This is a genomic window from Hymenobacter wooponensis, assembly GCF_004745865.1.
In the GTDB taxonomy this organism is placed as follows: domain Bacteria; phylum Bacteroidota; class Bacteroidia; order Cytophagales; family Hymenobacteraceae; genus Hymenobacter; species Hymenobacter wooponensis.
In genome coordinates, this window is the sequence record NZ_SRKZ01000004.1 from 1 (window position 1) to 115,343 (window position 115,343).

A 115,343-nucleotide genomic window follows, 5' to 3' on the forward strand; every position below is an offset into this window, starting at 1 on the left:
GGCAGGTTGGTTACGCGTTACGCACCCGTGCGCCACTAGTGGTATTGCTACCACCCGTTCGACTTGCATGTATTAGGCCTGCCGCTAGCGTTCATCCTGAGCCAGGATCAAACTCTCCATTGTATAATGTTCTACACTAGCCCGAAGGCTAGCTGATGTCGAGTGCAATCGCCGGCTCGTATTGACGAGCTGTTATGTGTGTTCGTTTTCGTTACGCTTATGAGTCCTTATTGTGATGCTCTCTTGCGAGAGTGTCACACCCATATTGTCTTTCCAATCATTCAAAGAACGTCTGCTTTCTCTCGTTTGAGAAGGCGTCGTGACTACTCATCTAGTAGTCGGCGGCTTTCGTTTGCCGTGCTTCGCTGCGAAGCGGGCGACAAAGGTACTAACTCTTTTTCTTCCGGCCAAATTCCCAAGTGAAAAACTTTTTCACTTTTTCGTCTGTCCTACTCGCTTCCGATTGAAGCGGGCTGCAAAGATACTGCTTGTTTCTTCGCTTTTGCAACTCCGAGAGCAAAAAAACTTCTTCACTTTCTTCGTTTCCCGTGCCCTAGGCCACTTTCTGGCCTCAAGCGGGGTGCAAAGTTACAAAGCTTTTTCGAACTAACAAGCGAAGAGAGAAAAACTTTTTCGTCGACTTGTTTGCGGTAGCGCTTCCGACTGAAGCGGGGTGCAAAGGTACGCAGAGGGTTTCTGCTTTTCCTAGTACTTACTGCAACTTTCTTTTCGCCTCGTTCGTAGCCCGCCTCCGTTCGATTTGGGAGTGCAAAAGTCAGACTTCTCTTTCGCTTTTGCAAGCCCACCGAAGAAAATTTCAGAGGCCGCATAGCAAACTTAGCGCCCTGTTTCATTCCGTAGGCTGTGGCATAACTACTTATGCAGAGCAGTTAGTTCACGAAAGGATGAAAAAAGATTGTTCATGTGTCGAGAGGCCTGAAGCTGGCCCTAAAAGCCATAATGTCCTCCAATAATAGCTACATAAGACCAGCCTACTACTTTGGAAGCATATCGAATTAACTAAGGTCTAGAAGGTGTATGAACTACAGGTATCCGAGGTAAGTAATTAAGCTCCTTATATAATGGGTGTTGAAGCGGACGATAAATGGTGGCATATAAATAGCTGTAGGTACTACAAGCATTGTAGTACCTACAGCTATTTATGTTTCCTTATTTAAAAGAATATCCTGTAGTAGCCGCTAACTCATTCTACACTGTGAAAACCACTAACATTTGAAGTTGAGTTAGTAGAAATTCAACTCTACTGGCTTTGCTGTGTTAACTTTGTAGAGGCAGAGTATAGTAGTTTCTCATTTGGCCTTACTACTCCTTATATATAGGAGTTATGAACCTGAACGAATATCTGTCTCTTACTGGAGAGGCCTAGTATGTTTCGCTAGGCTGTAGTAGAGGAGGCAGTAACATATATGGAAAAGAGGAAAGTTGCCTTTTACACGTTGGGCTGTAAGCTCAACTTCTCTGAGACTTCTGCTATAGGCCGGCAGTTTGAAGAGAGTGGCTTCGAGAAGGCGGCCTTCGAGGATGCCGCGGATATCTACGTTATTAACACGTGCTCAGTAACGGATCATGCCGACCGGAAGTGCCGTAAGGTGGTAAAGGAAGCACTTAAGCACAACCCCGAGGCTTTTGTAGCTATTGTGGGCTGCTACGCTCAACTCAAGCCACGAGAAATTGCTGAAATACCTGGCGTTCATGCTGTGTTGGGGGCTGCTGAGAAATTTCAGTTAGTAGAGACATTAGCAGGGTTCCAGAAACCTGCTGCCGGACAACCAGGCCACGTGTTTGCCTCCCCCATCAGTGAAGCCACAGAATTTCATGCGGCCCACAGCTATGGAGATCGAACTCGCACGTTTCTGAAAGTACAGGATGGATGTGACTACTCCTGTTCTTTCTGCACTATACCGCTAGCTCGTGGTAATAGTCGCTCCGATTCTGTGCAAAGCGTAGTAGAGCGCGTGCAGAAACTAGCTGAAACAAGCGTCAAAGAAGTAGTGCTGACCGGTGTAAACTTGGGTGACTTTGGTTTACAGGGGCCAGAGCGCGAGCGGCGGGAAAACTTTTACGACTTAGTGCAGGCGCTGGATGAAGTAGAAGGCATTGAGCGGTTTCGAATAAGCAGCTGTGAGCCCAACCTATTGTCTGATGAGATAATTAGGTTTGTAGCTCGCTCTAAGCGGTTTATGCCACACTTCCACATTCCGCTACAATCGGGGTCTAACAAGATTCTGGGGTTGATGCGCCGCCGCTACCGCCGGGAGCTGTATGCTGAGCGAGTGAAGCTTATCAAAGAAGTTATGCCCCATGCTTGCATTGGAGTAGACGTTATTGTTGGCTTTCCAGGAGAAACAGAGGAGGAGTTCCTTACTACGTATCAGTTTCTGAATGACCTTGAGGTAAGCTATTTGCATGTTTTCCCTTACTCTGAGCGAGAGAACACACTAGCTCCTACCCTACCTGGACGCGTGCAGGACCGCCACCGGCATGAGCGCACAACGCAATTACGTAGTCTATCAGAAAAAAAGAAGCGACACTTCTACGAGCAGCATGTAGGCCTAGAAACGGCTGTGCTTTTCGAAGACGACGTAACGAATGGACAAATGGAAGGTTTTACCCCCAACTATATTCGTGTAACTGCCAAGTATGATCCGCTATTGGTAGGGGAGCTAAAGCACTTACGTCTGAGCTCTGTGAATTCGCAGTGCTTAATGGAGGCTGAAGAGCTAGGCATTGAGGTGTTTCAACATTAACCCACTATAGCAAATCTCAATACAACATCGCTAAAAGTACTAGGCCTTATTTCCTATAAGTAGGAAATAAGGCCTAGTACTTTTAGCGATGTATATAGGACTACTTTACGTCATTGACGTCTAGCGAGAGAGTTGACGTTGCATCAAGTCCATCATTTGCTGCATCAAACGTTGCTGATCCTGCAAGTGCTGGTTGCGAAGTTCAGCCATGGCCAGCTGGTGAGCCATTTGCTGGGTATAAAGGGCCGTTTGCCAGCTTGTATCAGGTGCTGGTGCTTGGGGAAGTGTGGCCTGTGAAACAAGAGGTGCCTGGGGGGCTAACGGTGCAGTATTAGAATTGGCAGGCGCTGGTTGCTCAGGCGCTGCTTCAGGCGCCGGTAGAGTGGGCATAACAACAGGAGTTAGTTCTACAGGTGGCGCCACAGCTGATACACTAGCCGTAGGCATAGCTGCTACAACTTCTTTGGAGGATGAATGTAAAGTGCTGGTCTTTTCTGAAATATCACCACTGGAAAGCATTGGACCCAGCCCTTGCAGCAACCAATCTTTTGATACATTTGGATATACTTCAAACACCTTACACAAAAGATCAAAACCTGGTTTGTTTCGCTCGTCTACAAGATGTTGAATGACAGTTGCGGTTTTATCAAGAGAGGCAGCAAAAGCGTTTTTGGATATACCCAAATGTGATATAAGCTGTAAGAAGCGCTGCCCTACCGTAGTGTTATTTTCCATAACCAAATGGTTATTCTTTGTTTTGATCGGCAATATACACCATTTGGTAAATACATAGCTTCGTTTTTAATATTCGTTTTTAATATATGTGTCGCAGGAAAATTGTTTGCTCCAAGCTTCAGTTGGAACGCTATTAACACATTAACAGCATTGTGCTGTGGTATTATAATAAGGCCTTATGTATAGCATTAGGAAGAGAACAAGGTTAACATACTTGGTTAAACACGCAGTAGTTAATCAGGCTCCCCGTTTAATCTAGACCAGTAGATAAACCTTCTGGTTGAAAGTGCTGAATGACAGTCTGCTTGATTGGTTATTACCTACAACAGTTAACCTTCGCACTTCCTAGTCTGAATACTTCGTCTTCCAACTCTTCGCACTCCACCCACTCTGCAGAAATAAAGCAGTAGAGTTGCGGCAAGCGTTGTGAATAGCTCATTGTACCCCTGCACCGATGTACGCTCGACTAAAAATGTATATAGGTGAATGAGTACTAACAAGAATACTGCTACAGCCCCGGCCCTTTACTAGATGCTCAACTATCCGACGTATTGGCTCCCATGTACTCCGATGCAATGCTACACCTCTCCTACCCTAACGCTTATTAAAAATCCTTTCTTTCGCTACCTGTTCAGTATTCACATGTGATTCCTACTATAGTAGTAGCATACATAGAATCGGGTGATGCATTGATTGCTTAGGACTAAATACTACCCACTAAAAATCAGCCTACTTAATCAAGCTTCTCGAAAAGGAAGACCAATAACCAGTAATAAGGTAGCATGTGCGGTTGCACATTATGGCACGAGAGAAGTCCAACGCCGCAGAATAATTCAAACTTGCTTTTGCTTCGAAGACAAATTATGCCCTACGTTGTTGGCTGCCGCTCATTGTGCCTAAACCTCGTTGATCATTTTCGGCCATCCGACGAAGCATACAGTATGGCTACAGACCATTATATTATGCAGATAATCCTATAGAGTCACGTTGACTTTAGATTCTTTTTCGCCTCTTCGCCCCATCGGGCCAAGGGTCATGCGACGGCTATTTACTCGTAGCGCAACGACTCAATTGGGTCTAGGCCTGCGGCTTTGCTAGCAGGATAGTAACCTGATATTAGGCCTACGGTTACACAGATTACAAGGCCTACCATCATCCACAGCCACGGAACAATAAAGGCGCCGCTACCTACTAGGGCCGACACACCATTGCCCATGCCTACGCCGAGTACGATTCCCAGGGTGCCACCCATTACGCAAATGACAATGGCCTCTATCAGGAACTGTTGGCGGATTTGGAGGGAGGTAGCCCCCAGCGCCTTGCGGATTCCGATTTCTCGAGTGCGCTCGGTCACGGATACCATCATAATGTTCATGAGGGCGATACTGGCCCCAAGCAGCGTGATGAAACCTACTAAAAAACCACCCATGCGCAAGTTACCCGACAGTGAGTCCAGCTTACCGGCTAAGGAGTCGCTCCGCTCTAGCTCGAAGCTTTCCTCCTGGCCTAGAGCATCGTGACGAACAGAGCGCATAATACCAGTGGCTTCTCCCGTAATGTAATTCAGCATATCGGGGTTAAGCGTGGCCGTCTTAATATCATAAGTAAGGGCCCGTTGGCGCGGAAGCTGATTGCCGGTTTCCAGAGGGATGAGTACGAGGCGGTCGGCTCCGCCTCCTCCCATGGTGCTACCGCTTTTCTCAAGCTGACCAACTACCAGGAAGCGACGCCCCAGCATGTACACATACTTATCAATGGGGCTCTGATTAGGAAAAAGCTTGTCTTTGATTTCTGCTCCGACGATGGCCACGTTAGTACCGTTTTCTAACTCAGAGGAAGAAAAAGAGCGACCGTTGGATAGGTTATAGTTCTGAATCAACAGGTAGTTTTCGTCGCCGGCTACGACCTGCATATTTGGGTTGGTTTTCTCCCCGTTAGCCTTGACCTCAACAGCGCCTGCTATAAAGGTAGATATACCCACTTTCGCATCTTCACCTACCCGTTGCTTATACTGGCGAGCTTGCAGATACGTAAGTGCGGGGTAGGTTTTTTCTTGTACCCCCCCACGGCGCGACCGATTGTTGTAGCCTTTTGCTTTGATCTCGAAAGAGTTAGCTCCCAGACTTGCAAACGTCTGATTCAAGGAAGCTTTGATGGCATCAATGGCGGTGAGAATACCTACCAACGACATAATGCCAATGCTTACAATAAGCGCTGTCAGGATAGTGCGCAGCAGATTACTGTTGATGGAACGAAACGCCTCTTTGATGTTTTCCAGCAGATGCATAACGACGGCAGCGAACGGATAAAACTATGGCGGCTCACCTAATTACATGAGGCAATTTAGCAGCCATAGCACGTCTCGCAAGGTAGGCGGTTTGCGCTAAACTCCCAGCCGCTTTCGTTACCTTTAAATCAGGACGCGACTTTACTAGTAAGGCCGCTGTTCTACGGATGGCGAAGTAGTTGCTAAACGACCGTCATTCTCTCATCATTTACGCCAGAACTTCTATGCTACTCTCGCGTCTGTTTGCTGTGCTACTGCTGCTGGCAGGCTACCTAGGCCTCCCTATGGTGGCTAGCGCCAATCATATTCTTATTCCCATGGATGCTAACCAGAAGGAACACCTCAAAGCATATGGGGTGGCCTACTGGCTGCTAGGCAAGCAAGTAGAAGTTGACTGGCTGCTGAACTACCGGGGCGGTTCGTTTGCGTGTGACGTCGTACAAGGAGCGGAGAATGAGTTGGCCGTGCGGGGCGTAACGTACCAGGTAATCAGCGAAGCCCAATACACCAATATCCTCACCGAAATAGCCGAGCCAAACGCCAACATGGACGTGATGAAGCTAGAGAAGGTGCCTAAGATTGCAGTGTACACTCCTAAGGGCAAACAACCCTGGGACGACGCGGTAACGATGGTACTAACGTATGCTGAGATACCGTACACGCAGATTTATGATGATGAAGTACTCCGGGGCGACCTACCTAAGTATGACTGGCTGCACCTGCACCACGAGGACTTCACGGGTGAATACGGTAAGTTCTACCGCAACTACCGCTACCGGCCCTGGTATCAGCAGCAGCAGCGCGATTCAGAAGCTGCCGCCAAGCGCAATGGCTTTGCTAAAGTGAGCCAGATGAAAGGAGCCGTAACCGTCAAAATGCAGGAATTTATTGCTGGCGGCGGCTTTATGTTTGCCATGTGCTCGGCCACTGACTCCTATGACATTGCCTTGGCTGGCCTAGGCATAGACATGGTGGCAGAAATGTATGATGGCGACCCTGCTGACCCGCAGGCCCAGCAGAAGCTCAATTTTAACCGAACATTGGCATTCCAAAACTTCCAGCTGGAGCGCGACCCACTGGAGTACGAATACTCCAACATAGATATGCAGCCGTCTGAGAGAGGTGTGTACGAAGACAACGACTACTTCCAGCTCTTCTCCTTCTCTGCCAAGTACGACCCCGTACCGACTATGCTCACGCAGAACCATGAGCGTACAATTAAAGGCTTCATGGGTCAGACCACAGCTTTCCGGAAGTCACTCATCAAACCTGATGTAGTTGCTATGGGTGAGAACAAGGCCTCGGGTGAGGTGCGCTATATGCATGGTACCTTAGGCAAGGGTACCTGGACGTTCTATGGCGGCCACGATCCGGAAGATTACCAGCATTTAGTGGAGGAAGAACCTACTGACTTGGCTCTCCACCCTAACTCGCCGGGTTATCGTCTGATCCTGAATAACATTCTCTTCCCAGCTGCCAAAAAGAAGAAGCAAAAAACCTAGGCCACTTCAGCCATCAAGAATTGCATAAGAAAGGCCCCTCTGCTAGCAGAGGGGCCTTTCTTATGCAATTCTACTTTGTGAGCTGTACTATCTGGCGGGCCAACTCTGGTAAGTCAGCAGTTTTCTCCGGGTCTATATCCATAGTCAGTTCCACTAGCACGGGCTGGCCTTTAGCCACTCCGTATGCTATCAGTTCGTAGGCCATACCCCCCTCCGTGGGGTAGCTCAACCGAAAGCCTTTTGCAGCCTGCCCCAGAATTAAGCATTCCAGCGGCTGACGCTCCGTGTGTTTGTGCTTTTTCTCAATTTGACGCACAAACTGCTCCGGGAAATCAGTAAGCATTTTATAGTCCAGGTACATCCATGTCAGCTGGTATCCTTGGCAGCGTACCATGTACTTATTATCTGGCGTACAGCTTGTAGGGGTAGAAATGTCCATCCCACAAAAGTTGATACTGTTAACAGGTGTGTCTACTTGACCAAGAGCTAGCATGGGGGCACTTAGTAAGCAAAGGAGTAACCATTTTTTCATTTAGGGAGAGCATAAGGAATAGGGCTAATATAGGGAGGGTTTGGCAGGCTAGATATAAGTTGTTTTAATAATCCTTTTGTAAAGGTGTGAGGTACATACGAGAGCTGGTTTCGCTCAATTGTTGTGCTGCTTCATTATCCAAGCGTTCCGGAAATACGTTAGTACCTCATACTCGCTAGGATCGGGCTATTTGCTGGGCGCTGTGCCCTGGCCTGCACCGATAATGCTTTTCCGGATTCTGTCACGAACGCCCCTGCATCTGCATGAACGCTGATCATCCTAACTATGGCCTTTCTACCAGCACGACCGAGAATATACAGGCTGCTGAACCCATTACCAATCCCCTGCCGCGCGCTGTACTGCGCATGAACAACTACTTGCTCCTAGACGGCGAATGGCATTTTGCTATCGACAACGAGGACGTTGGTATTGAGCAAAACTGGGCGCTAGGCCACACCTATGAGCAAACTGCCCAGTGGCCTGGCTCAGTAGAAGAGCATATTGCGGAGGCAAAAGGGCTCTGCACACCTTCTAGTTGGCATGATAAAGTAGTAGTGTGGTACGAACGAGAGTTTACATTACCTACTCTTGATAAACAGGAGTTGCGCTCCATGCTGCAGATCACATTTGGAGCATGTGGCTACGAGACTCGTGTGTGGCTTAATGGCACGCTACTCAGCACCATTGAGGGCGAAGATGTGCATTACGGCGAGTACACTTCTTTCTCTTATGAATTGCCTGAGGAGCTTCTGCATCTTTCTAACCGCCTCACTGTGCGCATTGCTGACACAATGGATGCGGAAACACCGCGTGGCAAGCAGGAGTCGCACGTATACAAGCGCGGCGGTATCTGGTACCAAACGTATACTGGTGCGGTACGAAGCGTGTGGCTGGAGATGGTGGAGCGTAACCGCTTACGCTCCCGAGTGGGCGTAGTAAGCATTGTGGAAGACCATTTGGTTCGCTTTAACCTTACGTTGCGCATTCATGACCCTGGCGCTTATACTATTCGGCTACGAGTGTGTGAGCGTGGAGCGCCGGCGTCTGCCGAGCCCATAGCCAGTTCCGACTTCCCCCTGGAACTGCCGGCCGGGCAAATACACCAACGCGTAGTATTGGAAGTACCCAATGCGCAACTCTGGTCACCTGAGGCCCCTAACCTCTACCGACTGGAAGCGCAGCTAGTTGATGCTGAGGGCTATGCTGCCGAGATAGAAGCGCATTTTGGCCTGCGCAAGATTGAAGCCCGGGGCCGGTACATCTACCTCAACAACGAGCCAACGTACCTCGATGGCATTCTTTATCAGCCGGGTACTGCTACCTACGAGGAGACGAAGCGCCACATGTACGCCATGAAGGAACTGGGCTGCAATCTCGTTCGGGTGCACATTGCCGGCGTTGACCCACGAATTTATAATCTGGCTGACGAGCTAGGCCTGTTGCTGTGGGTAGAAGTCCCTAGTCCTCATAGCTCCACCACCCGCAGCCGGGCTAACCACCGGGCTGAGCTGCTGCGCATGGTAGAGCTGATCGAGACTCATCCCTCAGTAGTAATCTGGAGCTTGTACAATGAAGATTGGGGCGCTCAGGACATTGCCACCAACCATGAAACCCGCCAGTACATTGTAGATATGTACCACTACATGCAGATCAAGTATCCGCAGTTTCTGGTGGTCGACAACGATGGCTGGCACCATATTTCCTGGGAAGGGCGCTTAAAGTCAGATCTACTTACGGCTCACCTCTACACACCTGACTTAAACCGCTGGCGCGAATTGCTAGACCGCCTGGTCCACGGCGAGATGGAAGGCACCGCGGCCTTCCCCCTCGTAGTTGGCGACCCGTTTTTCTACCGCCGGCAGGTGCCTTTGCTGGTGAGCGAGTGGGGTGGTTTTGGCTTCCCCGATTACGGTGGCCCACAGGACGCTGAAGCACGTGCCGCCAACATTCGTGCTTTCAAACAGGAGCTTCGGCAGCGCGATATAGCCGGCGACGTGTACACCCAAGCCACCAATATTGAGGACGAGCGAAACGGGCTGCTCGATTTTCAAACGGGCGAGCTGACTGTCCCAGCAGGCTTATTGAACTCCCGCAATCAGCAAGAAGTAACTACAGCCGGCCCCATAGGCCAGTCTGCAACGTAAGCTATACCCAACGCACTCGGCCCGGGTGCTACTTCACTTTAGTTGAGGTAGCACCCGGGCCGAGTGCGTTGGGTAAGTGTTAAAATTAGTGCATTCGGTCGTCGCGGACGGGCAGGTTAGTAACGATTTCGCCTTCAATCTTCAGTAGCTCCTGGAGGCGCGCTTCCACCTCTTTGGGGTTGCAGTATTCCTTGGCAAGATCTACGTAGCTCACGAAGTGGCCTGCTTCTGATACCATCAGCTCATAGTAGAACTTTGAAAGCTCCGGATCTGGAATATGCTTCCACAACAGCTTGAATCGCTCGCAGCTACGGGCTTCTATCAGAGCACTCACCAGCAGCGTATCCATGAGTTGCCGCTCACGGGCGCCACCCTTCCGAATGTGGGTCATGAGCTGCACCACGTACTCATCCCGACGGGGCTTACCTAGCTCATGGCCGCGCTTACGTAGCTCCAGTAGCACCCGCTCAAAATGCGACCACTCTTCGGCCACTAGTAGTGTAAGCTCATCCACGAGGCGGGTTTTCTCGGGGTACTTTACTATTAGGCTGATACCCGTACTGGCGGCCTTCTGCTCACAGTACGCATGGTCAACCAGAATATCTTCGATGTTTTTGCTGGCAATGTCTACCCACCGTGGGTCGGTGTTCAACTTCAGCTTAAGGATGGTTTTCTCTTTTCCTTCGGGTTCCATTGAGGTTACCTGTTAGTGGCTGACTGCTTAAGCTACAACCAACAATTAGCAATCAGCTAGTATCAATTAAAGAACTGCCAACGAATGCCGAACTGAAGACGGCGGGGCAAGCCAGCGTAATACGGCGTGGTAAAATAGCCCGACTGCGGCAGAAACTGGTTCACGTAAGCCATCTTAAAGAACACGTTCACTGTTTTGATATCAGCGCTCAGGAAAACATCCGCAATGGGTGTATTGCGGATTGTGAAGTGGTCTTGAAAGAAAAACTGCTGAGTAGTGGGATTGTAGTCGTAAGGCTTCCAGCGCGACTGGAAATACGTTTGCACCCCGAACTGCCCAAATAAGGCTTTCTTAAACACATAGCCTTGGTAATACACCCGAGACTCCCCTACCAGCCGAGGAAAGCGAAGACCTTCGGTGCCTCCCGTTACTCCCGTGTAAGTGGCTTGATTATCTACAAAGAGGTGGCCTACGTTAAACTTATGCTGTGCAGTAAGACTTAGAACTAGCCGTGCATTATCAAGCTGCTCCGGCACTGCCTGCTCGTTATAGTATACTAGGTTCGTGATGTTAGCGAAGGTGCCCACGAGTTGCAGGTGCTGATTACCCAACTTCTGATTTACCAGGCCTCGTACCTGCTGCACTTGGGTGTTATCGAAGTTATTGTTCCAAGTGTCATGGTTTCCTTCAAAACGTTGCTCCGTGAGGGTAGGCGTGTAACTTGTGATGAGGCCATCCACCCGCACCGGCCCCAAGTCTGTAGCTCCGCGAAGAATGTATTCGGTTCTCTTGATCCGAATTATATCCTTAAACTGTTCAGGGACCTTTACCTCTCCTGAAGTCTCAATAGAGAATTCTTTGTAGCGAAAGCCAGCTGTTCCGCCTAGAAAGAACTGGGTAGCATCTGTTGTATAGTTTAACTCTTCAACCGTAATCGTATTGCTTCCCTTACGGGACCGGGATTCTAAAGAGTAAGTTCGTTGCTTACCATAAAGCCGATAGGCCACGGTGGGCGAGTTACCCATCACCCCTACTGTATTCTCTATCTGGCGAAAATCGGCACGGTCATCGGTGATGGTATTACTAAACCGTCGCACATCGTAGCGGAAGGTGCCCTGCCTACCAGCAATAGCTGATTGAGTAACGATTGGTTGATCGTCAAAATATTTGTTTTGGCGACGGGTCCAATCGGCAATATGATACGCCGTAAGGCCACGGCCTAGTAGCCGGTACGTATGTGCTATATGCACTTGGTCCCGATCATCCCGGTTAACCGCGTTGGTTAGCCGGACCTCCTCTCGCTGATAATCAAACAGCTTTGAAAGATCTATCTTAGTCCCATCAGTACCTTCCAAGGTATCGGTTAGTAACGGAACAATGCCCCCCTGCTCCACGGCCCGATGGCGAGCGGTAGTAAGGTTAGCCATCAGGTGGTAACGGTCGTCGGGAGTTTGGTAGCGCACGAACAGCAAAAAGTTGCTGTGTTCTACCTGACCCGCGCGAGTATTTGTAACGGCTACCGCCTTATTTGAGCCGAATCGCTCGTAGGCAAACCCTACATTCAAATCCTTTTTGAGGCTGCGAGTGTAGCCTAGCTCAAAAATCTGCTCATAGGGGTTACCCTGATGAAAGCGGAAGAACGTGTACGGTGAGCGGGTGTCGTAATACGGGATGGTGGAGGCATCTCGCACGTAGCGGTCAAACACGTTACGGCCTAGGCGGGCACCTATCTGGGTGTTCGGCTGCCAGAGCAGGTGCCGGGAAGCGGTGCCGAAATTTCCTAAGTCCTGGTAAAAAGCTGAATCGTGAACCCAGTAGCGGTTTTGGGGCAGGCGCGTGAGCGTGGTGTCAATCATCCGGCCCACGGTGTCGCCGCGCATCATGTCTGCTTCACGCAGAATGAATGTGGTACGAGCTCCGTACCGGTTCTTGGTAGAGTCGTCTACAATCTGAGCTTGGGCGGCGGGTAATAAGGCTGGCACTCCGCCCAGCAGCACAAGCAGCAGGAGCGAACGAAACCAAGTGTTGGGCACAGCGACCCGAAAGAGCGAAATCAGTGATAAGTCAGACAACAGCGTGGGGCTGAAAGTAGGGCATCAGAAGCTCCAGCAGGCGGGCGTCGCCGTCGGCCAGAAACCGGACATCAATGGGAAGGTAAAATACGGGCACTTGCACTACAACCGCCGCTAAAGCAGGCTCTAGCAAACGGGCAGCATCTTTCTGCGTGGTAAAAACGCTTTGGCCGGGCGCTAATTGCGCAGCTACTGCAGCAATTTCTGCTTCCGTGAATGCGTGATGGTCAGCAAACCGAGCATGATGTACTACTCGGTAGCCCGCTGTTTCCAGGTACTGCCGTAAGGGCTCGGGCTGCGCAATGCCAGTTAAGAGCAACACCTCCGGCCCCGTCGGCTGCGGGCTCGCGCCAATAGCGACAGGAGTTCCGTACACATACGTGGAGAATAGCACGGGCACCGTAGGCTTAGCATAGCTACGGATACGGCGCGTAATATCTTGGCGGCGAGCTTCCGAGAGCAGCGGGTCGCACTTGGTGACTATCACTAGGTCGGCTCGAACGGCCCCGGCTCGGCTTTCGCGCAGCCTACCCGCCGGCAGTACCCAATCCTCGTAGAAAGGCCTCTCCTGCTCCGTCAGCAGAATATTAAAGCTAGGCTGCACCCGCCGATGCTGGTAGGCATCATCCAAGACCACGACCGACGTGGCGGGAGCCTCGGAGAGCAGCTGGCGAATTCCGACCACGCGGTCTTCGCAAACGGCCACGGGCACCGTTCCTTTAAATTGCTGGAATTGCTGCAGCGGCTCGTCGCCGATGGTGGCCGCGGTATCAGTTGCTGTAGCAAAGCGGTAGCCGCGCGTGCGTCGGCCGTAGCCCCGGCTGAGCATGGCCGGCGACTGGCCTAGCTGCTGCAACGCGGTAATAAGATGCGCCACGTGGGGCGTTTTGCCCGTACCACCTACCCGCAGATTGCCCACATTAAGTACTGGAACCTCCGGGAAGCTCACGGAGGGGTTCAGGCCTGAGCGATACAACATATTGCGCACAGCCATGACGCCGGCGTAGAGCCAGCTTAGGGGCAGCAGCAACACAGTCAGTAAAGAGGGCACGGGCGGTGGCGAGGTTGAGGAGGCGCAAAAATAGCGGGTTACACATAGCATCCGGCGGCAAGCCCCTACATATCTTAGGAAACCAGGCCAAGAAGCCTGGGCCACTAAATCAGAAAAAGTAGATCTTTGAATCCCTACGCGGCCCCATTCAGTCCCTGAATTATCCTTGCTACAGCAGTAGCTGGGCCGTTGGAGGAGAGACTAATGAAGATTTATCAACTCCTAAAGAGAGGAGAATACCACACCGATTTTTGTGAAGATTTCAGCGTAGCGCAAGCAGTGAGCAGCAGCGTGGTACTCTGCGCCGTACTAGATGGTTGCACAATGGGCCGGGAAAGCCATTTTGAGGCCACGCTGGGCGCCAAAATACTTCGCAAGGTGATTAAAGAGCGCCAATACCGGGCATTTTACGGCGAGGCTGCTACGGGCCCTGGCCTAGAGCGGGAGCTTCGGGAGATTATGGTTGAGGTTTTTCAGGAGTTCAGACAAATGAGAAACCAGCTTCTGCTTGATACCTCTGAGCTCTTAACCACCTTGGTTATTGCCCTCCTACGCACTGACACGGGAGAGGTCTACGGCATGGCGTTAGGTGACGCCGTTATAGCCCTGAACGGCCAAATCATGCGATTCGAGCAACATAACAAGCCCAATTACCTGGCTTATCACCTAGGCCAGGACGTGGATACTTGGTACGCGCACCAGAAGCAGATTTTTAGGGCCACTAGCTGCTCAGACCTTAGCCTAGCCACCGACGGCATCTACAGCTTTCAGCCGATTAATGATTGCTCTCCCACTGAACCGCTAGATATTGCCCAGTTCCTGCTGGTTGACCCAGAACTGGCTGAGCGCGACGAGATGCTACATATCAAAGTAAAGCGGTTAGAGAACCGGTTCTCGCTGAAGCCAACCGATGACCTTGCCATCGTTCGAGTACGCCTGAGCTGATCGAACTTGTAAGCAGTAGCAACGAGCTTACAAATTGAGCGTTACCCGTGGTTGCTTCGTACAAGCAGTTCGCTATCCTGCTCTTCTATATGTTTGCCGACCGCCTGTTGCGCTTTCTGACAGAGTTTCCGCTTCCGCCGCCTTTGCCCGATGAGGTAGTGGCCTACAGCCCGTACCAAGACGCGACACCGCGGGAGCTGTTCACGCAATTTGCGCAGCGGTATTATACAGGTAATCACCCAAGGGTGGCGCTGCTGGGCATTAACCCAGGGCGCCTGGGTAATGGCCGCACCGGCGTAGCCTTTACTGACCCCACCGCGCTAGCGGCCTGGGGTATTGAAAACGACTTGCCACGTCGCCGTGAGCCATCAAGTGAGTTTGTGCAGGCCGTGGTGCTGGCTATGGGTGGCCCTGGCACCTTCTATGAGCACTTCTTTCTTGGCTCGCTTTACCCACTGGTATTACTACGTAACAACCTGAACTACAACTTCTATGACACCCCGGCCGTGACGGCGGCGCTATGGCCCGATATTCAGCAGTCGGTGCGGCAGATGGTGGAGGAGGTGGGCATGGCGCGGCACGCGGCGGTTTGCCTGGGCCAGCGTAACGGCAAATATTTTCGCAAGCTCAACGACGAACTACAGCTTTTCGACCACATTCATGTGCTCGACCACCCCCGTTACCTAATGCAGTACAAGCGCCGGGCGTTGGTCGATAACGTGGCGCATTACGTGCGGGTGCTGGATGGCCTAGTGAGTTGATACAGCTACTCGCAATTGTTACTATACTGGCCTACAACGATGTGGTGCGAACTTCAGCCTGCCACCTCTGGCTCTCAAAATGTTTGGTTGTAGCAGGCGGCGGACTGAAGGCCGCACCACATCGTTGTAGGCCAGTCGTACTCTTACCTTTGCAGCCCTATGCCCGTAACCGTTCAAGACTTGGCTCGCGTACTCGAACGCGCCGCCCCCCTGGCCTACCAGGAATCCTACGACAATGCCGGCCTGCAGTGCGGCAACCCATACATGGAAGTGCGCGGTGTGCTTATTGCACTAGATTGCACCCCGGCCATAGTGGATGAGGCGCTGCGCCGTGGCTGCAATGTGGTAGTAGCTCATCACCCCGTGGTATTCAAGCCCCTCAAGCGCCTCACGGGTGCTAATGAAGTGGAGCAGACCATTATCAAAGCCATCAAAAACGACGTGGCTATTTATGCGGCGCATACCAACCTCGATAACGTGCTGCAGGGAGTTAACCGCAAGCTGGCCGACAAGCTAGGCCTGCAGAACCTACAGATTCTGGACCCTAAGTCGGGCACTCTGGGTAAGCTTATTACCTATGTACCACCCTCACATACGGAGGCCGTTCTGCAAGCATTGTATCAGGCTGGGGCAGGGCAAGTAGGCGAATACTCGGAGTGCAGTTTCCGCATGGAAGGCAACGGCACTTTCACGCCCGGTGCTGGTACCAACCCGCATACTGGCACGCCATTGCAGCCCGAAACTACCCGCGAGGAGCGCGTGGAGGTTTTGCTTCCTTTGCATTTACAGTCTGCAGCATTGCGGGCATTGCAGCAAGCCCACCCTTACGAGGAAGTGGCCTACGAGCTCATTAAGCTGGAAAACACGCATCAGGATGTAGGCTCTGGTATGGTGGGTGATTTGCCCGCAGAGATGAGCCCCCAGGAGTTTCGGCGGCGCCTGCGCGAGGCGCTGGGCGTGCCGGTAGTAAAGTACACTGGGTTTGAGAAACCCATCCGGCGCGTGGCCCTGTGTGGGGGGGCCGGCAGCTTTCTGATTGGCAAGGCGCGCGCTGCAGGCGCCCAGGCCTATGTCACCGGCGACCTGAAATACCACGAGTATTTTGGCGCCGAAGGCCGCCTGATGCTCTGCGATGTAGGCCACTTCGAGAGCGAGCAATTCACCGGGGAAATCTTTCGGGATTTGCTTACCGATAACTTTGGGAGTACTTTTGCGCTCTTAACTGCTGAGACCCTTACCAACCCCGTCCGTTATGATTTCTAATCCCTCCGCGGAAAATCCCGTTGCCAGCAAGCTGGAAGCTCTTCTGAATCTGCAGCGCATCGACTCGCAGCTCGACGAAATCCGGCGCGTGCGTGGCGACTTGCCAGAAGAGGTTCGTGACCTGGAGGACGAAATTGCCGGCTATGAGGTGCGCGTGAGCAAGTTCGACGAGGAAATCGCCGGGCTCAACGAGCAGATCAAGCAGCGCAAGCAGAATGCCAAGGACGCCGACGGCCTCATCAAGCGCTACGAAGACCAGCAGCAGAACGTCCGCAACAACCGTGAGTACGAGGCTATTGCCAAGGAAATCGAGCTGCAGAAGCTGGAAATCCAGATTTCTGAGAAGAAGATCAAAGAAGCTCAGTACCAGATTGAGCTGAAGAACAATGACATTGCGGGCACCAAGCAGCGCTTGGAAGAGCGCAAGAAGGACCTCACTAACAAGAAAAGTGAGCTCGACGTTATCGTAAGCGAAAGCGAAGCCGATGAGAAAAAGCTCATGGACGAGCGTGATGGTGCCGTGCAGCCCGTTGAAGAGCGCCTGCTGATGGCCTACACCCGTATCCGTGGCAACGTGCGCAACGGTTTAGCTGTGGTAACGGTAAAGCGTGATGCTTGCGGTGGCTGCTTCAACACAGTACCCCCACAGCGTCAGGCCGACATCATTGCTCACAAGAAAATCATCGTGTGCGAGCACTGCGGCCGTGTATTGGCTGATGTGGAAGCCCGCATTTCGTAAGTTCAGTCTTCTGACACATGAAAAAGAACGGCTCTAGGGCCGTTCTTTTTTTGTCCTATGGTGAGTCAAGCGCAGGTACGCAGAGAGTTTCGCAGCAGCCGACAAGGGCTGCTCTGCCTGCTGCTACTTGCCTCCACCCTACTGCGGGAAGCGTATGGTATACCGGCGCGGGTGCTCTACCAGCCAGAGCCAGCTGCCGCGTCGACAGTACTATCGGCCCAGCAGGCCCATGCCTACGCAGAGGTGTTGAAGATGCGGCCCGCCGCGGCGCGTCAGTGGCTGAAGGGCGCGCCATCCAACGCGGGCACTCTGCTTGTAGCCGATTGTCTTGATATAACGGAGTTGCTGGTAAGCCAAGATGCCGCCCGCTACGAGGCTGTGGTAGAAGCCCAGGACCATCGCCTGAGTACCTTGGAAAAATCCTCGGAGCCCGGAGCCCTTCGCGCGTATGCCCGAGCCGAAATCAGGTTGCACCAGGCAGCGGCCCAGGTAGTGTTTGGCCATGAGGTACAAGGGGCCTGGAGCCTGCGCCAGAGCTACCAGCAAATGCAGGCTGTAGTGCAGCGCTACCCGCAGTATTTGCCGGCCCGCAAAACCCTGGGCATGATGCAGTTCTTTATCGGCTCGTTGCCCGAGAGCTACCGCTGGTTTCTGAAGCTGCTAGGCCTGCCCGGCAGCGTAGAAGCAGGCCTGCAGAATATGCGCTTGGCCGCAACCCAGCCCAACGACTTTCAGCTGGAAGCCCGCCTGATTTTGGCCCTGTTGGAAGAGACGTACTATAAGAAGCCTGAGGCCGCGTTGCAGCTCGTGGAAACCCTCCATCGCCAGCAACCCGACAACCTGCTCATTACTTACCTACTTATAAGTCAGCTTAAAAAGCAGCACCGCACCGATGCCGCGCTAGAAGCCTACCGCTCCAGCCCAAGCGGCCCCGACTACCTGCCCTTGCCCTACCTGCACCACATGGCCGCCGACCTGCTGCTTTACCAGGGCCAGTATGCCGCCTCCACGCGGGCCAACCAGCAGTTTCTGCAGCATTACCGTGGCCAGCACTACCGCAAGGATGCGGCCTTCAAGCTCTACTTGGCCGCCTGGCTTTCTGGCGATGCTACCACCGCCGAGAAATACCGGCGCCAGATTGATGCCAGCGGCCGCACCGTGCTAGAAGAAGATAACTATGCCCAACGATTCTTCGAGGACAAGCTCCCACTCAACCGCATCCTGACCCGCGCCCGTCTCCAGATAGATGGCGGGTACTACCGCGCTGCGCTGACAACCCTCAACAGCTTCCAAACGCTCCAACGTACGCCCCTGCGCGACCGGCTGGAAGCACCCTACCGACGGGCCCGGGCCTATCAGCTCCTAGGCCACTCTGATTCGGCCCGCCTGTACTATGCCCGTACAATTGCGCTGGCCGGCAACGCGCCGTACTACTTCGCGCCACAGTCGGCGCTGCAGCTAGGGTATTTGTACCAGTTGGAAGGCCAGAAAAATACTGCCCGCACCTATTTCAAAAAGGCTCTGAGCTATTCCAAGCACGAGTACAAAAACAGTACAGATACTAAGGCAAAGTTGGCCTTGAAGGAATGGGAGTAAGGTAAACTGCCCTACTCCGTCCGTTGCCGATAGTTACCTTTGCAAAGTGTATTCTGTTCACTTAGCTGACCTCCCACCCGACTTTCGTGCCCGTGCTTTGCGGTGGGCTGCGGCTTTTCCGCACTGTGCCTATTACGAGCCGAACGATATCACGTACCCCCAGGGTGCCTTTGAGCGGCGCCTGGCAGTACGCCGCACGCCAACGTATTCCCCTAACAGCCTCACAGAGCTGGAACAATGGCTAAGCCGGCCATGCGAGATGCCACGCTTCGGTATGCTTACCTATGACCTCAAAAATGAGGTAGAAGCGCTGCAAAGTCACAATCCAGATAATCTCACCTGGCCTACGCTGCATTTTTTTGAACCAGAAATCTGGTTGGAATGGCACGAGACGACGCTTACCATTCACACACAGTTGCCTGATGGCCTTACCCCTCCTGAAATACTTGAGCAGATCCTGAGCGCTAGGCCACCCGCTTCAGCACAGGAGACCAAACCTACCTTTCAAGCTCGCCTACCGAAAGCCGACTACCTAGCTGCCATAGAAGCCATTCGGGAAGACATCCTGAATGGAGAAGTGTATGAGCTGAACTTATGCCAGGAGTTCTACGCGGAAAATGTGTCGCTAGAGCCAGTAGAGGTATTTCTGCGGCTCTTGGAAGCTTCTCCGACTCCTTTTGCCGGCTTCTACCGCTGGCACGACCGGTACCTGCTGTGTGCCTCGCCCGAACGGTTTTTACGCCGCCAGGGCACTACCCTCCTTTCCCAACCCATTAAAGGCACTATCCGGCGCGGCACTACGCCGGCCGCCGATGAACAGCAGCGCCAAACCTTGCTGCATGATGAGAAAGAGCGGGCCGAAAATCTGATGATTGTAGACCTAGTTCGCAACGACTTAGCCCGCGTAGCCACAACTGGCACGGTACAAGTACCTGAGTTGTTCGGGCTATATCCTTTCCGGCACGTCTGGCAGATGATTTCCACGGTGCAAGCTACCGTTCAGCCAAGCCTAGGCCTAGTGGATGCTCTGCGGGCAACCTTTCCTATGGGCTCGATGACGGGCGCCCCCAAAATCAGGGCCATGCAACTCATTGAGCATTACGAGCACAGTCGCCGTGGCCTATACAGTGGCAGCATTGGCTACGTGCTGCCCAACGGCGACTTCGACTTCAACGTGGTGATTCGCAGCCTGCAGTACCAGCAAACTACCGGCTACCTCAGCTTTCAGGTAGGCTCCGCTATTACCTACGATTCGGTACCAGAGTATGAGTATCAGGAGTGCTTACTGAAAGCGCAGGGCCTGTTGGATGTATTAGGAGTGAAAAGCCTGTAACAGTCTTTTTCACGCTTGGCTTGGCATGTCTCAGCCTAGTCAACTTCTACTCGAAGCCCTATCGCCACTGCTTTAGACGGCGCTCAAATGCGGCTAAGAACAGGCCTACATGGTAGCCGTCGGCGAGGCCGTGGTGTACGTTGACAGAAACTGGCATCCATATGGCGCCTTTTTCTTCATAGAGCTGGCCGAAAGAAAGCTTAGGGCAGCTGTCGGGGTGCTGGAAGCTGCGAGCGTGGGTAAGACCACTGAAGCGCACCCACGGGAGAGCTGAGCAGTGCAATACGTCGGGGCGGGCGGTAAATTCACTGAGGCGTAGGCCAGTGCTGGTGCGTACGGCTTCTATTTCGGCGTTGGCTGCCGCCACGAAGCCCGCCAGTTCGTCGTGCTGCTCAATAAAGGAAAAGGAAAACGTATGGTCCTCGCGGCCCAGCGTGGCCGACGCGTGCACGCGGTCGTACAAGTACACCTGCCCATCTTCGATGCGAGTACGGAACTCCGGGATTTCGTTGGCGGCCTGCACGGCGTGGTGGAGATAGTACAGGAAAAACGACACACCCAGCCGCTTTGCTTCCGCCTGAGCTCCTGTGCATTCTACTGGCGCTACCAATCCGAAAAAGGGTTCTTCGAACGCGGAGAAGAAAGCAAAATGCTCGCGGCGGTTCCAGTTGGCTAAGTCAATGCGCTGTTTCATGGGCGCTAAGTTCGGTAACTTTGCGGCCCTGCGGGCCTTCTCGCGCAGTTTTCCTTGTTTCGTTGATCATGTTTGTTCCCCATCTCATTGCCTTCGACGCCGACGACACGCTGTGGTCGAACCAGCCCCACTTTGATCAGGTGGAAGCCCGGCTCTTCAACATTATGGCCCATTGCGGCGACCCCGACCGCATTAGCCAGCAGCTTAACGCGGTGCAGCGGGAAAACATGAAGCTCTTCGGCTACGGGGCTAAGTCGTTTATGCTCTCCATGATCGAAACGGCCATTCAGCTGACGGATGGCGCCGTAACCGGCACTTACATTCAGCAGATTCTCGACATGGGCAAGGAGCTGCTGCGCTATCCTATTGAGCCGCTACCTGGCGTGGAGGAAGTGCTAACCGAGTTACGCCAGCGGGGCCACCGCCTGATGGTGCTTACCAAGGGCGACCTGTTTGACCAGGAAAGCAAGATTGCCCGCTCCGGGTTAGGCGACTTTTTCGATCATGTGGAGATTGTCAGCGAAAAAGACGAGGCCACCTACCAACGCCTGCTCACTCGCTATAGCGCCCAGCCGGAAACCTTTTGCATGATTGGCAATTCTCTTAAATCCGATATCATTCCCGTTGCCCGCCTAGGCTTTCGGTCCGTGCACGTCCCCTATCATGCCACTTGGATCTTCGAGCGAGTAGATCCTGAAACGCTTACTGGCCTAGAGTTCCACAAAGTAGATGATCTACGCGAAGTACTAGACTACCTGCCCTAGAGGCGAATGAGTGAGAGAGTGAATGAGTGAAGTAGCCTAATCCAGTTGATACGCCTCGTTCTGATACTAATTAGCTTAAGTTATCTCACTCAATTACTCATTCATTGCTTTCCCTGCCATTCTGTCATTTTCGGCCTAAAACCGTTACCTTTGACGTTCTCTGAACCGTGAAGCTGACGCCTGCGACGCCTTTCTCATGTCCCAACCGCTGATTACCCTCGACTTTCTCGATACTCCCGCTCTGCCCACCCCATCGGTAGAGGCGAACACGCATGCGCATGAGCCTTCGGGCGAGGTGCGCGTGAGCCCGGCCACGCGCACGGGCCGCAAGCGCAAGCTCTACATCGAGAGCTACGGCTGCCAAATGAACTTCTCTGACTCTGAGATTGTGTCGAGCATTTTGTTTGAGCAGGGCTTTGACACTACCGAGCAACTAGAAGGCGCTGACTTAGTGCTGCTTAACACCTGCTCAATTCGCGAAAAGGCGGAGCAGACAGTACGCATGCGCCTCGCCCAGATCAACGGGCACAAAAAGCGCAACCCTGGCCTATTGGTAGGTGTGCTGGGCTGCATGGCGGAGCGCTTGAAAAGCAAGTTTCTGGAAGAGGAAAAGCTAGTAGACCTGGTAGTAGGCCCGGATGCTTACCGCGACTTGCCCCAGCTGATTCAGCAGGTTGATAGCGGCCAGAAGGCCGTAAACGTGCTGCTGAGCCGCGAAGAGACCTATGCCGACATCACACCCGTACGCTTGAACTCGAACGGTATCACGGCTTTTATCAGCATCATGCGGGGCTGCGACAACATGTGCTCCTTCTGCGTGGTGCCTTTCACCCGTGGCCGGGAGCGCAGCCGCGACGCCCACAGCATCGTGCAGGAAGCCCGCGACCTGGTAGCCCAAGGCTACAAAGAGGTAACCTTGCTCGGCCAGAACGTCGATTCTTATAAGTGGACTTCGGAAGATGGCCTAGAGCACGTAAACTTTGCCCAGTTGCTGGAGCAAGTGGCCTTGGTGCACCCAGAGCTGCGCGTACGCTTCTCCACGTCGCACCCCAAAGACATCACCGACGAAGTGCTCCACACTATGGCGCGCTACGACAACATCTGCAAGTACATTCACCTGCCCGCCCAAAGCGGTAACTCACGGGTGCTCAAGCTGATGAACCGCACCTACGACCGTCCCTGGTACGAGGAGCGAGTGCAGGCTATCCGTCGCATTCTCGGCGACGACTGCGGCATCAGCACCGATATGATTGCCGGCTTCTGCTCCGAAACCGAGGAGGAGCACCAAGATACCCTCAGCCTGATGGACTTCGTGCGCTACGATATGGCCTACATGTTCTTCTACTCAGAGCGCCCCGGTACCCTGGCCGCCCGTAAGCTGGAAGACGACATCCCGCTGGAAGTGAAAAAGCGCCGCCTCGCCGAAATCATTGACTTGCAGCGCGAACACAGCCGCGTGCGCAACCAGCGTGCTGTGGGCCGTGTGCACCGCGTACTGGTAGAGAACTTCTCTAAGCGCTCCGACGAGCACCTAAGCGGCCGCAACAGCCAAAACCAAGTGGTTATCTTCCCAAAAAAGCATTACAAAAAGGGCGACTATGTGGACGTGCTCGTGCACGAGGCTACCACGAACACCTTACTTGGCGAGGCTATATAATTTCTTGTCATCCTGACCTTTCGCAGGGCGTTGTTTCGTAAAAGTGGATGCTGTGGTAACGGCTCCTTTACCTCAACAGGCTCCTTCGTTAGCTCAGGATGACGTTTTTATTCTGCGTTCCTCAAAATAAACGCCCGCGCTTTTCGTCTTCCACACGAAAACCCACTTCCGACCTTGACTCCTTCCGAAATACAATCTATTAAGCAGCGCTTCGGCATTATTGGTAATGCTCCTTCGCTGAACTACGCCATTCAGGTAGCGGCCCAGGTAGCTCCTACCGATATGACGGTGCTCATTACCGGTGAAAGTGGTTCTGGTAAAGAATCATTCTCCAAAATCATCCACGCTCTCTCACCACGTAAGCACGGACAGTTTATTGCCATCAACTGCGGCGCTATTCCGGAGGGAACCATTGACTCAGAGCTGTTCGGCCACGAAAAGGGCTCCTTTACTGGTGCCCAGGAAGCCCGTAAGGGCTACTTTGAAGTTACCAATGGTGGCACCATCTTCCTAGATGAGATTGGTGAAATGCCCCTCGGCACCCAGGCGCGCCTGCTGCGCGTGCTGGAAAACGGCGAATTTATTCGGGTGGGTTCGTCGAAAGTTCAGAAGACAGATGTACGCGTGGTAGCCGCCACTAACGTAAACCTGCTGGATGCAGTGCGGGAAGGGCGCTTCCGAGAAGACCTATATTATCGTTTGAATACGGTGCCCATTACGGTTCCACCGTTACGTGAGCGAGACGATGATATCTATCTGCTGTTTAGAAAGTTTGCTACAGATTTTGCCGACCGTTATCGGGTAAAACCCATCACTCTAACTCCTGATGCCGTTCAGGAACTGCAGCGTTTCCGCTTCCCCGGCAACATTCGCCAGCTCAAGAACGTGGCCGAGCAAATGTCGGTGCTGGAGACGGACCGGGAGGTAGACGCCCGCCGGCTCCGGCAGTACCTGCCCGCCGACCAGAGCAGCCGCCTGCCTATGCTAGTGCATGCTGCCGGAAGCGCCACCGATGGCGCCGGCAACGCCTACTCTGAGCGCGATCTGCTCTACAAAGTGCTCTTCGATATGCGCCGCGACATGACGGACTTAAAGAAGCTGGTGCTTGATATGGCGGCCGGACAGCGGCCCCAGGAAACGCAGGAACTGCTACGCCAGAACAGCCACCTGTTCAACAACCTGAGTGTAGCGCCTTATGATAACAACCAGGCTGCTAGGCCACTGCGCCAGCCCACACCCGATGGGCCGCCGAATGAGTACATCCTGAATCCGCGTGACCTGGAGGTGGAAGATGCCGCAGAGTACGAGGACGAGGCTCACCGCGTGGAAGATATTACCCACGAAACAGAAGAAGAAACCTTGTCATTGGAAGCCAAGGAGAAGGAAATGATTATTAAGGCGCTGAAAAAGCACCACAACAAGCGCAAGTACGCCGCCCACGATCTGGGAATTTCGGAGCGCACGCTCTACCGCAAACTAAAGCAATATGACCTTGAACAAGCGTAATGCCAGAGCTCCCTTCTGGCTCTTGAGTTGCTTCCTGCTACTCCTGGCTATGGTCGGTTGTAAGGTGTACTCCTTTAGTGGCACCAACATTCCGCCCGAAGTAAAGACCATTTCTATTTCTACTTTCCAAAACAACGCCAACAATGGTCCTTCCTTTCTGGCGCAGCGCTTCACGGAAGATTTTAAGGACTACTTTCAGCGCAATACTACGCTGAAGCAGCAGGCTCGAGACGGCGACTTACAGTTTGACGGTCAGATCATTGCCTTCGACTTCGCTCCGGCAGCTATTCAACAGCAGAATAACCAGGACGTAGCCGGTGTCAACCGCCTGACCATTCAGGTACGCGTACGGTACACGAACACCAAAGACCCCAAACAGGACTTTGAGCAAACCTTCCAAAGCACCCGCGACTTCCCCGCCACTCGCGATATTTCCAGCATAAACAACGACCCAGCGGCCCTTCGCGAAGTATTCCGCAACATTATCACCGATGCTTTCAATAAATCGGTAGCGAACTGGTAAGTAGCGCTTCTCTGAATAAATTGGTGCACTTTTGCCGCCCCTAGGCCAGTACCCACTGCTTAGCTTACTGCCGTGCTTCTCTTTTTCGGAGCCGCACTGGCCTAGCCGTTTACCTCATCAGCTCATCTATTCCTATGACCCGCGCGTCGCTTCTACACATACTGGACCACGTGAGCGAGATTTCGGACGCCGAAATCCGGGAGCTGGAACAGTTGGCGGCCGCCTTCCCGTACTGCCAGACGGCGCACATCCTACTGGCTAAGGCCGCCCACGACCGAGGCAGCATGCTGGCTAGCCAGCGGCTACGCCGGGCCGCCACCTACGCTACCAACCGCGAATTGCTGCGCCACCTCTTGGAACAGCCCGCGCCATCTCCAGCAGCATATACCCTTCCCACGGCTCAGCCGGAGGCCTTTGCCCCTGCTACCACACCAGCCGTTGATACTACAGAAGTAGCCGCTCATGAGCCGGCCACGACTAGCAGTGATGAATCTGTAGCAGAAACAGCCGACGTTTTAGAGCCGCAGGACGCACTTCTGCCTGACGCAGAAGTTACCCCAGAGCTTACCGAAGAGGTAGAGCCCCAAGCCACAGGTCAAGAAAGTTATGCCGCACAGCAAGAAAGCGCTGAAGCTCCTATAACTGAGCCGTCCGCTTCATTTGAAACAGTATCTGCTGATGTTGTAGCAGAGGCTCCTGCTTCAGCGTATAGCGTAAGCGAAGAATTCTTACACTCATCGGAGACTGAGCAAGCCCTGGTTTTGCCTGATGCAACTGCTACTACTGTAGCGCCTGAGGAAGTTGAGGCGCCGCAAGAAGATGCTAATAATGCTACCGAGGAGCAACACCAACCACAGGCAGAGCCAGCTATAGAAGTTCCTGCCGCTGATCAGAGCTTTGTTGCAGATCTTACGCAGCCTGCGCCCTCCTCTGATACACCTTTGGAGAAACTCGAAGATGAGCAGGAGGCTCCCGCCGTTGGGATAGTTGCACTTTCTGCTACAGAGGTGGAAACCGATGCGCCTACTGGCCTAGCAGACTCGGAAGCTTCGGAAGTCGAAACAACTATAGAAGCACTGGTTGAGGACTTACTCCCGCCTACGGCTCCTCCTATTCGGCCACCGGCTAATGCGGGTATCTCCCGATTTGAGTTTGACCTAGTAGAGCCAGCGCTGCCCGCTCCTTCAGCCTATCGGTTACCTGGCCTAGAGGATGAAAGCGAAGAGGAAGAAGACTTTCCTTTACCCACCGTCTCCAAAACTGGAACGCCAGTCTTCCACGCCGATGCAGATCTGGGATACGCGTTAGGAGGTGGCAGCCGGCTGGGGTATGATCTGCAGCCCCGCGATGGCTATACACTGGATCTGCCACTCGACTCTTTCTTTGAGCCCGATGCTCTGCTGCTGGCTCACATTGCTGCCAACCGGCCTAAGCCTACCAAGTCTTCTATTGATCTGATCAACCGCTTCCTGAAAGCGCAACCCCGGATCAAGTCGCCTGCCAACGATAGCAAACCAGCAGACGAACAAGCCGACCTATCAGTGCGCAGCACGCAGGTAGCCCCCGCAATAGCCTCCGAGAGTTTAGCTAAAATCATGGTTAAGCAGGGCAAAATCGACAAAGCCATTGAAATATATGAACGGTTGATGCAGCGCCAGCCAGAAAAAAAGGCGTACTTTGCCGATCAAATTCAACAACTGAAATAACCTTCAGCTTAGATGTACATCACCCTCGTTGTTCTGATTCTTTTTGTTTGCCTGTTGCTAGGCCTAGTCGTTCTGGCTCAGAACCCCAAAGGCGGCGGAATTTCCAGCCAATTTGGCGCGGGTGGTGCTGCTCAGCTCATGGGCGTAAAACGTACTGGTGACCTGCTGGAGCGCCTTACCTGGGGTTTAGCTATTGCTCTGATTGTGCTTAGCCTGGGCACCCATGTAATTGGTGGTGCTGGCGCTGGCCCCGTACGGAGCGTAAACCAGCAGAAAGCACTGGAAACTCGCATTCCAACAGCTCCTGCTCCCGTTGGCCCTGGTGCTCCCGGTACTACGGTTCCTGGGGCAGCTGCTCCCGGTACAGCTCCATCTGCTGCTCCCACGGCCCCCGCTCAGCAGCCTGCCCCTACGCCGGCTCAATAGACTTTCGCAAGCTGCTTGCTTGGCTTATATAGTGGCTCCCAAACAGGAGCCACTATTTTTTTGTCTTCTTCCAACCCTTAAGCGCAACCGGCGTAAAGCGAGCCGACGCCCGAGTACCAGCTTCCAAGCGGCATTTTGTCGGCGAATTGTGCAGTATGACACGTCTGACAGCCTCAGGGAGGAAATCCTGACGGAAAAGTTCCCACTTAGCATCCATTATGTCAGGTTTTGCAGGGCTGGCACAGGAAGTGTAGCACGGACGTCACCCTCTTACTACAAGTAAACCTTTCAACCAAAACGTACAATATGTCGCTTAGCATCAAACCGCTGGCTGACCGCGTAATCATCGCGCCGGCCGCCGCCGAGGAAAAAACCAAATCGGGCATTATCATCCCCGACACGGCTAAGGAAAAACCCCAGCGTGGCGAAGTAGTAGCCGTAGGTGAAGGCAAAGTGGCCGACAACGGTACCACCATCAAGCCGCAGGTGAAAGCCGGCGACCAAGTGCTGTATGGTAAGTATGCTGGTACCGAGATTACCGTAGATGGTCAGGACTACCTCATCATGAAGGAGTCGGACATCTTCGCCGTTCTGTAAGCTACTTCCACCCCCTCTCTGATCAAATTCACCCGAAATTAAGATGGCTAAAAACATCCAATTCGATACCGACGGCCGCGACAAACTGAAGCGCGGTGTAGATAAGTTAGCTAACGCTGTGAAGGTAACCCTGGGCCCCAAAGGCCGGAACGTGGTTATCGATAAGAAATTTGGCGCTCCTTCTATCACCAAAGACGGTGTGACGGTAGCTAAAGAAATTGAACTGAGCGACCCAATTGAGAACATGGGTGCTCAGCTTGTGAAGGAAGTTGCTTCTAAGACTGCTGACCAAGCTGGTGACGGTACTACTACCGCAACTGTTCTGGCCCAAGCCATTTACACGGCTGGCTCGAAGAACGTAGCTGCTGGTGCTAACCCCATGGACCTGAAGCGCGGCATCGATAAGGCAGTACAAGCCGTTGTTGCCAACCTGAAGGCTCAGTCGAAGAAGATCGAAAACTCTTCGGAAATTGCTCAGGTAGGTGCTATTTCGGCTAACAACGACATGGAAATCGGCAAAATGATTGCTGACGCCATGGACAAAGTAGGCAAAGAAGGCGTTATCACGGTAGAAGAAGCTCGCGGTACTGAAACCGAAGTTAAGACGGTAGAAGGCATGCAGTTCGACCGTGGCTACCTCTCTCCCTACTTCGTAACGAATCCGGAGAAAATGGAGGCTGAGTTCGACAACCCCTTCATCCTGATCTACGACAAGAAAGTAAGCACCATGAAAGAGCTGCTGCCCGTACTGGAGCAAGTAGTTCAGACTGGTAAGCCCCTAGTTATCATCTCGGAAGATGTAGACGGCGAAGCTCTTGCTACCCTGGTAGTAAACAAGCTGCGTGGTTCGCTGAAGATTGCCGCTGTAAAAGCTCCTGGCTTCGGCGACCGTCGTAAGGCTATGCTGGAGGACATTGCTTCGCTCACCGGCGGCACTGTTATTTCGGAAGAGCGCGGCTACAAACTTGACAGCGCTACTCTTGAATACCTCGGTCAGGCTGAGAAAGTTATCATTGACAAGGACAACACGACCATCGTTAATGGAAAAGGTGACAAGGACGGTATCACTGCCCGCGTTAACCAGATCAAAGCTCAGATCGAAACTACTACCTCTGACTACGACAAAGAGAAGCTGCAAGAGCGTCTCGCCAAGCTGTCGGGTGGTGTTGCTATCCTCTACATCGGTGCTTCTACCGAAGTAGAAATGAAAGAGAAGAAAGACCGTGTTGATGATGCCCTGCACGCTACCCGCGCCGCCGTTGAGGAAGGTGTGGTACCCGGCGGCGGTGTAGCTCTGGTGCGCGCCCTCGACGCTCTGGAAGCTGTAGACACACTGAACGGCGACGAGCGCACGGGTGTCAACATCATCCGTACGGCTATCGAAGCTCCCCTGCGTACCATCGTGGCTAACGCTGGTGGCGAAGGCTCGGTAGTAGTGCAGAAGGTTCGCGAAGGCAAAGGCGACTACGGCTACAACGCCCGCGAAGACCGCTACGAAAACCTGATGGCTGCTGGTATCCTCGACCCGACGAAAGTAACGCGTCTGGCTCTGGAGAATGCTGCTTCGATTGCTGGCCTGCTCCTGACCACTGAGTGCGTGATTTCGGATGAGCCGGAAGACGACAAAGGTGGCGCTGGTGCCGGTGCTGGCATGGGCGGCATGGGCGGTGGCATGGGCGGCATGATGTAATATCAGCTGTCTGGCGCCTCACAGGCCTAGAACTAAAAAGCCCCGCTGGATTCCTCCGGCGGGGCTTTTTAGTTCTAGGCCTTTCTATTGTTCGTCGAAGGTAGATGATAGTGGCCAGCGCCTTGGCCTTACTACAATTGCCTCCATCTGTTTTAGCTGCCGCCTATCTAGTAAACTGAGGGCAATTCTAAGCAGGCCCCCTACTTCGTGGCTAGATGGTAGCTAAGCCAATGCGCTATACTTCAAACTCTATACTGTGGTGTAGAAGAGAAAGGCTGGAATTAATTGCGTAGTGCTCTCTTTTGCTCAACTGTCACGAAAAAGCCCCTGGCTGCAATTGCAGCCAGGGGCTTTTTCATGACAGAACAAATGCAAGTTATGCCGTTACAGGCTCCTCCATCATGGTGAAAAGACGCTTGTAGATCAGGAACAAAATTAGGGAGGCCACAGCCGACAGGCCTACGAAAATCATGAAGAAGTCGTAAAGGCTAGTGATTTGGAAACCTAGGAACGTAGGCCAGTGCGCAGTCAACTCTAGGCTGCTAAGTTTGGCGGTAACCTCGGCGGTAGCCTGAGTGGTGCCGTTCAGAATGCCAGGAAGATTGATACCTTCTTTAGCTGCCTTAGAGAATTCACCGGGGCCGGGAGGATACAGGCCCGATAGTACACCTGCCAGTTTGTTGCCTGCTGCCGTAGCTAAGAACCATACTGCCATCAGCAAGGAAGCAAAGCGAGCGGGTGCCAACTTGTTTACGAGTGCCAAACCGATAGGCGACAAGCACAACTCCGCAAAGGTGTGCACCATGTACATGGTGATCAGCCAGAACATGCTCACTTTGGTGCTAGCATCTACACCTTTCACCCCAAAGGCAATGATGAGGTAGCCAACCGCCATCAGCATGAGGCTGATAGCCATTTTCAAAGGGGATGAAGGCTCGGCACCTCGCTTGCCGAGGAACGTCCAGAGTACCGCAAAAATTGGAGCGAATACAATGATGAACAGGGCATTTGCCGATTGGAAATACGAAGCAGGCACTACATATGAGCCAAGCGTACGGTCGGTTTGTTCATCGGCGAAGAAGGTCAGTGAGGCACCAGCCTGCTCAAACGTACCCCAGAAGAAGATTACGAAGAAGCTAAGGATAAAAATCACGTAGATTTTCTGCTTCTCGCGGGCAGTTAGCGTGGGGTCCGTTAGGATCGTGATTGGAGCCACAATCATGGCAGAAAATACCAGGGCACCAATCCAGTCACGATCCATTAGCCAGGCTATAGCGGCATATACCACGGCAAATAGACCGATAAGCATAGGGAGCTTGCTTGCAAAGCTCTTAGCAGGCTGCGCAATGGTTTCAGAGCGAACGGGGCTATCCGTTTGCACGGGCACCACGGGCGAATGTTCTACGGTGCGCTCAGGCTTAGCCCCCAGCGGGGCCCCTTCGGCCGTTACAACGTATTTATTCTTCAGCAGTTCAAAGGTGAGGCTACCTACCAGCATACCAATACCAGCGGCTAGGAATCCCCATTTAAAGTCGGCAGGGTTACCGGTATCACCGAGTGTGCCGCACACTAGAGGCGAGAAAAAGGCCCCCAGGTTGATGCCCATGTAGAAAATGGTGTAGGCCGCATCAATGCGAGAGTCGCCTTTAGGATAGAGCGAGCCTACCATAGAGGAGATATTGGGCTTGAAGAAACCATTGCCGAAAATCAAACAGCCCAGGCCTAAGAAGAACAGCAATAGCTGCGCCGAGGGCACCGAAGTTTGGTTGGCGGTGTACATTGAAGCTGAGAAGAACAAGCTGAACTGGCCTAGAGCCATCAGCAGGCCGCCTACCAAGATAGATCGGCGGTTACCCCAGTACCGGTCAGCCATATACCCACCCAGCAAGGGAGTTAGATACACAAGCGAAGTATAGTTGCCGTAGATGAGCGATGACATCTCCTTGTTCATCAGGAGAGCCTTCAGCATGTACAACGACAACAAGGCCCGCATGCCATAGTAGCTGAACCGCTCCCACATTTCGGTGGCGAAGAGCACGTACAGGCCCTTCGGATGGCTGGTCTGAGCGGCCAGAGCCGGCTGCTCCTGCACAGCAGAGGTGGTTTGCATGAAAGGTAAATAAGAGTGATGAGGAATGAGAAAACCAGCGGCTGCAACCACTTGGTGGGTTGGTAAAGCTACAAAAGTTTCGTTAGCCAGTTGTACTGGCCCTTTAGGGGTTTAATCGAAGTCAGGTAATGGAAAATTCTTGCCAATAAATGGGCTAGCCCTCTTCATCAGCCCATATCCATGTGTCTTTGCTCTCTTACAGGCAGCAACCTATGTAGTGAAAGCAAAACCTCTCAGGCGGCAGAAGCAACTTTCAGAACCGTTTAGCCTCTTTGCCTGGTTGCTAGCCAGCGGCTGGTTTGCACCAGTCGTCCGGAGTGCATCATGTGGTTGCATAGGCTGACTTAGCTCGGATCTACTAATAGGTCTAGACGCTCTAAAATTGGAGCAGTGGCAACTTCTCTGTTTCTGAATCTTTTTAACCCACTACTTTTGCGGCCTTCACCCCTTTTTTTCCTTTTATGCGCAAGCGTCTTCTTCCGCTGTTCCTATTGCTTATTTCGCCGCTAACCCTATGGGCCTGGGGCGTCGATGGTCATCGGGCCGTGGGTAAAATTGCCGAACAGCACCTTTCCCGCCATGCTCGCCAGGAAGTGCAGCGTCTTTTGGGCACTGAAACGCTCACTATGGTGAGCACTTGGCCCGACGAAATCCGTTTCTACCCCGAGTTCAAAGAAACCGGCCCCTGGCACTACGTGAACACGCCCTCTGGCCTTACCCACGATCAGTATGTGCAGCAGCTTACTGCCCAAACGTCGCCAAACGCGTACAACGTTTTGGAAGCCAAATTAAAAGAGCTAAAAGATCCTAGTAAGTCGCAGGCGGAAAAGGTGGCAGCGCTCAAGTTTGTAGTGCACATTGTAGGAGACGTACACCAGCCCCTACACGCTGGACATGCCGAGGACAAAGGCGGCAACGATATTAAAGTGCAGTACCGCGGCAAGGAAACTAACCTGCACAGCCTCTGGGACAGCGGCCTGATTGACTATCAGGGCCTGACCTACACCGAAATGGCAACCCAATACGATCAGCGCCTGCACAAGAAGGACGTCAAAGCCCTGCAAAAGGCAGCCCCGGAGCAGTGGCTGTGGGAATCTTACCAGGCCTGCGAGCGCCTGTACAAAGAAACTCCTACGGGCTCCGACCTCAATTACACGTACTACCCCCAGCATGCCGAGCTCATGCAGCAGCGCATTGTGGAGGCCGGTGTGCGGCTGGCCGGTGTGCTGAACGAGACGTTTAAATAGCCTTTATACTTGCTAAAGCAGCTTTACTAAGCTCCGCTTTCTGCAAGAGCAGCTATTGCTAATACGCCTAAAGAAAAAGCTCCGGTCAGTTGGCCGGAGCTTTTTCTTTAGGCGTATACTGCTGTTATCCATGTAGTCTAAACGCTCATAACTAAGCATTAGGCAGGTTGGCCTACTGTCCATCCTGCCCGTGGTGTTGTAGGGCGATAAGGGCCCTGCACTAGTCGGTCGGCTACAATTCCAGCCACAAAGGCATAAATCCCTTTGTGCACCAAGTCAATTACCTGCTCATCTCGGGGCCACGTCCAAGGCAGTGCTCCTACACCAGTGGCATTTTCCAGGGTTTGGTCATTGAGCAACCGAAAATTCAGAAATAAAAAGGAGCCTACTGGCCCTCGCACGCCCCGGGCTGCCATTACTCCGCGTACTGCGCCAAGTATAATACCCTGCCCCCAATGCATGGCCCAGTTCATTCCCAGCCGCTCCTCATCGGGCCGGTGAGGCAACCGCAGCAGGCGTTCCAGGGTGTGGGCCGGCACATAGGAGTTGGGACGATGGGTAAAGCGTTGCTCTACTTTTTCAGCTAGGGTCATGGCGGCTACGCCAGCAGTACCCGCAACAATGCCCCACAGGGCGGCCTCGCTTAGTTTCATAGCATCAGGTAAGGGAAGAAATACCCTGTGCGGCATTTCAGGTCAGATCAGTAGAACGTACGCGGTGGTCGTAGCTCTGTTATACCCGAGCTTATCGGCGTACTGGTTTAGCTGACTTGTCACCCTCTCCTCAATCGACTTAATACCCGGCTGCTATAGCGTAGCGGGCACTCTGCATCCTACTCGCCAACACACTATACACTACGTATAAGTACGCACTGCAGGTCCTAAATTCCTCTCTTGATTAGCCACAGATATTTATAATAGAATATTACTTTGATCTTTTTGCAAATCAACCTGTTAAGCTTGTATCCTATATTTGATCCTCCGAAATTTGGATTATGAAACTCTTACTTCTCATGTGGATGAGCCAGCATCCCTACCTGATAAATACGGAGCAGGGAGACCAACAGGTAGCAACAGCGGCCCTGCAATTCACGCAAGACATTAATCGTATGCTAGTGCCATATGAGCGTAGCTTGCTGGAAAGAGTAGCTCGCCGCGAGATAACTCTAGGCCATTTGCTGGCTTATTTGCGAGAGTACGAAGAGGCGTAAGACACTCTCAACTACATACAAAAAGCTCCGGCCTATTTGATAGGCCGGAGCTTTTTGTGTGAAAACAGAGCTGAAGGAAACCGCTCCTAGTAAGACATCATGCTTACTTAAATCCAAGATCTGATACCGTTAGTCTTGCTTCGCATGACCATTGCTAGATTTTGTGTTCTTGTTGGTAAACCAAGCGGCCAGTGCAACTCCGGCGCCAGCCAATAAAGCTGTGCGCAGGGCGGGACTACCCGTAGTAACGGCTTGAGTGTAAAAGCTGGTTTCGCGGGTGTGCCCGGGGTAATTGCCGCGCTCCTCCAGGTTACCAATGGGTCGGTCGAGACCATTATCACTTAGTGGGCCGGGGGCATAATCGGCCTTCTCCTGTTTAGAGAAGGATTTCTCCATAAACTTATCAAGCAGGGCTGGCGTCCAGTTCTCCATACCAATAAAGGCACGGCCACCGCCACCAATTACCACGGAGCGCTCAGGAGTCTCGCAGCAGTGCAGAATGCCACGAGCTACTGTTTCGGGAGCGTAAGCTGGTGGTGCATGTTTCGCCTCTCGCTCCATATAGTTCTTAGCGTGCAACGGATAGGGAGTATCAATAGCCGCGGGCTGGATGAGCGTAACGGATATTGGGGCGCCATCCATCTCTAATTCCATTCGTAGGCCATCGGTAAAGCCTTTTACAGCGTGCTTGCTGGCCGAGTAGATGGTTTGCAGGATAGCGGTTATGTCTGACAGGATGCTGCCTAGGTTAATGATGGCTCCGCCCTTCGATTTTAAATGCTTTGCGGCTTCCAGCGAACCGTAAATCAAGCCCCACAGGTTTGTGTCGAAGAGCTTGCGCATGTCTTCGATAGGAATGTCCTCGATTTTGCCATAGATAGATACTCCAGCATTATTAATCCAGGTATCGAAACCGCCAAACTGCTGCTGAGCTTTACGGGCAATTGCCTGCACATCCTCCTGCCGGCTTACATCGGCCACTACGTATACCGCTTGACCACCACTTTGCGTAATTTCCTCAGTTAGTTGCCGCAGGGCATCCTCGCTACGCGAGGCCAACACGAGCTTCGCACCTTTTTTAGCGGCCATTCGAGCCGTTACTAGGCCTATACCGGATGAAGCACCAGTGATGACAATGGTTTGGTTCTTTAGTTTTTTGAGTTTGACTTTCATAGTCTTTACGTCGGGTAGTAAACAGGATAGAAACGATGCAGTTGTAGCTAGGCCACTAGCTGCTCAACGTTCTACGGCATACCACTGCAACAGACTGCTAAAACACAATATTTTATATCTATTAGACTATCACAAGAGAGTTAACTCGTCTACCTGCCACTAACCTTAAGTGGCCTAGGACAATGTAATTCTCATGTACCTCCTGCCCTTATTCGCTGTAGATTTGCCTTATGCCCCATACTTTCTACGCCCCCGACCTGACTACTCCTCTCTACACGCTACCAGAAGACGAAAGCAAGCACGCCGTACGGGTGCTGCGCCTAACAGCCGGTGATGCTGTGGAGCTCGTAAACGGCCGCGGTGGCGTGTACCAGGCCGAAGTAGAAACGGCAGATGCTAAGCGCTGCCGCCTGCGCGTGGTGCAAGAACAGCAGGTGCCGCGTCGCGCTTATGAGGTACACGTAGCCGTAGCACCTACCAAAAACCTTGACCGCATGGAATGGCTAGTGGAAAAAGCCACGGAAATGGGCATTGACCGACTCTCTTTTTTGCGCTGTGCCCGTTCAGAGCGGCGGGAACTGAAGCTGGAGCGCCTCCACAAGATTGCCGTGAGTGCCCTGAAGCAGTCGGGCCAGGCTTGGCTGCCAGCACTAAGCGAGCTAACTGATTTCACTTCGTTTCTGCCCACCGTGGCCAGTGAAACAGCTTTTATTGCGCACCTGGAGGAAGGCGAGCGGACGCCCCTCTCTCACGTAGCCGCCAGTGGCAACACCTGCTGCATTCTTATTGGACCTGAGGGCGACTTTACTCCTCAGGAGATAGAGGCCGCCTTTGCCCAAGGTATCCGCCCAGTAACGCTAGGGGCCTCCCGCCTGCGCACCGAAACGGCAGCTCTAGCGGCCGTTCATACGGTGCATATAGCGCGCGAGCTACAAGCGCAGTGAAGCAGTTGCGCATTGAACAACTTCTGCATATCTCTGCGTTATCTGTGCATCCTTGGCTGAAAATGCCATTCAAACTCTTCTATGCTCAAGAATCTGCTGTTTCTGTTGCTCCCCCTGTTGCTTACCGCAGCTACTCCGGCAGCCCCAAGCTTTCATATTGCTAAGCTACATTATGGCGGGGGGGGCGACTGGTACGCCAACAAAACCTCCTTGCCGAACCTAATCAAGTTCTGCAATCAGGCGTTGAAAACGAACATTGCTCCGGATGAAGCCACAGTAGAGCTAGACTCGCCGGAACTGCTGACTTACCCCTTTGTGCACATGACTGGCCACGGCAACGTGCTGTTCACTGAGGCAGAGGCCCGCAACCTACGGCGTTACCTGATTGGCGGCGGTTTCCTCCACATCGATGACAACTATGGCCTGGATAAGTTTATCCGCCCCGAGATGAAGAAGGTATTTCCGGAGCTAGAGTTTGTAGAGCTTCCCTTCACGCATCCGGTTTACCACCAAAAATTCGCCTTCCCAAGGGGCTTACCTAAAGTGCATGAGCATGATGGCAAGCGCCCTCAGGGCTTTGGTTTACTTTATAAGGGCCGCTTAGTCTGCTTTTACACTTATGAGTGCGACTTAGGCAACGGCTGGGAAGACCTAGGCACCTACCCCGAAGACACACCCGCTACTCACGAAGCAGCCCTAAAAATGGGAGCCAACCTAGTGGCCTACGCTCTCACACAAGACTAAACTTTTATGGCTATTACTTATAGTATCAGCAGAACCATTATTCATCAAAAAGGCCCGACTACCAGTAGTCGAGCCTTTTTTATTTCATCTCAGTGCGGAAAGCATGCCTTGCCTAATAGCCTTAACCACTACTTAAAATTTAGGCTTTAGAATCTCACTTAGAATGAAGGCGTTGCGCAGGTCAGTTGGGTTACGAAGGAGTTCATTTAGGCTTCGGCCCTGCTCGGGGCGAGGCACTTCAGGGCGGCGTGCGGCCTGACGCTGCCAATAATCCGTAGGGTCAGCTGGCCGGGCAGCAGCGCGAGGCAAGGTAGAGGCACGACGCGCTTCATGTGCGGGAGTTTCCAGCGTCCGGTGTATAACCGGCCGCTCCAAGCTCCGGGCCGGGATGTCGGTTCTCTCCTGACTCTGGGGCGTAGGCAGCACTTCGCGTGGTAGTGGCCTTCCGGCTGGCGTAGTTTGCTCTGTCTCCCGCGGTGCGGCCGACGTTTCCGCTTGGTTTTGTGCCTGCATCTGCTTCAACAGTTCCTCAAAAGAGGTAGCAGGCAACGGCAAAACTGGACGGGGCTTGCCGGTGCTATCAGGCTTAGAGAAACGTCTTTCCTGCTTCTCCCGCTGTGTTGTAGCGCTGGCCTTCTGCACCAATCGCCACACAAATATGGCTAGGCCTATTAGAATCCAAGCGAGGCTCTGCAGCTTTTCCATGAGCGAGGGTGAAGTTTTGAGCGGTAACCTTATAAAACGAGTGGCTCGTGAAAGACCTGTGATTACAGCACTTTCACAACTTAACCGCTCACAAGTTCACCTCTGCCTAACGTACGCCTTTTTCGGGGAAGCGGCCTTGTTTGGTGCGGTAAAAGGCTTTGATTTCCTCCAGATCCTTCTCGTAGTCGCCCGTAGGCCAGAAGGCTGGGCCTACGCCGGCTTCTTTGTTTTTATAGTCGAGGTAGCCCAACAGAATTGGTACGCCCGCTCCTACAGCCGCGTGGTAGAAGCCTTTCCGCCATTTGGGCTGGTAATCGCGGGTACCTTCGGGGGTAATGAGAATAACAAGCTCGTCCCGCTCATTAAAGAGCTGAATCATGCCGTCTACCAAGCTGTTGTTCTTGCTTCGGTCAACGGAAAGGCCGCCCAACGACCGCACCAACGCCCCTAACACCGGAATAGAGGTCCATTCCTTCTTGATGGTGAGCTTTACATCAACATCCATGAGGAAGAAGGCAGCCCGAGCAAACATGAAGTCCCAGTTGCTGGTGTGAGGGGCCGCAATCATCATGCTTTTCTTGATGTTTGGGGGCACTTGCGAGCCGAGATGCCAGCCTGTAATCCAGAACCAGAATTTGGAGAAAAGATACCAGAAGGTAGAGGTTTTGCGTGCAGCCATGAAGAAGTAATGTGGTAGCCAGATTAGCTAGGCCTACCAAATGTCAAAGCTAGAGAAATGTGTGGTAAGGCCTGCTATAACGGCCGTTTAAGCGTTTCGCAAGAGCGCCTCCAGGTCGGTGGCGCGGCCCAGAGTGTAGTGGTAGCCGATTTCAAACAGCTCTGAGGCCCGGCGGTAGCTCATGGTCCGGAAACGGCGCAGTTCTGGCGGCTCCAGCAGTAGGTCGCAGTGCTGCTTGCTCAACACGGTATTGCTCCCAATGGCTAGATTCAGCGTCCGCTCTATCACCCCGCGTAAGTTGTTGAACTGCGCTTCGGGGTTGGGCGGGTTGCAGTGCACCCCTACAATGCGTAGGCCAGGGTGCTCGTGTTCCAGCAGTGCCTCCACGGGCAGGTTATTCAGCAAGCCCCCATCAACAAGTTGCCGCCCTTCAAACTCCACCGGCTTGTAGAGGATAGGTACGGCCGAAGAAGCCAACAGCGGTGGAACCAGCAGCCCACTCGAAAACCGTACGGACACTCCTTCCACCAAATCAGTAGATACCAGCGTAAGCGGCAGGCGCAGCTGCTCAAAAGTGCAGCCCACGCCTAAGTGCTCCTCAAACAGCGTCCCGACGGCGTCAATTTTAAACAGGCCGTACCGGCTCAGAGCAATGCGCGTGAGGCGAGTGATATTCACAGCCTGGAACATGCGCAAAATCTCCCGCGGCGGCACTCCCGCGGCGTAGAAGGTGGCAGCAATGGCCCCCGAAGACACTCCGGCAAGACGCCCCACCGGCAAGCCCAACTCGTCGATGGCCGCGAGAATACCCAGATGCGCAATGCCCCGGGCACCGCCACCGGAAAGCGCCAGGCCTAGCATGACGTGAATTTGAGAAGTGGTAAGTTTCTGAACTGCTGTGCTATCATATGCTTGCTGCCAGACTCAGACGGCCACCATAGGGCAAACGCTTGGGCAACCCTCGTACGGCTATAGGTCTATGCAGTTGATATTTCTTGTAGAGCCTTCCTTATCTGCCAAACACCTGACTGGCCTAGGGTTCTATAAATCGGCCAGACGGAAAGACTCGGCTACCCGCACGCCTTTTTCCGTGTGCTGAACCGTTATACACTCCGTGGCAGGGTCATGCTCCAGCACCAGCACCCAGTTTTCGTCGGCCGCGCGGCGTAGCACCCGCTCTTTTTCGTCCATGGTCACCAGGGGGCGCATATCGTAGCTCATCACGTAGGGCAGCGGCACGTGGCCCGCGCTGGGCAACAAATCAGCCATGAAGGCCACGGTACGGCCCTTGTACTCCATTACCGGCACCATCATTTTTTCCGTGTGCCCATCAGCGAAAATAATTTCTCGGAATACAGGCAAAGCTTCAGGCACACCTGCCTCAACAAAGCGCAAGTGGCCACTTTCCTGAATAGGCAAGATGTTTTCTTTAAGAAAGCTGGCTTTTTCACGAGGGTTGGGCGTTACAGCCCAGTCCCAATGATTCTGGTTGCTCCAATAGGTAGCGTTCTGAAAGGCAAGCTGAAGCTTATCTTCAGCAGTACGCACTACTGAGCCGCCGCAATGATCGAAGTGCAAGTGAGTCAGGAACACATCGGTAATATCAGCTGAGGTGAACCCCAGCTTCCGCAGCGACTTCTCCAGCGTATCGTCGCCGTGCAAGTAGAAATGCCCCCGAAACTTCTGATCCTGCTTGTCGCCAATGCCATTGTCCACCAGCACCAGCCGGCCGCCGTCCTCAATGAGCAGGCAGCGCATAGCCCAAGTGCACATGTTGTTTTCATCGGCGGGGTTGAGCTTCTGCCACATGCTTTTGGGAACTACGCCGAACATAGCGCCGCCGTCAAGCTTGAATAAACCGGTGTCGAGGGTGTGAATGGTCATTGGGGGTGGGTTGAGAGATAGTAAGGAGGGCGTAAAGGAATAAAAAAAGCACGTCATGCTCCATGGCTTGAAGCATGACGTGCTTTTAAACGTCGGTAGCGGGTGCTGGTAGTAAGAGCCTACTCCAGCACTACTCCCATATTCGAGAACTTCTCGATGCGCTGGCTGATGCGCTCCTCGTGAGACAGCACCTCCAGTTCGTCGAGGGTTTTGATAATGGTCTTCTTCAGTGCTTTCAGCATGGCTTCCGGATCGGTATGGGCACCACCGAGAGGCTCTTTCACGATGCCATCCACAAGGCCAGCTTTCAGCATATCGGTAGCGGTTGGCTTCATAGCCTCAGCAGCCTGCTCTTTATAGTCCCAGGAGCGCCACAGGATAGTAGAGCAGTTTTCCGGCGAAATAACCGAGTACCAGGTGTTTTCTAACATCAGCACCCGGTCACCGATACCGATACCTAAGGCACCGCCAGAAGCCCCTTCCCCAATAATGATGCAGATTACGGGCACCTTCAGCAGGAACATTTCCTTCAGATTGCGCGCAATAGCTTCACCCTGCCCCCGCTCCTCAGCCTCTAGGCCAGGAAATGCACCGGGTGTATCAATCAGCGTTACAATGGGCTTGCCAAATTTTTCGGCTAGCTTCATCAGACGGAGCGCTTTGCGGTAGCCTTCGGGGTTGGGCATCCCGAAGTTGCGGAACTGCCGTTGCTTGGTATTGCGGCCCTTCTGCTGGCCAATGAACATCACCGAACGGCCATCCAGCTCGGCAAAGCCGCCCACCATAGCCTTATCATCGGCCACGGTACGGTCGCCATGGAGCTCAATGAACTTCTCCGTCATGCCCTCAATATAATCAAGGGTGTACGGGCGGTCGGGGTGGCGCGACAGCTGCACGCGCTGCCAGCGGGTAAGGTTGGCGTAGGTTTCCTTTTTGAGGGTTTTGATTTTGTTCTCGAGAGCTACTACGGCTTCCGATACATCTACTTGGCTATCGAGGGCCAGTTGCTGCATTTCACGGAGCTTGCCTTCGAGAGCGGCAATAGGTTGTTCAAAATCGAGGAGCATTGCCACGGCAGAGTGCGTATTGGTTGCGGGGTGAGAGAAGAGAGCAAAGGTAAGCGAAGCCATGCACACCGCACACGCCCTGCTCCTACCGAATTTTTCAAAAAATTTTCTCCCTGATAAACAGGCCAGAACAATTTCATACCCTTCTTTTTTATATGTTTTTTGGGCCGACTGTTGCACAGGTGAAAGCAGCCCTCTACTTTTGCATCACAATAACGGAAAGCACACGGCTTTCGAGTTAGCGTTAACCGGTTCGGTAGTTCAGTTGGTTAGAATGCCGCCCTGTCACGGCGGAGGTCGCGGGTTCGAGTCCCGTCCGGACCGCAAAGGCCCTTCAGATTCTTCTGAAGGGCCTTTTGCTTTTCTACCCTCTTTCCTCCGGCTCGCCTGGCCTACGGCGTTACAGGTACTTTGCAGGAGGTGGCTTCTTATTTTGTTATGACTTGCTGCCCTCCTTATTGGGAACAGCCAGCACATGGTACCCATTCTTTACTCTTTCGCACCAGCGCATTTGCCTTGAATAGACTGAAGACGAAAAATATTTTCAGAATCTATTCTCTTTAGTAACAGATCAGTAGGCGCAAAAAAGCGCCTTTAAAGCCCACCAACGCAGATTTTTGTTTGCACAGGTAAAATCGACCTTCTATATTTGCATCACAATAACGGAAAGCACACGGCTTTCGAGTTAGCGTTAACCGGTTCGGTAGTTCAGTTGGTTAGAATGCCGCCCTGTCACGGCGGAGGTCGCGGGTTCGAGTCCCGTCCGGACCGCAAAGGCCCTTCAGATTCTTCTGAAGGGCCTTTTGCTTTTCTACCCTCTTCCTCCGGCTGCCCTAGGCCTATAAAAGCAGCCTTGACAATCAGCGACTTGCTGACCTTTTTTATAGCATTAAGGCCTCCTGTTTCCTGTCATGCTCACATCATGTTGAAGATGTAGGTTTGATAACACTTCACTGTTACCAAACTCCCCTCCCATGAAAAAGGCATCTTTGTTCGCCGCCTCTCTTCTCTTTGCCTTGAGCAGCATGGCTCAAGGTCCTAGTGCTCCTACTGCAAAACACACTAGCAAGGAGAACACCAAAGAGCACAAGCACGAGGCCAAAAACCAAGACGAGAAAGTAAATCCTGATAACCACGGACAAGAGGTGCAGGCTTTTGCCCACGCTACTCCCCTTACCGGAGCCGACAAAGGAGCCGCTATTAGTGCATTGGCAAGCAACGGCCGATCTTCTGCTCGGGGCCAGCGCATGGTAGGTAGCGCACGCGGCGACCGAGGCCACAGTGGCACTCGCGCTGCTGACTGTGGGCACCAGGGCGGTGGGCATCAAGGTGCCGTAGGCCACCACACCGGACGATAACATTTACCATTCTGCCAAAATCGGCCGCGTTTTTGAAGAAATTCAGAGGCGCGGCCGACTTTATATACTAATAGTCACGATTTTTGCACATTGAACTATTATTGGGCCGACAGGCTTCCTGCATTCTCGTCCCTCTCTCGATGAAACACACACTGTATTGCCTGTACTTACTCCTGCTAGCGCTTTTTGCTAGCACAGCCAGCGCTAAGCCTACGGGCCTTTCAGCAGTTGACAGTAAGGGCATGCTGGTAGTAGAGGGAGCTGTGCAGAATGACCAGGGAGACAAGACACCTGCCACTGCCCGGCCTTCAGAGCAGTCCTCGCCCGAACCACCCGTAAAAGCCGTACCCATGACGGAGCGCAAAAGCAAACCTCAACGCGTAGATGCAAGAGGCACTGAAAGTGCACGTGGCCCACGTGAGGTTAGGAGTGCGCGGGGAGGCCGGGGCTCAGAAGCAGGCCGCGGCGCGCAGGGCGGTGGTGGCCGGGGCGTAGGACGCGGCATAGGCAGAGGCCACGGAAACTAAATATTCCGACAAGCACGCTATGCTAGTACCGCGGAGTATTTGCCCTTTGCTGGGGGTTATGCTGCTGATATTTCTCTTCAGCTTTCAGCAGGCTATGGGCCAAGACGTAGGTAGTGGGGAGCCCACCGGCACTCCTGCCGATAGTACTACACGCCGTGGCGCCTTCACGGCGGCACTCAGCTACGGCAGCAACTCCTCTTTCTTTGGTCGCACCCAAACTACCCGTTTCCCTTATTTAGCAGCTGACGTCAGCTACAAAACAACGGTGGGCATCTGGGGCTCCGTCACGAGCTACAACTTATTCAACACTACTACCTTAATTGACGAGACTGATATATCAGCTGGCTGGGATGGTGATTTATCCAAGTCAGTAGATGCTTCAGTGAGCTATTCGCGCTTTTTGTTCGCGCCCAATAGTCCGTTGGTTAAATCTAGTGTCAATAACTCCATCGATGGCTACATAGGCCTAGACTGGCGCTACATCTATACTCGCCTGAATGCCGCTTACTTATTTGGTGACAGCCATGACTTATTCCTGATTCTGGATAACTCACGTTACTTCGGGTTTGACAATGTGCTCACCTCAAAAGGGTACCTAGCCATTGAGCCCCGCGTGAGCGTTACAGCGGGAACCCAACGCTTTGTTATAACAAGCCAGGAGCAACAGCTGAAGCGCAATGGCAATAACAACGGCAATGGCAACGGGAACAGTGGTGGAAATGGGAATGGCAACGGCAATGGGAACGGAAACGGCAATGGAAATAGCGGTGGCAATGGAAATTCAGGGACTGTTACAGTTACCACTTCTACTACCAGTACCCGTTTTAAGCTATTGAACTACGAATTACGTGTACCGGTCACGTACTCATTAGGAGCCGTATCGTGGCAGGTAGCGTGGCGCTATGCTATTCCCGTGAACTTGCTGCCCGACGACGTATCTGGAGCCCGTTCTTATTTCACTACCACCCTGTCGCTGAACTTGTAGCCCCTAGCTGCTCTCCCCATGACTGTTTTAATTGTTGAAGACGAGCGCACCCTAGCCCGAGAGCTAGGTATCTTCCTGCACCAGCAAAACTTCACCTGCACCGTAGCGCGCACCGCCCGCGAAGCCCGTGAACAGCTCGCCGACACGCCCTTCGACTTTGTGCTGCTCGATCTAGGCCTGCCCGATGGCGATGGACTGCAACTACTGGCTGAGGCGAAGCAGAACGAGATAACCGCAGCCTTCATCGTTCTCACGGCTCGGGGGGCAGTAGAAGACCGTATCAGTGGCCTAGAGTTAGGTGCCGACGACTACTTAGCTAAGCCTTTCTCCTTGCCGGAGTTGCTGGCGCGCATGCACGCCATTACGCGCCGCCGTTTTGGCCTACACAAGCCCCTAGTGAACTGCGGGGCATTCCACCTAGACCTGCAAAGTCGGCGGGTGTTATTTGAGGATGAAGAAGTAGGCCTCTCAGTAAAGGAGTTTGACGTGCTGAGCTACCTAGTGCTACACAAAAACCGAGTGCTGACGCGCCTACAGCTAACCGAACACATTTGGGGCAATCTGCCCGCATCCGGCTTCGATTCCAATTATATCGATGCGCACATAAAAAATTTGCGCAAAAAGCTGAGCCAGTATAGCGAGGTAGAGTGGCTAGAAACGGTGCGAGGCGTAGGCTATCGGGTGAAGCAATAAAGAGGTAGGCTAATGATAGCCTACCCATACTTCCTTGCCTTATGTGCTTGTGCTACGCGGGCAGTAAGTTATCTTGCTAGTTCCATTACCATTCTGGTAACAGTTTGGTAGGGTAAACTATTGGCCGCCGGGAGGTAGTTAGTTCGGCGTTCCTTTCCCTGATTATTTGCGCTCTTGAAGCTTACCACTAAATTTTCTCTCTTCAATGCCCTCTCCCGTGGGGCCATTCTGCTGCTGCTGGTGGGCGTACTTCCGCTAGCCATGAGCCGACTGGCCTTGCTTACTACGGATCAGCGGCTGGCCCAAAAGAAGGAGAAAGTACTGCACCTAATCCGCCGCAACGGTATTTCGGCCTTTATTGAGGGCGGGCAGTCCTCCTATGGTAGTTACAACCTGCTAAAAGAGGAGTTTATATCCTTGGAAACCATACCACCCGGCCCGAAGATTGACGTTATCGAGGACTCGAAACGGGCGGTTGAGGATGAGATTGTGGAGTACCGAGTGCTCAGCTATTCTTTTGACCAAGGTGGTAAATATTACCTGCTAGAAATTGGGCGCAGCACCGGCAGCATTGGAGAAACTGAGCGCAATTTCCGCAATTACGCCTTCTATATTCTCCTGATTGCTATTGCCTTAACCACTCTGGCCGACTTGGCTTTCTTCCGCTACTTGCTGGAGCCGTTCTACACCATTATCAGGCAGCGACTAAAGAATGCGCATCACCCGGCCGCGTTCAATTTTGCTCCCATTCCCACGAATACCGACGATTTCCGCTACCTCGACGAGAGCCTGCGCGAAATGATGACTACTATTCAGGCCTCTTTTACTAAAGAGCGCAAGTTTATTGCTGACGCTTCGCACGAGCTACTCACGCCCCTAGCGGCTTTGCAGTATCGTTTCGACAACATGCTCACTGACGAGAGCCTTTCCAATGAAAATCTGCTGCGCGTGGTGGAGTCGCAGCGCACCGTGCACCGGCTGCGCACCATCATCAAGTCGCTGCTGATGATTTCCAAGATTGAAAACGACCAGTTTGCCCGCACGGAAACTGTTTCGTTGAGTCAGTTGGTGGCCGAGGTGAGCGAAGAGGTACAGGACCGCCTCACGGTATTGGATCTAACTCTAACGCACGAGATTAAACCTGATTTTGAGGTAGTACACTGCAACCGTGGGCTGCTCTTTACCCTGCTGTTCAACTTGGTAAACAATGCCATCAAGTACAACCGTGAGGGTGGGCTGATTTATGTGCTGGGCCGTCCTGCTCTTACCACCGGTTACGAGCTGGAAATCAGGGATACTGGCCTAGGCATCAGCAAAGAACAGTTGCCACGCCTGTTTCAGCGCTTCGACAAAGGTACCACCGCCGATTCCGACAGCTACGGCCTAGGCCTGTCCATCGTCCGGACCATTGCCGACCTGCATGGTATTAAGATTGAAGTAAACTCTATTGAAGGGCTAGGCACCTCCTTTCTGCTGAATTTTCCGACGCCGGAAGCCACTTCACAGCACGCCGGGGCCCAGCGCCATTCGTTGGGCTAGGTCTTCAATATCAGTGCGCCGGGCCAGAACCGTGAGCCACTCTGCGGGTATAGCAGCTTCGCCGTAATGGAGGGCGGCTAGGCCCCCCGTTACAGCACCTGTAGTGTCGGTATCATCGCCGAGGTTTACGGCCGCTAACACGGTTTCAGGGTAGGTATCGTAGCGCAGTAGGCACCATAAGGCCGCTTCCAGCGTGTGCATCACATAGCCGCCGCTGTTGATGGCGGTGACGGGCAGGTCGGGGAGACGGCCGCTGAGAATACGCTCAAAGTGGTCGGCTTCGCGAGCAGAGATAGTGAGCTTGTACAGTTGGGCCGGTGCTTCAGCGCATAGCGTGGTATAGGCCTACATCGGGGTAAGTCCGGCGCGCAGGTATCGGGCCATTTCGAGATAGAAAAAGCAGGCCACTGCTGACCGAATGTGGCCGTGCGTTACGGCCGATACCTCGCAGATTCGTTGAAAAAGGCTCTCCAACGTGGCATCTGGGTGATAAAACGCCAAAGGCAAAATTCGCATCAGGGAGCCATTGCCGTTGCTGTATTCATCAGTGCCGCCGGCTCGTACCAAATCCGGCTTCGACTCTAACCGCTGGATAGCCTCTCGCGTTGTGATGCCAACATCGAATACGGAACCATGAGGCGTCCAGAAGTTATCGAAGTACCAGCGGCAGCAGTTACGGTCCACTTTTTTGAGGCTAAAGCCATCAGCAATGGCCTCCGCCAAACAAAATGTGAGCGAGGCATCATCGGACCAGGTACCCGCGGGTTGGTTATGCGTCCCGTAGGCCTGCATGTGCACAACGGGCTGCTGCCGGCGGGCGGCGCGGCTTTGAAACTCGACGGGTACACCTAGCGCGTCACCCACTGCCAGGCCTAGCAGCGCCACTCTGATCTGTTGCTCCAGCAGCTTGTTACTAGAAGTTGCGATTGACTCCACGCTATCACGAATAAGTTACGGACGGTTCTCTGCCAGTATAGGTAGTACTTCCCGCAGGCCTTGAATAATATAAGTGGGGTTCTGGGCCAGGCAATCGGCTTCCTGCCCAAAGCCATAGCTGGCCCAGCACGAAGCTATACCGCAATTGCGGGCAAACTTCAGGTCGGTAGCCGTATCACCAATCATGAGCGTGCTGGTCAAGCTGTGCTCAGGAAAACGCGGTTGAATCAGTTCCGTGAACAGATCGGGAGCCGGTTTGAGAGCTACCCGCTCGCCCGTGGCTGTGGTGCTGCCATCACCGAGCACGAGCAACGCATACTGGCGCAGGCCTAGGCGGGACAGGGAATCAACTAAAATGGGTAAACCCTTGTTACTGAGCACTACAATATGCGCACCCTGGGCCGTGGCAGCCGCCAATACTTCCAACGCCCCCGGAAATGGCTGCACTAAGGGCTCAGCTTCGGTGGCATAGAGTTGACGATAAACCGGCAGCCAGTTATCGGGCAGGGCCGTGGGGCCGTCGGGGTAAAACAGCCCTAGAGTTTGCGCCAGCGGGAGCCCTTGGTGCACTACGCCTTCCAGTACCTCGTTTAGGGGTTCAGCGAGGCCTAGCTCCTGAAATGTGCGGCGCAGGGCGTGCCCAATGGCTTGCCGAGTATCACAAAGGGTTCCGTCGTAGTCAAAGAGCAATAAAGAATAAGGCATACAAGCAAGGCACAATGAGGCCCGAAAGTACGGGAGGATACCGGAAACCCTCCTATTAGCTCGGCCGTCATCGAGAAGAATCCCAGCGCACCAGCAGGTGGCCTAGTAGCCTTTGACGCTAGCATGGGGGGCTTCTTGCCGGCGGCTTCACCCACTACATGGGCAGATTAGCCCGCTTAGCCCACTTTACTACAATCTGCTGGCTGGCAGAACGACCAATACGGATGGGAAAACACATGTGCTCAGCTTTGCCGGGGTTACTGTATACCGGCCCCGGTAGCGCAGCTACAGGGCAATACGAAAGATATGGCGGCCAATTGGTAGCATGTCGATGAAGATGCCCGTTTGGTGGCGCAGATACTCGCGGCGCACCTTGGAGGAGTTGCCGGCTGGCTTATTCTCATAGGAGCAGCCGGCGGAAGTAGGCACTCCTAGTGGCTGAATTCATCAGAAGGAAAGAAATCGACGGGCTGGGTGAAGAAGTATAGCTGAGCGTGGCAGATGCCTTTTTCATAGAGATGGCGGGATTGCGCGTCCGTCAGACGAAAATATTGGTGAGATGACTACTCCGACGAGCTTTAGCCAGCAGCTGTTGCGCAAAAGCTACCTGAGGCAAGCAGCCGAGCATAAATAGAAGAAAACTAAGGTGTAAGAATCTAGCCATAACCTGTAGGGAATAAAATTTCTTTCCTGCAGGATGCGGTTGCGGAACTTTTTCCACGCCAAGGGCTAAGTTTTTTTCAATTGTCTCAGAATATGGCCAGACATTTGCCAAGCCTTCAACATCACTCGCACCTCCTCGCGCATTTCACTATTCATTTATGGCAAGAATCTTTCTTCTCCTCTGGCTCTTTCTAATGGCGCTCGTTGACGCCAGCCCGGCACTAGCCGACCAAGGTGGCCCCGCTGCCCGCGCAAAAATGCGTGGCAAAGTGTACGTGCACCGTCCTAACTATAAATATTACTCACGCAGCAAGCGCACCAAAAAATCACGGCGCTGGTACCAGTTCTGGAAGCGTCGCAAAGCCAAGAAGGCTACTCCTGCTCCCGCTCGTCCTTCGCGTAACCAGACGCTCGGCGGTAGCTAACAGTTAGTCTACTTATCTACCTACATACTAAACGGCGGCTCTTTCCTGGTGGGAAGGGGCCGCCGTTTAGTATGTAGGTAAATAGGGCCGGCCTAACGGCAAAACTTATTACAGGGTTGCGCAATTTTTGCGTGAGCTCCAGAGTTATTTAAACAACACTAATTCTGGTTTGCCTTATGTACAGAATCCTCCTTCTATTTTTCGCGCTGTTGCTGGCCAGCAACGTCGAATCGGTAGCAGCTCGTCCTACGGCATATGCTCGGGCCAAAATGAAGGGCCGTAGTTACACACACCGTCCATTTTACAAAAAGTACAAAGGCCGTAAATCCAGCAAAAAACGCGGTTTTTTCAGTCGGAAAGGCGCTTCCAGCAAATCAACCTACCGCGTAGGCCACTCCACTCGGTAAGTATTCCGGCACCACACTGTAAAAGTGGGTCAGAGAGCTTCTATGCTTTCTGACCCACTTTTTTAGTGGGCAGCTTGTGCGTACCAAGCTCTGCGCACTTGAACCAACAAATGATCAGCCGCCAATTGATTGGGGGCAGCGGGTAAGTGAGAGGTAGCAAAGGCCGCCTCTACCTGCTCCAGCAGTGTCTCGGCCATTTGCAGCAGCTCCTCATACTGAAACTCACCTCGCCGAATCTGCAACAGAAACTCCCGATCGGGGCGGCGCACCTGCAGCTGACGCGTGAGGGCGATTTCCTGGGCCATGCGCAGCAGCCGAAACACGTGCAGCATGTTCTTGGCGTCGTAGTTTTTGCCGTGCTGCACCGTGTTCTGGTAGCGCTCGGCATTACGCTTCTGCACCCACTCATGGTACTCCCGGTACACCCGGCAGTAGCTGCTGTAGCCGTTGCGGTTGAAGCTGAGGTAGGCCACCGGCTCCTCCCCCTTGGGTACGGAGGTAAGCTGCACGTCCTGTGAGGTTTCGGCGTCGCGCACTAGGCCTCGGTACCCTAACGTGGCAGTCGGGGAAGCATCCACAAACAGAGCGTACAGATCTGACAGGTGCGGCACATTAGCTAGGCCACACTGCTCGGCCGCCAGGTGTTGCTCAGCTAGCCACTGGCCTACGGGCTGAGCCCCGGCACCTACTGTCACGTAGCAAAAATCCAGCACCGACTTACGACCGGGTGGCTCCGGGTGGTTGATCTTCTTATTAAGCCCTCGAGCTTTCCGAATCTGAGCCGCAGCGTACTCCGCAAAGCTTTGGCGGCAAAGCTTCGACAGAAAGTCCTCGGCTCGGAAGCTCTCAAATAACGGATGCCGGAACACCACGCAATCAGCAGGCGTACCTAACAGCTCCAACACCGTGGGGTTGTTTTTGAGCAGTAGCTCCACGAAGCGACGCAGTTCATAAAAAACTTCGTCGTTGGTTTCATTCGCCACTTGCGGCACGTACTCCAGGCCGTAAAACTCAGCTTCGGGCAAAATAAATACCCCTTTCAGATCCGTATCGGAATGGGGCAGGTTGGTGCCGTAGGCGCGGCTGCCGCTGATGGCTTCAAAGAGAAGTAGCCCGCGCTGGCGCAGGTCAGAAATAGTGAGCATATTTCTACGTGAGAGCAAGAATGATAGCAAGATGCACAGCCAAGTACACCTAAGGCAGACCCAACAAGCCGACTTAGAGCATTTATTTCACTTTCAGCTTGATGAAGAGGCTGCTTACCTGGCAGCTTTTATGCCGGCAGACCATACCAACAAAGAAGCGTACTGCGAAAAATACACCCGGTTTCTGCGCGACCCGACTATCAACATGCAGACCATTATTGTTGGAGACACCATCGCGGGCAGCATCGCTAAGTTTATACTGGAGGGCGACGCCGAAATTACGTGCTGGCTAGACCGGCGCTTTTGGGGTAAAGGAATTGCCACCACCGCAGTGAAGAATTTTCTAGCTACCGAAGGTACTAGGCCTCTTCTTGGGCGAGTTGCCTTTGACAACGTGGGCTCGCAGAGGGTCCTAGAAAACTGCGGGTTTGTAAAAATCGGCACTGATAAAGGATTCGCGAATGCGCGCCAGACAGAAATAGAAGAATTCATTTATCAGCTGAACTAGGGTGTGCGAGTAGCAGCAGGAACGACCCTTTTACCGCCTCTCAGGCCGTCTACTTGCCCTAGTGAAGATGGTTTCCATGGATGTACGCAGAACGTTCAGGAGGGAATGGGAAGCCACTTCTGGAATACCTCGTTGAGCAGCGTTGTAGGATCAGTAGATGGAGGAACAGGTAAGGTATTGCGTTCGGCTAGGCCAGTGTCATAGGCATTTCGCAGGAAGTCCAGCATAGCGTTGGAGCAGGGAATGGTGGTTTTCTCGTTAGCGGTGGCTTTACGCGCCAAGAGCTCCTCCACCTCCTCGTGAAGCTCGAGGGGCAGCAATTCCCGCAGCTGCCGAAACTCCATAGGCGGCACCTCAGCGGGGCGCTGCTGAATCCAGCGGGCCGCAAGCGTAGAGCGCAAAGCATAAAATAGTCGTTTGAGGCGCACCTCCTCTCCTACTAGGTCCTGCTCTACTCCACGCCGCAAGAGGCCCAGGTAGTGATGTAGCCCAGCCCGCGCGTTCCAGCAATTAACTAGATGCACGGCTAGGGAATCCCGAAAGCCCGGCACCTCAGCATATACCACCGGCGACTGTAGCCACTCAAACAGGGCAGCGTTGGAGCTGCGCAGCAGCTTCAGGGCCTTACGCAGTTCCCAACCGGCCAGGTCTAGCTCATCGTCAACGGGAAAATTGAGCGTGTCAGGGCCTTCATCCAGCGTTAGGTACCACTCGGCAGAGTGAACGTAAATAAAGCGCACGTCGTAGTCGGAATCCGGCGACGGGAAGCCCCAGGCCCGGCTCCCCGACTCGCAGGCGTAGAGAATGCGGATGTTATACTGGGTTTCGAGCTGGGTAAGGGCCGTTTGAATACGGGTGTGCATATGGGGAGGCAGGGAGATAAGACGTTCCGCGTCCTGTGAAGCAGAGGCCAAAACTACATTGATCCGCAGAACTAGGTAATTTCCACGCTCCCTAACAGCTGGAAATTACTTTGCGCCTCTACCTGCCCCACCAAGTGAGTATAGGGGCATATTATTTCTGCGGCCGAAGCAGGAGCAGATTATCCGTCGCAAACACCTATTGCGGCTTACTGATCCCGATCTTACCCAGGCAGATCGTTTCCGCGGGAAGAAGGTGGCACTTAATCCTTTTCTAGTATGCTGCCTGACTCATTAATCTGCCGTGGTTGCTCTGCCTACTCTCTAAATCATATTTTATGGCTCTACTCTCGTTTGAACGTTCTTTACTTCTACTAATAATCAACGCTATACTACTTACCAGTACTACTCAATGCAGCCGCACTCGCCGGGTAGAGGACGTACAGGTGGTCACTGCAGATATTGACAACTTCTGGGCAGCCTATCCGGCGGCCATGCGCGACACCGCCCTGGCCTATCATGTGTTTGAGCAGCAGTATTTCGCTAAAGGCTCTCCTGGCCTACTCGACTATTACCAGCGCCGATATCAGAGTAACCCCGTGTTATTTGCCCGTCGCATTACCAAGCGTCCCCAGTATTACGCCTCCGCTCGCCACAACCAGAAGACTGTTGGAGAGCAAAAGCCCCAGATTCTGGCGGCCTTACGGCGTCTGCAGGCTCTTTACCCGCCCATTCGATTTAACCACATCTACTTCCTGATAGGTGGCTTTTCTGGTAGTACAGCTCAGCCGCCGGGCCTGTTGATTGGTACAGAGCACGTGGCAAACGGGCCAGATATTGACTTTTCTGAGCTGACGCTGGTAGAGCGTAACCGAAGTGGCCTAGCGGCCGACATGCCGTACATTGTTACGCATGAGATGATTCATAATGTGCAGCAGCGGGCGCAGACTAACCTCTTGTGCTATGCTACCCGAGAAGGCATGGCTGATTTTATTGCAGAGCTTTTAACCGGCTCTCTAGGTACCAATGCCCGTCTGCATATCTATGGCAATGCGCACGAGCAGGAGCTTTGGCTGGCATTCAAGCAAGATATGCTAGGAAGCAATACGAAGAACTGGCTGGCCAACTCCGCCCAGGAAACGCCCGAAAAGCCCTGCGACCTAGGCTACTACGTGGGCTACAAAATCTGCCAGGCCTACTACAGCAAAGCCACTAACAAGCAGCAAGCCGTGAGGGATATGCTTACCACCAAAGACTTTATTGAGTTCCTTCAAAAGAGCGGCTACGAGGAAAAAATGAGTCAGTTCTGACGCAGCAGGGGTTGGTTTGCCTTACCTTGAAGCTGCACACTCCCGTACGTCATCTAGTCGCAGGCAGGGTCTTACCACACTAGCAGGCTAACCCCAAACGGTTAATACACTGATTGTAAATATCCTGCCCTGCACTCAGGATGACGTGCATCAGACCTACTACCTTATTTGGTTTCAGAAATCTTTACCTGATGCTTTCTTATTCATCCTTTTTGGCCCGCCCGGTTGCCGCTTCTTTTTTATTAGGCCTGGCCCTGGTTGGCTGCCAAAGTCAGTCGGCTCAAACTACTACCTCTGCTCCGGCCACCACAACCGCCGCCGCGCCCTCTGCAAATGCGCCGACCATTACGGCAAGTAATATCAGCAAGTATCTGCGAGCGGTTTCTTCGGATGACATGTTGGGCCGTAAACCCTTTACTATAGGGGAAGAGCGCAGCACGACGTATTTAGCCGATGAGTTTAAGCGCCTAGGCCTGCAGCCAGGCCCCAATGGCACCTACTTTCAGCCGGTGCCGTTGGTAGAAATTACCGGCACACCTTCACCTACCCTGCAAATCAAGGGCAAAGGCCAAAATCTGAGTTTTCAATACAAGACCGATTTTGTGGCCTTTACTCAGCGCGAGCAGGCGCAGGTAAACGTCACCAACTCTGCGCTGGTGTTTGCCGGCTATGGCGTGGTAGCACCCGAGTATGGCTAGGACGACTACGCGGGCCTCGACGTGAAAGGTAAAACCGTGGTGGTGCTGGTAAATGACCCTGGTAACGCGGGCAACGATACTACCCTATTCAATGGCAAGGCGATGACCTACTATGGCCGCTGGACCTATAAATATGAAGAGGCTGCCCGGCACGGCGCGGCAGGCTTGCTCATCGTGCACGACACCAAGCCCGCCGCTTACCCATGGAGTGTAGTGCTGAGTGGGGCTACCAGCCCTAAGTTGCGGGCTCAAACCGCCAACAAAGGCGCCGATAAGTGCGCCATTGAAGGCTGGCTAACCTTGGATGCAGCCAAAAAACTGTTCCAGGCTGCCGGCCAGAACTACGATCAGCTGTACACCGCCGCTAACACCAAGGGCTTCCGGGCTAGGCCACTCGGTGGCCTCACGCTCACAGGCAGTATTCTAAATACGATGCGCAGCCAGACCTCGCGCAATGTGCTGGCCGTGCTGCCCGGCACCACTCGCCCCGAGGAATACATTATCTACTCGGCCCATTGGGACCATTTTGGCGTCGGCAAAGCCATTGCCGGCGACTCTATTTACAATGGCGCCGTAGACGATGGCACTGGCCTAGCCGCCTTGCTCAGCATTGCCGAAGCCTTCCAGCAAGCCAAGGCGAAGCCACAGCGCAGCATTGTGTTCCTGGCCGTGACGGGCGAAGAGCAGGGCCTACTGGGTTCAGCTTACTATGCCCAGCACCCACCCTTCCCGCTCAACAAAACCGTGGCCGACCTGAACATGGATATGCTCTGGCCCTACGGTGAGATGAAAGACCTAACCGTTATCGGCTATGGGCAGTCGGAGCTGGAGGACTACGCCCGCGCCGCTGCGAAAGAGCAGGACCGCTACGTGCTACCCGACCAAACACCCGAAACCGGCATGTTCTACCGCTCCGACCACTTCAGCTTCGCTCACGTGGGCGTGCCCTCGCTCTACGCCAGCGGTGGCTTTGAAAGCCGCTCCGGCGGCAAGGAGGCCATTGCCCGGCAGCGCCAGAACTACACCACCAACATGTACCACAAGCCCGCCGACCAGTTTGACCCTAGCTGGAACCTAAGCGGCATCGCCCAAGACGCTCAGCTCTATTTCCGTGTAGGCCAGCGCCTGGCCAGTGAAAACACCTTCCCGCAATGGCGCGCCGGCTCGGAGTTCAAAGGAGCCCGGGACAAGGGTATGAGCGGGCAATAACCTAGCTACATTGCCTTGACCAGCAAAAACTGGACGTAAACAGTAAGCCGAAGCAACATGATGCTTCGGCTTCGTTTTTTGCGCGACTTCCGCTTACGCCTGTTCACTTCCCTAACGTGAGACAATGTGTACCCAACGTTTACTTGTGACAACGTTCCCGGCAACGTTTGCATTGATTTATATAGGGTTTCAAAGATTTGGTGTGCAAGCAATGATGTACGTTGATGAAATATTTCACAGGTAGTTGGATTTGAGGCGGATACTACTGCTCTGCTTACCGGCCGGACAGATCAGGATGCCACGCCGCAACAACACCTGTGTACTCCCTATTGCGCCGCTCTGCTTACCTGCCTCAATGGGCAGCCTTTCCTACCACTTCCAAAACCCATCCACATGAAAACTAATGCTTTCCTGGTATCTACACTATTATCCTTATCGGGCCTATTAGCGGGCTGCGAAAAGGGCACCCCAACGCCCGTTACTCCTGGGGCGGCAAACTCATCAACCACTGATGTAGAAGCCTCGTGCGCTGCGCAGGGCTGGGCTTCGCAGGGCGGAGTAACCAACGGCGGGGGCACGGCTACGCCCACCGTAGTCAGCACGTACGACCAACTTAAGGCCGCCATTACTAACTCGGCCGTGAAGGTGGTGCAGGTGAATGGCACAATTACTATTCCATCTGGCGGGCGCGTTTCTTTCCAGGACCAGAGCAACAAAACCCTCTTTGGTTCGGCCGGGGCCAAGCTGGTTTCCGCCGATCAAACCCAAGCGGGTTCGGGTATTATCTACGTGAAGCGGTGCTCCAACATTGTTATTCGCAACCTAGTTTTTGAAGGCCCTGGTGCCTACGACGTAGATGGCTGGGACAACGCTACTATTGATGCCTGCACCCGCGTCTGGATTGACCACTGCGAGTTCCGGGATGGGGTCGATGGCAACCTTGACTTCAAGAACACCGCCGACTTTATCACCGTTTCCTGGACCAAATTCGCCTACCTGAAAGCCCCGCGCGCTGGTGGGCCCGGCGGCTCTAACGACCACCGCTTCTCTAATCTCATCGGCTCTTCCGATGATGCCACCGCCGACCGGGGCAAGCTCAGTATTACGTTTGCCCGCTGCTGGTGGTCTCAGGGCTGCGTGGCCCGTATGCCGCGCGTGCGCTTTGGCAAAGTACACGTCGTGAACAACGTGTTCAGCAGCTCTGTGAGCACCTCGGGGGTAATGGCTGGGTTCGAGGCCAACCTACTGATTCAGAACAACGTGTTTGAGAACATGAACCGCCCCATCGACCTGATGGCCAACAACTCTACGGCTGTGCAGGCTACGGGCAATATCTTCACCAGCACCACCGGCAATACTGCCGGCAACGGCAAAACGGCTTTCACGCCGCCCTATACCCTGTCGGTGCTAAGCGCCTCAAGCGTAAAAGCCGCCGTGACAGCATCTACCGGTGCCGGCGCTACCATAGCGGGTAATACATGCGCCAGCAGCGGCATCTAGGCCACTGCTCAGAAGTTACTTAGTAGCATCTTCCTTTTTTAGTCTTTTAACACTCGGGCCACCCGCGAATTTCTTCGCAAGTGGCCCGAGTGCTTTTGCAGCATGTTGCAATAACCACTTCCCTTTCCGCAACTAAGCCCTATGGATGTATTGGCGTAAAAGCACTTCCTGAGGCGGCTTTACTCCTGATGTTTATGCGCCGGATTAGGGTCCAGGATGTTGTTATCAGCCAGCCAGTCGGCCATGCGTTGAGGCCATGACTGCAGAGATGCCAGCTTAGAACGCTGGCCCATGTTGAAGCCGTGACTCCCCTGCGCATACAAGTGCACTTCTAAGGGCACATGTGCCTGGCGGTAGCCACGCAGCAGCTTCACAATGGGCTCCGAGCAACATACATCGTTGTTGGCAGCCAGCATAAAAGCCGGCGGTGCCGTAGTCGTAATTGAGTCTGGTATCCCTAGCGGACCGGGATAGATGAGCATTTGGAAGTTGGGCTTGCCGTTCAGTCGATCTACGGGGTCAGGCGCCTTTGGGTCACCTTGGCCGTCGGCGTAGGCCACCGTCGCCACAACTTCACCGCCGGCCGAAAAGCCCAACATACCGAGGCGGTTGGGGTCGATGCCCCACTCTTTGGCACGGCTCCTGACCAGGCGCATGGCACGGTAGGCATCCTGCTGGGGCTGCTTGTCGAGCGAATACGGTGAACCCTCCTCCCGACTCAGCCGATATTTCAGTACAATGGCCGTCACACCGATGCTGTTTAGGTATTGTGCCGGCATAACCCCTTCCGAATTGTACACAAGTAGCCGATGTCCACCCCCCGGGCAGATGATAACAGCCGCGCCAGTTGCCTTTTCCTTAGGGGGTAGGTACACAGCAATAGATGGGTTGTGAATATTCTTCACCCAATAGTCCTGGGCTTGCTCGGGCTCGTTGCGCCGATTTTCAAACCCAGGCGCACCCTTAGGCCACAACGGCACTACCAGCGGCTTAGTTTGCGCATAGCCAGTGGAAAACCCAAACAACGCTAACAGGAGTAATAAGTAATTCTTGAGCACGCGCGTAAGTGGTAAAGGTTGGGAGGTAATTATTGCGATACTACATATTTCTGAGGCACTTATCTTATTCGATTCGTCACCTTTTCGAGTAGGGCCTATGTTCTCCGAGTGCTTTCCTAATCGCCTAGCTTTTCACCCTCGTGCTCTACCCCAACATAGCCTTTAAAACCGGCAACGTTACGTTTATCAAATATCTTCAGGTAGGCCAACTCGACGCCGTGTTGAGCTGCGTCAACCTTGAGCAGCCATTCCGGCAGCAAGGTTGGTTCAGCTACTTCTAAGCACGTTGAGCACTCGGGCCTCCCGCGAATTTCATCGCAGGCGGCCCGCGCTGCTTTTGGCCATTGAAATACAAGTTTTCCTTTCCGCAACTAAGGCAACACTAACCGGCCATACAAAACTGACCTCACAACCAACCCTTGCTCTGCAATCCGCATCTTCGCAGTATGAAGAAATTAGGATTGCTCGTGTTATGTATAGCAGCTACCCAGGTGGCCCAGTGTCAGACTACTGCTACCCCACTCCCCGATTCCGTTAAAACCTTTCTTGATAAGAGTCTGACACTGCTGGAGACTTACTCGCTGGAGCGGGGCGCCGTGAACTGGGCGGAGCTGCGCCAGACGGTGTACCAGAAAACCCAAGGGGCGCAGTCGGTGCGGGAGTTGCTCCCGGTTTATCCGTATGTGTTTGAGCAATTGAAGGACGACCACGGGTGGCTGACCTACAAGGGCAAAACCTATAAATGGCGCAACACCGCCCGCCCCACCTACGCCAACACAGCCGTGAAGGAAGCTCTGGCTAAGAAGCCCGGTGTGCTGGTGAAGATGCTGCCCGGCAACGTGGGCTACATTCAGCTGCCGGGCATCAATGCCGGAGGTAGCCTGCAGCAGATGCGCGATGCGGCCAAAGTAGTCCAAGACTCCCTCTGCCGCCTTAACCCCGACCAAGCCAAGTCCTGGATCATTGACCTGCGCCTGAACGACGGTGGCGCTATGGCTCCCATGCTGGCCGGCATTGCCCCCCTCATTGGTGACGGTTACCTGGGCGGCTTCGTGGATAAAGATGGCAAGCCCGATCAGCAATGGTACCTCAAGCAGGGCAACTTCTATATGGATACCATGCGCGTGACTACCCTGCAAAACCGCTGCCCTATTAAGCGCACCGATAAACCCGTGGCCGTGCTACTCAGCGGCCGCACCGCCAGCTCCGGCGAGATTGTAGCCATCAGCCTTAAGGGCCGCCCCGCCACCCGCTTTTTCGGTGAGCCTACGTACGGTGCCACCACCGCCAACGAAAGCTACAAGATCAGCGGCTCCTCCTACCTCACCATTGCCGGCATGCAGGAAACCGACCGTAATAAGGTAGTGTACCGGCCCAACGTAGCGCCCGATGTACTCATCACGGGCGGCGATAACTTCACAGACCTCAGCAAAGATGCCAAGGTAACGGCAGCGCTTAAGTGGCTGAAAACGGCAAAACCAGGGAAGACTAAGTAAGCACTTGAGTGAATACTTGGCGGTTAAGCACTTACAACAGCGCCGCAGTATCCCGTGCCAGTAGATATCAAACGGCCGTAAGGGCTACATGCTCTAGCTACGGGATAATTTTTTCGGCTTTAAGGTGCTCAAACTGGTTGCGGAAAGAAATGAAGCTGTCGAGGTGCATGTTGTGAAAGCCGGCGCGGCGCAGCTTGTTGACATCGAAGAAGGCATCGGCTTCCACGTTGAAGATGAAGTCGCCGAAGGGCCACTGCACCAACTCATCGAGCGTATGCTCCTTCAGGCCGTGCTTCTGCACCATTTGCTGCCACAGCTCCGCTTTGTCTTGCATATACTCGTGCAGCGGAAACGTAATAGGCTCGGCGTATTCCACCCCGAAATACTCGGCGAACTTAGGCCACAGTTGGCTCCAGCGGAAGATGTCGCCATTGGTGACGTTGTAGATTTGCTCCCGGCATTCGTCGTGAGTAGCTACCCATTCCATCCCTTCGGCAAGCAGGGTAGCATCCGTCACGTTCACCAGCACGTGATAGGCCTGTAAGCTGCCCGGGAAGCGGAACGGTACGTGCAGCTCCTTGCACAGGCTGGCGTACACGGCAATCAGGTTAGCCAGGTTCATGGGGTTGCCCACAGCAAATCCCACCACAATATCGGGCCGTACAGCCGTCCAGCTCCAGGCTTTGCCACTGGATTGCTCTCGCAAAAAGTCTTCCTGACTGTAGTAGAAGTTGGGCGGAAAGTGCCGCGGGTCGGTTTCCAGAGCGGGCGTTTTATAGCGGCCCAGGTGGGCGCCGTAAGCCTTACCCCCTTGAATAAAGGTGATATGCTGAAAGTTGGGAGCTAGTTGCTCTAGGCCTAGTACTAGGTTGCGTAGAAGCGCCAGGTTTACTTCAGTTTGAGCCGCCAGAGTTTTGCCTTCGATGTAGGCGGCGTATATCACGTGAGTTACCTCCCGCAGCTGCTCGGCTTGGTCGGCTACGGCCTGGGGATTCAACAAATCCAGCTGCACGTAGCGAGCCGGCGTTTCATAATCCAGCGCCGAGGCGGAGGTAACGATGACATTCCACTGGCCCGTGGAGTGCAGGTAGCTAACCGCGTTGCGGCCAATGATGCCGTTGCCGCCAACTACCAGAATCGTGTTTGTAGACATATCGTAACCGGAGTAGAAGTAAAAGTCAGAGATGTGTGACTTAGTACGGCATTTACATGGCTACGTATACTATAAGATAAAAATGACTGGAGGCATGGGCCCACACGTAAACTTTCATTCCAGTGCAAGTGAAGCGACAGGCCTAGTAGATTATTAGAGAGGATTCCCCTACTCGCCTAATGAAGTCGGCTATAGAAGATAGCATGTAGGGCACTGTTTATTTAAAGCCCTGAGTACTCAGTTGGCCGCAGGAAAACGATGTCGATGTGCGACACGTTGTTTTGATATTCGGGCAGGCTGGATAGCTTCTTCCACTCAGGGTCGCTGCCGAAGGCTTTCCAATGCGCTTCGCGGGACTGCATGTTGGGGAAAGAGGTCATGTACATCAGATTCGGCATTTTAGAGCCGAAGACCACTTCCCCGTAGAAAAGGGCATTAAAACCTAGGCGGGAGAACAGCTTAATTTCCCCGCCTGCGTTAAACATTTGCACTTTATTCCGGAATATCTTCTCGCTGGCGCCCTCATAGCTCCGCAGTTCATACACCCGCTCATTTTTGGGAGAATTGAATTGCGGGGTTGCTAGGCCAGTCATATCCTCGAAAGGCTTAATGAAGACTGTTTCCAAGCGACTATAGGCTGGGTTATTGTGAGCGGCATTTACGTAGGCGCCCCCGGCGGCCAGCAACTTAGCGCTGGTTTCCCTGGTCACTTTCTCCCACTGATTAAGTGAACTGTAAGGAGTCAACACATAAACCCGTCGGTCAGCGGCCGTATCATTACCGATGGGCTTAAACACGCCAATGGTAGCAATACCGGCGGCGCGCAATACAGGTATGTATTGGCGCTGTAGGAAGCTATCAATCAGTGCTTCCTGACGCGTGGTTTTAAGGTGATAGACCTTTAGCTCCATGTAGGCAGGCCGCGCCGCCAGCTTAGTTGCCTCAGCATGCCCACTACCTATTGCAAAGGCTAGAAGAAGGGTAATAATTACAAAATGAAGCTGTTTCATGTAAGAGGGGAATTACAGAATGACGGCAATGGATACTCTGATTTCTTTAACTCGGTTTGATTAACGCAGATTTACGTTTTACAGCCGCGGATCTATGGCCTCACTTTCTAGCGCCAGCACCCCAAACACGCACTGATGCACCTCCCGCAACGGGGTGCCAGCCACGAAGCGCTCCACGCCTTCAACACCAAGGGCAAATTCGCGCAGCGCAAGGTTACGCTTGGACTTTACGTTTCGCTCCCGTAGGCGCTCCAGGTTACCGGGCAGCAGGTAGTCGGGGCCGTAGATAATGCGTAGGTACTCGCGGCCCCGGCACTTGAGGGCGGGTTGCACTAAGTTTTGTCGGCCGCCGGGGATGAAGTCATACGGCTTTACTACCATGCCTTCGCCACCGGCGGCGGTGAGGTCGGTCCACCATTGGGTGGCAGCTTCTACATCCGCAACATCTTGCAGGTGCACCACACGGTAGGGCGTAGCCCGGAGCAGGCTCTCATCGGCCAGACAAATGGCGCGCAAGGTTTCCATGTGCCAGGCGTGGTCTTTATCGAAGTAAGTACGGCCCTCGGTAGCAAGCAGGTGGAAGGGCGCCAAGCGCAAGTCGGCCAGGCTTTCCACGGGCCAGCAGTAGCGACGGTAGGCCTCGGCGTAGTGCTGAGCAGCAGTTTGGCGAGCCGTGGTGCGGGCTAGCAGTGCCTCTATGCCGTCTAGGCCACGTGTTGCCGCCTGGGTAAGTACCGCGGCTGCTTCGGGTAGAGCGGCCGTGGCGGCGGCCGCTACGGCGGCATACTGGTTTTTGATCAGCTCCTGCGCCTTAGCCGACCATGGCAATAGCTCGGCATCGAGGCAAAGCCAGTCGGTCTGGAATTTCTCCCAGAAGCCAGCCGTGGTCAGGGCATCCTGCAGGCGAGCCAGAAAAGCGGCTTCTAGGCCAGTATCGGTGAAGAAGTTACGGCCCGTGCGGGTATAGCACTTACCGGGCCCCTCACCTACCACTCCAAAGCGGCGGCGGGCGGCATCCTCATCTTTAGCCAGCACCACTACCACCCGGCTGCCCATGTGCTTTTCCTCGCATACCACCCGCTCCTGGCCTTGCCGCCGGAAATAGTCGAAGGCTTCGGCGGGGTGCTCCAACAGGTCGGGCAGGGCGCTGGTTTCTGAGGGGCTCATGGTGGGCGGCAGGTAGAGCAGCCACTTCGGGTTCAGGGCAAACCGACTCATCACCTCCAGCGCGGCCGTGGCATTTTCCTCTCGGATAGTAACCGAAGGCAATAAACGCGTTTTGATGATTTGCTTGCCGGTTACATCCCGAATGTCAAGCAGGTCGTCGTGCTGCTGCTGGGCGGAGAGTTGGGTAGCTTCTGCCTGTTGGCTATTGACCTCGCTTGCTCGCCGCAGGTAATCCAGCGGGCGCACTGGCTCGCAGTACACCTGAGCGGCAGGAACCGCTACCAACTCCCGCTCGGGGTAGCGCAGGGCCGTAAGCTGGCCGCCGAATACACAGCCGGTATCGATGTCGATGGTGTTGTTAAGCCACTCGGCATTGGGTACGGGCGTGTGGCCGTACACCACCATGGCCCGGCCCCGATATTCCGAGGCCCAATTGTAGCGCACCGGCAAACCAAACTCGTCAATTTCCCCGGTGGTTTCGCCAAACAGCGCAAAGGCCCGCACGGCACCGGAGCCCCGGCCCTGCATTTCCTCGCGCATACCGGCGTGGGCCACCACCAGCTTGCCCCCATCCAGCACATAGTGGCTCACAAGCCCATCCAGGAACTGGCGCACTTGGCTCTTGAAGGTGTCTGATTCCGTAGCTAGCTGCGCTACTGTTTCGGCGAAGCCATGCTGCTCATTCACGTTTTTACCGTTGAGGTAGCGCAGCAGCTTGATGTCGTGGTTGCCGGGCACACAGAGTGCTAGGCCACTCTGCACCATGTGCATCACCAACCGCAGCACCTGCGGCGATGCCGGCCCGCGGTCTACTAGGTCGCCGAGGAACAGGGCCCGGCGGCCCGCAGGGGCCGTCACGCGCACGCCCAGGTCGCGGGCGTCCTGCAAGGGCATTTCCTCAATGCCGTAGCCTAGGCCAGTAAGTAGCTGCACCAACTCGTGGTAGCAGCCGTGTACGTCGCCGATGATGTCGAAGGGGCCAGTATCCTGCTTACGGTTGCTGTAAAGCGGGTCGCGCACGATGGCTTGCACGGCATCAATTTCCTCAGGACCGTGCAAGTGATAGATGTGGCGGAACCCCTCCTGCTTGAGTGTTTTGAGGCTACGCCGAAGCTGCTGGCGCTGCTGGGGCACCACGTGACGGCCCATGTGTTGGCGCTCCGCGCGGGCCCGATTTCGGTCCTCGGCAATGCGGTCGGGCACGTCGAGGATGATGGCAGTGGGCAACACGTGGTAGTCGCGGGCCAGTTGCACGAGGGTTTTGCGCGCCTCGGCCTGCACATTGGTGGCATCTACTACCGTCAGCAAGCCACGCTTCAGGCGTAGGCCTATCAGGTAATGTAGTAGCGCAAAAGCCTCGGGTGTGGCCGACTGGTCGTTCTCATCATCAGCCACCAGCGCCCGGCACTGGTCCGACGACACAATTTCGGTAGCCTTAAATAAGCGGCGGGCAAACGTACTTTTCCCGGCCCCCGAGGTACCAATGAGCAGGACCAGGGAGAGTTCAGGGAGTTTAAGAGCGGTCAGGGGCATAATCAGACACAGGGTATCTATAGTTGGCCGTAATATTACCTAATGAACTTCGTGAACTCGTTACCCACTCCCTGGGTGCTCGTTCTTACTGGGTTATTGTTCCCAATAGGTTGTCAGTCTCGGTCACCACAAAAAGCCCCTCCTAAGGCTCGGTTGATAGCTAAATACAAGGTATTAGATGAAGTGCTAAGCCCCAACCTCACCAGAGCCAATCCATGAGGTCTATCCCTCTTGTTACTACCTCCCCGTTACCCGAAACTCTACGCGGCGGTTGAGCTGGCGGGTGGCTTCCCGGTCGTTGCTGGCGCGCGGCTCGGTGCCCCCCAGGCCTAGGCCAGTAATGCGCGCTGCGGCAATACCGTGACGTACCAGATAGTTTTTCACGGTAGCCACGCGCTGTTCGCTAAGCTGCACGTTCTTCTCCGCTGACCCTACATTATCGGTGTGGCCGCGCAGCTCAATGGTGAGGCTGGGCGTGTCGGTGAGCAGCTTCAGCAGGTTGCGCAGGGCCGGGTACGATGAGGTGAGCAGGCGGGCACTCCCCTGCTCAAACCGGACGCGCTCTAGCTGCAAGGTGGTGCCTACATGGAGTGGCTTAAGCAGCACATCCTGCACGTAGGGGCCGCGCAGTGCGGTGTAAGTGCTGTCGAGTGGCAGGTATCCAGCCAGTTGCACATGCGCAACCGTGGTCTTGCCCGGCTCTACTAAAAACGAAAACCCACCATCTGCTTTGAGCGGCACGGTAGTTTCTGCCCCGGCTAGGCCTAGGCGCAGAGTAGCCTGTGGTAAGGGCTGCAGCGTAGCGGCATCCAGCAGCCGCCCCCGCCACGTGCCAGTAGCCGGCACCACCGGGGGCACCGCGCGAGCTACGGGTGGTTTGACTGGCTCCGAACGGAAAGTGTTGCAGCCGGCCAGATCAGTGTAAATGCCCCGACGAACTACCTCTGCCTTGCCAGTAGGCAACTCGACCCGGTACAACGATTTGGGGCCAGCGAGATAGAGCCTCTCCCGGCCATCCTCATCTGCGTGAAACAGCAGGTCGCTGTAGCCGCCGCGCTCGGGCAGGCCGGTCAGGGTGGTTAGCGTCGGGGAGGGTTGGCGAGTATCGAGGTTGATGCTCATCAGGGAGCCATCGGTGCTGTACACTTGGTACAACGTTCGGGCATCACCCAGGCAAAAGTTGCCGTGTGAGCCAGCCCCTTTAAAGCTGATAGTGGTGTAATAAGGCGCCTTCCGCAGCGGATCGGTAGTCCAGAGTACAGTCACGGTTCCATCAGCGGGGTCAACTTTCACTAGCTGGGCAGCATCTGACGTCATGAAGTAGAGCTGGCCACGCTCATCCGTGGCCGCCGAAATCCAGGCGTTTTCGGGCCCTTGAGCGGGTAGCCGCCAAGTGGTATACTCGCCCCGCCGCGTGCTCGGATTGTAGCGGTACACCAGCTCCGGCGTGTTGGTAGGTGCTTTAGTTACCGAATACAGGCAGTTATCGAAGCCCTTGGCCAAGGCGTAGGATTGAAATGGAAGCACCTGCCGATGCACCTTCGGGCGGCCCGACAAATCGGAGCCGGTGAACTCGTGAATGGTCCGGCAATCGTCTTCCCAGAGGTCGTCGTGTACGCGCAAGGCCGCAATGCCGTAGATCTTGTCGTCGCACTGCGGAGCTGTTGGAGCACTGATCGGAGTAACCTTAGCGGGAGGCTTGAAGCTAAAGGACTCTATAAGCTGCTCCCCTTCGGCCAGAAAACGGGCATCTTGGGCAGTAGCGGCTTTATATTCCAGCTGCCATTCACTATTCCCGAGCCACAGACGCCGACCCAGGACCCGCATGCGCGACGCCGACTCCCCAGCGTACGTGTACTGGTAGCGCATTTCCTCATAGCTCCCAGCGTAGTGCTGCTTCATATACAGCACTCGTGCCTGAGGTAGCTGCAGGATATCCTGCCGAACCACATCCTGCTGGCTTTGTGCAAACAGGGTGCTTTGCCCCTGTGGCCTAGCTGGCAGGGGGTGTTGCCGCAGCGTTACGAGGGCTTGCTCTGGCGCCTTCCCAACGGTGAAAATCATTTCCCCATCTGGCCGAGATTGGCGCTGCCAAGTACCCGGATAAATCAACTGGTACTGCCCTGCTGAATCAGCATAGACTCGCCCCGGCACTAGCTCCTGCGCGTGGAGCTGCAGCCAGCAAAGCAGGAGGGCCAGCGTTAGCAACACCTTCATAGGTCAACTATTAAGCAACTTCACTGCCTAAAGGTAAACAACCTACTGCTCCTACCTGACTCGCTACGCTTTATCTGTCACACAAATTCTATATGCCGGCGGCCGTCTACCGCTCAAACACTGCCAGCTGAGAGGGGGCGCCTACTTCCGCTGCTTCTGGCCCCAGGGGCTCCACGCGCACGGCGTAGTCGTGGCGCGCGGCCACGCTTGCGGCCCACGCCGTGAATTGGTCCCGCGTCCATTCAAAGCGGTGGTCAGAGTGGCGAAACTCGCCGGCGGAGAGGGTTTCGTAGCGTTGGTTGTAGTCGGCGTTGGGCGTAGTGACGAGCACGGCGCCGGGGCGGGCCCGGGCAAATACTACCTGCTCGAAGGCTGCCAGCCGGCTTTCGTCAAGATGCTCAATGACTTCTACCACGGCCGCCGCATCGTAGTCGGCCAAGCGCGGGTCGTGGTACAGCAAAGAACCTTGGGTAAGCGTAAGCCGCTCGCGCTGGCGCGGGGGCATCTCGGCCACGTGCAGGCGCTGCTGGGCCCGCTCCAGTTCCCGCCACGACACATCCAGCGCCAAGATGTGCTCCACGTGCGGAATGTTAAGCAGGCGCCGAACCAGCTTGCCTTCGCCGCAGCCTAGGTCCAGCACACGCTTGGCCCCACGCCGGCGTATTTCCTCGGCCACGCGGTCTAGGCGCAAGTCGTGGAGGCTTTGCTTCTCGCCTACTGCCCCAGCCTGGCCTAGGAGCTCTGTCGCCGTCCCTGCTTCGGCGGCCGCTGCTTCTGGGTAGGCCTCCTTCCCAAACCCATCGTCTGTGGCATTCTCATCTACCTCCAGTAGCCACTCCAGGGTGGGGTTCACAAATTCCGCAAACCGCAGGTAACGGCGCGTGATAAACTCCCGCTCGGGGTGCTGAGGCAGCCAGTCCATTCCGCGGCGCAACAGCTTTTCAGCTTCCTCCTGGTTAATCCAATAATGCTTATCTCCCCGGTCAAGCACGGGAATGAGCACGTAGAGGTGGCTTAGCAGGTCGCGCAGGCGGATGGCCGGATGGCGCAGTTGCAACGTGTAGTATCGGCTGTCGCCCCACTCTGGCCTGGTGGGGTCTAGGAGGTGTGCTTCCGTGCTGACTTCATAGCCTAGCGGCAAAAACAGCCGTTGCAGCTGCTCAACGCCAGCGGCAGGCATCACGGCCACCGTGGCCTCAAGCGGCAGCAGCGTATCTGGCAGCTCTGGCCGGTCTTTGCAGGTCCCATTCATGGCCGTGTTAAAGGCCTTAGATAAGGCTGAGCTCAGGAAGGAAGAGGCCACGTAGGGCCGGTCGTTGACGTACTGTTCTAGCGCGAAGCCTTCGCCAGCGGGGCCACGGTGGCTGCGCACCAGCGCCACCGGGTCTATATCGAGCAGGAGGGCCGCGGTGCAGCGCTCTGGAGTAGCTTCGGGGTAGAATATGTGGGCCTGACCAGCAGTTATTTCCAGCGTTTGGAGGCGAGCAGGGTTCTTGTGCAGCAGATAGCCCAAATCGGTGGCGGGCTGATGGGTAGTGGTAATGGTAAGCAGCATCGGCAGGATAGCAACGCGAATAAATTACAGCCCGCTAAAAGGCACTGGGCTGGGGCAAGATACGGGAATGTGCCCTGTTCCTGCCTCATAAGAATAGCGGACTCAGCACCCGCCTACCAGCTAACATTCGCGTAATTCTCGCATCATCTGGGCTTAATCATTTGGACATCTCTTCATAATCAGCAGTCAATCATGCGGTAATACGGTCGAAATACTTTTGGGCATCCTTCCAAGTGCTCTTTTCATCCATCATTTCTACCTGTGTTTATGCACACTTCTACCCTTCCCGTGCGCTTGCTGCTCGGTCTGGCTTTCACCACTGGCCTAGCGGCCTGCTCCGACAACGACAACGATACGGATAGCCCCACGGAAACTCCCAGCACGGTAAAGCTCGACAACTACTCTACTACGCCGGTGCTGGCAAAAATGCAGTCGGGTTTTGAGGGCGTGAAGATGTACTCGCTCATCAGCTCTGACGATAAGCTGGCGGCTTCGCCCGACTTTATGTTTGGGGGCTCCGCCGACGGCGCCGGCCTGCTGCGCGACCCCGACGGCAAGGGTTTCACCATGCTCGTGAACAACGAAGACAACATGGCCATCTCCCGGGTGCACTTTGATGAAACGCTACGCCCCGTGCGCGGCGAGTACGTACTGAACTCCGATGGGGGCCGCTGGCGCCTGTGCTCGGCTACGCTGGTAACGCCGGAAGAGCACGGCTTCGGCCCCTACTTCCTGAGCGCCGGCGAAAGCGCCGTAGATGCCCAAACGCACCTCATTCAGCCCTTCGCCGACAATAACACCCAGAGCACTCCTAAAGGCATTAAGGGCCTGGGCTACTGGAGCGCCGAAAACGCCGTGCCCTTGCCCAAAACGGCCTACACTGGCAAAACGGTTATTCTGACTGGGGAGGATGCCTCGGACGCTACGGGCGGCCAGGTGGCTCTCTACATGAGCAATGCCGTGGGCGACCTCGACGGTGGTCAGCAGTACATGCTTCGTCGCAAAGACCTCAACCAAAAGGAAAAGGAAATGGTGGTGGGCCAGAAGTATGAGGTAGAGTTTGTGTCTATTCCGGACTACAAAAACCTCACTGGCACCCAAATGCAAGCTCAAGTAGATCCGCTGAAAGCCATTAAGTTTGGGCGGGTAGAAGACCTTGACTACCGCAAGGGTGGCGGGGCCAATGGCCGCGAAGTGTACTTTAATGTAACTGGCCAGGACTTCACCGGCGTCAATGCCGACCAGAGCCGCACCAAATGGGGACGCACGTACCGTTTGCTGCTAAATGAGCAAAACCCGCTGCAAGGCACGCTGGAAGTAATTCTGGATGGCGACGACCGCAATGGCAAGGCCAAAGACTTCCAGAACCCCGACAACATTTGCGTAACCCAGAACTACGTCTACATTCAGGAAGACTCCAACGGCTACGGCTCCGAAACCCATGATGCCTATATCTACCAGTACAACATTGCGACGGGTGAGCTGAAGAAGGTACTTGAACTGGACCACCACCGCTCGGAAACCGACAAGGACAAATACAACGTGACTGGCAGCGCTTACGCTCCGGCCACTTCCACGAAGGGTAGCTGGGAGTACGGCGCCCTGGTTGATGTGTCGGATGTAGTAGGCCAGCCCAATACGTTTACGCTCTGCATTCAGCCCCACACCTGGCGTGCCCAGAAGTATAAGGATGGTGGTGCTAAGCCCAACAATGGCAACGACCAGGCCAGCCAAGTAGTGATACTGAGCGGCCTGCCCCGCTAGTTTACTAGCTCGATTTTTAGGCCCACTATTCTTAGCTGTTATTACAATCAGCGTGAATTAGCCAGCCCTGCTTCTGCCCCCAGAAGCAGGGCTTTGCGCAAGTGCCTATTTCTTCTTTGTACTACCATTTTCCATTGCCCAACCCAATTACCCAAATAGTAAACATGACCTTTTACCATTTGGTATTTAATTGATTTTCAATGAGCAAATCGAAAATACATTCTCTAGCTCTGTTAGGCTTGGCACTTAGCTGGATGGGCTGTCAACGCTCCTCTTCTCCAACTAACTCTAGCCCTGCTACGCCAGGTGGTAGCCCGGCGGAGCAGGTTCTGCAGCAGTACCAGCAGGACCTCACGCGGCTGGATTCGGCGGTGGCCTTGCTGCAGCGGACTGTTGCGCAACGGCAGCCGGTAGCGCGGCAGCGGCAAGCATTCCTGGCTGCCCGGCGCGCCTGGAAGCGCACGGAGCTATTGGCTGAATATTACAGCCCCTCCACGGCAAAACTCCTGAACGGACCAGCTCTGGGCGAAGTAGAGGAGTTTGATCAGCAACAGCGCATCCATGAGCCCGAGGGCTTACAGGTGCTGGAAACCTACTTTTACCCCGAGCCTTACTCTCCAGCGCAGCAAGAGAAAGTGCTAGAGCAGCTGGCGTTTGTGCGCAGCAGCCTACTGAGCCTGCACCACGCCGCCGAAACGCTTTCTCCCACTGACAGTCACCTCTTTGATGCGGCCCGCCTGGAAGTATTTCGGGTGATGACGCTGGGTGTATCGGGGTTTGATACGCCGGCCTCGCCGGGAGCCGCACCCGAAGCCGCCGAAGCCCTGGCATCGGTGCAGGCCACTCTGGCCCCGTACCGGCCGCAGCTACTGGTGCGGCAGCCCGGCCTCGCCGCCCGCCTTGATAGCACCTTCCGCGCCGCACGGAGCTTTCTAGGCCACCAACGTGATGCCGCTCGCTTTGATCGGTTGCGCTTTCTGGTGGCCTACGCCAACCCACTAAGTCAGCAGCTTTGGGCGGCGCAGCAGGCCCTCGGGATTCCGGCGTTTAAGGAGGTGCGGGCCCTGCGGCCCGATGCGGCCACCTTGTTTCGGGCAGACGCATTCGATGCCACCGCCTTCGCCGCCAACACCTCCGTGCGCTCCACCCCGCAGCAGGTACTGCTAGGCCAGCAGCTCTTCTTTGACCCGGTGCTTTCCGGCAACGGCAGCCGCAGCTGTGCCAGCTGTCACCAGCCCACGCGGGCCTTCACCGATAATCAGGTAAAAAGTGTGGCTTTCGAGGGACGGGGTGTGGTGGCCCGCAATGCCCCCACTCTACTAAATGCAGCTCTACAACGCACCCAGTTTCACGACGGACGGGTAAGCTTCCTGGAAGACCAAGCCGCCGCCGTAGTAGCCAACCCCACGGAAATGCACGGCTCCCTGGCCGCCGCCGCCCGCCTGCTAACCCGCAGCCTGGCCTACCGCACAGCCTTTGCGGAGGCTTTTGCCACCAAGCCTAGCTCGGCGGTGCAGGAGGAACAGGTAAAAACCGCACTGGCCGCCTACCTTCGGTCCCTCATCAGCCTTAATGCCCCGTTCGATAAGTATATACGCGGCGAGCCAGAAGCCCTGGGGGCCTCCGCCCGGCGCGGGGCCAACGTGTTTCTGGGTAAAGCCAAGTGCGCCACCTGCCACTTCCTGCCCCTGTTCAACGGCACCGTGCCACCCAGTTTTGAGCGTACCGAGGCCGAAGTACTGGGCACCCCAGCCCAAGCCAGCCTCCATCCGCGCACGCTCGACGAAGACCTGGGCCGGGGCGGCGCCACCGGCATCCGGTGGCAAGAGCACGCCTTCAAGACCCCAACGCTGCGCAACGTGGCCCTCACGGCTCCCTACATGCACAACGGCGCCTACCGCACCCTCGAAGAGGTCATTGACTTCTATGACCAGGGCGGGGGCGCTGGCCTAGGCCTGGCCGTGCCTAACCAAACGCTGCCCGCCGATAAGCTCCACCTCACCGCCCAGGAAAAGCACGACCTAGTGGCCTTCCTCCGGGCCCTCACCGATACGACTGGCCTAGGCCACTCCGCCCCCCGCACGCTGCCGCAGTTCCCTTCTGAGTTAGCCCGTCTTAACCGCCGAAAGGTTGGCGGCCAGTATTAACCAAGTCTCTAACATCAACAGAACGGGCATACTGAGTTTACCAAAGCATCTCTCCCGCTGACCATTCAACTGCCCGAGGTTAGCAACGAAGCGCACTAGATGCATCGGCTCCGCTCAGCAACACCGTTCTGATACTTTACTAGCAGCTTCACTACAATAGAAAAGCCCCGACCGATAACCGGCCGGGGCTTTTCTATTGGATGCATGACTACTGCTACTTCACAACCAGTTTTGTGCTAGTGCCCTCATCAGTACGCAGCACGTACACGCCCGCCTGTAGGCCAGTTGTTTCTACTGTTTCCGACTTGCGGAGCTGGCGCACTGGCCGCCCCAGCGCATCGTGCAGCGTGCCCGAAATAACCCGGTTCAGGTGCACCCGGCCGGGTTGGGCGGGATTAGGGTACACTTGTAAGGGTTCCGTGGCGCGGCCTTTGGTGGTGGCCGTTACAGTACCGGCCTGCACGCCATATACGGCTACCGTGCTGCTCACTTCATTGGCCAGCAGTAGCAGAGGCTGCCCCGTGGGGCTGTTGGCCGCCGAGATGAACACGAGGCCCTCGGGGCCCTGGTCGCCGGTACCGCTGGTGAGGCTACGATTGTTCACGTAGGTTTCCAGCACTGGGCTCGCTGGGTTATTCACGTTGAAGGCCATTACGCCACCTACGCGTTCCATTGACACAAAAACGTAGGTATCAGCCCCAATAACGGCAGTAGTCACGCCTTCGGGCTCGGGCCCTTTGTCGTCGGAGCGGTTTTTCCGGACGGGGTTGCCGGTGGAGTTGCTGGCGTTGAAGATTGCGCCGTACGTGGCATCGGTGCTCGTCACGCGCTCCAGCAAGTCACCACTATCGTGAACCAAGGCGCCGGTGCTGGCATTGAAGATGCTGAACGAGCGGCCCCCAAAGGCGTAAATTTCGTCGAAGTCCCCGTCCCCATCCGTGTCGCCGAGTTGGTTCGTGACGTTGAGGCGGCCTAGCACTTGAGTATTTTTTAGCAGGGCGGCATTAGGGAAAGCCGTGGCATCGAGCCGGTAGCTGGCATCGCCCAGGCGCACAGCCTCCGTTAGGGCCGTGTACTCGCGGGCATCCCCCTCATTGGCCGTAACCAGGTAGCGCTGCCCCGCCCCCTCAAAGGTGGCAATGGCGTCGGGCTGGCGCATGCCTTTGATAGGCCAGTTGGCGAGCAGCACGTCCGAGGTCTGGTCGGAGGCGTCCAGGGAGAAGCCGGGTTGGCTGTGGTCTTGGTAGCCCACCGGGCGCAGGTTGGTAAACTGCTTGGTGGTTAAATCCAGGGTAGCAATGGCGTTGTTCTCCTGAAGCGTAATGTAGGCCACCTTAGAATCAGCGGAAACCGCCACGTACTCGGGCTCTAAATCCTGCGCTACGGTGCTGGGCGCCGCGGCCGTGCCGCCATAAATCCGGATTCCTTGCTGGCGCAGGGCGGCGGCCTGACCATTGAAGCCAGTGAATCCGACGGTTGTTACGCTGGCCTGCGTTAAGCCAGCCACGCCCCCGCTGAAGTCGATTATAGAAACAGAGCCCTCGGGGTCGAGGCTGTAGTCTGACTTAGGCTCTCCCTCGTTAGCAGTGATGAGCAGCTGCCCATCAGGCGAGAAGGTAATCATATCGGGCAGGGCTCCTACCGATACCCGTTTCAGAAACACTCCGTTCTGATCCAAGAATACTACGGAGCCATTTTGCTGCGGGTCGCTGTCTTCCATAGCACAGGCCACTACTCCGTTGCGCACCGTCACTGAGTTGATGCCGCCGTAAGGTTTCACGTCGATGGAGGCTACGGCTGTTAGCGTACCCATAGCGCTCAAGCTCAGGATATCGAGCTTGCTCCCGACGGAATTGGCCACATACAGGCGCTGCGTAGTTGGGTCATGCGCCACTATTTCCGCTGAATTGGTGCCGCTAGCCCCGTTTTGATAGCTACCCAAATGGGCAAGCTTTAGTTTTTTGTTTTGCAGCGGTGCTTCACCATCATTATCCTTGATGTAAACCAGCACCTCCGTTTTGCCGGTTTCAAGCGTGGCATTCGTGGGGTTCTGCAGGCGCAAGCTAAAATACTCCGCTCCTTCCGCCAGCTGATCATCGGTGAGTGGAATGGTCAGGGTTTGGTCGGCGGTAGCACCGGCCGGGAAGGTCAGCGTCTGCGGAGCCGGTAAGGTAAAGTCGGTGCCAGCAGTGGCCGTGCCGGGCACCAGCGCCACTTCCACCGTGCTGGGGGCCATTCCCGGATTGGTGATGCTTACCGGAATGCTCACCGTACCCGCCGTTTCGTTGACGATGGCCGTGGCCGCGTTCAGGCGCAACGACGGCACCACCGGGGTGCTCGACTGGCCTAGCACCACTTCGTCCCAGGCGGCCCAGTCGTCGTTGCCATTCTGACGGGCTGCCAGGCGCAGGCGCACGGCCGTAGCCGTGGCCGGAATAGGCACCGTTACCGTCTGATAGGCTTTGGTGTCCTTGTTAAGTTGGGTGTACGTTTTGGTGGCGGGCCATGTGGTGCCGTTATCAAATACCACTACATAGGCCAGGGAATCGGAAGGGTCAAACGCGTTACTGAAAAATTGAAACGACACCTGGTTGGCGGCCCCAGCACCCGGCTGAATGGCCACCGGGGCAAAGTCCAGGAAGTGCCACATAGAGGCACTGCCGGTAGAAGGCCCCTCTAGGTCGCGCATTCCCCAAAGTTGAGCACCCGCAGCGGGCAGAGCGGCCGTACCCGCGGTGCCGGTGGTGCCCACCGTCGGCAGGGCCGCCCACTGGTCATTTTCAGCGGGCACATTATAAGTCGCTGGCGTAGTTGTGAAGGTCCAGGTATCGGCCGCAGTGCCTTCAAAGCCCTGGCGCACACTTTGCCCTAGGGCCGGCCCCACACTCAGAGCTAGCAACAGCACCCCGCCGCCTCGTTTGAGGAGTAATGATTGACGCATCCTAGAAATTGTTGGTGAATGGATGCGTCAAAGCTACCGGCGGCCGGTTACGGCAAGGTTACGAGTCAGTTACCTAATCATGAAGGGTAGTAGTGCGCTAACCGGTAGGCATTAATTATAGAAACCCGAACCGGAGGTCAGCGGAGCCACGTGCCGCGACTATATCATTCAGCGGCACAGCAAACGGCTGTAGCTGCTCACCAGTTGAAGAACCTAGCGTAAGTTTTGCCATTTGCTAGGCCACTTCTCCGCGTAAAAATTGGCTGTACCAATGCCCGGAATTCTTCACGGTGCGGCGCTGAGTTTCGTAGTCGATGTGCACCAGGCCGAAGCGTGGGCCGTAGCCCTCAGCCCACTCGAAGTTATCCGTAAACGACCATGCAAAGTAGCCTTCCACGGGTATGCCCTCCTGGCGGGCCCGCAGCACCTGGCCTATGCTGGCTCGCAGGAAAGCTTGGCGCTCAACATCGGGTACCTGACCCATAAGGTTGATTTGATCAGGGAAAGCCGACCCATTTTCCGTTACAACCAATCGTTTAACATTTGGGTAAGCAGCAAATTGCTTCAGCGCGTGATATAGGCTTTCGGGGTATACCTCCCACCCCATGTCAGTAAAGGGTACACCGCGGCGGGGAGCACTCACCAAGCTGGCCCAGAGCAGCGGAACCCAGGGAGCGTGACGCACTACCTCGCGAGTATAGTTTTGCACCCCTAGGAAGTCAAAGTCAAATGGTAGGCGCTCCAGGTCACCGGGCCGGATATAGCGCTCTATCCAGCCCAGCAGGGGCACGTCTTGTACGGGGTACCCTAGGCCTAGAGAAGGCTCCACAAAGAGGCGGTTCAGCAAGGCATCGGCGCGGCGGGCGGCCCGTAAGTCGCGGGGGTGGCCTAGGCGCCAGGGCATGATATGCGAGCAGGAAAAGGTGGTCCCAATATGTGCATCGGCGGGCAAAATAGCTCGCAGAACTCGGCCCCCCTCCGCCTGGGCCAGGGCGGCGTGGTGGGTAGCCGCGAGGAAGGCACCCAGACTCCTTCGGCCCGGCGCGTGAATGCCCAAAAGGTGCCCGGCACCTGTGAAAGCCATCGGCTCATTTAGTACCAACCAGTGCTTCACCCGATCGCCGAGGTGGGCAGCCATTAGTTGAGCGTAGTCAGTGAACCAGCCCACCACATCGGGGTTGGTCCAGCCGCCGCGCTGCTGCAGTGCCGATGGTAAATCCCAGTGGTAAAGGGTAAGCCAAGGCGTGATACCACGGGCCAAACAACCATCTACCAAACGGTCATAAAAACCTATACCATTTGAGCTAATACCGTTTGTTCCATTTGGTAAAACACGGCTCCAGGCCACAGAAAAGCGAAAATTGCTAATACCCATTTGTTGCATTAACATCAAATCGTTTGCCCACCGGAGGTAGAAGTCAGCGGCAACCTCTGCTGTTTCTGCGCGCTTTATTTTTCCTTTCCGCCGCACAAAATCGTCCCATATACTAGGCCCTTTTCCGTCCAGGTTCCAGGCTCCCTCCGTCTGGTAGGCCGCCGCTGATACTCCCCAGTGGAAGTCACTGCCAAAGTCAGCACGCGTAAAAAGATCTGGGGAGGTTGGGGGAAAGAACGCAGCAGGCAGCACGAGTCAGGGTAACGTGATAGGGCAAAAGAAAAAGTATCCCTACTGTCGTCGTAGGTGGTGAGGCTTGGGCGTTGGGGCGGGTTCTGCTGCACTACGCCGAGTAGATTTGGCGGAGTCGTTGGTTAGTTCAGAACGGGTCGTTGGAAAGTTGGTTTTCGCTTCTTGAAGCAAAAGCTTTACCACCTCCCTAGCAGCTAAAGCCCTCTACTCCTTATAGGACCTTCTCCCCTACTTCGAATAACAGCTTATCCAATACGGCAGCGGTTTCATCGGGATAATCGACGGCAACTGGACGGCCATACTGCAGCCAGTTGTCGATTAAGGCGAGGGAATTATCTTTCAGGTTCTTCGCCACGGGCACCCCCAGTTGCGCCAAGGCGGCGGCGTTGCAGGCCTGCTCGTACTGCTGCTTCATCGGGATTACCAGTAGCTTTTTGCCTAGGTACAGGGCCTCAGCGGGCGTTTCAAATCCTGCTCCGCACAGCACCCCGGCGCTGCGGGCCATGCTGTCGGTGAAGGCGGCTCCACTTACGGGCCGCACCCACACGTTGCCGTGCTCCGACTCCTGCCGGCTGTGTTTGCTGAACACCTCCCAGCGCACCGTCCGGCTAAGATAGCGTAGGCGGCTTACCAGCGTGGCCTCATCAAAAGCGGGCAGATATACGGTGTAGTGCCCTTCATTGCGCGGCGTCAGGGCCCGCACCTGCTGCCGAATTACGGGCGTGTAAATGTGGGGCTCGTACCGCTGGAAGTGGAAGCCGTAGTGCTGCGTAGTGGGTGCATAATGGCGCAACACGGCCCGCCCCACGGGGTCTAGCTTGGTGGGCTGGGGCGCAGCGGCACTCAGCACCGCCGCCTGGTGGCTCAGGGCCACGCAGGGCACGCCCCGGTTCCAGCAAGCCCACGCCGATACCGGCTCAAAGTCACTTATCACCACGTCGTAGTCCTCCACGGGTAGTTGGCGCAACTCCCGCAGAAATGCCGCCGAATTAAGCTGCCAGAACGTTTTAATAAAGTTGATGCCCCCCTTCTTCCCGAAAATGAACCCCAGACCGTGGCACTGATGCTGCACCTCAAATGGCAGCCGGATATCGGCGGGCGGGCCGCTCACGAGCACATCAACCCGCTCGGCGCGCTGTTGCAGCAAGGGCACTATATCAAGGGCCCGGCTTAGGTGCCCATTGCCAGTGCCCTGAATGGCATAAAGAATCTTCAAGGGGTGCGTGTAGGTGGTGTGGTGGTGCAGGCCGCAGTAGGGCCATTTATTTCATACTGATTTCTCGGAGCAGATCAGCCAGCAGTTCCGCCGCGGGAGCATCAGCGGCGGCATCGGTTTCGTCGGGCTCGGGAGTTTCAGCGGGTTCGGGCTGGTGCTGAGCTTCGTCGTCCTGGTAGCGGTAGAGCTGCCAGCCGGCCGCCGAGGTATACTCCAGGGCCGTGAGGTTCTCCACCCAATCACCGGAATTGAGATAGGTTACCTGGCCCGCGCTGGTGGCCAGAGTCTTGATTTCGGGGCAATGAATGTGCCCACAGGCCACGTAGCGGTAGCCACGGTCGGCGGCAATGGTGGCAGCCGTCTGCTCAAAGTCGCTCACCAGACTCACGGCACTTTTCACGCGGTCCTTTACTGCCTTCGACAACGCCACGCGGGGCCGCCCCAGCCGGTGCAGGCCCCAGTTCACGAGGCGGTTCAGCAAAATCAGCAGGTCATAGCCGTGACTGCCGAGGCGGGCCAGCCAGCGCGAATGACGCATGGTCACGTCAAACACATCGCCATGAAACAGCCAGGTTTGGCCATGGGGCAGGTCTAGCAGGAGCTTGTTCTCGATGCTTAGCGCGCCCAGGCGGGTGCCCGCAAACTTGCGTAGCAGCTCGTCGTGGTTGCCGGTGAGGTAGTGAATTCGGGTGCCTTTGGCCGCCATACCAGCCAGGTGGCGTACCACCCGCATGTGGGCCGCGGGCCAGTAGCTTTTGCTGAACTGCCAAATATCTACGATGTCGCCGTTGAGCACTAGCGTACGGGGCCGGATGCTCTTGAGGTAGCGTAACAGCTCGGGGGCGTGGCAGCCGTAAGTTCCCAGGTGTACATCAGAAATCACGCACACCTCTAGGCGGCGTTTGGCGGGCCTTTTCATCATGGCCTAGAGTGCCGGCCGGGTGGTGAAAGAGCTGCGAGGCCGGATGCGACGGCCAGGCTTAGCGGGCCCGCCTTCTTCTGAGGCGTGGCTAAAGTGGAAAGGCAGGCGCAACGCCCCAACGGAGCGCAGCACGTAGCAACTGATCAGTGCCAGTTGAAACAACAGGTAGGCACCCCTTCGTAGGAGGCGGCGCAACAGCGGAACAGTGGTTGGAGCGTGCATAGAACCAGACAGTTGATGCTACTTCAAAGGTCGGTTTGCACTGTGATGCTCGGGTTATGGCACCATTATGCTTTCATCACGTTCCGTTAGCCTGTGTAAGGCTTAGCTTCGTGAGGCCCCAAGTGACCCCAATCGAAAAAGTACAATATTGCCTCATTCCATTGCCTATCTTTGTCCCGTCAAAATCCCGCCTAGACCAGCATTTGCATTCAATAGATTTTTTATGAAGAATTTTTTTTTCGTTTCTGTCCTACTCTTGGGCACTTTAGCGGCTTCGGCTCAGTATATGCCCGGCAAGCCTCGCAAGAAATATACTTTCCCTAAGAAGGATGAGGAAAGCCCCTACGTGCTCAACGTCACCAAAAACACCGACGAGGATGCCGAGGTGGAAGCCTGCGTTACGCGGGTGGCCTACCGCCCCTATTCGGAGCTGCTCACGGAAATTAACGAGCTCAAGCGCATGAACAACTGGGCCGACACTACCTACCAGCGTCGTTTCCAGCAGCTACCCGCCGGCGGGCAGCTCACTGTGACCATGTACCGCCGTGGTGCTCAGAACGCAGATCCTGCTTACCTCAGCTTGGTAGCCAAAACCAAAGAAGGCAAGGAAGTGCTGAACCTGCAGGAGTTGCCCGGCGGCCAGGGCCGCTTCTGGAACCGCGACCTGTACATGAGCAAGCGCGCCATTCCGTTTACCAAAACTGATACCCCTCAGGATGTTTTCCTGACCATCAACGACGCTAAAACGAAGCAAAACTTCGAATACATCATCAAGGCTGAATAGCTTGCTGCGTGGTTACCCAAATACAAAGAGCCGGCTGCTTAGCGCAGCCGGCTCTTTTTTTATAGCACTACTGGCCTAAAGCCACCAAAAAGCAAGACAGACGTTTGGCTACTTTTTCCGCAGCTGGGCCCATTGCGCAGCTATCAGCGTTTTGCCATCTTCAAAAGAGGCATTCCATAGCTCCTCCGGACGATAATAAACAGCCTCGATCTTTTCGTTTTCTTCGGCTAGGCCACCTCCTTCGCCGCTTTGGTGGCTGACTTCGGCATAAAACAAGGTGATTACCTCGGCGCTGGTGCCGGGCGAGGGCAGCATGGGAACAATTTTTTCCAGGTAGTCGACGTCGTAGCCTAGCTCCTCCTGAATTTCACGCCGCACGGCTTCTTCCGGTTCTTCACCGTCATCAATCATGCCGGCGGCTATCTCCACTAGTTCCTTTTCGGGGCCAACGCGGTACTGGCGCGTCAAAATGTACTGCTGAGTTTGCGTGTTGTACACCAGGGCAGCCACGGCAGTACCAGGCTCAAATCGCTCCCGCTTAAGCACAGTGTCTTCATCCTGCACTTGCAATTGGCTGAGTTTATAGTGGCCATCGTAGGCCAGTTTTCGGTCGATGATGCGCATAGCAAGCGTTGAGATTAAAGTTATTCGGAAAGAAAGTAAACGGATTTTACTGGCCTAGGTGTTCTGATGATTATTAGAACTGCGAGGTTAGCCAGTAATTTATTCTCCCCCACTGTTCGCTTTTATTGAACAAACACCTCATTACCAATAAACTACCCTCTAACAATAGCTTTACTATTACACCCTCCTATTGAGGCAGCAGCTTCTCTTTAGCGGGTTTTCCGACAGTCGACGCAAAAAAGTCGACCTTTGCCGGCGCAATTCTTGTTTTGCCATATCTACTGCCCGTTTGGCAGCTGCTTTTCTTCTCTTTGATGTCGTTCGACGAACTAAACCTTATTGATCCTATCCTGCGCGCCTTGCACGAGGAAGGATACACCAACCCCACACCTATTCAGGAGCAAGCTATTCCGCACGTGCTAGACGGCCGCGACCTGCTTGGGGTGGCCCAGACTGGCACCGGCAAAACCGCTGCTTTCACTGTTCCAATTCTCCAGATTCTGCATCAAACGGCTCAGGTAGAGCGCCACGCTCCTGGCCGTACCCGCTGCCTTATCCTTACTCCTACCCGTGAGCTGGCCATCCAGATCGGGGAAAGCTTTGCCTCGTACGGCCGGCACCTGAAGCTACGCCACACGGTTATTTTCGGCGGCGTAGGCCAGGCACCCCAGGTAAATGCGCTTAAGCGCGGCGTAGAAATTATCATTGCCACGCCTGGTCGCCTGCTCGACCTCATGAATCAGGGCTTCATCGATCTGCGCCACCTCGAAGTGTTTGTGCTCGACGAAGCCGACCGAATGCTCGACATGGGCTTCATTCATGATATCAAGCGCCTGCTACCTAAGCTGCCGGCCTCGCGTCAAACTCTGTTTTTCTCGGCTACCATGCCGGGCCAGATTCAGGACCTGGCCGACACCATCCTGAAGCCCAACCCGGTGAAGGTGGCCGTTACGCCCGTGTCTAGCACCGCCGAGAAAGTGACGCAGGCCGTGTACATGGTGGAAAAGGAAAACAAGCCTGCGCTGCTGGAGCACGTCTTATCGGATAAAAACATTCGCCGCGTACTCGTATTCACCCGCACCAAGCACGGCGCCGATAAAGTGGTGAAGACGCTGGCAAAGGCTAACATTCCTTCCGAAGCCATCCACGGCAACAAGTCGCAGAACCACCGCCAGCGGGCCCTGCACAACTTTAAGGCAGGCGACACGCGCGTGCTAGTAGCCACCGACATTGCCGCCCGGGGTATTGATGTGGAGGAACTGACGCACGTCATCAACTACGAAATTCCAAATGAGCCCGAAACCTACGTGCACCGCATCGGCCGTACGGGTCGCGCCGGCGCCGATGGTATTGCTCTCTCCTTCTGCGAAGACGACGAGCGCGCCTACCTACAAGATATTCAGAAGCTGATCCGCCGGCAGATTCCGGTGGTAAACCAGCACCCCTTCGTATCTGATGCAGTTGCACCTGTGCCGCTTTCTGGGGGGCCGGTTATCAAGCGGCCGAAGGGCCCAGCTGGCCGGCCACCCCGCCCAGGCCGGGAGGGTCGCCCACAAGGGCAGCAGCAAGGCCGTAGCGGCGAGCGGCCCGCGGGCCACGGGCAGCGCTCTGGTGGAGGCTCTTCCCGCCCGGCGGGTGCCAGTGGTGGCGGCCGCCCCGCTACGGCTAGTAGTGGTCAGGGCGGGGGCCAGCGTCGCCGGTCGCGTGGCGGCAATGGCGGCGGTAACCGCTAGACCCCACTGAGGAGCTGTTAGGCCACCTATTACTATACTCTTATCGCCCCATCTGCCAGGCTTAGCCACGGCGGGTGGGGCGAGTTGTTTTGGGACAGTTCCGGCGGTTGCGCAGCTCTTAGTTGGGAAACTTGAAACAAAAGCCCCAGCATTTTCCTTATCAACGGGTAGCGCTCTGCTTCACCTTATTTACCTCTGCTTCAACAACGTTCTGATATGGCTCAAAGCACCCTTTCCGTCATTCAGGCGCTGCGCGATACTGCTCAGCGCTTAGTTGCGCAGGCTCCATACCAGTGGGGCCACATGGGCAGCTGCAACTGTGGCCACTTGGCCCAAACTATTACCAAGCTCACTAAAGGCGAGATTCACGCCCGCGCCATGCAGCGCTACGGCGATTGGGAGCGTCAGATAAACGACTATTGCCCTACTAGTGGCCTACCCATTGATGACACCATTGATGAGATGCTGGCCCTGGGGTTTACCCGCCAAGACTTGGCTCATCTGGAACGCCTCGCCGACCCAACTATTCTGGCGGCCATCCCCTTCGAGCGGCGTAACGCCATGCGCCACAACCAGCGCGACGATGTGGTGCTGTATCTGCGCACCTGGGCCGACCTACTGGAAAGTCAGTTGCTGGCTACTATTCAACTCTCTGACCTAACCACTGCTACTACCCCGCTCTTACCAGCGGCAGTTCACTAGCACCAGCGGTTTCCTTATTCCTCACCCGGAGCCAAAAAGCCCCGCTACTCTTGCAGTAGCGGGGCTTTTTGTTGTTCTATCCAGTTGCCCTACAGCCTAAGTGGCTAACGGAGCAGCTGCCGGTGGCCTGGGCCACTAATACTTAGTAGTTGACGTCGCTACGCTGAGCCTGACGGTATCCTTCGGGGCGGTGGCTACGCTTGTAGGCGGCATCGGCGTTAGGATCTTTCTCCGCGTCGGGAGCTTGCGAGCAGGACGACAGGAACAACGAGGCGCCAGCGGCGAACAGGACAAAGAGACGGAAATTTTTCATGGCCCAAAGGTAAGCACCGTCCCTAAAACGGCCAAGTCCTCTGTACGCAACTATTCGTGCCAGCGTAAGTCACTCCCATTAATATATCGTTTACACATGTAACACGTATCAAATATAGAGCTCGTCCTGTTACTCGGACTTGAACTAAGCACGACCAATTTTAGCACAACAAACAATTCTGCATAAGTAAATCAGGCTTGGAACACCGCTATCTCTGCCACTGTGCTTCCTCAGCTTCCAGACAGATGCTAACCTAAGCGCATCGTGCCGTTGCTTTCTCGTTTGCCGGCATTATCGGCATAGATTATTCGGAATGGCACTAATATATCAAAACACTAATATGCTTTTTCCAACATTACCACCAAGTCAAAATAATTAGCATAACCATAGGTGATTTAGCTCGAAATATCTTCCGTTTACAAATTGCATATAACGCTGTACAAGCTTAGACCTTATAACTATTTTTTAGTTAAAACCTTTGCTTAAATACAAGCACAATACTTTCTGAAATACAACAACTTATAAGAATGAAAAACTATGTCACCCTCAAAGGATTAGCAGTTCAGCTTGTTGACTTTAGCTAATAACTAGCCGTGTGATTTTTAGGACATTTCTATCGTTAATTAGGACGTAGTAAACGCCTGTTACAGATGCATTATCAACATACTGACAAATTGAACAAAGCCGAAATGATGGTTCTTCGCGCCTGTACAAGCATCTCTCATTAGCAGCATTTACGCAGCTAGTTGTGCCTGATAACTGGCTAGGATACAGTACACCAGATGCATTTGAAATGCGCTGGACTAAGCGGTCGGAGCCTCAGGCTGATAATCCGTGAATGTGCCGTCGCTGTAGAAGATAACAATGCGGCGTATTGCTTTCCCTGGCTCGGCAAAAGCTTGGAAAGCTGAGGGTACTGAGGTCTGAGGCGAAGCTGCTCCTAGAGCCTTAGGTGGCTCGGCAACGGGCGCTGGCGTTGGATTAGGCGCTACTGTTGGTTTATTGTTGTTTGTCGGCGGTAGCGTTGCCTCCTCCGCTGCCAGTTCATTACTAATAAGCGTAGGCTGATCATCTGTAATGGTCGCTACCACTTGCACAGGCCTAGAAGCGGCTATAGGAGCCGGCGTAGACTGAGAGGTAGCAGAAGGCGGTTTGCTAGTAACACGCTCTGCAGCGGGCTTCTCAGTGGCCTTGTTAGGCCGTGAGCTAGTTACCTCAGCCGTAGACTGCGATGAAACGGCTGTCGCTTCCATTGGGCCGGTCCCGAACATCAACCAAGGCAAGGATATATCCGGATAGGCCGCACTAATCTTCTGGACTACTTCTAGGCTGGGCTTATTACGCCCACTCAGGATATGGCTAACAATAGGCCGCGCCGTCCCAATTGCATCTGCAAATTGGGTAGGAGTTAACTGATACCGACTCAGTATTTCTCGAATGCGCTCGACCATGAAGGGTTAATGTTACCTGGTTACAAATCTAGCAATATATAGTTCGGATTCCCAGACCGCTTTGATCGATATACATATGTAACTAACGGCTAGAAACTGCTATCCGCGCGATACATAGTTAAACACCTCTCCTGCTTGTTTACAATTGTATTACATATGTAAACTACAGTGGCCTCAAACAGCTCCCTCTTTAGCTAAGCAAATTCTCCTTGCAAAATCAGAGCAATTGCCAGGTTTGGTACTTACTCCATGAAGGTATTCAGTCGCAACTTTGAAAAGTTGCCATTACCTATCTCAACAGATACTTCACTTACATTCGAAAGGCATTCTCTTAGCTACTTAGGTCATGGCTAGAAGCTCAAAGCATAAGCCCCAGCCTACTGCCATGAGGCAGTAGGCTGGGGCTCGAATTTAGTTGCTCTAAAGAGGCCTAGTTGAAGTACTCCTTGGCCAGAGCCTTATCGTGGCCGTAGATGTCGTCACGGAAGTTAACCTTACCATTCTCGTCCACCCAGGCGGTGAAGTACACTAGGTATACTGGCAGCTTCTCAGGGAGCGTAATGTACTTCTCCCGGCGGCCAGCAATGGTATCGAGGATAGCCGTACGGTCCCATCCTGGCTTATCGCGCAGCAGGTATTCAGCCAGCTTAATGGGCTCTGCTACCCGCACGCAACCATGGCTGAACCCACGCTTGTTTTGGCTGAACAGTTCATCGTGCGGAGTGTCGTGGAGGTAGATATCGTTTGAGTTTGGGAAAATGAACTTCACGTCACCGAGGTCGTTCTTAGGACCCGGCCGACGACGCAAGGTGTACTTCCAGGTCTTGTCCGTCACGTTCGCCCAGTCTACGCTATTGGGGTCAATTGGGGTAGCTTTAGCACCCCACCCTTTCACTACTTCCATGTCGAGTCGGTCGAGGGTACCTTGAGCATCCGCTACCAGTTTCGGGCGCAGTTCTTTGTCAATAATGCTGAAGGGAACGTTCCAGTAAGGAGCCAGTACCACGAACTCCATCTTGTCGCTAAAGACGGGAGTTGCGTTCAAGGTCTTGCCTACAATCACGCGCATGTTGAAGGCTTCCTTCCCATCCTCTATTACGTGCAGGGTGTAATCAGGAATGTTTACAAGCAGGTAGCTTGGCTCAAACTTCTTCGGAATCCAGCGCCACCGTTCCATGTTTAGCACAATCTGATCGATGCGCTGGGAGATAGGAATGTTTAATAAACGCAGCGTTTCGCCGCTCACAATGCCGTCCGGCTTCAGCCCGTTTTGCTGCTGAAATTCTTTTACAGCCGCGACCAGTTCAGCATCATATTGCTGCGAAGCAGTGGGGGCAGCTGCTGGTTGAGAAGCATCACCAGTCTTATTAGACACGTTTTGCACAGGGGTTGCAGCTGGCTGCGGCGCGGCTGCATCTGCGCCCAACAAGCGTGTGCGCAAAGCTGCAACGGCCGGTGAGGTAGCTCCTGGCTTGAGTTTCGTACTCGCCGGAATGGTAGGCCACCCCCCGTTACGCTGGATGTTCCGGAAGTCAGCCAAGGCCTTTTTCAGGCGGTCATACTCGGGGTGCAGAGGCTCAAACTCATAATAAGGATACGTGCTTTCCCGCTCCTTCAAAATGGTCATAAGGGCCTTGTGCAGCTTGATCTTATTGCGCTTGACTTGCCAATCAATGCTCTTGACCTGACGCGGATCCACAGTACCCCGATAAAAGTCGGAAGCCCAGTTGAAATAGGTACCTGATAGGGCCACATCAATCTCCTTCTCTAGAGCATTTCGCTTAGTAGAGTCGGTTTGCGCTTCCTTTAGCGCTGCAAAAAGCTTCGGAAAGTCCTTGGTTTGGTACTCTTTAGGGTCTAACCCTTCATCGGCAGCCTTATTAATGACGCCGAGCATGGTCTGAGCCTGGGGCACGATTTCATGGTTGCGAAACCAGCCTAATCGGAAGCCTCGCTCCTTATAAAATTTCTTTGCCCAGTCAATTTGGTCCTTAAACTTGGGCTCAGCACTCATGTACTTTACAATGTACACGCTATCGAGCTTGGGCTGAGCACCACCCGCCTTTGTAAGGCCAGTAGGTAGGGCGTCCTTTATCTGCTCCTTCTGCTCTTGGCTGCACGACGCCGTAGACGTGAGCAGCAACAGGCCGAGCAGCCAGCAGCAAAGGCTATTGAAAAAAGAAAACTTATGTGTGTCGTTCATGCGGGGGGAGAGAAGAAAATAAAACATCGACGAGGATAGGTAAGTGCAGTCATGCAAAAAGCTGACCACCTTGTTATCCGCATCTGTGGCGTTTTACTGGTTTCCGTGGCGTTGAGTTGTCACGTAACCGGTTCTTCTCTACTGCTGCAAGTTACTATATTTCGGCTTACGCTCTCTTCTCTAAACCTACTTAGAGGCTCAATCCTAGGCCACTCCTGCTAAGCTAGGTATAATACTAATTGCCGACCTTCCTACCTGAGGTCCGTATAGCGAGTGCACGTCCGGCCCACTGTAGTCAGCGCTAGGCCGGAGCCCCACCTTTACCCCACTTTCACTTTCCCCTTTTAACTAGGTTACTAGTTTTACGGCTCTGTTTATGCCCGATACCACTGCTCCTGCCATGCCGCACACTCCTACCGATCCGCACAGCTTCGCCCGCCCCACGGAAGTAAGCGTCCATCACCTTGACCTGAACCTTACCGTCGACTTTGCCGCTCAGACGCTAGCGGGCCACGCCACCTGGCAGCTCGCTAACTCAACGGGTGTCACCGAGCTTTTCCTCGATGCTCGCTCCTTGGAAATTGAGGAGGTTCTGCTGGGCGGCCCACAAGGCCCACCAACTACCTTCACGCTGGGGGAGGAAGACGCCGTGCTAGGCCAGTCGCTGTGCATTGTGATTGAGCCCACCACGGAGGCTGTCACTATCCGATACCGCACTACGCCTGGGGCCGCCGCCCTGCAGTGGCTAGCGCCGGAACAAACGGCAGGCCGGGTGCATCCCTTCCTGTTCACGCAGTCGCAGGCCATCCTGGCGCGCACCTGGATTCCCTGCCAGGACTCACCGGGTGTGCGCTTCACCTATGAGGCCCAAGTACACGTACCCGCGGAGCTTCTAGCATTAATGAGCGCCGAGAACCCACAACAACGTTCTACCACTGGTGCCTACCGGTTCCGCATGGACCAGCCCATTCCCGCCTACCTCATGGCCCTGGCCGTAGGCAACCTCGAGTTCGAGGCGCTGAGTCCGCGCACCGGAGTATACGCCGAGCCGGAGACGCTGCCCATTGCTACCAGCGAGTTTGCCGATCTGGAGAATATGGTAGTGGCCGCCGAGGACTTGTATGGCCCCTATCGCTGGGAACGGTACGATTTGCTAGTGCTGCCGCCCTCGTTTCCATTTGGCGGTATGGAAAATCCACGTTTAACATTTGTAACACCTACTATTCTCGCCGGCGACCGAAGCCTGACCAGTTTAGTAGCTCACGAACTAGCCCATTCCTGGTCGGGCAACCTGGTTACCAACGCCACTTGGAATGACTTCTGGCTGAATGAGGGCTTCACGGTATACTTTGAGCGGCGCATTATGGAAAAGCTCTACGGTCGCCCCTACTCCGATATGCTGCAGGTGCTAGGCCACACGGGCCTGCTCCACACCATAGAAGAGCTGGGTCCCGAAAGCCCCGACACCCACCTGCACCTGGCTCTGGCCGGCCGCGACCCCGATGAGGGACTGAACGAAATTGCCTACGAAAAAGGCGACTATCTGCTGCTCACGCTGGAACACTTGGTGGGCCGCGAAGCATTAGACACCTTTATAAAGGAGTACTTTGCTCGTCACAGTTTCCAGAGTATGGACACAGATTCGTTTGTGGCCTACCTGCGTCGCGAGTTGCTCGACCAGCATCCGGGCCTCGAAGATCAGGTGCAGCTCGATGCCTGGATAAATGGCCCCGGTATTCCGGCAGTGGCCCCACCGGTTTCGTCGGCGCGGTTTGCGGCAGTGGAGGAAGCCCTAGGCCAGTGGCAGGCCGGAGCGTCAGTGGTTAGCTTAGCCACTGCGGAGTGGAGCAGCCATGAGTGGGTGCATTTTCTCCATGGCCTGCCTCCTGCCCTGCCTGCTGAAAAGCTCGCGGAGCTAGACGACGCTTATGGCTTTACCCAGTCCGGCAACTCGGAGATACTGGCAGCTTGGTTTCCGCATACCATCGCGGCTGGTTACTCACCCGCTGATGAGGCTCTGCACAACTTCCTCACGCACGTGGGCCGTCGCAAATTTTTGGTCCCGCTGTACAGAGCACTGCTGGCTACTCCCGGCGGCGCGGCGCGGGCTCAACAGATTTACGCGGAAGCTCGCCCGAACTACCACGCCGTAGCCAGTGTCACCTTCGACGCACTCCTGGGCAAGCCGGCCGAGTGAATTCTGCTGTACATCGAGCAGTAGCAGTATTGCCGCAGCAAACATTGTTCATTTAAGAACTTAGTCAGCCGGAGAACCAGAGGAGCTATCTGCTGGTTTAATTCTCTTACTGGCTTGGCGCTGGCTCGAAGCTTGCTTGCTTCCGGCGGGCCTTTTCCTATTTTGTTTGTTAAGCTACCTTTCGAATTGAAAAAAATAAAACCGCTCGGTAAGCTGATTGCCATTGGAGGCAATGAAGACAAGGGTACCTACCCTAACCCGCGCACCAAAAAGAAATACTACCTCAATTTTTTTGAGCTGGGCATACTCAAGCGTGTCATCCTCGAATCGGGTAAAGCCGATCCGCGGATTGAAGTAATTACTACGGCTTCCATGATTCCGGAAGAAGTCGCACGCATTTACGTTTCGTCGTTTGCCATGCTGAATTGCCATAACGTGGGCATCATGGACATTCGCGTACCAGAGGATGCACTGCAGCCGGAATATGTGGAGCGCCTGAAGGTAGCCGACGTAGTTATGTTCTCGGGCGGCAATCAGTCGCGGCTCACGGAAATGTTCGGTGGCACAGAATTTCTGCGTACCCTCAAGGAGCGCTACCAGAAGCAACCCAACTTTGTGATTGCCGGAACCAGCGCCGGCGCCATGGCCATGTCGCACACCATGATCAAAGGTGGCAGCGTGCCGGACGCCTTGATGAAGGGCGCCGTGAAAATGGGCACTGGCCTAGGCCTCATCGACAGCGTGGTAATTGACTCTCACTTTGTGAAGCGCGGACGCTTCGGCCGTTTGATTGAAGCCGTGGCCCTGCACCCCAAGCTGATTGGGATCGGGCTGGGCGAGGACACCGGTGTGCTCATCACGGAAGGCAATCTGATGGAAACCATTGGCTCCAACCTCGTCATCATTATGGATGGCCACAAGCTGGAGCACAACAATGCGGCCGCTGCGCCGAAGGGTACCGCCATCTCCATCGAGAACATGCTGCTACATGCGCTGGTGAAAGGCAACGTATACGATGTGACCGAGCGGGAATTTTACCCGAACATCAATTTGCGCTTGCAAGCCGCCGAGTCTGTAGCCCTGACGGCCGGCCAGGATGCTAACGCCCCGGCCCCAGCTAATTAAGCTCACTATATTTTCCTGCAAAAAGAGCCGCCTCTCCTACTTGGAAAGGCGGCTCTTTTTCTTGCTACGCTTAGCAGAAGAAAGTCTCGAAAACGAATTATCGTCAGGAAACAGCAAAAGCAGCCATAGCCAGCTGTGAATCACAATGTTATGACCAACTCAGCTAATTGCAGCTACTCCTTATATATATAGGCGCAAAAATGAGACTCCGATTTAGTCTCTATAGATGCCGATATAAGGCACTCCATCGGCGGAGCTGAGGCTGGCCCGGTACATGCCCTCCGAGTTGAAAGGCAGGGCAATGTTACCCGCCGCGTCAACCGCCACTAGGCCACCTTCGCCACCCATTGGCGCGAGCTTGTCGTGCACCACAATGCGGCAAGCTTCTGCCAGACTCAGGCCCCGGTACTCCATGAGGCAGCTAATGTCGTGAGCTACTACCGCGCGGAGGAAAAACTCGCCGTGGCCGGTGCAGCTAATGGCGCAGGTACGGTTGTCAGCGAAAGTACCGGCTCCAATGATGGGCGAGTCGCCGATGCGGGAGTAACGTTTGTTGGTCATGCCGCCGGTGCTGGTAGCCGCGGCTAGGTTGCCGTGCTGGTCAAGAGCTACAGCCCCAACAGTTCCCATTTTCTTTTTAGGATCTTCTTCGAACGCAATGGGCTCTTCCAACGGAGCAGCAGGAGTTGGCTCCGGCAGGGGCTCACTATGGTCAAGGCGCATCCGGCCTTCGAGCAGGGCTTCCTGCAATTGGTCGTAGCGGTGCTGGGTGAAAAAATATTCAACCGGCTGCGTAGGCAGGCCGTGCTGACGGGCCAGCTCATCGGCGCCGGGATGTGCCAGCAGCACGTGGTCGGTTTGCTCCATTACTAACCGCGCGGCCCTAATTGGGTTTTGCACGGTCCGCACTCCGGTTACGGCGCCGGCATCGCGGTTGCGGCCATCCATAATGGCAGCATCCATCTCATGATGTCCCTCGTGGGTGAACACGGCCCCTTTCCCCGCATTAAACAATGGGCAGTCTTCGAGGCTGCGTACCGTTAGCTCCACGGCATCAAGGGCTGAGCCACCTCGCCGCAGCACAGCATAGCCAATTTCTAGGGCCTCGCGGAGCGCCAACAGATACTGCTGCTCTTGCCCAGCAGTCATCAACTGCCGAGTAATAGTGCCGGCGCCACCGTGCAGAGCTAGCGAAAAGGGTATATTCATGAGCAAAAAACTTTTTCGAAAAAAGCCAAAATACAAGGCAAAGGTACGCAGGCAAATGGCCCCGAAAGGGCCTGGCCAACCTGGCCTAACCGCGTTTTTTTTCGTACGTTTGGTTTACTGTTTCAACTTCCCCAAACATATTCTTTCCTATGGCTTACGAAGCTACCGGCCGCCTGCACGAGATATTCGACGAACAGCAGGTGAGCGAAAAATTCCGCAAGCGCGAATTCGTGCTGGAAGTCGTAGACGGCCAGTATCCTGAGCATATCAAGTTCCAATTGGTGCAGGACAAAACCGCCCTCATCGACCCATACAAAGTAGGCGACGAGGTTAAAATCTCTTTCAACCTGCGTGGTCGTGGTTTTAATAAGAACGGCCAGATGCTGTACTTCACCAACCTCGAGGCTTGGCGCATTGAGGCTGGCACCGGTGGTGGCGCTGCTCCCCAAGGTGGTGGCAACTTCCAGCAGTCGGCTCCTCGTGCTGCGGCTCCCGCTGCCAACTCAAACCCAAACCTGCGCGCTTCGGCCGCTCCCATCGCCTCCGACGACGACAACGACCTGCCTTTCTAAGTCATGTTGCCGTTCTAGGCCAGTCTTCAAAAGCCGCTTCTATCAGGAGCGGCTTTTTTAGTGACCCATCTCATCAACGAGTGCTCCCTTATCCTTACCTATACACTACCTCGCATCTACATTATGAGGAATTTAATTTCTATAGTAACCCGTCTGTTACTAGGACTGTTGAGTTTTGCCTTGATGCACTGTCAGGGCTCCGCACCCGCACAAGCCAAGAAAACGCTTTTTTCAAATCATAGGCAGTTTATCTACACGGTCACTTATCTTGCCCCAGACTCTTCCCTAACCAAACAGGATACCGTGAGCTTTAACTGCTATGATAAGGACGAGCCACATAGAGGTATTGATTTCTCGCAGACGCTTACGGCTTGGCACTACGCAGGCAACACAGGTTACACAGGGTTTTCTGGCGTTCTGGATAATGACACTGCCATCTGGATTCACCCACCCCGGGGTGGCGAGTACGGAATCCTAGAAATAAACCCTTACCCCTACGTGCAGCTCCCACTACGCCCAAGAGCCGAGTGGGACTGGAATTTGGAAGTTGGAGACTGGTGGAGTAATAAGGCTTGGGCTACCTGGAGAGGAAGTGTGCTCATCAAAAGCCATTACCAAGCTTTAGGACCTAGCACCATGAATACTCCACTTGGTCGGCTCACCTGCGAGCGGGTGCTAGCAAAAGCTACTAGCCGCCTGGGCTCATCTATCCTCACAATCTACTATCATCCACAGTATGGGTTCGTGCAACTCAATTACCAGAACATCAATGGTAGTTTTACTGAATTGAAACTGCTATCTGCCGGTAGTACGAACGAATTACCGCAGGCGGCTTTGCTCCCCCACACTTTCTAAGAGCCCTAGTGTTTAGGCCAATAGATTATTGGCCAAGATGGACGTATGAGAACACAACCTAAATATCTTCGTGTCTCCGCCTTTTTAATCCTATTTCTCGTAAAGCGAGGCCAGCTTCCGCTGATTTTAGATTCCGTAGGCCAGTACATGCCTTCGACTTAGCCTTTACCTTTGCCACCTATGGCTTCATCTTCTTCTCTTGCTGGTAAGACTGCACTAATTACGGGTGGTACTAGTGGCATTGGGCTCATCACGGCTAGAGAATTAGCACGCCAAGGAGCCAGCGTAGTACTCGTAGGCCGTGATACCGAGAAAGCGGCGCGGGCGCGGGCTGACATACAGGCGGCAGTTGGTATAGAATCTTCAGTACAGGTAAAGTGCTATGACTTGTCGTTGATTCGGAATGTGCAGGCACTGGCTGAAGAGATGCAGCAGGAACACAGCAAGCTGGATATTCTTGTGAACAATGCGGGTATTATGCCCGGCGTGCTTCATATCACGGAAGAAGGCCATGAGCTGAGTTGGGCCACCAACCATTTAGCTCCCTATGCCTTAACTAACTTACTATTGCCACTGCTGGATGCCGCCGGCAAAGCCCGCGTAGTTACTGTATCATCCATTGCGCATTGGGTAGGAGAAATAGAGCCAGACCGTGAAACACGAAACTCCCCCGATAAGTACAGTTGGCTCACGGCCTACGCCGATTCTAAGCTAGCAAATATCCTATTTACCAGAGAACTGGCGTATCGGCTGGATCTTACCGGCATTACTGCCAACTGTCTGCACCCTGGCATGGTAGACACCGGCCTTATCCGCACCGATACTTCGTCGGTGATGAAAGCACTGTGGTGGGCCGCCCGTCCCCTCATGATTTCGCCGGAGCAAGGAGCCCAAACTACTCTGTATCTGGCTACTTCACCGGACGTAGCCAGCGTTAGCGGCCGATACTTTTCTAACCGCCGGCCGGCCCGGTGCTCTGGCCGCGCCGAGAGCAGGACTGAAGCTAGCCGCCTATGGAATATTTCCGCAGAAGAAACCGGTATTGAGTAAAGAAAATTTGCTGCTCTACCGACTCTAGGCCACCCGAAGGCACCCAAGCAAATGGGTGCCCGCAATTGATTTCCGGTGACTTTTTGTGGCGTCTAGCGTTTAGGTAGTTGAGACTGGCCTAGGCTACTTTTCAGGGCTGGCGCTATACTTCTATGACTGACTTACAGGAACTGATTCGGCAAGGCGAAGGGGAACGGCTAGAATTTAAGAAGCGCACTACCCATCCGCACCGTATCTCGCGCACCCTCTCCTCGCTAGCCAATACCCACGGTGGCCGGGTGCTAGTAGGCGTCGATGATGATGGCCGGATTGTGGGCGTGCGCGACGCGGAAGAAGAAATTTATCAGCTTCGTGAAGCGGCCGTGCATTATATCGACCCACCCCTAACAACGTTGCGTTTCCGGGAAGTAGAGGAAGATGGCCGAGTAGTAGTAGTGGTAACCGTGCCCGAAAGCCCTGAAAAACCTCACCGCGCCCAAGTGGCCCCCGACGACTGGCGCTCTTATGTACGCGTGCGCGATGAAAGCGTGCAAACCAGCCAGCTGACGGAGAAGGTGTTAGAGCGCTATGACACCGCACCCATGTTTGAGCGCATTCCGCTGAACAAGGAAGAATTGGCCGTGCTGGAGTACTTGCGCAAGAACCCGCGCATCACGCTAGGCCAGTACATGAAGCTGCTCAATATTGGGCAGCGCCGGGCTTACCGCACCCTCATTAAGCTCACGCTGCACGGCTACATCAAACACCACGACAAGGAAAAAGAAGTGTATTACACCCTCTGAGCCGGCTCTAGTAAGTCCCACAGGTTACCGTATAAGTCGGCAAACACGAGCACTTTACCATACGCTTCTATTATTTGGGGTCGCACTATAGTTACACCGTTCGCAACCAGCTGCTCATAGTCGCGAGCCAAGTTATCGGTGTAGAGAAACAAGGCTACGCGGCCACCCGTTTGGGACCCGATGCGCTGCTCCTGCTCCGCAGTGGCGGCACGGGCCAAGAGCAACTCTGCTCCTGCTTCTAGGCCAGGGGGCGTAATGCGCACCCAGCGCTTCTCCGGGCTGAGCTGGGTATCTTCTACCAGCCGGAAGCCTAGCTTCTGGGTATAGAAATCAATGGCCGCATCATAATCAGCCACCACTAACGTAATTAAGGCAATGCGCTGATTCATAACTAAATCACTTTTGTCTCAAACACAAAACGACCGACACCACCTTGCGTGAGTCGGTCGTTTTTGTTTGGCCTGCCGAAAGCTACTCTTGCTTGCGGGCGCGGGCTTGTTTCTTTTCGTCCTTAGCCGCCTTTTTCTCCTTAGTGGTCTTGGTCGGCTCTTTCTTCTTTTCTTTCCGAGCGTCTTGTGCTTTAGCCATGATGAGTAGTAGTTGGAGGGAATGGATGAAATCCTAACGCAACGCCCCGGTGGGGTGTTGCCTGCAAGTACGTTATTTGACTAGCAGCGACAAGTACCGATCCTGCAAAATATGTAGGTGGTGCGCCTCGTGGCCGGGCAGTATGTAGGCCAGGGCCCGCACACTGGTGGGGCTATTGCTAGCGGTACCCTTGCGCTCATAAGCCTCCGGCCCAAACGACTCAAACAAGCTAAGCGTGGCGGCTCGCACCGTATCATACTCGTGCAGAATACTTGCCATGGGTCGCGCATCAGCCCCCGAGGCAGGCACGTAGTCATCCTGCTCAAAGCCAGGCAGCGGCTGTTGGTCGCCGCGCGCAATGCGCAGGGCACGGTACGCAAAAATGCGCTCCGTGTCTATCATGTGCACCAGCATTTCCTTGATACTCCATTTACCGGGAGCATACCGCAGTAGGCCCTGCTCCTCAGTAAAGTCAGCGAGTAGCTCTTTTAGCAACAGGGGCTGCTCGTGCAGTTGCTGGAGCGGGTCGTGGCCAGCGGGAATGTTCTTGATATACAGGTCGTAGTACGGGGCGTACTCGCCGGCAGCGGGACGGACGGTCAGGTGGCTCATAGGGCGAAGCTACAAGAAAGCCGTAATTTATACGGGTCCCGGCGTAGTAAGCACTCTATAGACTTAACTACCGATGACAGGGTTGCCAACCACTCGCCTTTAGCTACCGAGTGCGTCTTTACGGGCTCTGACTTATCCTAAGAGTCCTTACCTGACAACACCCTTCCCCTGGTAAGCGTACATGGGGCATATTTCAACTCACTCTTCCTATGGCTAATCTCGTCGAAAAAGGACTTTCGATTTCTAAAAATGCGCTGTTTAGCGTTTTCCTGAACCGTGCCGGTAAACTGCTGGGCCGCCCGTTTAAGGTTATTATGGTGCTGAATGAAGTCGCCAATAAGCTGGCCAGCAAAGAAAGCGGCGACAACAAGTTCAAGCAACTCTTCAGTGTGGCCTTCACCGTGGTACGGCTAGTGCGCAACTACATCAGCGGCAGCTACCGCCAAGTAGAAACCAGCACCATTGTTTCGGCACTGGGCGTGTTGCTTTACACCCTCTCTCCGGTTGATTTAGTGCCCGATTTCATCCCGGTGGTTGGCTTCTTAGATGATCTAGCCCTGTTAAGCTGGTTCGTAGAGAAGTTCCAAGGCGAAATCGTACGCTTCCGGGAGTGGGAAGAGACGCACGCAGGAGAGGAAACCGATGATATTGTGGCTGCTTCCTCGGCCCCGGCTGCCTCTAAGAGCAACGCGCAAAATGCCGCTGCAGTAGCCGAGCTAGGCCACTCTTAAGCTGGGGTTCCTAAGTAACCTTAAGAAGTAAGCTTACCCGAGAATCAGATTTTAATCAATGCCCATCCGGCTTCGGGTGGGCATTGTTGTGTCAGCGCTACTTCGCTCTTACTGAGGTGTGCTGGTAGGTTACCGGGCTTACAAGCAGCTAGTTTGTTATTTTTACGTCTTCCTTACTAAGCTAGGCCACCCAACTAGCCACCCTTTACCTTCTTTTTCTATGACCCGAGTTCCCCGGCTGGTATTGCTGGCTCTTACCCTATTTACCCTCCTGCCGCAGGCCCGTGCCGACGAAGGCATGTGGCTGCCGCTGCTGCTAAAGCAGCTCAACGAGGCCGATATGCAGAAGAAAGGTCTCAAGCTCACCGCCGAACAGATCTATAGCATCAACCAAGGCAGCCTGAAAGATGCCGTGGTGCAGTTCGGCGGGGGCTGCACCGGCGAAATTATCTCCGACCAGGGCCTGCTACTCACCAACCACCATTGCGGCTATAGCCAGATTCAGAGTCACTCCTCGGTGGAGAACGACTACCTCACGAAGGGCTACTGGGCCATGACGCGTGAGCAGGAACTGCCCAACCCCGGTCTCACGGCTACCTTCATTGTGCGCATGGAGGACGTAACCCAGCAGGTACTCACGGGCGTGCCCACCACCAACATTCTAGAAGCGGAGCGCGAGAACCTAGTACAGGTCAACAGCCAGCGGGTAGCTCAGGCGGCGGTGCAAGGCACGAACTACCAAGCGTTTGTGCGGCCTATGTTCAGCGGCAATGAGTACTACCTGTTCGTGACGGAAGTGTTCCAGGATATCCGTTTGGTAGGTGCACCGCCGAGCAGCATAGGCAAATTTGGTGGCGACACTGATAACTGGGCCTGGCCCCGCCACACCGGCGACTTCAGCATGTTCCGCATCTATGCCGGGCCTGATAACAAGCCCGCTCCTTACTCGCCGGAGAACAAGCCATTCAAGCCCCGCCACCACTTGCCCATTTCCCTGAGCGGTGTGCAGCCCGGCGACTTTACCCTGGTCTTCGGTTTTCCCGGCCGCACCAATGAGTACCTCACCTCTTGGGGTGTTGATGAAGTGTATTCCTTGTCCAACCCGGCCAAGATTAAGGTGCGCGACGCCAAGCTGCGCATTCTGGATGCCGACATGAAGGCCTCCGACAAGGTGCGCATTCAATACGCCGCCAAATACGCCAGCATTGCCAACTACTGGAAGAAGTGGATTGGCGAAACCCGTGGCCTGAAAAAGCTCGACGCCGTAACGCGCAAACAGGAACAGGAAGCGCAGTTTCAGAAGTGGGCCGAAAGTGGCGACGAGGCCCGCAAAGCGGCCTACGCCTCGCTGCTGCCCCAGTTCCAGAAGAACTACGCCACCGTGCGCGACTATACTCTAGCCCGTGACTACGTGACGGAAGCTGCCCTGGGCGTAGAGTTAATGCTTTACGCCAACAGCCTGCTGCCCGCTCTGGACCTAATTGATAAAAAAGCCTCAGCCGAAGAAATGGCCGCAGCCATTGAGAAGCTGAAAAAAGGCGCTCCTGGCTTCTTCCGCAATTACAACGAGGCCACCGACCAGAAAGTAGCTGCGGCGTTGCTGCCCCTCTACGCCAACGGTACGCCCGCTGCCCTGCTGCCCGCCTACGTAAAAAGTCTGCAGAAGCAGTACGCCGCCACCGGCGGATGGAACGCCTATGCCGAGCAACTCTATAGCAAGTCGCGCCTAACCTCGCTGGAAAGTGCGTTGAAGGTGCTGGATGAAGTGGCGAAAGGCAATGCTCAAGGCCTGCGTCAGGATCCGGCCATTCAGTTGGCCCAGGCCATCGTGAATACCTACCGCCAGCAGGTGCTGCCTACCTATAACGCCGCCACCGACAACATTGCCCTACTCCAGCGCACCTATGTGGCCGGCCTACGTCAGCAGCAAACCGACCGCAAGTTCTACCCCGATGCCAACTCTACCCTACGAGTGGCCTACGGGCAAGTAGCCGGCTATGAGCCCGCCGACGGCACGAAGTACGACTTCTACACCACCCTCGACGGTATCATGGAAAAGGCTGACCCCACCAACCCCGAGTTTGAAGTACCCGCCCGCCTCGCGGAACTATATAAAAACAAGGATTACGGTCCCTACGCTTACAAAGGGTCGGTGCCAGTAGCCTTTATTGCCACCAACCACACCACGGGCGGCAACTCCGGCTCCCCCGTCATCAACGGCCGTGGTGAGCTTATCGGCACCAACTTCGACCGCAACTGGGAAGGCACCATGTCGGATATCATGTTCGACCCCGACCGTGTGCGCAACATCACCCTCGATGTGCGCTACATGCTGTTCGTGGTAGATAAATACGCCGGCGCCGGCCACCTCGTCAAGGAAATGACGCTGGTTGGCGGACCGAACGACACTACTCCGTCCGGCAAAAGACTGGAAAAGATCAAAGTGAAGCGCAAGGCCGCTAAAGAGAAAGCTTAGTAGTCTACCTTATATCAGCAATGCCCGCCGGAAAGTCTATCTTCCGGCGGGCATTCCTATTTTATATGGCTTCATGAGCCTTCTTTCAGTATATCCACATTTAAAGCAAATCAGTCGAAACCTCGCTGAGTCAGCTAGTTCTATAACCTGTCAGCATTTTCGGACGGAAATACGTTTTCGTTGGCACCCTACCACATCAAAGCAAAAAAGAGCTGGCTATCTATATTTTGGAGCATTTGCCAGTATCTGGACATTTATAAGCTTCAAACAGGAAGCCTATTCTATGCTTATTTGGCTGGCCATTTTTGGGCTACTAATATGGGGCGAAAAGCGGTGGAGATCTGTTAATCTCAATGCATTAAGCTTACACAACGACGTACGAATTGATACTGGAGCTCGACAAGTTTTAGTTGTACACCTCAGTGATTTATATCGTCGGGAGGTTGAACGAGATAGATTACTATCCTTTGACGAAGTGCGAGCCGTAGGCGTAGAGCCTTCAGGATATGCTGGTATCCTGTACCTGGAGTTGGCAGATGCCAGTCAGTTGTTTCTTTTGGAAGTTGAAGCTGAGAATATTGCTCAGCAGATTGCCTATGTTTTGCGCCGGGTAATTGGTCTGCCAGAACCTGCGCTCCGGGCATGGTGGAAATTCTGAGAAATGCATTTTCTAGGCCTCTTCCACTACTCTTCTCTACTCAATTTCACTTCCATTATTGGCAACAGTAGCCTTATAGCTTACCATGAAGTATTCTTGTTTAATCGCAGTGTTATGTAGCCTTGGCGGTTGGCAGCAAGCCACGGCCCAAACTACAAAAACGCAACTCCTAGCGCAGGAAATACTTCGCGAAGGCCTAGCACTTTATGAATCGGAGCGAGCCTCCTGGATTGCAACGGACCTGCTAATGGCTCGTCAGCCGGACATGACCGGCGTGGTGGGCTACCTGACTTATGCACACCAAGATTCCATAAGCACCATCTTTCTTCACCAGGCCCCTGACAAACAGGCCATTGCTGTAAAGTACGGTTTTACGTTTGCTCGCACCTCTATTCTCCCTGCTACCGGCCGGAACATTAGTGCTAGGCCTGTTTCGGCCCGGGAAGAGCGCCTTTTTGCGCTGCGCCTGCTGGTGATGGATGAGCTACAGTCGCATAAGCTCTTGAAATCTGCTTATGGCTTCCCGGAAAACACCCGCCCCAATGTGGTAATCCTTGATGACAATCAAGCAGCTCGGGCTTACGTCCTGACGGGCCCTCAGGAAGGAGGGGTATTACCCATCGGCAACGACTTCTTGATGAGCTTTACTTCTGCCGGCAAGCTTAGCAAAATAGAGCGCCTGCATAATAGCTACATCCCCATGCGAGTACCAGAGGGAGGTCAGACGATAGAAGCCGGCATGCACAGCCACTTACCAGCTCATCCGTACATCACCCCCACGGATATCTGCTCCTTGCTGCTGTACCAAGATGCCCTCCCGGCCAAGCAGCATTTAGTTATGAGCAATGAGTATGTTTCGATCTTCGATTTGCCGAAGCGACAACTGACCTTTCTCACCAGAAAAGCCTTCGACAAAATCACCAAGGATCAGCAGAAAAGCCACTCCCCAGGTGAGTAACCCTTGAGGCTGTGGCTACAGTAGTAACCTTCTCAACCCGCTCTTTTCCTCATTCTGTGCGCCTTCCCCTCCTGACTACCCTACTCTTCTCCGGCTTGACTGGCCTAGCCCAAACAGTTGCGCCTCCGTCAACTCCCATTCTCCTCCGTCCTGCCGCCGTTTTCGACGGCGAGACTATGCACGCTGGTTGGTCTGTGCTGGTAGAAAACGACAAGATCAAAGCCGTAGGCCCCTCGGCCCAGCTCACCGCACCTACTGGTACACGCACCCTAGAGTTGCCGGGCCTTACAGTGCTGCCAGGGCTCATTGAGGGCCACAGCCACATGCTGCTCCACCCCTACAATGAAACCCCCTGGAACGACCAAGTACTACAAGAGTCGCAGGCGTTGCGGGTGGCTCGGGCCACGGCTCATGCCCGCCGCACCCTAGAGGCTGGCTTCACTACGGCGCGTGACCTGGGCAGCGAAGGCGCCGGTTACGCCGACGTAGGCCTCAAGCAAGCCATCAACCAGAACCTGATTCCGGGCCCGCGCCTGCTGGTAGCCACGCGAGCTTTGGTAGCCACGGGCAGCTACGGCCCCAAGCTTTCCGCTGATGTAGATGTGCCCCAGGGCGCCCAGGAGGCCGATGGCGTGGACGGTATCATCCGGGCGGTGCGGGAGCAGATTGGCAAGGGCGCCGATATTATTAAGGTGTACGCCGACTACCGCTGGGGGGCCAATGAGCCCAGCCGGGCCACGTTTTCGCAGGATGAGCTCAATCTGATTGTGCAAACCGCCCGCAGTGCCGGTAGGCCAGTGGTGGCCCACGCCAGCACGCCCGAAGGTATGCGCCGCGCTGCACTGGCGGGCGTGCAAACCATTGAGCACGGCGACGCGGGTACGCCGGAAGTGTTTAAGCTGATGAAGCAGCGTGGCGTAGCCCTCTGCCCCACCGTGGCCGCTGGCGACGCCATTTCACAGTACCGCGGTTGGCGCAAAGGCCAGGACCCCGAGCCAGAACGCCTGCAGCAGAAGCGTCAGAGCATGAAAGCGGCCAAGCAAAGCGGTGTCGAAATAGCCATTGGTGGCGACGTAGGCGTTTTTTCTCACGGCGACAATCTACGCGAAGCAGAGCAGTTGGTGCAGGACTTCGACCTACCGACACTACAAGTACTGCGCGGCCTCACCAGCACCAATGCCCGCCTATTCCAACTCCCCGACCGCGGGCGTATCCAGCCCGGCCTCCTCGCCGACCTGATTGCTGTGCCCGGCGACCCTACACAGGACATTAAAGTCCTGCGCCAAGTTCGCTTGGTAATGAAGGGAGGAGTGGTTGTTAAGCAGTAAAAAAGATATTCTGAGCAATAGGAGTTCAAGAAGTGGCTGGGCCACCGCTTGGAATGCTCCTGTTGCTCAGAACACCTTTTTTAGTGGCCTAGGCCACTACTTGCCTGGGCGCTCAACGCCAAGTGCTTGCAGCTGTTGGGCGTACTTATCGTAAATCACTCGCAGGTCGGCGCCGTGTTTGTCGGCATCTACCCCAATGCTCACGTTGTTGGTATGGAAACGGTGCAAATGGCTTACATGAGGGCAAATAACAGGCAGGTGCCCGGCCAGCAGGAAGCGCACGTACAGGTCTAGGTCTTCGGCCATTTCAATTTCCTCGTCGTAGCCGCCTACCTCGTCAAATAAGGCGCGGCTATAGCACACGTTGCCCTGAATAAAGTGCTCAGCTTTGAAGATAGCCCGGAGCATTTCCGCGGGCGTATCAAACTTCCAGGCATAGTAGTCTTCGCTGGGCAGGTAGCGGCGCTCCTCATCAACGCGCAGAAAGTCAGCCACAAACCACGGTTGTGCGGTGTGCTGCTGAATTTGAGCGGCATAATGGTAAAGGGCGCGTTGCAGCAGTACGTCGTCGTCATCGAGCGGCACCAGCCACCCGTCGGCGGGCGCATCCTGGCGGATTATTAGGTTGCGGGCAGGACCGGGTAGCAGTTTGGTAGCCTGGGTGCGCACCCGTAACGGCACGCCTTCTTTCGAAGTCTCGGAGTGCAGCCACTGTGCGGTGTCGTCAGTGCTGGCGTTTTCGCAGATTAGGTGTTCGAAGCTAAAGTCAAGCGGAGCCGATACGCTGGCTCGCACGCTGGCTACCGTCTCGGGCAGAAACTGCAGCCGGTTGTAGGTTGGGGTAATAACGGAGAAGTGCATGGCCTGTATTCTCCCCAAGCCTCGAAAAAGTTACACTCTCCTGTTTCACTCAACTTTCCTGCTCGTTGGGCGTTAAGGCAGTAGAGTGATATTATGGCCAAATTCGTCGTTTCATTTCGTCTGCCCGATGCCTTTGAGGAGGAATTCATTGCCCTCATCCCGCGCCACCGTGCCTTTATCAACCAACTCCTGGAAGATAACATCATTGAAGCCTACGCCATTAGCGCTGACCGCAGCCGAGGGTGGGTTACGATGAATGGGCAACACGGTGCGGCTATCAAGTCGATTGTGGAACAGTTCCCGCTTTATCGTTATTTACGAGAGGTAGAGATTGATGAATTATTCATCTTCGACAGTGCTGCCAGCCGCTTTCCTCGTATCAGCCTGAATTAGGCCAGCGTACTAGCCTTATTCAGGCTACCCGGCTGCAGCACAGTCAGTTCACTGCCACCCTATCACACCGTCCACTCTCCTTGCTTCCGGCCCGGTTTGTGCACACTGCTAGGCCACTTCCCACACCTACCTTATCCATTACGCTCTCCTATGAATTCTCTTTTTCGGCTCTCAGCCGCGGCAGCAACCCTGGTATCTGTATCAGCCGCCGCACCGGCTCCCAGCGAAAAGCTTACCACCGATCAGTTGATTACCAACTTAAGCTCGGCTATCAACAACCTCAAAACCCTGCGGTGCACGGTGCGGGCAAAAGAACGCATAGGCAGCTCTTACCAACAGGCGCACACCGTCATGAAAATGGCGTTTAACCCTTATAAAGTCTATCTGCGCAATCAGAAAGGAGTTGAAGTACTCTGGGTGACCGGCCAGAACAACGGCGACGCCATGGTCTATCCTAATAGCTTTCCGTACGTCACACTCAACCTCGATCCGCTGGGTTCCCTTATGCGCAAGAACCAGCACCATAGCGCTTTAGATGCTGGCTATGGCACCATTGCCGAGATGCTCCACGGCTCCAAACAGCGCCTCGACCATTCCTTCGAGAAGACGTTCCGCTACGACGGCGACACCACCATTGCCGGCCGACAGGCCTACATCCTGCGTGCGTCCTACCCTCAGTTCCGCTACGTGGCCTACAAAACTACCAAACCCGAAACAGTTACCTCCATCTCAGACAAGTTTGGGTGCGGCGAATATCGCATTCTGGAGCGCAACGACTTAAGTGCTGGTGCCACGGTACCTGCTGGCCGGACCTTACAGGTGCCGAACGCCTACGGCCGCCGCGTAGTCTTGTGCATTGACCAGAAAATGATGCTCCCGTTAGTGGTGCAAGTACACGACGACAAAGGCCTGTATGAAAAATTTGAATTCTCTGACGTAATTCCCAACCAGCCCATTCCGGCAGCAGAGTTTACCAAAAACTTTAAAGGGTACAAATTCTAAACACCTTACTTTGTTAGAAAGCAACAGGCCGCCGGATATGATCCGGCGGCCTGTTGCTTTCTATTGGTTCGGCTAACTCCGTGATTTAGCGACGCATAGTTCTTTCGATTTCATCCCACATGGGGGCCGGAATGGCTTCGAGCTTGTTAAACTCGCCGGCTCCATTGAGCCACTCACCACCGTCGAGGGTGACTACCTCGCCGTTCATATAAGCAGCGAAATCTGAAACCATATACGCCGCTAGGTTGGCAAGCTCCTGATGGTCGCCGACGCGCTTGAGTGGCACGCTGGCGGCCGGGTCGAGCTTGGAGGCCAACGCCTCGGGGAATAAACGGCTCCAGGCGCCTTCCGTGGGGAATGGGCCAGGAGCAATGGCGTTGGAGCGGATGCCGTACTTGGCCCACTCAACGGCCAAAGAACGAGTCAGGGCCAACACGCCGGCTTTAGCCGCCGCCGAAGGCACCACGTACGCCGAGCCAACTGAGGCATAGGTGGTTACTATGTTGAGAATGGTACCAGGCTTTTTGTCGGCAATCCAGCGCTTGCCGAAAGCCAGGGTGCAGTTGTAAGAGCCCTTCAGCACGATATCCACAATCACATCAAACGCTTTGTGGCTGAGGCGCTCCGTGGGACTGATGAAGTTACCGGCCGCGTTATTGAGCAGCACGTCTACGCCGCCAAAGGTGTCAATGGTTTTTTGCAGCAGCTTTTCTACCTCATCGTATTTGCGCACGTCGCACTGCACGGCCAGCACCTGCCCGCCGGTTTGCTGGCGCAATTCTTCAGCCGTAGCTTCCAGTACCTCCAGCTTGCGTGAGCTGATTACAACGTTGGCGCCGAGTTGCAGGAAATAGGTGGTCATGGCGCGGCCTAGGCCAGTGCCGCCGCCCGTTACAACGATGGTTTTGCCCTGCAGGGCATTATCGCGGAGCATAGGCTGTGCGTAAGGATGGCTAGAAGACATAGAGGACTTGGTGGGAAGTGGGAAATGAGGAAATGAGGAAATTAGCAATGGCTACTACCGCTCCTCAAATAAACCAGTTATTCGGGTAACTGTACCTTCAGCTACAATGTGGTTGCCCTCTACACAGTGAAACGAGGTACCAGGGCGCACCAGCTTCTGATGCACCTTCAGGCGGAATTCGGGGAAGATGCAGTACATACGAGCAAACAACCACTTATCTATTGCCATGGGCAGTTCATGCCAAGTATTTCTGGTTTCTGGGTAGAAGAAGTCGGGGTAAATCGCAAAGCATCCCCTAGAATATTCGCCTACCGGGTACTGAAAATCCCAGCGGATACCATTTTAAGGCGGCAGATTATGGCTTCCTTCCTCCTTGGTTTGAATTCGAATACGAGCTTCAAAGTCATCCCGAAGGTCCTCGTACAAACGATACGAATTGGTCATGTTACTACAGCTAACTTTTCAAGCAACCGCAAAATAGAGCATCCGGCTTTCCAGGGGGCGCTTCTTGTGTAAGAAAGATTTTTTGCCACCTTTACCCTCACATGACCAACGCCGCTGCTTCCTTCCACTCTTCGTCGCTGCCAACTGTTGCCGTACTGGGCTGCGGCTGGCTAGGCCTGCCTTTGGCCCAAGCCCTGGTAAAGGAAGGCTACCGGGTGCATGGCTCCACTACCACTCCCCTCCAGTTACTCACATTGCGGGATGCTGGTATCCGGCCTTTCTTACTACGCCTCAGCGCCAAGCTCTCTCCTATTGATGCCGATACGCTGAGCGCGATGCTGCAGGAGGTGGATGTGCTAGTGCTCAACATTCCGCCTTCGCGGGCGGCCGGTTCAGCCGAGGCCTACCCTGAGCTTCTTCAGCCCGTAGTGGAGGCCGCTGACCATGCTGGGGTGCAGCACATTCTATACGTGAGTACCACAGGTGTGTACCCCGATGAGCCCCGCGCCATGCGCGAAACCGATGCTCAAGCCGCTATTGATGCCGCCGCGCCACTGCTGCGAGCCGAGGCCCTTTTCCCCGCTCCTCACCACACGGTGGTTCGGTTGGGTGGCCTACTGGGGCCCGGCCGGGCAGCGGGCCGCTTCTTAGCGGGCCGCCAAGATTTACCGCAGGGAGATGCTCCCGTCAACCTTATTCATCTGGATGATTGCGTAGGCCTGCTCTGCCACATTATTGAGCTGGAAATTTGGGGGCACACGTTCAACGCCTGCGCGGCCAATCACCCAACGCGCCGCGAGTTTTACCCCCAAGCGGCCGCCCGTCTAGGCCTGCAGCCACCTACGTTTCTGCCAGAGTCGGCCGGTGGCAAGCTCATCGACAGCACCTTGGTCCGGAAACTAACGGGCTATACTTTTCAGCACGATGATGTGCTGGCAACACTCGGGTAGGCCACTCCTGTCTGGTTAATCCTAATTAGCGAGTAGGGTCAGCAACGGTTATTTTCCACTCTTTCAGCCTAGTAAAACGTTTGGTTAGATGGTACTCGCGCAGGGGAGTCGTACCTTTGCAGCGTGAAAGCCGAGAAGAAAACAGTAGCTATTATCGGGGGTGGAGCAGCGGGCTTTTTTGGGGCCATTACCTGCGCCGAAACCAATCCCCATCTGCGCGTTCTCCTCATTGAGAAGACGGGTAAGCTGCTGAGCAAAGTGCGTATTTCGGGCGGAGGCCGCTGCAACGTAACGCACGCAGCAGATACGCCCGCTCAGCTCGTGCAGCACTATCCGCGGGGTCAGAAGCAGCTTAAAGAACCCTTTAAGCAATTTGGAGCAACTGATACGGTGCGCTGGTTTGAGCGCCGCGGCGTACGGCTCAAAACTGAGCCCGATGGTCGTATGTTTCCCACTACTGACTCCTCCGAAACCATTGCCCAGTGTCTTTTGGATGCCGCTCACCGTGCTGGCGTCCAGATCCTGCTGCATACTCAGGCCGAGCATATTGAGCCCCTACCTGAAGGTGGATTTCGCCTTACGCTTACCGGTCCGCATGCCCAAACCCTGGAAGTAGCGCGTCTGCTTATTGCAACCGGTGGGGCACCTAAAGCCGACCAATATGCGTGGCTGCGGCAGCTAGGCCACTCTATTCAGGAGCCCGTCCCCAGCCTGTTCACCTTCAACGTGCCCGACTCGCCCCTACGCGAATTGCCGGGCGTGAGTGTGCCGCAGGCACGGGTGCGCGTAGCCGGTGAGAAGCTGGAGTACGAAGGCCCGGTGCTAGTCACGCACTGGGGGCTCAGCGGTCCGGCCGTACTGAAGCTTTCCGCCTGGGGCGCCCGCCGCCTCCATGATTTGCAGTACCAAAGCACTGCCTTGGTCAACTGGATACCGCAACACACCGAAGAGACCTTGCGGCAGTGGCTGCTGGAGTTTCGGGAGCAAAACGGCAAAAAGGGCGTAGTCAACAACCCCCTTTTTGGTTTGCCCCAGCGCCTGTGGCGTACCCTAGCTGAGCAGGCGGGCATTGGGCCAGAAACACGCTGGAGTGAGCTGCCCGCTAAACTTCAGAACCGTTTAATAGAAGGACTGCTCCGCACGGCCCTGCCAGTTCGGGGCAAAACCACATACAAGGATGAGTTTGTTACCTGCGGCGGCATCGTGCTTAGCGAGGTGAACATGCAAACTATGGAAAGCCGCCGCGTACCTGGCCTACACTTCGCCGGAGAGGTGCTGGACATCGACGGCATCACTGGCGGCTTTAACTTTCAGGCCGCCTGGACTACCGGATTCCTCGCCGGCCGGGCCATGGGATCAATGCATGAGAGCTTGAGTGAAGTGGCCTAGCATACTGGTTCAGCCCAGGTAGTAGGCCTGTCGACAACAGATAGGCTATAGAAAAAGCCCAACGGGGCGACACTGCTTGTGCATCGATAGGTGTCGCCCCGTTGGGGGTTTTATTTAATACATAATTGAATTACCCTCTCACTATGCTGCTTCGGGGCTATGCTGCTAGGCCACTTCGCTCATTCCCTTCCCTCACTCGTGCACTGTATCAGCGCCTCGCAACCCTACTTGCTGTTTGGGAGTAAAGGAAACCACAATTATTCCTTTCCTAAACACCAAAACTGCTCTCCACATGGACTCTAAAGCACTCCAAGCCGGTCTGAACGAACTTCTCGAAACTCTGAAAGACGGCCAGCGTGGTTACACTGAAGCATTAACTGATGTAGAAGATCCTGATCTGAAGCAAGTATTCAAAAAATATGCTGCTCAACGCTCTGAGTATATCACGGAGCTGGAAGATCAGATGCACAAGCTGAATCTGCATCCACAAGAAGAGTCATCTATCACCGGTACGGTGCACCGTGCTTTCATTAACCTGAAAGGCTTGGTAACGGGTAAAGACCGCCATAGCATTCTGGCTGAGTGCGAGCGGGGCGAAGACTACGCTAAAAAAGCTTACGAAACAGCTCAGCAGCTGCAGGACGTTCCGAGCGAGCTGAAGTCGCTGATTGAAAAGCAAGCTGCTGGCATTAAGCAAGGCCACGACGAAATCCGCAACCTGCGCGACGCTGCCAAATAGCCCTACAGTATCCCGTTGAGTGGATAGCCTACTCATAATGGTTGCTCTTAAGCTCAACAGGAATACTTCATTGCTTCACCAGCAAACAAAAAGGCCACTCTATAGAGTGGCCTTTTTGTTTGCTGGTGCTCCGCTACGTAGCGGAGAACATTGCATTAGAATATACTATTCGTCACCACCGTCGCGACGGCCTTTGTAGCCACCACCATAGGAGCCACCGCGGTTACCGCCATAGCTACCACCACCGCGGTTGCCGCCAAAGCCACCTTCCCGGCGCTCACCGCCACCGTAGGAGCCACCGCCGCGGTTACCGCCGTAGCTGCCGCCTTCCCGACGGTCGCCGTAGGAGCCACCACGGTTGCCCCCGTAGGAACCGCCACCACGGTTGCCGCCGAAACCACCTTCGCGACGCTCGCCGCCACCGAACCCACCTGGGCCCCGACGTGGACGGTCGCCACCGAAGCCACCACGGTTACCACCTTCTTGCTGCGCATCACCTTCTTGGCGAGGAGTAGCAATATTGAAGGCTACCGGACGGCCCTGAATGGTGCTGCGGCCCAGCTGGCTGATAACTTCCTCCACAAACTCGTTCGGGATTTCCACGAAGCTGAACTTGTCGTAGAGGGCGATGTCGCCTACTTTACCAGCGGAGAGGCTAGTATTCTCAGCAATCAGGTCAACGATGTCGCGGGGGTGCAGACGGTCCTTCTTGCCCATGGTAACGAAGAGGCGCGTGAAGCCGGGGCGCGCAGCACCTTGGGTGCGGCTAGCGTCGAGGCTTTCCTGAGCGCGCTTATCTTCCTTCATGGTCATCTTGAGCAGGGCCGCGGCTACATCCAAGGATGTTACACCGTCTTCTTGGTCCTGATCGATGAGGCGCTGTACGCGAGCGATGTACTTATCAAGGTTACCTTTCTCGATTACCTCTTTAATAGAGCCCAGCATCAGCGTGGTTTTCACCTCCGACACATCTTCGAAGGACGGCACGCGCTCCTGCTTGATGGTGGCTTTGGTGAAGCGCATGATGTCGCGCAGCTTATAGATGTCGCGGCCGCTCACGAAAGTGAAGGCTTTGCCCTGCTTGCCAGCGCGGCCAGTACGGCCAATGCGGTGCACGTAGTATTCTTCGTCGGCGGGCAGGTCGTAGTTTACTACTACTTCCACATTGTCCACGTCAATACCGCGGGCGGCTACGTCGGTAGCCACCAGGATTTCCAGCGTGCCTTTGCGGAATTTATCGAGCGTGTTCTGGCGCTGCTGCTGGCCCATGTCGCCGTGCAGACCTTCGGCGAAGTAGCCTTTGGCTTGCAAATCACCTACAATCTCGTCAACCATGCGCTTCGTGTTAGCGAAGACGATGCCCGACTTGATGTTGTACATGTCGATAAGGCGCGTCAGAACGTCTTTCTTCTGCGGGCCACGCACTTCAAAGTAGCTCTGCTCGATGTTGGTAACCGTCATTTCCTGATGGTTTACCTTCACGATCTGGGGCTCCTTCTGGTAGCGCTTCGTCAGGTCCATGATCGGCTTGCTCATGGTAGCGGAGAAGAACACCGTCTGGCGCTCCTCGGGCATCTTCTTCAACACCGTCTCGATGTCGTCGCGGAAGCCCATGTCCAGCATTTCATCAGCCTCATCGAGGATGATCATTTTGCAATTGTCCAGCTTCAGGGTACCACGCTCAATGTGGTCCATCACGCGGCCAGGAGTACCAATTACAATCTGCACACCGCGCTCAAGAGCCCGGAACTGACGATCATAAGAAGAGCCACCGTAAATTGGCACTACCGACAGACCGCGCTTATACTTGCCAAGCTTCTGGATTTCGCCAGAAACCTGCACGGCCAGCTCGCGGGTGGGGCATAGCACCAGGGCCTGCACCTCACGCGAGTCGGTGTTGATGAGTTCAATTGCGGGGATAGAGAAGGCGGCGGTTTTGCCGGTGCCTGTCTGGGCTTGGCCGATTACATCGCGGCCCGAGAGTAGTACTGGAATGGCGCCAGCCTGGATAGGGGAGGCTTCCTCGTACCCTACCTCGCTAATGGCGCGCTGCATTTCTTCAGAGAGGGTCAGCTCACTGAACTTCATTTTTTCCGTTTCGTTTTCCATTTCTAGGTTGATGGAGTGGAGTCAATAGCTCTGAAAACAGCGGATTCAGCGACGCTCTTCTCCCACTCAACAACAACGACAAGTGACGGAAGCAACGGACGGAAGACAAAGCCGGCCCAACAAGTTTCTTAGAGGCAGCTCAGTAGCTGCGCGGAACGTGGCCGTTCTCAAATGCGGCTGCAAAGGTAAGAAGAAATATTGATAATCCTATTACCCGCTGTAATCATACGCTTTGAACCAAAGTCTGATCTGGTCCAATTTTACGTACTACGCTTGCCCTGGTTTCGCTATAGAGCTTCTAAACTACCGATACCCTGGCCTAGGCCAGTGCTAGGGCAAACACAAAAAAAGCAGGCCCTTTAGAGGACCTGCTTTTTAAAATCTATCCGTTGAAGGATGAAACTAAGCCAGCTTCACTTTCACGGCGTTCAAGCCTTTGCGGCCTTGAGCAATTTCGAACTCAACTTTGTCTTTGTCGCGGATTTCGTCGATCAGCTCGCTTACGTGTACGAAGATGTCCTCGCCGGTCTCGTCCACTTTGATGAAACCAAAGCCTTTGGTTTCGTTGAAGAATTTTACAGTTCCTGTCTGCATGGTACTTTTGTGATAGATGATTTTTTAAGATAAGCAGTTCTCAACTCTGCTTACCCTCCTTGGGGGAGTGCTCAACAGGACTTTGTTCACTACATTTTCTTAAACCTGCTTCAAAGATAGTACTATCTTTTAGATTAACCATATACAGTACTATCATGCCCTGATTTTATACCAAAAACTGGGCTTTGTGCCGTGTTTTAGCGCTTTATTTGTGGCTTCAAGCTCCTCAAAACAAGTGCTTTGGTGGGCTTGTGGAGTGCTTGAACAGTAATTTTCGCTGGGTTTAGGTCATCTCCTGGCTCTCCCCTCCTACCTTATCATTCATGCAAACTCCTGCTTTCCGATTCTCACGCCTCCTTACGGTGCAGCCCCAGGATATTGATGAGCTAGATCACGTCAACAACGTGCAGTACGTGCGGTGGGTGCAGGATACAGCCGGAGAGCACTGGCTAACGGCCTACCCGCCCGGCGAGCGGGAACAGTACATTTGGGTAGTACGAGAACACCGAGTGCAGTATCGCCACCCGGCATTGCTGGGGGAAGAGCTACGCTGCACCACTTGGATTGGTGAGGTGCGCGGTGCCCAGTGTCAGCGCTTCGTGCGCATTGAGCGGGCCGCCGATAACAAGCTGCTCTGCGAGGCGGAAACCCAGTGGGTACTGCTAGACCCGCACACGAAACGGCCAGTGCGGATAGAGCAGGATGTGGTGGAAAGGCTGTGGGGGCCGGTTGGGTGAGGCTACATCAAGCTATTAACTTGCCTGTTGACCATAAATACAACGTTTCTTCACCTCCTTATGCGCACCTATTTACTCCTAGTAGTAGCGGCTGTCCTAGCTGGTTGCAATTATGCCAAGTCTAATCAACAGGTATTAGTCTCAAGTGATTGTGGCATGAACTGGAGCAAGATAGCAGCAGGCGATGCTGTGCCGAAGGGCACTATGAACCCCTGCTATATGAAAGTGGTTATTCCGAATTTTCCTATGCAGGGAGATAGTCGATTTATCACCAATCTGAAAGATCGGGTACGCGCTTCTATTCACATTGACTACGATTATTCTATTACTGATCCTCTAGCCTTTATCAGGCAAGCAAAGTACCTGGGCAAGGCGAATGCCCACGCTGATAGTGATGAAGCACTTAGCCCTACTGCGTTTGAGGGAGCTGAAAATATGGTCATTGATAAGCGCATTCGCGATGTGAGTAAGGCGTTGTTTCTGAATGAAGACATTGTAGAGCTCGACCAAGCTGAAATTGAGAATAACCTACTGGCAAAGTCAAATGAGGTTCTTGAGCCACTGGGCGTGCATCTGAACTTCATCACGCTTACCTTCGATCTGGACGAGCAAACCCGGCAGGCTATCGACATTTCCACGGCTATGAAGATTTACGAGAGCCGCAATTTGACGGAAGTGGGTAAGCAAGTGATGATTGAGCGCGCCGGCGCGACCAAAATCGTAGTTGAAAACCAAACGGAAGCTCCATCCCCAAAGGCCAAGGAGGAAGAATAACTACGCTTCCTCTGTTGCACCAAGCAGTTCACTTTCACATTTCAACTGCTCAATTACCCGTTGTTCCCCACCCCAATGCCTGCCACTTTCCGCATTTATTCCTCTTCTGCCGGTTCCGGCAAAACGTATCAGCTTACCAAGGAATACCTGAAGCTTGCGCTAGGCACCGATGATGCGGCGTACTTCAAGCGGATTCTGGCCATTACGTTTACCAACGATGCGGCGGGCGAGATGAAGGAGCGCATTATTGGAGCACTGCGGCGTTTCGCGTACCCACCGGAAGGTGAAACTGATCAGCTGCTGGCCGATATTGCCGAGGAACTGGCCTACGAGGGCAAGCTGGAATACCTCCCGACTCCGGAAGAGCGACAGCAGGAACTACGCCAACGAGCCAGTAAAACCTTCCGGCTGGTGATGTACCACTACGCCGATTTTGGCGTGAGCACCATCGACTCCTTCGTGCAGCGCATTGTAACGGCTTTCACGCGGGAGCTAGGCCTGCCTGCTACGTTTGAGGTGGAGCTGGACAGCGCTACAGTACTGCAAAGTGCTGTGGCCCTCCTCCTGGACCGCGTGAATCGTGACCCAAACGCGGCGCTACTTTCACGCACCATTTCTGATTTTGCCCTGATGAAGGCCGATGAGGGCCGTAGTTGGAATAACCTGCCCGCCGAGCTAGTGGACTTCGGACAATTCTTGCTCAGCGAGCCGGTGCACGAGGCCGTGGAGCAACTACAGAAGCTCTCGATGCAGGATTACCGCCGCCTGCACGAGGGCCTGCGCCAGCGCCGCGACGAAATTGAAACCGCCTTCCGAACCGTAGCCGAAGTGGCTCAGGAAGCTATTGAGACGGCCGGCATCTCTGAATCAGACTTGTACCAGGGCCGTAGTGGCCTACTGGGCTACGTGACCAAATGGGAGGAGCGCCTGCAGCCCGACAAGGAGGCTAATAGCTACGTGCGCGCCACCGTGGAGCAGGACAAGTGGTACAGCAGCAAAGTAAAAACCGCGGCCGACAAGGCCCGCGTGGATGCTGCTAAGCCGGTGCTGCTCCAGGCCTACGAGCAGATGGAACAGCTCCGGGCCCACCTGCTGCCTGACTACCTGCTGGTGACCGGTATGCTGCCTTACCTCTTTCAAGTGTCGCTGCTGAGTGAGCTGAGCAAGGCCGTGGACCAGCTTAGCCGCGACCGAGGCGTGGTGCTAATAGCAGAGTTTAACCGCCGTATTGCCCAGATTGTGCTGCGCGAGCCGGTGCCATTCCTGTATGAGCGCCTCGGCGACCGGTACCAGCATCTGCTCATTGATGAATTTCAGGACACCTCGGTGCTGCAGTGGAACAACCTACTTCCGCTGGTGGAAAACGCCGTTTCTACGGGTAGTTTGAGCCTGGCCGTGGGCGATGCCAAGCAGGCTATCTACCGGTGGCGCGGAGGCGAGATGGAGCAGATCCTGCGCCTCTACCAGAACCAGACGGAGCACCTCTACGGCCGCATTGCCGACGAGGAGCTGCGGGGCCTGCTGGCTGACCGTTACTTCACGCTGGACCAGGCCCTGGAGCCCGCTAACCTGAACAAGAATTACCGCTCCGCCAGCGAAATCATTCAGTTCAACAATGCTCTGTTTGCGCACATCAGCCAGTCGCACGCCATGCTGCCGCTGGTGCAAGGCATTTATGATGAGGGCTTTCAGCAAATAGCCCCCCCACCTAAAGCCGGCGCAGTTTCCGGTCACGTAGAGCTGTTGTTTACGGAAGACAGCGCGCCTGCTTGTCGCTATGATGCGGCCATTGGCACGTATACGCCGGCCTTGTTGCCAGGCTACACCGTCGGCCAAACGCTGGATTACGAGGAAAGTACCCTCTACCTCACTCTGCAACTAGTAGAGCAAGCGCTGGCAGATGGGTTTCGGCTGCAGGATGTAGCGGTACTTTGCCGCCGCCGCGACCATAGTCGGCGGGTAGCCAAGTTCCTGAAAGAGCGCGGCTATGACATTATCTCCGCCGACTCGCTGTCGTTGGAGTTTGCGGAGGTGGTTAACCTGCTGGTGGCCCTGTTTCGGGTGCTCAACCAGCCCGCCGACACTCTGGCTAGGGCCGAAGCCCTGCTGCTCACGGAGCGCGTAGTGCGCGGCCTCGACCCCACCCCAGAACGGGCCCGCCATTGGGCAGAGCTAGCCAACGCCGACTCGGC

100 protein-coding genes, 2 tRNA genes, 1 rRNA gene and 2 pseudogenes (1 of these 105 running past the window's edge) are annotated in these 115,343 nt (G+C 54.7%); 61 read left to right on the plus strand and 44 right to left on the minus strand.

The genetic code is table 11. From position 1 onward, the window contains the following. Window positions 1–123 (minus strand): 16S ribosomal RNA (locus tag EU557_RS13745); the annotation flags it as partial. A gap of 1,304 nt (window positions 124–1,427) precedes the next feature. Here EU557_RS13745 and mtaB point away from each other — a divergent pair. Beyond that, the gene (gene mtaB / locus EU557_RS13750) at window positions 1,428–2,768 is read left to right on the plus strand and encodes a tRNA (N(6)-L-threonylcarbamoyladenosine(37)-C(2))-methylthiotransferase MtaB (RefSeq protein WP_135531051.1); all 1,341 of its coding nucleotides are present in this window, start codon (window positions 1,428–1,430) and stop codon (window positions 2,766–2,768) included. Between the two features lie 120 nt (window positions 2,769–2,888). Here mtaB and EU557_RS13755 read toward each other — a convergent pair whose 3' ends face one another. Further along, the gene (locus tag EU557_RS13755) at window positions 2,889–3,503 is read right to left on the minus strand and encodes a hypothetical protein (RefSeq protein ID WP_135531052.1); all 615 of its coding nucleotides are present in this window, start codon (window positions 3,501–3,503) and stop codon (window positions 2,889–2,891) included. 1,048 nt (window positions 3,504–4,551) lie between these two features. Next, on the minus strand, window positions 4,552–5,790 hold the full coding sequence (locus EU557_RS13760) for an ABC transporter permease (RefSeq protein ID WP_135531053.1): 1,239 nt from the start codon (window positions 5,788–5,790) through the stop codon (window positions 4,552–4,554). Between the two features lie 224 nt (window positions 5,791–6,014). Between EU557_RS13760 and EU557_RS13765 the strand changes: the two genes are divergently transcribed. Continuing rightward, a complete protein-coding gene (locus EU557_RS13765) occupies window positions 6,015–7,292 on the plus strand; it encodes an asparagine synthetase B (RefSeq protein ID WP_135531054.1) in 1,278 nt (425 codons plus the stop codon). Between the two features lie 70 nt (window positions 7,293–7,362). On the opposite strand, the gene EU557_RS13770 is transcribed toward EU557_RS13765, so the two are convergent. Beyond that, entirely contained in the window at window positions 7,363–7,635 is a 273-nt protein-coding gene (locus EU557_RS13770) for a hypothetical protein (protein WP_135531055.1), read from the minus strand. A gap of 452 nt (window positions 7,636–8,087) precedes the next feature. Here EU557_RS13770 and EU557_RS13775 point away from each other — a divergent pair, with 452 nt between their 5' ends. After that, a complete protein-coding gene (locus EU557_RS13775; RefSeq protein ID WP_135531056.1) occupies window positions 8,088–9,968 on the plus strand; it encodes a glycoside hydrolase family 2 protein in 1,881 nt (626 codons plus the stop codon). A gap of 85 nt (window positions 9,969–10,053) precedes the next feature. Here the strand turns inward: EU557_RS13775 and EU557_RS13780 are convergent, their stop codons facing one another. The 3 genes from EU557_RS13780 to lpxK all read right to left on the minus strand — a co-directional run bounded on the left by EU557_RS13780 (window position 10,054) and on the right by lpxK (window position 13,785). Beyond that, a complete protein-coding gene (locus EU557_RS13780; protein ID WP_135531057.1) occupies window positions 10,054–10,662 on the minus strand; it encodes a MiaE family protein in 609 nt (202 codons plus the stop codon). 62 nt (window positions 10,663–10,724) lie between these two features. Continuing rightward, window positions 10,725–12,734: a putative porin gene (locus EU557_RS13785; protein ID WP_135531058.1), complete on the minus strand. Its 2,010-nt coding sequence runs from the start codon at window positions 12,732–12,734 to the stop codon at window positions 10,725–10,727. Continuing rightward, window positions 12,727–13,785: a tetraacyldisaccharide 4'-kinase gene (gene lpxK / locus EU557_RS13790; RefSeq protein WP_245326273.1), complete on the minus strand. Its 1,059-nt coding sequence runs from the start codon at window positions 13,783–13,785 to the stop codon at window positions 12,727–12,729. The genes EU557_RS13785 and lpxK overlap by 8 nt, the downstream gene beginning before the upstream one ends. A 204-nt stretch (window positions 13,786–13,989) precedes the next feature. Here lpxK and EU557_RS13795 point away from each other — a divergent pair, with 204 nt between their 5' ends. The 6 genes from EU557_RS13795 (at window position 13,990) to EU557_RS13820 (ending at window position 20,422) form a co-directional block, all read left to right on the plus strand. Then, window positions 13,990–14,730 carry a protein phosphatase 2C domain-containing protein gene (locus EU557_RS13795; protein WP_135531060.1) on the plus strand — a complete coding sequence of 247 codons (741 nt, stop codon included), beginning with the start codon at window positions 13,990–13,992 and terminating at the stop codon, window positions 14,728–14,730. An 89-nt stretch (window positions 14,731–14,819) separates the two neighbouring features. Continuing rightward, window positions 14,820–15,491, plus strand: coding sequence for a uracil-DNA glycosylase family protein (locus tag EU557_RS13800; RefSeq protein ID WP_135531061.1), 672 nt, complete (start codon window positions 14,820–14,822; stop codon window positions 15,489–15,491). A 159-nt stretch (window positions 15,492–15,650) separates the two neighbouring features. After that, window positions 15,651–16,754 carry a Nif3-like dinuclear metal center hexameric protein gene (locus tag EU557_RS13805; RefSeq protein WP_135531062.1) on the plus strand — a complete coding sequence of 368 codons (1,104 nt, stop codon included), beginning with the start codon at window positions 15,651–15,653 and terminating at the stop codon, window positions 16,752–16,754. Then, the gene (locus EU557_RS13810; RefSeq protein WP_135531063.1) at window positions 16,744–17,493 is read left to right on the plus strand and encodes a zinc ribbon domain-containing protein; all 750 of its coding nucleotides are present in this window, start codon (window positions 16,744–16,746) and stop codon (window positions 17,491–17,493) included. The genes EU557_RS13805 and EU557_RS13810 overlap by 11 nt, the downstream gene beginning before the upstream one ends. 57 nt (window positions 17,494–17,550) lie before the next feature. Continuing rightward, window positions 17,551–19,089, plus strand: a complete 1,539-nt coding sequence (locus EU557_RS13815; protein ID WP_135531064.1) for a tetratricopeptide repeat protein — start codon at window positions 17,551–17,553, stop codon at window positions 19,087–19,089. A 46-nt stretch (window positions 19,090–19,135) separates the two neighbouring features. Next, window positions 19,136–20,422 carry an anthranilate synthase component I family protein gene (locus EU557_RS13820; protein WP_135531065.1) on the plus strand — a complete coding sequence of 429 codons (1,287 nt, stop codon included), beginning with the start codon at window positions 19,136–19,138 and terminating at the stop codon, window positions 20,420–20,422. A 58-nt stretch (window positions 20,423–20,480) separates the two neighbouring features. Here the strand turns inward: EU557_RS13820 and EU557_RS13825 are convergent, their stop codons facing one another. Beyond that, window positions 20,481–21,116, minus strand: a complete 636-nt coding sequence (locus tag EU557_RS13825; RefSeq protein ID WP_135531066.1) for a chloramphenicol acetyltransferase — start codon at window positions 21,114–21,116, stop codon at window positions 20,481–20,483. A gap of 68 nt (window positions 21,117–21,184) precedes the next feature. On the opposite strand from EU557_RS13825, the gene EU557_RS13830 reads away from it, so the two are divergent. The 8 genes from EU557_RS13830 (at window position 21,185) to groL (ending at window position 29,985) form a co-directional block, all read left to right on the plus strand. Then, window positions 21,185–21,880, plus strand: coding sequence for an HAD family hydrolase (locus tag EU557_RS13830; protein ID WP_135531067.1), 696 nt, complete (start codon window positions 21,185–21,187; stop codon window positions 21,878–21,880). A gap of 196 nt (window positions 21,881–22,076) precedes the next feature. Next, window positions 22,077–23,537: a tRNA (N6-isopentenyl adenosine(37)-C2)-methylthiotransferase MiaB gene (miaB, locus tag EU557_RS13835; protein WP_135531068.1), complete on the plus strand. Its 1,461-nt coding sequence runs from the start codon at window positions 22,077–22,079 to the stop codon at window positions 23,535–23,537. Window positions 23,538–23,711: 174 nt separating this feature from the next. After that, entirely contained in the window at window positions 23,712–25,043 is a 1,332-nt protein-coding gene (locus tag EU557_RS13840; RefSeq protein WP_135531069.1) for a sigma-54 interaction domain-containing protein, read from the plus strand. Window positions 25,044–25,092: 49 nt separating this feature from the next. After that, complete coding sequence (locus tag EU557_RS13845; protein ID WP_245326274.1) at window positions 25,093–25,566, plus strand: LptE family protein; 474 nt, start codon at window positions 25,093–25,095, stop codon at window positions 25,564–25,566. Between the two features lie 134 nt (window positions 25,567–25,700). After that, the gene (locus EU557_RS13850) at window positions 25,701–27,272 is read left to right on the plus strand and encodes a hypothetical protein (RefSeq protein ID WP_135531071.1); all 1,572 of its coding nucleotides are present in this window, start codon (window positions 25,701–25,703) and stop codon (window positions 27,270–27,272) included. 12 nt (window positions 27,273–27,284) lie between these two features. Then, window positions 27,285–27,698, plus strand: coding sequence for a preprotein translocase subunit SecG (gene secG, locus EU557_RS13855; RefSeq protein ID WP_135531072.1), 414 nt, complete (start codon window positions 27,285–27,287; stop codon window positions 27,696–27,698). A gap of 306 nt (window positions 27,699–28,004) precedes the next feature. Further along, entirely contained in the window at window positions 28,005–28,295 is a 291-nt protein-coding gene (gene groES / locus EU557_RS13860; protein ID WP_045687497.1) for a co-chaperone GroES, read from the plus strand. Window positions 28,296–28,338: 43 nt separating this feature from the next. Beyond that, window positions 28,339–29,985: a chaperonin GroEL gene (groL, locus tag EU557_RS13865; protein ID WP_135531073.1), complete on the plus strand. Its 1,647-nt coding sequence runs from the start codon at window positions 28,339–28,341 to the stop codon at window positions 29,983–29,985. Window positions 29,986–30,361: 376 nt separating this feature from the next. Here groL and EU557_RS13870 read toward each other — a convergent pair whose 3' ends face one another. Beyond that, window positions 30,362–32,095, minus strand: a complete 1,734-nt coding sequence (locus EU557_RS13870; RefSeq protein WP_135531074.1) for a peptide MFS transporter — start codon at window positions 32,093–32,095, stop codon at window positions 30,362–30,364. Between the two features lie 461 nt (window positions 32,096–32,556). Between EU557_RS13870 and EU557_RS13875 the strand changes: the two genes are divergently transcribed. After that, window positions 32,557–33,342, plus strand: coding sequence for a S1/P1 nuclease (locus EU557_RS13875; RefSeq protein ID WP_135531075.1), 786 nt, complete (start codon window positions 32,557–32,559; stop codon window positions 33,340–33,342). Window positions 33,343–33,500: 158 nt separating this feature from the next. Here the strand turns inward: EU557_RS13875 and EU557_RS13880 are convergent, their stop codons facing one another. Continuing rightward, a complete protein-coding gene (locus tag EU557_RS13880) occupies window positions 33,501–33,995 on the minus strand; it encodes a hypothetical protein (protein ID WP_210116052.1) in 495 nt (164 codons plus the stop codon). 341 nt (window positions 33,996–34,336) lie between these two features. Between EU557_RS13880 and EU557_RS13885 the strand changes: the two genes are divergently transcribed. Further along, a complete protein-coding gene (locus tag EU557_RS13885) occupies window positions 34,337–34,552 on the plus strand; it encodes a hypothetical protein (RefSeq protein WP_135531076.1) in 216 nt (71 codons plus the stop codon). A 129-nt stretch (window positions 34,553–34,681) separates the two neighbouring features. On the opposite strand, the gene EU557_RS13890 is transcribed toward EU557_RS13885, so the two are convergent. After that, on the minus strand, window positions 34,682–35,725 hold the full coding sequence (locus EU557_RS13890) for an SDR family oxidoreductase (RefSeq protein ID WP_135531077.1): 1,044 nt from the start codon (window positions 35,723–35,725) through the stop codon (window positions 34,682–34,684). Window positions 35,726–35,955: 230 nt separating this feature from the next. On the opposite strand from EU557_RS13890, the gene EU557_RS13895 reads away from it, so the two are divergent. Continuing rightward, window positions 35,956–36,669, plus strand: a complete 714-nt coding sequence (locus EU557_RS13895; RefSeq protein WP_135531078.1) for a 16S rRNA (uracil(1498)-N(3))-methyltransferase — start codon at window positions 35,956–35,958, stop codon at window positions 36,667–36,669. Between the two features lie 81 nt (window positions 36,670–36,750). Further along, entirely contained in the window at window positions 36,751–37,413 is a 663-nt protein-coding gene (locus tag EU557_RS13900) for a DUF4159 domain-containing protein (protein ID WP_135531079.1), read from the plus strand. A gap of 132 nt (window positions 37,414–37,545) precedes the next feature. Here EU557_RS13900 and EU557_RS13905 read toward each other — a convergent pair whose 3' ends face one another. From EU557_RS13905 to EU557_RS13925, 5 genes are all read right to left on the minus strand, one after another. Further along, on the minus strand, window positions 37,546–38,118 hold the full coding sequence (locus tag EU557_RS13905) for a hypothetical protein (protein WP_135531080.1): 573 nt from the start codon (window positions 38,116–38,118) through the stop codon (window positions 37,546–37,548). A 106-nt stretch (window positions 38,119–38,224) separates the two neighbouring features. Continuing rightward, window positions 38,225–38,797, minus strand: coding sequence for a 1-acyl-sn-glycerol-3-phosphate acyltransferase (locus tag EU557_RS13910; RefSeq protein ID WP_135531081.1), 573 nt, complete (start codon window positions 38,795–38,797; stop codon window positions 38,225–38,227). Between the two features lie 87 nt (window positions 38,798–38,884). After that, window positions 38,885–39,658 (minus strand): patatin-like phospholipase family protein, encoded by a 774-nt coding sequence (locus EU557_RS13915; RefSeq protein ID WP_135531082.1) that lies wholly within the window; start codon window positions 39,656–39,658, stop codon window positions 38,885–38,887. Between the two features lie 180 nt (window positions 39,659–39,838). Next, on the minus strand, window positions 39,839–40,681 hold the full coding sequence (locus EU557_RS13920) for an MBL fold metallo-hydrolase (RefSeq protein WP_135531083.1): 843 nt from the start codon (window positions 40,679–40,681) through the stop codon (window positions 39,839–39,841). A gap of 119 nt (window positions 40,682–40,800) precedes the next feature. Then, window positions 40,801–41,748 (minus strand): acetyl-CoA carboxylase carboxyltransferase subunit alpha, encoded by a 948-nt coding sequence (locus EU557_RS13925; RefSeq protein WP_135531683.1) that lies wholly within the window; start codon window positions 41,746–41,748, stop codon window positions 40,801–40,803. A gap of 250 nt (window positions 41,749–41,998) precedes the next feature. On the opposite strand from EU557_RS13925, the gene EU557_RS13930 reads away from it, so the two are divergent. The 7 genes from EU557_RS13930 (at window position 41,999) to EU557_RS13960 (ending at window position 46,850) form a co-directional block, all read left to right on the plus strand. Beyond that, window positions 41,999–42,072: transfer RNA gene (locus EU557_RS13930), tRNA-Asp, on the plus strand. A gap of 373 nt (window positions 42,073–42,445) precedes the next feature. Next, window positions 42,446–42,519: transfer RNA gene (locus tag EU557_RS13935), tRNA-Asp, on the plus strand. A gap of 203 nt (window positions 42,520–42,722) precedes the next feature. Continuing rightward, window positions 42,723–43,106 carry a hypothetical protein gene (locus EU557_RS13940; protein ID WP_135531084.1) on the plus strand — a complete coding sequence of 128 codons (384 nt, stop codon included), beginning with the start codon at window positions 42,723–42,725 and terminating at the stop codon, window positions 43,104–43,106. Between the two features lie 140 nt (window positions 43,107–43,246). Next, the gene (locus EU557_RS13945) at window positions 43,247–43,633 is read left to right on the plus strand and encodes a hypothetical protein (RefSeq protein WP_135531085.1); all 387 of its coding nucleotides are present in this window, start codon (window positions 43,247–43,249) and stop codon (window positions 43,631–43,633) included. A 58-nt stretch (window positions 43,634–43,691) separates the two neighbouring features. Continuing rightward, window positions 43,692–44,618 (plus strand): hypothetical protein, encoded by a 927-nt coding sequence (locus EU557_RS13950; RefSeq protein ID WP_135531086.1) that lies wholly within the window; start codon window positions 43,692–43,694, stop codon window positions 44,616–44,618. Window positions 44,619–44,636: 18 nt separating this feature from the next. Next, a complete protein-coding gene (locus EU557_RS13955) occupies window positions 44,637–45,311 on the plus strand; it encodes a response regulator transcription factor (RefSeq protein ID WP_135531087.1) in 675 nt (224 codons plus the stop codon). A gap of 174 nt (window positions 45,312–45,485) precedes the next feature. Then, entirely contained in the window at window positions 45,486–46,850 is a 1,365-nt protein-coding gene (locus EU557_RS13960; protein WP_135531088.1) for a sensor histidine kinase, read from the plus strand. Here the strand turns inward: EU557_RS13960 and EU557_RS13965 are convergent. The 3 genes and pseudogenes from EU557_RS13965 to EU557_RS25505 all read right to left on the minus strand — a co-directional run bounded on the left by EU557_RS13965 (window position 46,812) and on the right by EU557_RS25505 (window position 48,920). Continuing rightward, window positions 46,812–47,786 (minus strand): annotated as a pseudogene (locus tag EU557_RS13965) (ADP-ribosylglycohydrolase family protein). The gene EU557_RS13960 and the pseudogene EU557_RS13965 sit on opposite strands and share 39 nt — an antisense overlap. A 15-nt stretch (window positions 47,787–47,801) precedes the next feature. Then, the gene (locus EU557_RS13970) at window positions 47,802–48,491 is read right to left on the minus strand and encodes an HAD family hydrolase (RefSeq protein ID WP_135531089.1); all 690 of its coding nucleotides are present in this window, start codon (window positions 48,489–48,491) and stop codon (window positions 47,802–47,804) included. Between the two features lie 285 nt (window positions 48,492–48,776). After that, window positions 48,777–48,920, minus strand: coding sequence for a hypothetical protein (locus EU557_RS25505; protein ID WP_167855211.1), 144 nt, complete (start codon window positions 48,918–48,920; stop codon window positions 48,777–48,779). Between the two features lie 392 nt (window positions 48,921–49,312). Between EU557_RS25505 and EU557_RS13975 the strand changes: the two genes are divergently transcribed. Further along, window positions 49,313–49,579 (plus strand): hypothetical protein, encoded by a 267-nt coding sequence (locus EU557_RS13975; RefSeq protein ID WP_135531090.1) that lies wholly within the window; start codon window positions 49,313–49,315, stop codon window positions 49,577–49,579. 176 nt (window positions 49,580–49,755) lie between these two features. Further along, window positions 49,756–49,986 carry a hypothetical protein gene (locus tag EU557_RS13980; RefSeq protein ID WP_135531091.1) on the plus strand — a complete coding sequence of 77 codons (231 nt, stop codon included), beginning with the start codon at window positions 49,756–49,758 and terminating at the stop codon, window positions 49,984–49,986. Window positions 49,987–50,048: 62 nt separating this feature from the next. Here EU557_RS13980 and EU557_RS13985 read toward each other — a convergent pair whose 3' ends face one another. Further along, window positions 50,049–51,131, minus strand: coding sequence for a DNA polymerase beta superfamily protein (locus EU557_RS13985; protein WP_135531092.1), 1,083 nt, complete (start codon window positions 51,129–51,131; stop codon window positions 50,049–50,051). A 31-nt stretch (window positions 51,132–51,162) separates the two neighbouring features. Between EU557_RS13985 and EU557_RS13990 the strand changes: the two genes are divergently transcribed. Further along, window positions 51,163–51,639, plus strand: a complete 477-nt coding sequence (locus EU557_RS13990; protein WP_135531093.1) for a GNAT family N-acetyltransferase — start codon at window positions 51,163–51,165, stop codon at window positions 51,637–51,639. Window positions 51,640–51,734: 95 nt separating this feature from the next. Here EU557_RS13990 and EU557_RS13995 read toward each other — a convergent pair whose 3' ends face one another. Then, on the minus strand, window positions 51,735–52,502 hold the full coding sequence (locus EU557_RS13995) for a nucleotidyltransferase domain-containing protein (RefSeq protein ID WP_135531094.1): 768 nt from the start codon (window positions 52,500–52,502) through the stop codon (window positions 51,735–51,737). 335 nt (window positions 52,503–52,837) lie between these two features. On the opposite strand from EU557_RS13995, the gene EU557_RS14000 reads away from it, so the two are divergent. From EU557_RS14000 to EU557_RS14015, 4 genes are all read left to right on the plus strand, one after another. Further along, window positions 52,838–53,809: a gliding motility protein GldB-related protein gene (locus EU557_RS14000; RefSeq protein ID WP_135531095.1), complete on the plus strand. Its 972-nt coding sequence runs from the start codon at window positions 52,838–52,840 to the stop codon at window positions 53,807–53,809. Between the two features lie 191 nt (window positions 53,810–54,000). Further along, window positions 54,001–54,507, plus strand: a complete 507-nt coding sequence (locus tag EU557_RS14005) for a protease-associated domain-containing protein (protein ID WP_135531096.1) — start codon at window positions 54,001–54,003, stop codon at window positions 54,505–54,507. Between the two features lie 21 nt (window positions 54,508–54,528). Then, window positions 54,529–55,716, plus strand: coding sequence for a M28 family metallopeptidase (locus tag EU557_RS14010; protein ID WP_135531097.1), 1,188 nt, complete (start codon window positions 54,529–54,531; stop codon window positions 55,714–55,716). Between the two features lie 393 nt (window positions 55,717–56,109). Continuing rightward, window positions 56,110–57,216 (plus strand): pectate lyase family protein, encoded by a 1,107-nt coding sequence (locus EU557_RS14015; RefSeq protein ID WP_135531098.1) that lies wholly within the window; start codon window positions 56,110–56,112, stop codon window positions 57,214–57,216. Window positions 57,217–57,395: 179 nt separating this feature from the next. Here the strand turns inward: EU557_RS14015 and EU557_RS14020 are convergent, their stop codons facing one another. Beyond that, a complete protein-coding gene (locus EU557_RS14020; RefSeq protein ID WP_135531099.1) occupies window positions 57,396–58,274 on the minus strand; it encodes an alpha/beta hydrolase in 879 nt (292 codons plus the stop codon). Between the two features lie 140 nt (window positions 58,275–58,414). Between EU557_RS14020 and EU557_RS25510 the strand changes: the two genes are divergently transcribed. Both EU557_RS25510 and EU557_RS14025 read left to right on the plus strand, forming a co-directional pair. Further along, entirely contained in the window at window positions 58,415–58,555 is a 141-nt protein-coding gene (locus tag EU557_RS25510) for a hypothetical protein (protein ID WP_167855212.1), read from the plus strand. 165 nt (window positions 58,556–58,720) lie between these two features. Beyond that, window positions 58,721–59,770: a S41 family peptidase gene (locus tag EU557_RS14025; protein WP_135531100.1), complete on the plus strand. Its 1,050-nt coding sequence runs from the start codon at window positions 58,721–58,723 to the stop codon at window positions 59,768–59,770. 97 nt (window positions 59,771–59,867) lie between these two features. Here the strand turns inward: EU557_RS14025 and EU557_RS14030 are convergent, their stop codons facing one another. The 5 genes from EU557_RS14030 to EU557_RS14050 form a co-directional block, all read right to left on the minus strand. Then, window positions 59,868–60,923: an SDR family oxidoreductase gene (locus tag EU557_RS14030; protein WP_135531101.1), complete on the minus strand. Its 1,056-nt coding sequence runs from the start codon at window positions 60,921–60,923 to the stop codon at window positions 59,868–59,870. Window positions 60,924–61,144: 221 nt separating this feature from the next. After that, a complete protein-coding gene (locus EU557_RS14035; RefSeq protein WP_135531102.1) occupies window positions 61,145–61,933 on the minus strand; it encodes an NIPSNAP family protein in 789 nt (262 codons plus the stop codon). Between the two features lie 78 nt (window positions 61,934–62,011). Further along, window positions 62,012–64,633: a polynucleotide kinase-phosphatase gene (locus EU557_RS14040; RefSeq protein ID WP_135531103.1), complete on the minus strand. Its 2,622-nt coding sequence runs from the start codon at window positions 64,631–64,633 to the stop codon at window positions 62,012–62,014. A gap of 237 nt (window positions 64,634–64,870) precedes the next feature. Beyond that, entirely contained in the window at window positions 64,871–66,850 is a 1,980-nt protein-coding gene (locus EU557_RS14045; RefSeq protein ID WP_135531104.1) for an OmpA family protein, read from the minus strand. 106 nt (window positions 66,851–66,956) lie between these two features. After that, window positions 66,957–68,405 carry a 3' terminal RNA ribose 2'-O-methyltransferase Hen1 gene (locus EU557_RS14050; RefSeq protein WP_135531105.1) on the minus strand — a complete coding sequence of 483 codons (1,449 nt, stop codon included), beginning with the start codon at window positions 68,403–68,405 and terminating at the stop codon, window positions 66,957–66,959. Window positions 68,406–68,672: 267 nt separating this feature from the next. Here EU557_RS14050 and EU557_RS14055 point away from each other — a divergent pair, with 267 nt between their 5' ends. Then, window positions 68,673–70,169, plus strand: coding sequence for a PhoX family protein (locus tag EU557_RS14055; RefSeq protein ID WP_135531106.1), 1,497 nt, complete (start codon window positions 68,673–68,675; stop codon window positions 70,167–70,169). Between the two features lie 239 nt (window positions 70,170–70,408). Further along, window positions 70,409–72,316 carry a cytochrome-c peroxidase gene (locus tag EU557_RS14060; protein ID WP_210116053.1) on the plus strand — a complete coding sequence of 636 codons (1,908 nt, stop codon included), beginning with the start codon at window positions 70,409–70,411 and terminating at the stop codon, window positions 72,314–72,316. A gap of 214 nt (window positions 72,317–72,530) precedes the next feature. Here EU557_RS14060 and EU557_RS14065 read toward each other — a convergent pair whose 3' ends face one another. From EU557_RS14065 to EU557_RS14085, 5 genes are all read right to left on the minus strand, one after another. Further along, entirely contained in the window at window positions 72,531–75,257 is a 2,727-nt protein-coding gene (locus EU557_RS14065) for a choice-of-anchor I family protein (protein ID WP_135531108.1), read from the minus strand. Window positions 75,258–75,492: 235 nt separating this feature from the next. Continuing rightward, the gene (locus EU557_RS14070; protein WP_342588246.1) at window positions 75,493–76,884 is read right to left on the minus strand and encodes a GH1 family beta-glucosidase; all 1,392 of its coding nucleotides are present in this window, start codon (window positions 76,882–76,884) and stop codon (window positions 75,493–75,495) included. A gap of 211 nt (window positions 76,885–77,095) precedes the next feature. Continuing rightward, the gene (locus tag EU557_RS14075) at window positions 77,096–78,100 is read right to left on the minus strand and encodes a glycosyltransferase family protein (RefSeq protein WP_135531109.1); all 1,005 of its coding nucleotides are present in this window, start codon (window positions 78,098–78,100) and stop codon (window positions 77,096–77,098) included. A 46-nt stretch (window positions 78,101–78,146) separates the two neighbouring features. Next, entirely contained in the window at window positions 78,147–79,022 is an 876-nt protein-coding gene (locus EU557_RS14080; RefSeq protein ID WP_245326275.1) for a UDP-2,3-diacylglucosamine diphosphatase, read from the minus strand. A gap of 3 nt (window positions 79,023–79,025) precedes the next feature. Beyond that, window positions 79,026–79,244, minus strand: a complete 219-nt coding sequence (locus tag EU557_RS14085) for a hypothetical protein (protein ID WP_135531110.1) — start codon at window positions 79,242–79,244, stop codon at window positions 79,026–79,028. 223 nt (window positions 79,245–79,467) lie between these two features. Here EU557_RS14085 and EU557_RS14090 point away from each other — a divergent pair, with 223 nt between their 5' ends. Then, entirely contained in the window at window positions 79,468–80,028 is a 561-nt protein-coding gene (locus EU557_RS14090; protein ID WP_135531111.1) for a hypothetical protein, read from the plus strand. 108 nt (window positions 80,029–80,136) lie between these two features. Here the strand turns inward: EU557_RS14090 and EU557_RS14095 are convergent, their stop codons facing one another. Continuing rightward, window positions 80,137–80,652: an NUDIX domain-containing protein gene (locus EU557_RS14095; RefSeq protein WP_135531112.1), complete on the minus strand. Its 516-nt coding sequence runs from the start codon at window positions 80,650–80,652 to the stop codon at window positions 80,137–80,139. Between the two features lie 314 nt (window positions 80,653–80,966). On the opposite strand from EU557_RS14095, the gene EU557_RS14100 reads away from it, so the two are divergent. After that, window positions 80,967–82,385 carry a DEAD/DEAH box helicase gene (locus EU557_RS14100; RefSeq protein ID WP_135531113.1) on the plus strand — a complete coding sequence of 473 codons (1,419 nt, stop codon included), beginning with the start codon at window positions 80,967–80,969 and terminating at the stop codon, window positions 82,383–82,385. A 216-nt stretch (window positions 82,386–82,601) separates the two neighbouring features. Continuing rightward, a complete protein-coding gene (locus tag EU557_RS14105; RefSeq protein WP_135531114.1) occupies window positions 82,602–83,087 on the plus strand; it encodes a hypothetical protein in 486 nt (161 codons plus the stop codon). Window positions 83,088–83,229: 142 nt separating this feature from the next. Here the strand turns inward: EU557_RS14105 and EU557_RS25515 are convergent, their stop codons facing one another. The 3 genes from EU557_RS25515 to EU557_RS14115 form a co-directional block, all read right to left on the minus strand. Next, window positions 83,230–83,400 (minus strand): hypothetical protein, encoded by a 171-nt coding sequence (locus EU557_RS25515; protein ID WP_167855213.1) that lies wholly within the window; start codon window positions 83,398–83,400, stop codon window positions 83,230–83,232. An 803-nt stretch (window positions 83,401–84,203) separates the two neighbouring features. Further along, the gene (locus EU557_RS26110) at window positions 84,204–84,851 is read right to left on the minus strand and encodes a helix-turn-helix domain-containing protein (RefSeq protein ID WP_135531115.1); all 648 of its coding nucleotides are present in this window, start codon (window positions 84,849–84,851) and stop codon (window positions 84,204–84,206) included. Window positions 84,852–85,281: 430 nt separating this feature from the next. Then, window positions 85,282–87,054 carry a L,D-transpeptidase family protein gene (locus tag EU557_RS14115; RefSeq protein ID WP_135531116.1) on the minus strand — a complete coding sequence of 591 codons (1,773 nt, stop codon included), beginning with the start codon at window positions 87,052–87,054 and terminating at the stop codon, window positions 85,282–85,284. Between the two features lie 376 nt (window positions 87,055–87,430). On the opposite strand from EU557_RS14115, the gene EU557_RS14120 reads away from it, so the two are divergent. Further along, a complete protein-coding gene (locus EU557_RS14120; RefSeq protein WP_245326276.1) occupies window positions 87,431–89,251 on the plus strand; it encodes a M1 family metallopeptidase in 1,821 nt (606 codons plus the stop codon). A 186-nt stretch (window positions 89,252–89,437) separates the two neighbouring features. After that, the gene (locus tag EU557_RS14125; protein WP_135531117.1) at window positions 89,438–90,376 is read left to right on the plus strand and encodes a cyanophycinase; all 939 of its coding nucleotides are present in this window, start codon (window positions 89,438–89,440) and stop codon (window positions 90,374–90,376) included. A gap of 213 nt (window positions 90,377–90,589) precedes the next feature. On the opposite strand, the gene EU557_RS14130 is transcribed toward EU557_RS14125, so the two are convergent. Continuing rightward, window positions 90,590–91,585, minus strand: a complete 996-nt coding sequence (locus tag EU557_RS14130; RefSeq protein WP_135531118.1) for an isoaspartyl peptidase/L-asparaginase family protein — start codon at window positions 91,583–91,585, stop codon at window positions 90,590–90,592. Between the two features lie 149 nt (window positions 91,586–91,734). On the opposite strand from EU557_RS14130, the gene EU557_RS14135 reads away from it, so the two are divergent. The 4 genes from EU557_RS14135 to EU557_RS14150 all read left to right on the plus strand — a co-directional run bounded on the left by EU557_RS14135 (window position 91,735) and on the right by EU557_RS14150 (window position 94,844). Further along, window positions 91,735–92,157 carry a DUF3127 domain-containing protein gene (locus tag EU557_RS14135; RefSeq protein WP_135434849.1) on the plus strand — a complete coding sequence of 141 codons (423 nt, stop codon included), beginning with the start codon at window positions 91,735–91,737 and terminating at the stop codon, window positions 92,155–92,157. 636 nt (window positions 92,158–92,793) lie between these two features. After that, a complete protein-coding gene (locus tag EU557_RS25520) occupies window positions 92,794–93,012 on the plus strand; it encodes a hypothetical protein (protein ID WP_167855214.1) in 219 nt (72 codons plus the stop codon). 180 nt (window positions 93,013–93,192) lie between these two features. Further along, window positions 93,193–94,062, plus strand: a complete 870-nt coding sequence (locus tag EU557_RS14145; RefSeq protein ID WP_135531120.1) for an SDR family oxidoreductase — start codon at window positions 93,193–93,195, stop codon at window positions 94,060–94,062. Window positions 94,063–94,214: 152 nt separating this feature from the next. After that, window positions 94,215–94,844 carry an AlbA family DNA-binding domain-containing protein gene (locus EU557_RS14150; RefSeq protein WP_135531121.1) on the plus strand — a complete coding sequence of 210 codons (630 nt, stop codon included), beginning with the start codon at window positions 94,215–94,217 and terminating at the stop codon, window positions 94,842–94,844. Here EU557_RS14150 and EU557_RS14155 read toward each other — a convergent pair. Beyond that, window positions 94,832–95,233 (minus strand): VOC family protein, encoded by a 402-nt coding sequence (locus EU557_RS14155; protein WP_135531122.1) that lies wholly within the window; start codon window positions 95,231–95,233, stop codon window positions 94,832–94,834. The genes EU557_RS14150 and EU557_RS14155 overlap by 13 nt on opposite strands. A gap of 271 nt (window positions 95,234–95,504) precedes the next feature. Continuing rightward, window positions 95,505–96,044 carry a DinB family protein gene (locus EU557_RS14160; protein WP_135531123.1) on the minus strand — a complete coding sequence of 180 codons (540 nt, stop codon included), beginning with the start codon at window positions 96,042–96,044 and terminating at the stop codon, window positions 95,505–95,507. A gap of 464 nt (window positions 96,045–96,508) precedes the next feature. Here EU557_RS14160 and EU557_RS26115 point away from each other — a divergent pair. From EU557_RS26115 to EU557_RS14185, 5 genes and pseudogenes are all read left to right on the plus strand, one after another. Further along, window positions 96,509–96,607, plus strand: a pseudogene (locus tag EU557_RS26115) (YkvA family protein); the annotation flags it as partial. Between the two features lie 388 nt (window positions 96,608–96,995). Further along, entirely contained in the window at window positions 96,996–99,251 is a 2,256-nt protein-coding gene (locus EU557_RS14170) for a S46 family peptidase (protein WP_135531125.1), read from the plus strand. Window positions 99,252–99,324: 73 nt separating this feature from the next. Beyond that, complete coding sequence (locus EU557_RS14175) at window positions 99,325–99,909, plus strand: hypothetical protein (protein ID WP_135531126.1); 585 nt, start codon at window positions 99,325–99,327, stop codon at window positions 99,907–99,909. A gap of 109 nt (window positions 99,910–100,018) precedes the next feature. Then, on the plus strand, window positions 100,019–100,867 hold the full coding sequence (locus EU557_RS14180; RefSeq protein ID WP_135531127.1) for a hypothetical protein: 849 nt from the start codon (window positions 100,019–100,021) through the stop codon (window positions 100,865–100,867). 56 nt (window positions 100,868–100,923) lie between these two features. After that, entirely contained in the window at window positions 100,924–102,195 is a 1,272-nt protein-coding gene (locus EU557_RS14185) for a metal-dependent hydrolase family protein (RefSeq protein ID WP_425351949.1), read from the plus strand. A 96-nt stretch (window positions 102,196–102,291) separates the two neighbouring features. Here the strand turns inward: EU557_RS14185 and EU557_RS14190 are convergent, their stop codons facing one another. Then, on the minus strand, window positions 102,292–103,074 hold the full coding sequence (locus tag EU557_RS14190; RefSeq protein ID WP_135531128.1) for a glycosyltransferase family 2 protein: 783 nt from the start codon (window positions 103,072–103,074) through the stop codon (window positions 102,292–102,294). Between the two features lie 75 nt (window positions 103,075–103,149). Here EU557_RS14190 and EU557_RS14195 point away from each other — a divergent pair, with 75 nt between their 5' ends. Then, complete coding sequence (locus EU557_RS14195; protein WP_135531129.1) at window positions 103,150–103,449, plus strand: hypothetical protein; 300 nt, start codon at window positions 103,150–103,152, stop codon at window positions 103,447–103,449. 150 nt (window positions 103,450–103,599) lie between these two features. Further along, window positions 103,600–104,451: a LysM peptidoglycan-binding domain-containing protein gene (locus EU557_RS14200; protein ID WP_135531130.1), complete on the plus strand. Its 852-nt coding sequence runs from the start codon at window positions 103,600–103,602 to the stop codon at window positions 104,449–104,451. A gap of 85 nt (window positions 104,452–104,536) precedes the next feature. Here the strand turns inward: EU557_RS14200 and EU557_RS14205 are convergent, their stop codons facing one another. Both EU557_RS14205 and EU557_RS25525 read right to left on the minus strand, forming a co-directional pair. Then, on the minus strand, window positions 104,537–105,415 hold the full coding sequence (locus EU557_RS14205) for an SDR family oxidoreductase (RefSeq protein WP_135531131.1): 879 nt from the start codon (window positions 105,413–105,415) through the stop codon (window positions 104,537–104,539). A gap of 54 nt (window positions 105,416–105,469) precedes the next feature. After that, window positions 105,470–105,643, minus strand: a complete 174-nt coding sequence (locus EU557_RS25525) for a hypothetical protein (RefSeq protein WP_167855215.1) — start codon at window positions 105,641–105,643, stop codon at window positions 105,470–105,472. 317 nt (window positions 105,644–105,960) lie between these two features. Here EU557_RS25525 and EU557_RS14210 point away from each other — a divergent pair, with 317 nt between their 5' ends. The 3 genes from EU557_RS14210 to EU557_RS14220 all read left to right on the plus strand — a co-directional run bounded on the left by EU557_RS14210 (window position 105,961) and on the right by EU557_RS14220 (window position 108,937). Then, window positions 105,961–106,809 carry an NAD(P)H-binding protein gene (locus EU557_RS14210; protein ID WP_135531132.1) on the plus strand — a complete coding sequence of 283 codons (849 nt, stop codon included), beginning with the start codon at window positions 105,961–105,963 and terminating at the stop codon, window positions 106,807–106,809. 123 nt (window positions 106,810–106,932) lie between these two features. Continuing rightward, window positions 106,933–108,198 carry a BaiN/RdsA family NAD(P)/FAD-dependent oxidoreductase gene (locus EU557_RS14215; RefSeq protein WP_167855216.1) on the plus strand — a complete coding sequence of 422 codons (1,266 nt, stop codon included), beginning with the start codon at window positions 106,933–106,935 and terminating at the stop codon, window positions 108,196–108,198. Window positions 108,199–108,490: 292 nt separating this feature from the next. Next, window positions 108,491–108,937, plus strand: coding sequence for a PA2169 family four-helix-bundle protein (locus tag EU557_RS14220; protein ID WP_135531133.1), 447 nt, complete (start codon window positions 108,491–108,493; stop codon window positions 108,935–108,937). 165 nt (window positions 108,938–109,102) lie between these two features. Here EU557_RS14220 and EU557_RS14225 read toward each other — a convergent pair whose 3' ends face one another. Both EU557_RS14225 and EU557_RS14230 read right to left on the minus strand, forming a co-directional pair. Further along, window positions 109,103–111,046 carry a DEAD/DEAH box helicase gene (locus EU557_RS14225; RefSeq protein ID WP_135531134.1) on the minus strand — a complete coding sequence of 648 codons (1,944 nt, stop codon included), beginning with the start codon at window positions 111,044–111,046 and terminating at the stop codon, window positions 109,103–109,105. Between the two features lie 402 nt (window positions 111,047–111,448). Next, window positions 111,449–111,640: a cold-shock protein gene (locus EU557_RS14230; RefSeq protein ID WP_088841860.1), complete on the minus strand. Its 192-nt coding sequence runs from the start codon at window positions 111,638–111,640 to the stop codon at window positions 111,449–111,451. Between the two features lie 323 nt (window positions 111,641–111,963). Between EU557_RS14230 and EU557_RS14235 the strand changes: the two genes are divergently transcribed. The 3 genes from EU557_RS14235 to EU557_RS14245 form a co-directional block, all read left to right on the plus strand. Then, a complete protein-coding gene (locus EU557_RS14235; protein ID WP_135531135.1) occupies window positions 111,964–112,377 on the plus strand; it encodes an acyl-CoA thioesterase in 414 nt (137 codons plus the stop codon). A gap of 60 nt (window positions 112,378–112,437) precedes the next feature. Continuing rightward, complete coding sequence (locus EU557_RS14240) at window positions 112,438–113,151, plus strand: hypothetical protein (RefSeq protein WP_135531136.1); 714 nt, start codon at window positions 112,438–112,440, stop codon at window positions 113,149–113,151. A gap of 75 nt (window positions 113,152–113,226) precedes the next feature. Beyond that, a protein-coding gene (locus EU557_RS14245; RefSeq protein WP_135531137.1) for a UvrD-helicase domain-containing protein crosses the window boundary here: on the plus strand, window positions 113,227–115,343 show its 5' portion. The gene runs 1,309 nt beyond the window's last position; the window shows 2,117 of its 3,426 coding nt (coding positions 1–2,117); its start codon is at window positions 113,227–113,229; its stop codon lies beyond the right edge, outside the window.

Excerpts from the sequence above, each read along its gene's own strand:
- mtaB (WP_135531051.1), top strand. The coding sequence starts at position 1,428 with ATGGAAAAGAGGAAAGTTGCCTTTTACACGTTGGGCTGTAAGCTCAAC.
- EU557_RS13755 (WP_135531052.1), bottom strand. The coding sequence starts at position 3,503 with ATGGAAAATAACACTACGGTAGGGCAGCGCTTCTTACAGCTTATATCA.
- EU557_RS13760 (WP_135531053.1), bottom strand. The coding sequence starts at position 5,790 with ATGCATCTGCTGGAAAACATCAAAGAGGCGTTTCGTTCCATCAACAGT.
- EU557_RS13765 (WP_135531054.1), top strand. The coding sequence starts at position 6,015 with ATGCTACTCTCGCGTCTGTTTGCTGTGCTACTGCTGCTGGCAGGCTAC.
- EU557_RS13770 (WP_135531055.1), bottom strand. The coding sequence starts at position 7,635 with ATGCTTACTGATTTCCCGGAGCAGTTTGTGCGTCAAATTGAGAAAAAG.
- EU557_RS13775 (WP_135531056.1), top strand. The coding sequence starts at position 8,088 with ATGAACGCTGATCATCCTAACTATGGCCTTTCTACCAGCACGACCGAG.
- EU557_RS13780 (WP_135531057.1), bottom strand. The coding sequence starts at position 10,662 with ATGGAACCCGAAGGAAAAGAGAAAACCATCCTTAAGCTGAAGTTGAAC.
- EU557_RS13795 (WP_135531060.1), top strand. The coding sequence starts at position 13,990 with ATGAAGATTTATCAACTCCTAAAGAGAGGAGAATACCACACCGATTTT.
- EU557_RS13800 (WP_135531061.1), top strand. The coding sequence starts at position 14,820 with ATGTTTGCCGACCGCCTGTTGCGCTTTCTGACAGAGTTTCCGCTTCCG.
- EU557_RS13805 (WP_135531062.1), top strand. The coding sequence starts at position 15,651 with ATGCCCGTAACCGTTCAAGACTTGGCTCGCGTACTCGAACGCGCCGCC.
- EU557_RS13810 (WP_135531063.1), top strand. The coding sequence starts at position 16,744 with ATGATTTCTAATCCCTCCGCGGAAAATCCCGTTGCCAGCAAGCTGGAA.
- EU557_RS13815 (WP_135531064.1), top strand. The coding sequence starts at position 17,551 with ATGGTGAGTCAAGCGCAGGTACGCAGAGAGTTTCGCAGCAGCCGACAA.
- EU557_RS13825 (WP_135531066.1), bottom strand. The coding sequence starts at position 21,116 with ATGAAACAGCGCATTGACTTAGCCAACTGGAACCGCCGCGAGCATTTT.
- EU557_RS13830 (WP_135531067.1), top strand. The coding sequence starts at position 21,185 with ATGTTTGTTCCCCATCTCATTGCCTTCGACGCCGACGACACGCTGTGG.
- miaB (WP_135531068.1), top strand. The coding sequence starts at position 22,077 with ATGTCCCAACCGCTGATTACCCTCGACTTTCTCGATACTCCCGCTCTG.
- EU557_RS13845 (WP_245326274.1), top strand. The coding sequence starts at position 25,093 with ATGGTCGGTTGTAAGGTGTACTCCTTTAGTGGCACCAACATTCCGCCC.
- EU557_RS13850 (WP_135531071.1), top strand. The coding sequence starts at position 25,701 with ATGACCCGCGCGTCGCTTCTACACATACTGGACCACGTGAGCGAGATT.
- secG (WP_135531072.1), top strand. The coding sequence starts at position 27,285 with ATGTACATCACCCTCGTTGTTCTGATTCTTTTTGTTTGCCTGTTGCTA.
- groES (WP_045687497.1), top strand. The coding sequence starts at position 28,005 with ATGTCGCTTAGCATCAAACCGCTGGCTGACCGCGTAATCATCGCGCCG.
- groL (WP_135531073.1), top strand. The coding sequence starts at position 28,339 with ATGGCTAAAAACATCCAATTCGATACCGACGGCCGCGACAAACTGAAG.
- EU557_RS13870 (WP_135531074.1), bottom strand. The coding sequence starts at position 32,095 with ATGCAAACCACCTCTGCTGTGCAGGAGCAGCCGGCTCTGGCCGCTCAG.
- EU557_RS13875 (WP_135531075.1), top strand. The coding sequence starts at position 32,557 with ATGCGCAAGCGTCTTCTTCCGCTGTTCCTATTGCTTATTTCGCCGCTA.
- EU557_RS13880 (WP_210116052.1), bottom strand. The coding sequence starts at position 33,995 with ATGAAACTAAGCGAGGCCGCCCTGTGGGGCATTGTTGCGGGTACTGCT.
- EU557_RS13885 (WP_135531076.1), top strand. The coding sequence starts at position 34,337 with ATGAAACTCTTACTTCTCATGTGGATGAGCCAGCATCCCTACCTGATA.
- EU557_RS13890 (WP_135531077.1), bottom strand. The coding sequence starts at position 35,725 with ATGAAAGTCAAACTCAAAAAACTAAAGAACCAAACCATTGTCATCACT.
- EU557_RS13895 (WP_135531078.1), top strand. The coding sequence starts at position 35,956 with ATGCCCCATACTTTCTACGCCCCCGACCTGACTACTCCTCTCTACACG.
- EU557_RS13900 (WP_135531079.1), top strand. The coding sequence starts at position 36,751 with ATGCTCAAGAATCTGCTGTTTCTGTTGCTCCCCCTGTTGCTTACCGCA.
- EU557_RS13905 (WP_135531080.1), bottom strand. The coding sequence starts at position 38,118 with ATGGAAAAGCTGCAGAGCCTCGCTTGGATTCTAATAGGCCTAGCCATA.
- EU557_RS13910 (WP_135531081.1), bottom strand. The coding sequence starts at position 38,797 with ATGGCTGCACGCAAAACCTCTACCTTCTGGTATCTTTTCTCCAAATTC.
- EU557_RS13915 (WP_135531082.1), bottom strand. The coding sequence starts at position 39,658 with ATGCTAGGCCTGGCGCTTTCCGGTGGCGGTGCCCGGGGCATTGCGCAT.
- EU557_RS13920 (WP_135531083.1), bottom strand. The coding sequence starts at position 40,681 with ATGACCATTCACACCCTCGACACCGGTTTATTCAAGCTTGACGGCGGC.
- EU557_RS13925 (WP_135531683.1), bottom strand. The coding sequence starts at position 41,748 with ATGCTCCTCGATTTTGAACAACCTATTGCCGCTCTCGAAGGCAAGCTC.
- EU557_RS13940 (WP_135531084.1), top strand. The coding sequence starts at position 42,723 with ATGAAAAAGGCATCTTTGTTCGCCGCCTCTCTTCTCTTTGCCTTGAGC.
- EU557_RS13945 (WP_135531085.1), top strand. The coding sequence starts at position 43,247 with ATGAAACACACACTGTATTGCCTGTACTTACTCCTGCTAGCGCTTTTT.
- EU557_RS13950 (WP_135531086.1), top strand. The coding sequence starts at position 43,692 with ATGCTGCTGATATTTCTCTTCAGCTTTCAGCAGGCTATGGGCCAAGAC.
- EU557_RS13955 (WP_135531087.1), top strand. The coding sequence starts at position 44,637 with ATGACTGTTTTAATTGTTGAAGACGAGCGCACCCTAGCCCGAGAGCTA.
- EU557_RS13970 (WP_135531089.1), bottom strand. The coding sequence starts at position 48,491 with ATGCCTTATTCTTTATTGCTCTTTGACTACGACGGAACCCTTTGTGAT.
- EU557_RS13975 (WP_135531090.1), top strand. The coding sequence starts at position 49,313 with ATGGCAAGAATCTTTCTTCTCCTCTGGCTCTTTCTAATGGCGCTCGTT.
- EU557_RS13980 (WP_135531091.1), top strand. The coding sequence starts at position 49,756 with ATGTACAGAATCCTCCTTCTATTTTTCGCGCTGTTGCTGGCCAGCAAC.
- EU557_RS13985 (WP_135531092.1), bottom strand. The coding sequence starts at position 51,131 with ATGCTCACTATTTCTGACCTGCGCCAGCGCGGGCTACTTCTCTTTGAA.
- EU557_RS13990 (WP_135531093.1), top strand. The coding sequence starts at position 51,163 with ATGCACAGCCAAGTACACCTAAGGCAGACCCAACAAGCCGACTTAGAG.
- EU557_RS13995 (WP_135531094.1), bottom strand. The coding sequence starts at position 52,502 with ATGCACACCCGTATTCAAACGGCCCTTACCCAGCTCGAAACCCAGTAT.
- EU557_RS14000 (WP_135531095.1), top strand. The coding sequence starts at position 52,838 with ATGGCTCTACTCTCGTTTGAACGTTCTTTACTTCTACTAATAATCAAC.
- EU557_RS14005 (WP_135531096.1), top strand. The coding sequence starts at position 54,001 with ATGCTTTCTTATTCATCCTTTTTGGCCCGCCCGGTTGCCGCTTCTTTT.
- EU557_RS14015 (WP_135531098.1), top strand. The coding sequence starts at position 56,110 with ATGAAAACTAATGCTTTCCTGGTATCTACACTATTATCCTTATCGGGC.
- EU557_RS14025 (WP_135531100.1), top strand. The coding sequence starts at position 58,721 with ATGAAGAAATTAGGATTGCTCGTGTTATGTATAGCAGCTACCCAGGTG.
- EU557_RS14030 (WP_135531101.1), bottom strand. The coding sequence starts at position 60,923 with ATGTCTACAAACACGATTCTGGTAGTTGGCGGCAACGGCATCATTGGC.
- EU557_RS14035 (WP_135531102.1), bottom strand. The coding sequence starts at position 61,933 with ATGAAACAGCTTCATTTTGTAATTATTACCCTTCTTCTAGCCTTTGCA.
- EU557_RS14040 (WP_135531103.1), bottom strand. The coding sequence starts at position 64,633 with ATGCCCCTGACCGCTCTTAAACTCCCTGAACTCTCCCTGGTCCTGCTC.
- EU557_RS14045 (WP_135531104.1), bottom strand. The coding sequence starts at position 66,850 with ATGAAGGTGTTGCTAACGCTGGCCCTCCTGCTTTGCTGGCTGCAGCTC.
- EU557_RS14050 (WP_135531105.1), bottom strand. The coding sequence starts at position 68,405 with ATGCTGCTTACCATTACCACTACCCATCAGCCCGCCACCGATTTGGGC.
- EU557_RS14055 (WP_135531106.1), top strand. The coding sequence starts at position 68,673 with ATGCACACTTCTACCCTTCCCGTGCGCTTGCTGCTCGGTCTGGCTTTC.
- EU557_RS14065 (WP_135531108.1), bottom strand. The coding sequence starts at position 75,257 with ATGCGTCAATCATTACTCCTCAAACGAGGCGGCGGGGTGCTGTTGCTA.
- EU557_RS14080 (WP_245326275.1), bottom strand. The coding sequence starts at position 79,022 with ATGATGAAAAGGCCCGCCAAACGCCGCCTAGAGGTGTGCGTGATTTCT.
- EU557_RS14085 (WP_135531110.1), bottom strand. The coding sequence starts at position 79,244 with ATGCACGCTCCAACCACTGTTCCGCTGTTGCGCCGCCTCCTACGAAGG.
- EU557_RS14090 (WP_135531111.1), top strand. The coding sequence starts at position 79,468 with ATGAAGAATTTTTTTTTCGTTTCTGTCCTACTCTTGGGCACTTTAGCG.
- EU557_RS14095 (WP_135531112.1), bottom strand. The coding sequence starts at position 80,652 with ATGCGCATCATCGACCGAAAACTGGCCTACGATGGCCACTATAAACTC.
- EU557_RS14100 (WP_135531113.1), top strand. The coding sequence starts at position 80,967 with ATGTCGTTCGACGAACTAAACCTTATTGATCCTATCCTGCGCGCCTTG.
- EU557_RS14105 (WP_135531114.1), top strand. The coding sequence starts at position 82,602 with ATGGCTCAAAGCACCCTTTCCGTCATTCAGGCGCTGCGCGATACTGCT.
- EU557_RS25515 (WP_167855213.1), bottom strand. The coding sequence starts at position 83,400 with ATGAAAAATTTCCGTCTCTTTGTCCTGTTCGCCGCTGGCGCCTCGTTG.
- EU557_RS26110 (WP_135531115.1), bottom strand. The coding sequence starts at position 84,851 with ATGGTCGAGCGCATTCGAGAAATACTGAGTCGGTATCAGTTAACTCCT.
- EU557_RS14115 (WP_135531116.1), bottom strand. The coding sequence starts at position 87,054 with ATGAACGACACACATAAGTTTTCTTTTTTCAATAGCCTTTGCTGCTGG.
- EU557_RS14120 (WP_245326276.1), top strand. The coding sequence starts at position 87,431 with ATGCCCGATACCACTGCTCCTGCCATGCCGCACACTCCTACCGATCCG.
- EU557_RS14130 (WP_135531118.1), bottom strand. The coding sequence starts at position 91,585 with ATGAATATACCCTTTTCGCTAGCTCTGCACGGTGGCGCCGGCACTATT.
- EU557_RS14135 (WP_135434849.1), top strand. The coding sequence starts at position 91,735 with ATGGCTTACGAAGCTACCGGCCGCCTGCACGAGATATTCGACGAACAG.
- EU557_RS25520 (WP_167855214.1), top strand. The coding sequence starts at position 92,794 with ATGAATACTCCACTTGGTCGGCTCACCTGCGAGCGGGTGCTAGCAAAA.
- EU557_RS14145 (WP_135531120.1), top strand. The coding sequence starts at position 93,193 with ATGGCTTCATCTTCTTCTCTTGCTGGTAAGACTGCACTAATTACGGGT.
- EU557_RS14150 (WP_135531121.1), top strand. The coding sequence starts at position 94,215 with ATGACTGACTTACAGGAACTGATTCGGCAAGGCGAAGGGGAACGGCTA.
- EU557_RS14155 (WP_135531122.1), bottom strand. The coding sequence starts at position 95,233 with ATGAATCAGCGCATTGCCTTAATTACGTTAGTGGTGGCTGATTATGAT.
- EU557_RS14160 (WP_135531123.1), bottom strand. The coding sequence starts at position 96,044 with ATGAGCCACCTGACCGTCCGTCCCGCTGCCGGCGAGTACGCCCCGTAC.
- EU557_RS14170 (WP_135531125.1), top strand. The coding sequence starts at position 96,996 with ATGACCCGAGTTCCCCGGCTGGTATTGCTGGCTCTTACCCTATTTACC.
- EU557_RS14175 (WP_135531126.1), top strand. The coding sequence starts at position 99,325 with ATGAGCCTTCTTTCAGTATATCCACATTTAAAGCAAATCAGTCGAAAC.
- EU557_RS14195 (WP_135531129.1), top strand. The coding sequence starts at position 103,150 with ATGGCCAAATTCGTCGTTTCATTTCGTCTGCCCGATGCCTTTGAGGAG.
- EU557_RS14200 (WP_135531130.1), top strand. The coding sequence starts at position 103,600 with ATGAATTCTCTTTTTCGGCTCTCAGCCGCGGCAGCAACCCTGGTATCT.
- EU557_RS14205 (WP_135531131.1), bottom strand. The coding sequence starts at position 105,415 with ATGTCTTCTAGCCATCCTTACGCACAGCCTATGCTCCGCGATAATGCC.
- EU557_RS25525 (WP_167855215.1), bottom strand. The coding sequence starts at position 105,643 with ATGGCAATAGATAAGTGGTTGTTTGCTCGTATGTACTGCATCTTCCCC.
- EU557_RS14210 (WP_135531132.1), top strand. The coding sequence starts at position 105,961 with ATGACCAACGCCGCTGCTTCCTTCCACTCTTCGTCGCTGCCAACTGTT.
- EU557_RS14220 (WP_135531133.1), top strand. The coding sequence starts at position 108,491 with ATGGACTCTAAAGCACTCCAAGCCGGTCTGAACGAACTTCTCGAAACT.
- EU557_RS14225 (WP_135531134.1), bottom strand. The coding sequence starts at position 111,046 with ATGGAAAACGAAACGGAAAAAATGAAGTTCAGTGAGCTGACCCTCTCT.
- EU557_RS14230 (WP_088841860.1), bottom strand. The coding sequence starts at position 111,640 with ATGCAGACAGGAACTGTAAAATTCTTCAACGAAACCAAAGGCTTTGGT.
- EU557_RS14235 (WP_135531135.1), top strand. The coding sequence starts at position 111,964 with ATGCAAACTCCTGCTTTCCGATTCTCACGCCTCCTTACGGTGCAGCCC.
- EU557_RS14240 (WP_135531136.1), top strand. The coding sequence starts at position 112,438 with ATGCGCACCTATTTACTCCTAGTAGTAGCGGCTGTCCTAGCTGGTTGC.